The organism is Thioalkalivibrio sp. ALE19, from assembly GCF_000428605.1.
GTDB lineage: Bacteria > Pseudomonadota > Gammaproteobacteria > Ectothiorhodospirales > Ectothiorhodospiraceae > Thioalkalivibrio.
This window is the reverse complement of the sequence record NZ_AUAG01000010.1, coordinates 1-106,324: the sequence shown is the minus strand read 5'-3', so window position 1 is coordinate 106,324 and position 106,324 is coordinate 1. Positions and strand designations below refer to the sequence as shown.

Annotated in this window: 111 protein-coding genes and 6 pseudogenes; 61 read left to right on the top strand and 56 right to left on the bottom strand. The window is 67.6% G+C overall.

The window, feature by feature from the left end; genetic code table 11:
- Window positions 1–224: 224 nt before the first annotated feature.
- From F787_RS0105655 to F787_RS0105645, 3 genes are all read right to left on the bottom strand, one after another.
- Window positions 225–629 carry a type II secretion system protein gene (locus tag F787_RS0105655; RefSeq protein ID WP_028491577.1) on the bottom strand — a complete coding sequence of 135 codons (405 nt, stop codon included), beginning with the start codon at window positions 627–629 and terminating at the stop codon, window positions 225–227.
- A gap of 130 nt (window positions 630–759) precedes the next feature.
- Window positions 760–1,980, bottom strand: coding sequence for a type II secretion system F family protein (locus F787_RS0105650; RefSeq protein ID WP_028491576.1), 1,221 nt, complete (start codon window positions 1,978–1,980; stop codon window positions 760–762).
- A 6-nt stretch (window positions 1,981–1,986) separates the two neighbouring features.
- Window positions 1,987–4,146, bottom strand: coding sequence for an ATPase, T2SS/T4P/T4SS family (locus tag F787_RS0105645; protein WP_028491575.1), 2,160 nt, complete (start codon window positions 4,144–4,146; stop codon window positions 1,987–1,989).
- Between the two features lie 187 nt (window positions 4,147–4,333).
- Between F787_RS0105645 and F787_RS0105640 the strand changes: the two genes are divergently transcribed.
- From F787_RS0105640 to F787_RS17025, 4 genes are read left to right on the top strand one after another with little or no spacing between them, the layout of a single operon-like run.
- Entirely contained in the window at window positions 4,334–4,801 is a 468-nt protein-coding gene (locus tag F787_RS0105640; RefSeq protein WP_028491574.1) for a GspH/FimT family pseudopilin, read from the top strand.
- A complete protein-coding gene (locus tag F787_RS0105635; protein ID WP_028491573.1) occupies window positions 4,802–5,275 on the top strand; it encodes a prepilin-type N-terminal cleavage/methylation domain-containing protein in 474 nt (157 codons plus the stop codon).
- Window positions 5,272–5,694: a prepilin-type N-terminal cleavage/methylation domain-containing protein gene (locus F787_RS0105630; protein WP_028491572.1), complete on the top strand. Its 423-nt coding sequence runs from the start codon at window positions 5,272–5,274 to the stop codon at window positions 5,692–5,694. Before F787_RS0105635 ends, F787_RS0105630 begins: the two co-directional genes overlap by 4 nt.
- Window positions 5,654–6,475, top strand: a complete 822-nt coding sequence (locus tag F787_RS17025) for a hypothetical protein (protein WP_231373402.1) — start codon at window positions 5,654–5,656, stop codon at window positions 6,473–6,475. Before F787_RS0105630 ends, F787_RS17025 begins: the two co-directional genes overlap by 41 nt.
- A gap of 6 nt (window positions 6,476–6,481) precedes the next feature.
- Here F787_RS17025 and mshL read toward each other — a convergent pair whose 3' ends face one another.
- From mshL to msrB, 7 genes are all read right to left on the bottom strand, one after another.
- Window positions 6,482–8,167, bottom strand: coding sequence for a pilus (MSHA type) biogenesis protein MshL (gene mshL / locus F787_RS0105620; protein ID WP_028491570.1), 1,686 nt, complete (start codon window positions 8,165–8,167; stop codon window positions 6,482–6,484).
- Window positions 8,164–8,592, bottom strand: a complete 429-nt coding sequence (locus tag F787_RS0105615; RefSeq protein WP_028491569.1) for a hypothetical protein — start codon at window positions 8,590–8,592, stop codon at window positions 8,164–8,166. The genes mshL and F787_RS0105615 overlap by 4 nt, the downstream gene beginning before the upstream one ends.
- On the bottom strand, window positions 8,589–9,230 hold the full coding sequence (locus F787_RS0105610; protein WP_042805692.1) for a hypothetical protein: 642 nt from the start codon (window positions 9,228–9,230) through the stop codon (window positions 8,589–8,591). Before F787_RS0105610 ends, F787_RS0105615 begins: the two co-directional genes overlap by 4 nt.
- A 2-nt stretch (window positions 9,231–9,232) precedes the next feature.
- A complete protein-coding gene (locus F787_RS0105605; protein ID WP_028491567.1) occupies window positions 9,233–9,838 on the bottom strand; it encodes a hypothetical protein in 606 nt (201 codons plus the stop codon).
- Window position 9,839: 1 nt separating this feature from the next.
- Window positions 9,840–10,751: a type IV pilus biogenesis protein PilM gene (gene pilM, locus F787_RS0105600; RefSeq protein ID WP_028491566.1), complete on the bottom strand. Its 912-nt coding sequence runs from the start codon at window positions 10,749–10,751 to the stop codon at window positions 9,840–9,842.
- Between the two features lie 353 nt (window positions 10,752–11,104).
- The gene (locus F787_RS0105595) at window positions 11,105–11,989 is read right to left on the bottom strand and encodes a rhodanese-like domain-containing protein (RefSeq protein ID WP_028491565.1); all 885 of its coding nucleotides are present in this window, start codon (window positions 11,987–11,989) and stop codon (window positions 11,105–11,107) included.
- A 44-nt stretch (window positions 11,990–12,033) separates the two neighbouring features.
- On the bottom strand, window positions 12,034–12,447 hold the full coding sequence (gene msrB, locus F787_RS0105590; protein ID WP_028491564.1) for a peptide-methionine (R)-S-oxide reductase MsrB: 414 nt from the start codon (window positions 12,445–12,447) through the stop codon (window positions 12,034–12,036).
- 116 nt (window positions 12,448–12,563) lie between these two features.
- On the opposite strand from msrB, the gene F787_RS0105585 reads away from it, so the two are divergent.
- Complete coding sequence (locus tag F787_RS0105585; protein ID WP_028491563.1) at window positions 12,564–13,643, top strand: EAL domain-containing protein; 1,080 nt, start codon at window positions 12,564–12,566, stop codon at window positions 13,641–13,643.
- A 14-nt stretch (window positions 13,644–13,657) separates the two neighbouring features.
- Here F787_RS0105585 and F787_RS0105580 read toward each other — a convergent pair whose 3' ends face one another.
- Genes F787_RS0105580 through F787_RS0105565 form a run of 4 tightly spaced genes read right to left on the bottom strand, consistent with a single transcriptional unit; the run spans window position 13,658 to window position 18,989 of the window.
- On the bottom strand, window positions 13,658–16,741 hold the full coding sequence (locus F787_RS0105580) for an efflux RND transporter permease subunit (RefSeq protein ID WP_028491562.1): 3,084 nt from the start codon (window positions 16,739–16,741) through the stop codon (window positions 13,658–13,660).
- On the bottom strand, window positions 16,738–17,877 hold the full coding sequence (locus F787_RS0105575) for an efflux RND transporter periplasmic adaptor subunit (protein WP_028491561.1): 1,140 nt from the start codon (window positions 17,875–17,877) through the stop codon (window positions 16,738–16,740). Before F787_RS0105575 ends, F787_RS0105580 begins: the two co-directional genes overlap by 4 nt.
- Window positions 17,878–17,884: 7 nt before the next feature.
- Window positions 17,885–18,331: a cytochrome c gene (locus F787_RS0105570; protein WP_028491560.1), complete on the bottom strand. Its 447-nt coding sequence runs from the start codon at window positions 18,329–18,331 to the stop codon at window positions 17,885–17,887.
- 16 nt (window positions 18,332–18,347) lie between these two features.
- Window positions 18,348–18,989 (bottom strand): TetR/AcrR family transcriptional regulator, encoded by a 642-nt coding sequence (locus tag F787_RS0105565; protein ID WP_028491559.1) that lies wholly within the window; start codon window positions 18,987–18,989, stop codon window positions 18,348–18,350.
- A 113-nt stretch (window positions 18,990–19,102) separates the two neighbouring features.
- Between F787_RS0105565 and F787_RS0105560 the strand changes: the two genes are divergently transcribed.
- Entirely contained in the window at window positions 19,103–20,500 is a 1,398-nt protein-coding gene (locus tag F787_RS0105560; protein ID WP_028491558.1) for a glycoside hydrolase 100 family protein, read from the top strand.
- The gene (locus F787_RS0105555) at window positions 20,497–22,677 is read left to right on the top strand and encodes an HAD-IIB family hydrolase (protein WP_028491557.1); all 2,181 of its coding nucleotides are present in this window, start codon (window positions 20,497–20,499) and stop codon (window positions 22,675–22,677) included. The genes F787_RS0105560 and F787_RS0105555 overlap by 4 nt, the downstream gene beginning before the upstream one ends.
- 2 nt (window positions 22,678–22,679) lie before the next feature.
- On the opposite strand, the gene F787_RS0105550 is transcribed toward F787_RS0105555, so the two are convergent.
- A complete protein-coding gene (locus tag F787_RS0105550) occupies window positions 22,680–23,441 on the bottom strand; it encodes a sulfite exporter TauE/SafE family protein (RefSeq protein ID WP_018869158.1) in 762 nt (253 codons plus the stop codon).
- Between the two features lie 16 nt (window positions 23,442–23,457).
- Here F787_RS0105550 and F787_RS0105545 point away from each other — a divergent pair, with 16 nt between their 5' ends.
- Window positions 23,458–24,108 carry a DUF4124 domain-containing protein gene (locus F787_RS0105545; protein ID WP_028491556.1) on the top strand — a complete coding sequence of 217 codons (651 nt, stop codon included), beginning with the start codon at window positions 23,458–23,460 and terminating at the stop codon, window positions 24,106–24,108.
- Between the two features lie 39 nt (window positions 24,109–24,147).
- Here the strand turns inward: F787_RS0105545 and argB are convergent, their stop codons facing one another.
- The 3 genes from argB to coaBC all read right to left on the bottom strand — a co-directional run bounded on the left by argB (window position 24,148) and on the right by coaBC (window position 26,806).
- The gene (gene argB, locus F787_RS0105540) at window positions 24,148–25,011 is read right to left on the bottom strand and encodes an acetylglutamate kinase (protein WP_028491555.1); all 864 of its coding nucleotides are present in this window, start codon (window positions 25,009–25,011) and stop codon (window positions 24,148–24,150) included.
- 73 nt (window positions 25,012–25,084) lie between these two features.
- A complete protein-coding gene (gene dut / locus F787_RS0105535; RefSeq protein WP_028491554.1) occupies window positions 25,085–25,546 on the bottom strand; it encodes a dUTP diphosphatase in 462 nt (153 codons plus the stop codon).
- A gap of 3 nt (window positions 25,547–25,549) precedes the next feature.
- Window positions 25,550–26,806, bottom strand: coding sequence for a bifunctional phosphopantothenoylcysteine decarboxylase/phosphopantothenate--cysteine ligase CoaBC (gene coaBC / locus F787_RS0105530; protein ID WP_028491553.1), 1,257 nt, complete (start codon window positions 26,804–26,806; stop codon window positions 25,550–25,552).
- A 95-nt stretch (window positions 26,807–26,901) separates the two neighbouring features.
- Here coaBC and radC point away from each other — a divergent pair, with 95 nt between their 5' ends.
- From radC to F787_RS0105515, 3 genes are all read left to right on the top strand, one after another.
- A complete protein-coding gene (gene radC, locus F787_RS0105525) occupies window positions 26,902–27,573 on the top strand; it encodes a DNA repair protein RadC (RefSeq protein ID WP_018869163.1) in 672 nt (223 codons plus the stop codon).
- A 102-nt stretch (window positions 27,574–27,675) separates the two neighbouring features.
- The gene (locus F787_RS0105520) at window positions 27,676–27,873 is read left to right on the top strand and encodes a type II toxin-antitoxin system VapB family antitoxin (protein ID WP_018869164.1); all 198 of its coding nucleotides are present in this window, start codon (window positions 27,676–27,678) and stop codon (window positions 27,871–27,873) included.
- Window positions 27,870–28,235 (top strand): type II toxin-antitoxin system VapC family toxin, encoded by a 366-nt coding sequence (locus F787_RS0105515; RefSeq protein WP_018869165.1) that lies wholly within the window; start codon window positions 27,870–27,872, stop codon window positions 28,233–28,235. Before F787_RS0105520 ends, F787_RS0105515 begins: the two co-directional genes overlap by 4 nt.
- A 6-nt stretch (window positions 28,236–28,241) precedes the next feature.
- Here the strand turns inward: F787_RS0105515 and bioF are convergent, their stop codons facing one another.
- The 3 genes from bioF to F787_RS0105500 all read right to left on the bottom strand — a co-directional run bounded on the left by bioF (window position 28,242) and on the right by F787_RS0105500 (window position 30,945).
- A complete protein-coding gene (bioF, locus tag F787_RS0105510) occupies window positions 28,242–29,426 on the bottom strand; it encodes an 8-amino-7-oxononanoate synthase (RefSeq protein ID WP_028491552.1) in 1,185 nt (394 codons plus the stop codon).
- A 65-nt stretch (window positions 29,427–29,491) separates the two neighbouring features.
- A complete protein-coding gene (gene bioB / locus F787_RS0105505) occupies window positions 29,492–30,490 on the bottom strand; it encodes a biotin synthase BioB (RefSeq protein WP_028491551.1) in 999 nt (332 codons plus the stop codon).
- A complete protein-coding gene (locus F787_RS0105500) occupies window positions 30,487–30,945 on the bottom strand; it encodes a hypothetical protein (RefSeq protein ID WP_018946665.1) in 459 nt (152 codons plus the stop codon). Before F787_RS0105500 ends, bioB begins: the two co-directional genes overlap by 4 nt.
- A gap of 76 nt (window positions 30,946–31,021) precedes the next feature.
- Here F787_RS0105500 and F787_RS0105495 point away from each other — a divergent pair, with 76 nt between their 5' ends.
- Entirely contained in the window at window positions 31,022–31,732 is a 711-nt protein-coding gene (locus F787_RS0105495; RefSeq protein WP_028491550.1) for a ComF family protein, read from the top strand.
- Between the two features lie 31 nt (window positions 31,733–31,763).
- Here the strand turns inward: F787_RS0105495 and ubiA are convergent, their stop codons facing one another.
- From ubiA to F787_RS0105450, 9 genes and pseudogenes are all read right to left on the bottom strand, one after another.
- Window positions 31,764–32,639 (bottom strand): 4-hydroxybenzoate octaprenyltransferase, encoded by an 876-nt coding sequence (gene ubiA, locus F787_RS0105490; RefSeq protein WP_028491549.1) that lies wholly within the window; start codon window positions 32,637–32,639, stop codon window positions 31,764–31,766.
- Window positions 32,640–32,651: 12 nt separating this feature from the next.
- Complete coding sequence (aroE, locus tag F787_RS0105485) at window positions 32,652–33,494, bottom strand: shikimate dehydrogenase (RefSeq protein ID WP_028491548.1); 843 nt, start codon at window positions 33,492–33,494, stop codon at window positions 32,652–32,654.
- Window positions 33,491–34,507 (bottom strand): porphobilinogen synthase, encoded by a 1,017-nt coding sequence (hemB, locus tag F787_RS0105480; protein WP_028491547.1) that lies wholly within the window; start codon window positions 34,505–34,507, stop codon window positions 33,491–33,493. The genes aroE and hemB overlap by 4 nt, the downstream gene beginning before the upstream one ends.
- Window positions 34,508–34,533: 26 nt before the next feature.
- Window positions 34,534–35,463 carry an oxygen-dependent coproporphyrinogen oxidase gene (hemF, locus tag F787_RS0105475; protein WP_028491546.1) on the bottom strand — a complete coding sequence of 310 codons (930 nt, stop codon included), beginning with the start codon at window positions 35,461–35,463 and terminating at the stop codon, window positions 34,534–34,536.
- Between the two features lie 11 nt (window positions 35,464–35,474).
- Window positions 35,475–36,044 (bottom strand): L-threonylcarbamoyladenylate synthase, encoded by a 570-nt coding sequence (locus tag F787_RS0105470; RefSeq protein ID WP_019591562.1) that lies wholly within the window; start codon window positions 36,042–36,044, stop codon window positions 35,475–35,477.
- A 31-nt stretch (window positions 36,045–36,075) separates the two neighbouring features.
- On the bottom strand, window positions 36,076–38,751 hold the full coding sequence (locus F787_RS0105465) for a DNA topoisomerase I (protein WP_028491545.1): 2,676 nt from the start codon (window positions 38,749–38,751) through the stop codon (window positions 36,076–36,078).
- Window positions 38,752–38,808: 57 nt separating this feature from the next.
- Window positions 38,809–39,294, bottom strand: a complete 486-nt coding sequence (locus F787_RS0105460; RefSeq protein WP_018869176.1) for a DUF494 family protein — start codon at window positions 39,292–39,294, stop codon at window positions 38,809–38,811.
- Window positions 39,291–40,439, bottom strand: a complete 1,149-nt coding sequence (gene dprA / locus F787_RS0105455; protein ID WP_028491544.1) for a DNA-processing protein DprA — start codon at window positions 40,437–40,439, stop codon at window positions 39,291–39,293. The genes F787_RS0105460 and dprA overlap by 4 nt, the downstream gene beginning before the upstream one ends.
- A gap of 27 nt (window positions 40,440–40,466) precedes the next feature.
- Window positions 40,467–41,438 (bottom strand): annotated as a pseudogene (locus tag F787_RS0105450) (LysM peptidoglycan-binding domain-containing protein); the annotation flags it as partial.
- 333 nt (window positions 41,439–41,771) lie between these two features.
- On the opposite strand from F787_RS0105450, the gene def reads away from it, so the two are divergent.
- Genes def through msrA form a run of 13 tightly spaced genes read left to right on the top strand, consistent with a single transcriptional unit; the run spans window position 41,772 to window position 55,673 of the window.
- Entirely contained in the window at window positions 41,772–42,305 is a 534-nt protein-coding gene (def, locus tag F787_RS0105445) for a peptide deformylase (protein WP_026279430.1), read from the top strand.
- Entirely contained in the window at window positions 42,305–43,297 is a 993-nt protein-coding gene (gene fmt / locus F787_RS0105440; RefSeq protein ID WP_028491542.1) for a methionyl-tRNA formyltransferase, read from the top strand. Before def ends, fmt begins: the two co-directional genes overlap by 1 nt.
- A complete protein-coding gene (gene rsmB / locus F787_RS0105435) occupies window positions 43,297–44,622 on the top strand; it encodes a 16S rRNA (cytosine(967)-C(5))-methyltransferase RsmB (RefSeq protein WP_028491541.1) in 1,326 nt (441 codons plus the stop codon). The genes fmt and rsmB overlap by 1 nt, the downstream gene beginning before the upstream one ends.
- Window positions 44,622–45,167: a DUF4390 domain-containing protein gene (locus F787_RS0105430; protein WP_028491540.1), complete on the top strand. Its 546-nt coding sequence runs from the start codon at window positions 44,622–44,624 to the stop codon at window positions 45,165–45,167. The genes rsmB and F787_RS0105430 overlap by 1 nt, the downstream gene beginning before the upstream one ends.
- Window positions 45,152–47,380, top strand: coding sequence for an ATP-binding protein (locus tag F787_RS0105425; RefSeq protein WP_028491539.1), 2,229 nt, complete (start codon window positions 45,152–45,154; stop codon window positions 47,378–47,380). Before F787_RS0105430 ends, F787_RS0105425 begins: the two co-directional genes overlap by 16 nt.
- Window positions 47,377–48,759 (top strand): sigma-54 dependent transcriptional regulator, encoded by a 1,383-nt coding sequence (locus F787_RS0105420; protein ID WP_028491538.1) that lies wholly within the window; start codon window positions 47,377–47,379, stop codon window positions 48,757–48,759. The genes F787_RS0105425 and F787_RS0105420 overlap by 4 nt, the downstream gene beginning before the upstream one ends.
- 3 nt (window positions 48,760–48,762) lie before the next feature.
- Window positions 48,763–50,142, top strand: a complete 1,380-nt coding sequence (gene trkA / locus F787_RS0105415; RefSeq protein ID WP_028491537.1) for a Trk system potassium transporter TrkA — start codon at window positions 48,763–48,765, stop codon at window positions 50,140–50,142.
- Window positions 50,143–50,152: 10 nt separating this feature from the next.
- A complete protein-coding gene (locus tag F787_RS0105410) occupies window positions 50,153–51,607 on the top strand; it encodes a TrkH family potassium uptake protein (RefSeq protein WP_028491536.1) in 1,455 nt (484 codons plus the stop codon).
- Between the two features lie 33 nt (window positions 51,608–51,640).
- Window positions 51,641–51,985, top strand: a complete 345-nt coding sequence (locus F787_RS0105405) for a tetratricopeptide repeat protein (RefSeq protein ID WP_019591552.1) — start codon at window positions 51,641–51,643, stop codon at window positions 51,983–51,985.
- Complete coding sequence (locus tag F787_RS0105400) at window positions 51,982–52,941, top strand: lysophospholipid acyltransferase family protein (RefSeq protein ID WP_028491535.1); 960 nt, start codon at window positions 51,982–51,984, stop codon at window positions 52,939–52,941. The genes F787_RS0105405 and F787_RS0105400 overlap by 4 nt, the downstream gene beginning before the upstream one ends.
- 3 nt (window positions 52,942–52,944) lie before the next feature.
- Complete coding sequence (locus F787_RS0105395; protein ID WP_028491534.1) at window positions 52,945–53,817, top strand: Fpg/Nei family DNA glycosylase; 873 nt, start codon at window positions 52,945–52,947, stop codon at window positions 53,815–53,817.
- Window positions 53,818–53,844: 27 nt separating this feature from the next.
- Window positions 53,845–55,032: a PQQ-dependent sugar dehydrogenase gene (locus F787_RS0105390; protein ID WP_028491533.1), complete on the top strand. Its 1,188-nt coding sequence runs from the start codon at window positions 53,845–53,847 to the stop codon at window positions 55,030–55,032.
- Window positions 55,032–55,673: a peptide-methionine (S)-S-oxide reductase MsrA gene (gene msrA, locus F787_RS0105385; RefSeq protein ID WP_028491532.1), complete on the top strand. Its 642-nt coding sequence runs from the start codon at window positions 55,032–55,034 to the stop codon at window positions 55,671–55,673. Before F787_RS0105390 ends, msrA begins: the two co-directional genes overlap by 1 nt.
- Here the strand turns inward: msrA and F787_RS17140 are convergent.
- The 5 genes and pseudogenes from F787_RS17140 to F787_RS0105365 form a co-directional block, all read right to left on the bottom strand.
- Window positions 55,655–56,959, bottom strand: coding sequence for a PAS domain-containing protein (locus tag F787_RS17140; protein ID WP_231373399.1), 1,305 nt, complete (start codon window positions 56,957–56,959; stop codon window positions 55,655–55,657). The two genes, msrA and F787_RS17140, sit on opposite strands and share 19 nt — an antisense overlap.
- Window positions 56,960–57,212: 253 nt before the next feature.
- A pseudogene (locus F787_RS17135) lies at window positions 57,213–58,454 on the bottom strand (chemotaxis protein CheB); the annotation flags it as partial.
- Window positions 58,455–58,531: 77 nt separating this feature from the next.
- Window positions 58,532–60,769, bottom strand: coding sequence for an EAL domain-containing protein (locus tag F787_RS15485; RefSeq protein WP_051246028.1), 2,238 nt, complete (start codon window positions 60,767–60,769; stop codon window positions 58,532–58,534).
- A 173-nt stretch (window positions 60,770–60,942) separates the two neighbouring features.
- Window positions 60,943–61,731, bottom strand: coding sequence for a gamma-glutamyl-gamma-aminobutyrate hydrolase family protein (locus F787_RS0105370; protein WP_028491531.1), 789 nt, complete (start codon window positions 61,729–61,731; stop codon window positions 60,943–60,945).
- A 16-nt stretch (window positions 61,732–61,747) separates the two neighbouring features.
- Window positions 61,748–62,743, bottom strand: a complete 996-nt coding sequence (locus F787_RS0105365; protein WP_028491530.1) for an amidoligase family protein — start codon at window positions 62,741–62,743, stop codon at window positions 61,748–61,750.
- Window positions 62,744–62,887: 144 nt separating this feature from the next.
- On the opposite strand from F787_RS0105365, the gene folB reads away from it, so the two are divergent.
- From folB to F787_RS0105335, 6 genes are all read left to right on the top strand, one after another.
- On the top strand, window positions 62,888–63,250 hold the full coding sequence (folB, locus tag F787_RS0105360) for a dihydroneopterin aldolase (protein WP_018869194.1): 363 nt from the start codon (window positions 62,888–62,890) through the stop codon (window positions 63,248–63,250).
- 308 nt (window positions 63,251–63,558) lie between these two features.
- Window positions 63,559–64,326 carry a TorF family putative porin gene (locus tag F787_RS0105355; RefSeq protein WP_028491529.1) on the top strand — a complete coding sequence of 256 codons (768 nt, stop codon included), beginning with the start codon at window positions 63,559–63,561 and terminating at the stop codon, window positions 64,324–64,326.
- Between the two features lie 73 nt (window positions 64,327–64,399).
- A complete protein-coding gene (glnK, locus tag F787_RS0105350) occupies window positions 64,400–64,738 on the top strand; it encodes a P-II family nitrogen regulator (protein WP_018869196.1) in 339 nt (112 codons plus the stop codon).
- A 39-nt stretch (window positions 64,739–64,777) separates the two neighbouring features.
- Entirely contained in the window at window positions 64,778–66,028 is a 1,251-nt protein-coding gene (locus F787_RS0105345; RefSeq protein ID WP_028491528.1) for an ammonium transporter, read from the top strand.
- A gap of 428 nt (window positions 66,029–66,456) precedes the next feature.
- Window positions 66,457–68,016: a histidine kinase gene (locus F787_RS0105340; RefSeq protein WP_231373398.1), complete on the top strand. Its 1,560-nt coding sequence runs from the start codon at window positions 66,457–66,459 to the stop codon at window positions 68,014–68,016.
- Window positions 67,988–68,665 (top strand): response regulator, encoded by a 678-nt coding sequence (locus tag F787_RS0105335; protein ID WP_028491526.1) that lies wholly within the window; start codon window positions 67,988–67,990, stop codon window positions 68,663–68,665. Before F787_RS0105340 ends, F787_RS0105335 begins: the two co-directional genes overlap by 29 nt.
- 12 nt (window positions 68,666–68,677) lie before the next feature.
- On the opposite strand, the gene F787_RS0105330 is transcribed toward F787_RS0105335, so the two are convergent.
- From F787_RS0105330 to F787_RS0105315, 4 genes are read right to left on the bottom strand one after another with little or no spacing between them, the layout of a single operon-like run.
- Complete coding sequence (locus F787_RS0105330) at window positions 68,678–69,034, bottom strand: S24 family peptidase (protein ID WP_028491525.1); 357 nt, start codon at window positions 69,032–69,034, stop codon at window positions 68,678–68,680.
- A gap of 41 nt (window positions 69,035–69,075) precedes the next feature.
- Window positions 69,076–70,548 (bottom strand): siroheme synthase CysG, encoded by a 1,473-nt coding sequence (gene cysG, locus F787_RS0105325; protein WP_028491524.1) that lies wholly within the window; start codon window positions 70,546–70,548, stop codon window positions 69,076–69,078.
- A gap of 20 nt (window positions 70,549–70,568) precedes the next feature.
- Window positions 70,569–70,844 carry a glutaredoxin domain-containing protein gene (locus F787_RS0105320; protein ID WP_255325680.1) on the bottom strand — a complete coding sequence of 92 codons (276 nt, stop codon included), beginning with the start codon at window positions 70,842–70,844 and terminating at the stop codon, window positions 70,569–70,571.
- Between the two features lie 43 nt (window positions 70,845–70,887).
- Entirely contained in the window at window positions 70,888–71,352 is a 465-nt protein-coding gene (locus tag F787_RS0105315) for a tetratricopeptide repeat protein (RefSeq protein ID WP_028491522.1), read from the bottom strand.
- Between the two features lie 206 nt (window positions 71,353–71,558).
- Between F787_RS0105315 and F787_RS0105310 the strand changes: the two genes are divergently transcribed.
- Both F787_RS0105310 and F787_RS0105305 read left to right on the top strand, forming a co-directional pair.
- Window positions 71,559–72,680, top strand: coding sequence for an anthranilate phosphoribosyltransferase (locus tag F787_RS0105310; protein WP_028491521.1), 1,122 nt, complete (start codon window positions 71,559–71,561; stop codon window positions 72,678–72,680).
- A 63-nt stretch (window positions 72,681–72,743) separates the two neighbouring features.
- Window positions 72,744–72,944 (top strand): hypothetical protein, encoded by a 201-nt coding sequence (locus tag F787_RS0105305; RefSeq protein WP_028491520.1) that lies wholly within the window; start codon window positions 72,744–72,746, stop codon window positions 72,942–72,944.
- A gap of 60 nt (window positions 72,945–73,004) precedes the next feature.
- Here F787_RS0105305 and F787_RS0105300 read toward each other — a convergent pair whose 3' ends face one another.
- The 5 genes from F787_RS0105300 to F787_RS0105280 form a co-directional block, all read right to left on the bottom strand.
- Window positions 73,005–73,610, bottom strand: coding sequence for a hypothetical protein (locus F787_RS0105300; protein WP_028491519.1), 606 nt, complete (start codon window positions 73,608–73,610; stop codon window positions 73,005–73,007).
- On the bottom strand, window positions 73,607–74,413 hold the full coding sequence (locus F787_RS0105295) for a DUF3050 domain-containing protein (RefSeq protein ID WP_051246022.1): 807 nt from the start codon (window positions 74,411–74,413) through the stop codon (window positions 73,607–73,609). The genes F787_RS0105300 and F787_RS0105295 overlap by 4 nt, the downstream gene beginning before the upstream one ends.
- Before the next feature lie 67 nt (window positions 74,414–74,480).
- Complete coding sequence (locus F787_RS0105290; protein WP_028491517.1) at window positions 74,481–74,684, bottom strand: hypothetical protein; 204 nt, start codon at window positions 74,682–74,684, stop codon at window positions 74,481–74,483.
- A gap of 122 nt (window positions 74,685–74,806) precedes the next feature.
- Window positions 74,807–75,496, bottom strand: coding sequence for a type I-MYXAN CRISPR-associated protein Cas6/Cmx6 (cas6, locus tag F787_RS0105285; RefSeq protein WP_028491516.1), 690 nt, complete (start codon window positions 75,494–75,496; stop codon window positions 74,807–74,809).
- 26 nt (window positions 75,497–75,522) lie between these two features.
- On the bottom strand, window positions 75,523–76,440 hold the full coding sequence (locus F787_RS0105280) for a TauD/TfdA family dioxygenase (protein WP_028491515.1): 918 nt from the start codon (window positions 76,438–76,440) through the stop codon (window positions 75,523–75,525).
- 441 nt (window positions 76,441–76,881) lie between these two features.
- Here F787_RS0105280 and dsrA point away from each other — a divergent pair, with 441 nt between their 5' ends.
- The 14 genes from dsrA to F787_RS0105210 all read left to right on the top strand — a co-directional run bounded on the left by dsrA (window position 76,882) and on the right by F787_RS0105210 (window position 89,678).
- Entirely contained in the window at window positions 76,882–78,153 is a 1,272-nt protein-coding gene (gene dsrA, locus F787_RS0105275; protein ID WP_028491514.1) for a dissimilatory-type sulfite reductase subunit alpha, read from the top strand.
- A 54-nt stretch (window positions 78,154–78,207) separates the two neighbouring features.
- The gene (gene dsrB / locus F787_RS0105270; RefSeq protein ID WP_028491513.1) at window positions 78,208–79,287 is read left to right on the top strand and encodes a dissimilatory-type sulfite reductase subunit beta; all 1,080 of its coding nucleotides are present in this window, start codon (window positions 78,208–78,210) and stop codon (window positions 79,285–79,287) included.
- Between the two features lie 45 nt (window positions 79,288–79,332).
- Entirely contained in the window at window positions 79,333–79,725 is a 393-nt protein-coding gene (tusD, locus tag F787_RS0105265) for a sulfurtransferase complex subunit TusD (RefSeq protein ID WP_028491512.1), read from the top strand.
- 68 nt (window positions 79,726–79,793) lie between these two features.
- Window positions 79,794–80,186, top strand: a complete 393-nt coding sequence (tusC, locus tag F787_RS0105260) for a sulfurtransferase complex subunit TusC (RefSeq protein ID WP_028491511.1) — start codon at window positions 79,794–79,796, stop codon at window positions 80,184–80,186.
- A 13-nt stretch (window positions 80,187–80,199) separates the two neighbouring features.
- The gene (gene tusB / locus F787_RS0105255; protein WP_042805686.1) at window positions 80,200–80,502 is read left to right on the top strand and encodes a sulfurtransferase complex subunit TusB; all 303 of its coding nucleotides are present in this window, start codon (window positions 80,200–80,202) and stop codon (window positions 80,500–80,502) included.
- A 51-nt stretch (window positions 80,503–80,553) separates the two neighbouring features.
- The gene (locus tag F787_RS0105250) at window positions 80,554–80,886 is read left to right on the top strand and encodes a TusE/DsrC/DsvC family sulfur relay protein (protein ID WP_028491509.1); all 333 of its coding nucleotides are present in this window, start codon (window positions 80,554–80,556) and stop codon (window positions 80,884–80,886) included.
- A 209-nt stretch (window positions 80,887–81,095) separates the two neighbouring features.
- Window positions 81,096–81,881 (top strand): respiratory nitrate reductase subunit gamma, encoded by a 786-nt coding sequence (locus tag F787_RS15480; protein WP_051246021.1) that lies wholly within the window; start codon window positions 81,096–81,098, stop codon window positions 81,879–81,881.
- 4 nt (window positions 81,882–81,885) lie between these two features.
- Window positions 81,886–83,376: a sulfate reduction electron transfer complex DsrMKJOP subunit DsrK gene (gene dsrK, locus F787_RS0105240; RefSeq protein ID WP_028491508.1), complete on the top strand. Its 1,491-nt coding sequence runs from the start codon at window positions 81,886–81,888 to the stop codon at window positions 83,374–83,376.
- A gap of 49 nt (window positions 83,377–83,425) precedes the next feature.
- Window positions 83,426–85,372 (top strand): NAD(P)-binding protein, encoded by a 1,947-nt coding sequence (locus F787_RS0105235; RefSeq protein ID WP_028491507.1) that lies wholly within the window; start codon window positions 83,426–83,428, stop codon window positions 85,370–85,372.
- A 2-nt stretch (window positions 85,373–85,374) separates the two neighbouring features.
- Window positions 85,375–85,893 (top strand): hypothetical protein, encoded by a 519-nt coding sequence (locus F787_RS15475; RefSeq protein ID WP_051246019.1) that lies wholly within the window; start codon window positions 85,375–85,377, stop codon window positions 85,891–85,893.
- Window positions 85,890–86,618, top strand: a complete 729-nt coding sequence (gene dsrO, locus F787_RS0105225; RefSeq protein WP_028491506.1) for a sulfate reduction electron transfer complex DsrMKJOP subunit DsrO — start codon at window positions 85,890–85,892, stop codon at window positions 86,616–86,618. Before F787_RS15475 ends, dsrO begins: the two co-directional genes overlap by 4 nt.
- Window positions 86,619–86,636: 18 nt before the next feature.
- Window positions 86,637–87,881 carry an NrfD/PsrC family molybdoenzyme membrane anchor subunit gene (nrfD, locus tag F787_RS0105220; protein WP_028491505.1) on the top strand — a complete coding sequence of 415 codons (1,245 nt, stop codon included), beginning with the start codon at window positions 86,637–86,639 and terminating at the stop codon, window positions 87,879–87,881.
- Between the two features lie 18 nt (window positions 87,882–87,899).
- On the top strand, window positions 87,900–89,333 hold the full coding sequence (locus F787_RS0105215; RefSeq protein ID WP_028491504.1) for a cobyrinate a,c-diamide synthase: 1,434 nt from the start codon (window positions 87,900–87,902) through the stop codon (window positions 89,331–89,333).
- Between the two features lie 15 nt (window positions 89,334–89,348).
- Complete coding sequence (locus F787_RS0105210; protein ID WP_028491503.1) at window positions 89,349–89,678, top strand: iron-sulfur cluster assembly accessory protein; 330 nt, start codon at window positions 89,349–89,351, stop codon at window positions 89,676–89,678.
- Here the strand turns inward: F787_RS0105210 and F787_RS15470 are convergent.
- Entirely contained in the window at window positions 89,623–90,771 is a 1,149-nt protein-coding gene (locus F787_RS15470) for an Sfum_1244 family protein (RefSeq protein ID WP_231373397.1), read from the bottom strand. The two genes, F787_RS0105210 and F787_RS15470, sit on opposite strands and share 56 nt — an antisense overlap.
- 204 nt (window positions 90,772–90,975) lie before the next feature.
- On the opposite strand from F787_RS15470, the gene F787_RS0105200 reads away from it, so the two are divergent.
- The 3 genes from F787_RS0105200 to F787_RS0105190 all read left to right on the top strand — a co-directional run bounded on the left by F787_RS0105200 (window position 90,976) and on the right by F787_RS0105190 (window position 92,982).
- A complete protein-coding gene (locus tag F787_RS0105200; protein WP_028491502.1) occupies window positions 90,976–91,596 on the top strand; it encodes an ATP-binding cassette domain-containing protein in 621 nt (206 codons plus the stop codon).
- Window positions 91,587–92,393, top strand: a complete 807-nt coding sequence (fetB, locus tag F787_RS0105195) for an iron export ABC transporter permease subunit FetB (RefSeq protein WP_028491501.1) — start codon at window positions 91,587–91,589, stop codon at window positions 92,391–92,393. The genes F787_RS0105200 and fetB overlap by 10 nt, the downstream gene beginning before the upstream one ends.
- Before the next feature lie 172 nt (window positions 92,394–92,565).
- A complete protein-coding gene (locus F787_RS0105190; RefSeq protein ID WP_028491500.1) occupies window positions 92,566–92,982 on the top strand; it encodes a globin domain-containing protein in 417 nt (138 codons plus the stop codon).
- Window positions 92,983–93,030: 48 nt separating this feature from the next.
- On the opposite strand, the gene speE is transcribed toward F787_RS0105190, so the two are convergent.
- On the bottom strand, window positions 93,031–93,882 hold the full coding sequence (gene speE, locus F787_RS0105185; RefSeq protein ID WP_028491499.1) for a polyamine aminopropyltransferase: 852 nt from the start codon (window positions 93,880–93,882) through the stop codon (window positions 93,031–93,033).
- Window positions 93,883–94,300: 418 nt separating this feature from the next.
- Between speE and speA the strand changes: the two genes are divergently transcribed.
- Both speA and F787_RS0105175 read left to right on the top strand, forming a co-directional pair.
- Window positions 94,301–96,205 carry a biosynthetic arginine decarboxylase gene (gene speA, locus F787_RS0105180; RefSeq protein ID WP_028491498.1) on the top strand — a complete coding sequence of 635 codons (1,905 nt, stop codon included), beginning with the start codon at window positions 94,301–94,303 and terminating at the stop codon, window positions 96,203–96,205.
- A 1-nt stretch (window position 96,206) separates the two neighbouring features.
- Entirely contained in the window at window positions 96,207–96,476 is a 270-nt protein-coding gene (locus F787_RS0105175) for a YcgL domain-containing protein (RefSeq protein ID WP_019021675.1), read from the top strand.
- Window positions 96,477–96,489: 13 nt separating this feature from the next.
- Here the strand turns inward: F787_RS0105175 and F787_RS16345 are convergent.
- From F787_RS16345 to F787_RS0105155, 5 genes and pseudogenes are all read right to left on the bottom strand, one after another.
- Window positions 96,490–96,877: pseudogene (locus tag F787_RS16345) on the bottom strand (type II toxin-antitoxin system VapC family toxin).
- Window positions 96,877–97,107, bottom strand: a complete 231-nt coding sequence (locus F787_RS0105170; RefSeq protein ID WP_018869217.1) for a type II toxin-antitoxin system Phd/YefM family antitoxin — start codon at window positions 97,105–97,107, stop codon at window positions 96,877–96,879. The pseudogene F787_RS16345 and the gene F787_RS0105170 overlap by 1 nt, the downstream one beginning before the upstream one ends.
- Window positions 97,108–97,497: 390 nt before the next feature.
- Window positions 97,498–97,621, bottom strand: a pseudogene (locus F787_RS17020) (IS1595 family transposase); the annotation flags it as partial.
- Between the two features lie 71 nt (window positions 97,622–97,692).
- The gene (locus F787_RS0105160) at window positions 97,693–98,127 is read right to left on the bottom strand and encodes a PIN domain-containing protein (protein ID WP_019570244.1); all 435 of its coding nucleotides are present in this window, start codon (window positions 98,125–98,127) and stop codon (window positions 97,693–97,695) included.
- On the bottom strand, window positions 98,117–98,347 hold the full coding sequence (locus tag F787_RS0105155) for a CopG family ribbon-helix-helix protein (protein WP_028491497.1): 231 nt from the start codon (window positions 98,345–98,347) through the stop codon (window positions 98,117–98,119). The genes F787_RS0105160 and F787_RS0105155 overlap by 11 nt, the downstream gene beginning before the upstream one ends.
- 276 nt (window positions 98,348–98,623) lie before the next feature.
- Between F787_RS0105155 and typA the strand changes: the two genes are divergently transcribed.
- Entirely contained in the window at window positions 98,624–100,450 is a 1,827-nt protein-coding gene (typA, locus tag F787_RS0105150; protein WP_019570246.1) for a translational GTPase TypA, read from the top strand.
- A 47-nt stretch (window positions 100,451–100,497) separates the two neighbouring features.
- On the opposite strand, the pseudogene F787_RS17335 reads toward typA, so the two are convergent.
- The 3 genes and pseudogenes from F787_RS17335 to F787_RS0105140 form a co-directional block, all read right to left on the bottom strand.
- Window positions 100,498–100,704, bottom strand: a pseudogene (locus F787_RS17335) (DUF86 domain-containing protein); the annotation flags it as partial.
- The gene (locus F787_RS0105145; protein WP_028491496.1) at window positions 100,694–101,005 is read right to left on the bottom strand and encodes a nucleotidyltransferase family protein; all 312 of its coding nucleotides are present in this window, start codon (window positions 101,003–101,005) and stop codon (window positions 100,694–100,696) included. The pseudogene F787_RS17335 and the gene F787_RS0105145, both read right to left, overlap by 11 nt.
- A 142-nt stretch (window positions 101,006–101,147) precedes the next feature.
- The gene (locus F787_RS0105140; protein WP_028491495.1) at window positions 101,148–101,531 is read right to left on the bottom strand and encodes a hypothetical protein; all 384 of its coding nucleotides are present in this window, start codon (window positions 101,529–101,531) and stop codon (window positions 101,148–101,150) included.
- A gap of 85 nt (window positions 101,532–101,616) precedes the next feature.
- On the opposite strand from F787_RS0105140, the gene F787_RS0105135 reads away from it, so the two are divergent.
- Window positions 101,617–101,823, top strand: coding sequence for a hypothetical protein (locus F787_RS0105135; protein WP_018869220.1), 207 nt, complete (start codon window positions 101,617–101,619; stop codon window positions 101,821–101,823).
- Window positions 101,824–102,153: 330 nt separating this feature from the next.
- Here the strand turns inward: F787_RS0105135 and nadA are convergent, their stop codons facing one another.
- The gene (gene nadA / locus F787_RS0105130) at window positions 102,154–103,236 is read right to left on the bottom strand and encodes a quinolinate synthase NadA (RefSeq protein WP_028491494.1); all 1,083 of its coding nucleotides are present in this window, start codon (window positions 103,234–103,236) and stop codon (window positions 102,154–102,156) included.
- Between the two features lie 71 nt (window positions 103,237–103,307).
- Between nadA and F787_RS0105125 the strand changes: the two genes are divergently transcribed.
- From F787_RS0105125 to F787_RS0105100, 6 genes are all read left to right on the top strand, one after another.
- Entirely contained in the window at window positions 103,308–103,739 is a 432-nt protein-coding gene (locus F787_RS0105125) for a hypothetical protein (RefSeq protein WP_028491493.1), read from the top strand.
- Entirely contained in the window at window positions 103,736–104,278 is a 543-nt protein-coding gene (locus F787_RS0105120; protein WP_018869224.1) for a redoxin domain-containing protein, read from the top strand. Before F787_RS0105125 ends, F787_RS0105120 begins: the two co-directional genes overlap by 4 nt.
- Before the next feature lie 113 nt (window positions 104,279–104,391).
- A complete protein-coding gene (locus tag F787_RS0105115) occupies window positions 104,392–104,637 on the top strand; it encodes a type II toxin-antitoxin system Phd/YefM family antitoxin (RefSeq protein WP_018869225.1) in 246 nt (81 codons plus the stop codon).
- Complete coding sequence (locus F787_RS0105110; RefSeq protein ID WP_019589981.1) at window positions 104,637–105,017, top strand: type II toxin-antitoxin system VapC family toxin; 381 nt, start codon at window positions 104,637–104,639, stop codon at window positions 105,015–105,017. Before F787_RS0105115 ends, F787_RS0105110 begins: the two co-directional genes overlap by 1 nt.
- 258 nt (window positions 105,018–105,275) lie before the next feature.
- On the top strand, window positions 105,276–105,527 hold the full coding sequence (locus F787_RS0105105) for a type II toxin-antitoxin system Phd/YefM family antitoxin (RefSeq protein ID WP_026279434.1): 252 nt from the start codon (window positions 105,276–105,278) through the stop codon (window positions 105,525–105,527).
- Window positions 105,524–105,778: a Txe/YoeB family addiction module toxin gene (locus tag F787_RS0105100; RefSeq protein ID WP_018869228.1), complete on the top strand. Its 255-nt coding sequence runs from the start codon at window positions 105,524–105,526 to the stop codon at window positions 105,776–105,778. Before F787_RS0105105 ends, F787_RS0105100 begins: the two co-directional genes overlap by 4 nt.
- Before the next feature lie 14 nt (window positions 105,779–105,792).
- Here F787_RS0105100 and F787_RS17015 read toward each other — a convergent pair.
- Window positions 105,793–105,879 (bottom strand): annotated as a pseudogene (locus F787_RS17015) (transcriptional regulator); the annotation flags it as partial.
- A gap of 92 nt (window positions 105,880–105,971) precedes the next feature.
- Here F787_RS17015 and F787_RS0105090 point away from each other — a divergent pair.
- On the top strand, window positions 105,972–106,324 hold a 353-nt coding region (locus F787_RS0105090), incomplete at its 3' end, for an Rpn family recombination-promoting nuclease/putative transposase (RefSeq protein WP_028491492.1).

The following is a 106,324-nucleotide window of genomic DNA, read 5'->3' as shown; positions in this document are numbered from 1 at the left end:
CGGCGGTGGGTCGGCCCCGGTCGTCGGGGCAGCGGTTGGGCCGGATCGGCGAGGGGGCTCGCCTCCTACAAGGGGGGTGTCGATGGGTGCCCGTTGGGTAGGAGGCCGGCCCTCCGGCCGATGTTGGCGGTGGGCCGGTCCCGGCCGTCGGGGCAGCGGTTGGGCCTGGTCGGCGAGGGGGTATCCCGCACCGCAGGAGGCAAGCCCCTAGCCAGGTGTGACGATCAGTTCGTCGTTGTTTGAGTCAGCGAAAAATCGGCCGTTTCTCCTTCCCCTTCCAAGGTGCAGGTAGCCGTTTCCCAGTCCTCGTCAGGACCATCGCCGCTCACTGTCCAGTCATCGGGCAGTGAGCCGTCGAGTAGGGAATTGGCGTCAGCGATGCTGCAGCTACCAACGACCTCGCAGTCGTCATGCCCCAGGCGACAGGCACCCACGTTGATGGTGTTGGCCGAGCTCAGGTTGCTGGCCTGTGCCTGCACCGTGGCTTCGGCGGCCTCATCGGAAAAATCGATGAAGCGCGGGGCGGCGACGGCGGCGAGTACGCCGACGATGATCAGCACGATGACCAGTTCGATCAGCGTGAAGCCGCCAGAGTGGCGGGCCTGCGAGAGGCGGGCGGGGTTATGCATGGTGCTTCTCCCTGGAAAAATGTCCTTGCATGGGCAGCGCGGCGGTCTCCGCACCGTTCGATTATCTGAACGCTAACACTGAATGTGACGCAGTTCCAGAAATCGAGTTGACACGCATCAAGAGTGCCGGTCAGAGGGCGGCCCCGGCCAGGTCCCACATCGGCAGGAAGATCGCCAGTGCCAGCACCAGCACCATCGCGCCGATGATGCTGATCAGGATCGGTTCGATCGCGCTGGAGAGGTTCTTCAGCTCGTAGTCGACCTCCTGCTCGTAGAAGCGCGCGACCTCCTCCATCATGTCGTCGACCTGGCCGGTCTCCTCGCCGACGGCGATCATCTGCAGCACCAGCGGGGTGAACAGGCCGGTGCCGGCGGCCGCCTGGCCCAGGGATTCGCCGCGCTCCAGGGCCTCGCGCATGTGGACCACGCGATCGGCGACCCAGGCGTTGTCCACGGCGCGGCCGATGGAGTCCAGGCCCTCGAGGATCGGCACCCCGGAGCGTGTGGCCATGGTCAGGGCGCGGGCGAAACGCGCCAGCAGGGCCCGTTCCAGGATGGAGCCGATCACCGGCAGGCGCAGCTTGATCCGGTCCCACCACAGGCGGCCACCCGTGCTGCGGGTGTACTGGCGGAACCCGAGGACCGCGGCGACCACGCCGCCGAGCATCCACGCCCAGTAATCCAGGGTGAACGCCGAGGTTGCCATCAGGATGCGGGTGGGCAGCGGCAGTTCGGCGTCGAAGCGCTCGAACATGCCGGCGAACGCGGGGATCACCACCACGTTGATGATGGCGATGGCGGCGAGGATGGCGGTCAGCACGAAGATCGGGTAGCGGGTGGCCTGCTTGATCTGTTGCCGGGTCTCGTGTTCGCGTTCCAGGTAGAAGCTGAGCTGCTCGAAGGTCTCTTCCATGCGCCCGGTGTCCTCGCCCATGCGCACCATGTTGATCAGCAGCGCGGGGAAGACGGCGGAGTGCTCGCGCATGGCCGCGTGCAGTTCGCGGCCGGCCTCCAGCGATTCGGCGATGCCGCGCAGGGCGTTGGCAAGGCGGGCGTTGTGGGTGGTCTCGGCGATGCCCTGCAGCCCCCGGACGATGGGCACGCCGGCGCGGGTCAGGCTGTGCATCTGGCGGCAGAACAGCTCCAGGTCCTCGTGGCGCGGCCGGCCGCCGCGCAACCGCAGGCCCGCGCCGGTCCCTCCGCCGGAGGACTCGGCGACCGGTTCGATCCCCACCGGCGGTGTGCCGCCGGCGTTCAGCCGTCGGGCCAGGGCGGCGGCGTTCTCGGCCTCGGCCCGGCCGCTCTCGGTGCGGCCATCCGGCGTGCGGATGCGGTAATCGAACAGGGGCACGGCGGATCAGTCGCGCAACGGGGCGTCGGGCAGGACGAGCCCCGGGTCGTCGTCGGAACCGGACCCGGCATCGGACCGGGGACCGGACCCGGGATCGGCGGGTTCGGGAGGCTCGGCAACCGGGGCGTCGCCGGGCTCCGCGCCGGCGACCGGCGAGGCGGGGCTCCCCGGGGCCTCGGGGACGGCGGGTTCCTCCTCCAGGCGGGCGGATTCGCCGGCGATGCGCAGCACCTCGTCCAGCGGGATCAGGCCCTGGCGTGCGTAGTCCAGCGCCACCTGCCCCAGCGGCCGGAAACCGGGCGCGACGCGTGCGGCGTCGGCAAACCCCTGGTGGTTGTTGGCGCGCAGTGCGGCAGCCATGTCGCTGTCGATCTCCAGCAGTTCGTAGATGCCGATGCGGCCGGACACCCCGGTGTTGTTGCAGCGGTTGCAGCCGGTGCCGCGTCGCCAGTGGGCGGGGGCCTGCGGGCGGTCGTCCAGCGGTTCCAGCGCGGCCAGCATGCGCGGGTCCGGTTCGTGGGGCTCGGCGCAGTCCGGGCAGACCCGGCGGGCCAGGCGCTGGGCCAGCACGCCGATCACCGAGGGCGCCAGCAGATAACCCTCCACGCCCATGTCCAGCAGGCGTATCGGGGTGGAGATGGCGTCGTTGGTGTGCAGCGTGGACAGCACCAGGTGGCCGGTAAGCGCCGCGCGCACCCCGATCTCCGCGGTCTCCTGGTCACGCATCTCGCCGACCAGCACGATGTCCGGGTCCTGGCGCAGCGCGGTGCGCAGCACGCGAGGGAAGTCCAGTCCGATGCGCGCGTTCACCTGCACCTGGCAGATCCGCGGGAGGCGGTATTCCACCGGGTCCTCGACGGTGATGATCTTCTTCCCCGGCTCGTTGAACTCGCGCAGCGCGGAGTACAGCGTGGTGGTCTTGCCGGAACCGGTGGGGCCGGTCACCAGGATTACCCCGTGCGGGTCGCGCAGCAGGCGCCGCAGCGGTTCCAGCACGTGCTCCGGCATGCCCAGGCTGTCCAGCGACAGCACGCCGGTGGACTGGTCGAGCAGGCGCATGACCACGGATTCGCCGTTCTGCAGCGGCAGGGTGGAGACGCGGACGTCGATCGAGCGGTCGCGCACCCGGATGTTGAAGCGCCCGTCCTGCGGCAGGCGCCGCTCGGAGATGTTGAGCCCGGCCATGATCTTCAGGCGCGAGACCAGGGCCCCGGCGATCTGGCGCTCCTTGAACTCGTGTTCGTGCAGCACGCCGTCGATGCGCTGGCGCACGCGCAGCACCCGGTCGTCGGGTTCGATGTGGATGTCCGAGGCGCCGGTCTGGATGGCGTCCTCGAACAGGGTCTGCAGCAGGCGGACCACCGGGGCGTCGACCTTCATCTCCGCCTCCACCAGCTGGTCGAGGTCGTAGTCGCTGCGCGAGAGCTCCTCGGACAGCTCCTCGGCGACCCGCGAGATCGCCTCGGTGTGGCGGAAAACCCGGTCCAGGGTGGCCAGCAGGTCGTCCTCGGCGACCACCGCGATCTGCGGGCGCTGGCCGAGCTGGCGGGTGATCTCGTCCTGGGCGAACAGGTCGGTGGGATCGGCCATGGCCACCAGGATGCCGTCGCGTCCCTCGGACAGGGGCAGGGCACGCAGGCGTCGCGCCAGGGTCTCCGGCAGCTTGCGCGCGACTTCCGGATCGAACTGGTAGCGCCGCAGGTCGACCCGGGGGACCTGCAGCTGGTCGGCCAGTACCTCGACGATCTGGTGGCGGTCGACCAGTTCCATGTCCACCAGCACCTGGCCCAGCTTGCGCCCGGTTTCCTTCTGCCGCTTGAGCGCCTGTTCCAGCTGGCTCTCGTCGATGTATCCGTAGTCGATCAGCAGGTCGCCGATGCGGATGCGGCGCATCTGTTCCTGCAGCGCCCCGGCGATGTCTTCCTGGGTGCACAGTCCCATGTCGGTCAGCACGCGCCCCAGCTTGCGCCCGGAGTCGCGCTGTTCGGCCAGTGCCTGCTGCAGCTGTTCCTCGGTGATGACGTCGGTGTCGACCAGGGTCTCGCCCAGGCTGCGGGTGCGACGGGGAGACGGCGCCTTCGCGGCCGGCTCGGTGGCGGAGTCCGTTTCGGACTCGCGCGGTGGCCGGTCCTGGTCACCGGATTCCGGCTTGCGGAAAAAACGCATGGAGCTCCCTCGTAAGGCCACCCGGTGCGGCGTTGGGACGGCGAATCCGTGACAGGTTGCCCAAACCCGGGCGCTGCGACAACCTTGCGGCCTCCCGGGAGTGACCTCCTCCGTGGCCTCCGGCGTGCGCGCCTGTCGGCTATTCTCCTGTTATATTCCGAGATATTCGTCGCAATTCGAGTCTTGCATGAGCCCGCGTCCGCCGCCCGCCCCGATGGCTGGATTCACCCTGTTCGAGCTGGTGCTTGTGCTGCTGGTGCTCGGCGTGCTGGCTGTGGTGGCCATCCCGCGGATCCCGGCCGGCCTGCTGGGCCCCGCGCCCGACCTGCAGGCCGCGGAGGACCAGCTGGTCGGCGATCTGCGCCAGGCACGCGCCGGGGCGATGGTCTGCGGGCGTAACGGGGCCGTCGAGGTGGTCACCGGCAATGGCTGGGTGGTGGACGACAATCGTTCGTGCCTGACCAGTACTCTGCGCGGGCCGCGCAACCTCACGGGCGTCTCCGTCTCGGGTGACGCTTTCGAGTTTCGCTATCCCTTCGGTGCCCTGGATCCGGATTCGGGGGATCATGTGGAGCTCACGCTGTCCGGCGGCGGGGAATCGCGCACCGTCTGTGTGCGGGCGCTCACCGGGGCCCTCGAACGAGGGGGGTGCTGAATGATCGACCGACCGGGGACCGGAGCACGCGCCGCCGGACATCGCGTCCGCGGCCTGACCCTGATCGAGCTCGTGGTGGCGCTGGTGATCATCGCGGTGGCGATGGCCGGGCTGGCCGGGACCTTCGCCCTGCTGACCGGGGTGGCGGGCACCGAGGACGCGGAGCAGTACGCGCGCGAGGCCCGCGGCTGCGGCGAGGCCCTGCTGGCCGTTCACGGAGCATCGGCGCTGGATTTTGGCGATTCGTGTAACGGTAACGGCGATAATCCGGAAGACTGGGCCGAGGAGGATTCCGCTGGGGGCGACGTGTTGGCCGGCGCCTGTCGGGATGACGTGGACCTGGAGGTTTCCTGCCGGATAATACCCGCGGCGGATGCCCCGGAGGACAACCCCCTCAACCAGGTCGAGCTCCGCCGGGTCGGCGGCGGCATGCCCGTGCTCTACCTGCAGTTCCCGCGCGAGGACGATGGATGATGCGCCCCCGCGGGTTCACGCTGCTGGAACTGGTGCTGGTGCTGATCATCCTCGGGGTGATCGGCGTGGCGGCCGCGCGTTTCCTCGGCGGGGCGGTGGAGGCCATCTTCGTCACGCGCGAACTGACCGATACCCAGATGGAGTCCGGAGCGGCGCTGGATCGTATGGCGCGGGATCTTCGTGGTGCAGGAAGCGTGGATGATTGCGCGGGAGGCTCCCTGATCCTCAATGGTGGTGGCCTCGAATACGCGCCGGCCGACGGACGGCTGGAGCTCAACGATGTGCTGCTGGCGGGCACCCCCGAGGATCCGGTGGTCTCGTTTGTCTGCGCGGATACCGGTGTCAGCGGCCTGTATCGCCTGGAACTGGAGACCGAGAGTGGCTATATCGCACAGACCCATACCTATCACCGGCAGTGAACACGCACCCGCGATCCCGCGGGGGCAGCGCGGCAGCCTGCTGCTGGTGGCCCTGCTGCTGGTGGTCCTGGTGGCCGCCATCGCCGTGGGGGCCGCGTCGCTGGTGGGTTCCGGTGCGGCCACCGGCGCCGACCGCGTGCTGGGGGAAAAGGCCCTGTTCGCGGCCCAGAGCGGGATCCTGCGCATCAGCGAGGGCGGGCTTTCGTGTGACGAGGCCCCGCACGGGGTCGGGGAAGGGGCATGGTTTTACTGCACCCCGCCCGGCGACGCCGGATGCGGGGGGGACAACCGTTCCCGGGTGCGCGGCTGGGCCGGCGCTGAAGCCGAGGAAGATGCCCCCGCCGTGCACCACATCTGCGTAAACCTCGATGCCGCCGGAGGCACGGCCCCGCCCTCCGAATGCGCCGAGGAGGATCCGGCCTGGACCTGTGCGTTTGATGATGGCGATGTACCTCCCGGTGGCGGGCCGGGCTCCGATTTCGAAAATCTCTATGTAGCGGAAGACGTTACGATTCAGGGTGGAGGTAATCGGACCGTGGAGGGTGAGGCCTGCTTTGCGGACGGAGCAGAGGTGAATGGCAAGCTGACTTTTGAGGGCAACGTCTACTGGGAGACCGAGGAAAACACCAGCGGCGGATCCAGCGACTACGAAGCCTGCGTCTACGTGGCAGGCGAGCTGGATGACGACCTCAGCAGCGATGACTGTGACGGGGAATCGACGCTGGATGCCTGGTGCCCCCATGCCGGAGAAGGCGGCTCCGGCTGGGGGTATTCCGACTGAGGGCTGTTACATCTCCAGGGTGCGGTGGTCCACGCCTTCCCAGTCGCGCAGGCGTTCGCGGCTGCGCCGGATCTCGTCTTCCCAGGCCTCGCCGTCGTCGTCGACCACCACGGGGCGCAGCAGGATGACCAGTTCGTTCTTGCGCTGCTCCTGGCGGGTGTGGCGGAACAGGCCGCCCAGTACTGGCAGGTCGCCCAGCAGGGGCGTGCTGGCGATGATCTCCTCGGTGGTGTCCTGCATCAGCCCGCCGATCACGATGACCTGACCGTTCTCGGCGCGCACCACGCTGTCGGATTCGCGGATGGACGAGCTGGCCAGCGGGAACGAGTATTCCCGGCCGTCGAAGCGGAAGCTGGTGACCTGTTCGCGCACCTCGCTGACACTCGGGCGGACGTGGAGGATGACGTCGCCGCTGCCGGCGACCTGGGGCGTGACGTCCAGGGCCACGCCGTCGAACAGCGGGGAGAACGTGGGGTCCGGGAGCAGGCGGTCGGTGCGGGCGTCGCCGGTCCCCGTGCTCTCGGTGCGCAGCTGGAAATCGGTGATGTAGGTGCTGTCGTCCCCGACCTTGATCACCGCCTTCTGGTTGTTGACGGTGGAGACCCGCGGGCTGGACAGGACGGTGAGGTCCCCCTGGGTTTCCAGCAGTTCGAGGAAGGCGTTGAACCCGGTACCGCTGTAGGCCGCGGTCAGGATGCCGCCCAGGGCCTCGAATTCGCCTCCGGTGACCTCGCCGATGGTCCCGATGTCGCCCTCGATCGGAGTCCGTCGCGAATCCGCCAGGGATCCGGGGCTGGCCTGCCCGATCTGCAGTTCGCCGCCGGCGATCTGGTTGAGGCGTGACCAGTTGATCCCGGCTTCGAATTCCGACCCGAGCGCCACTTCAACGACCTTGGCCTCGAGGATGACCTGACGCTGCGCGGATTCCTGCACGGCGTCGAGGAACCCGGCCACGTCGCGGAGTTCGTCCGGGCGCGCACGCACGGCGATCACGCCGGTGTTGGGGCTGGCCACCACCCGGCGGCCCTCGCGGTCGTTGCCTTCTTCGCCCAGCACCAGCATCTCCAGGGAGTCACGCAGGTCACCCCAGAAATGCGATTCGGAACTGGTCCGGATGGTCGTCCCCGAGGTCTCCGGTTCGTCCTCCTCGGCGGCGAGCTGTCCGGCGCTGACCTGCAGGCCGGTCTGACCCTCGCGGTTGACGTTCAGGTAGTCCACGAAAAAGGTGCGGGTCTGCAGGCCGGCAGGCCCGACGCGGAAGGTGGAGCCGCGGCGGGTGATCGCGTAGCCGTGGGTCTCCTCGACGATCTCCAGGATCTCCGGCACGGTCACGGCGTTGAGCTGCAGGCTGATGCGGCCCTCCACGTCGGGGTGCACGACCATGCCGTAGGCGGTGTCCTCCACCAGGGTGTAGAAGAATCCGCGGGCCTCGGCATCCTCCACGCGGAGGTCGAACACCGGTTCGTCGGGGGGGATGTCGGGCTCGGCGAGCGGCGGCTCCCCGGTGTCGCGGGCCGCCGGTTCCGGGGGTGGTGTCGGGATGGGCCGGGGCACCGGCCGTTCCATGTCCTCCAGGCTCTGCTGGGTGCGATCGCGTGCATCCGAGCCCAGTTCGCCGGGGGCGGCGCAGCCGCCGAGGAAGGCGATGGCGGGGGTGAACAACAGCCAGGGCAGGGCCGGGAGCCGGATCATGGGTGTCTCCTGAGTTCCATTTCGACAGGGGGGGTAACGGACAGACGGTGCTCTTCGCCATCGGTGGTGCGAACCACAATACCCCGGGGTTCGATGTGCAGGATCTCGGCGCGGTCGACCGTATCGCCGATATGCACCTCGCTCTCGCGGCCATCCGGGTCTTGAACCCGGGCCACGTTCCGGTCGCCCTGCAGCCGCACCATGATGACCCGGAGCTCCGCGAGGCGGGTGTCGGGTTCTTCGCGGGCTTCGGCGGCGTCGGGAGCGGGGTCCGGGACGGCAGCCGGCTCGGGCGCGGTGAGTACTGCGGGCAGTCGGGTGGGGTCGGCCAGTTCTTCCGCCACAGCGGAAGAGGCCCCCCAGGCCGGGAGAAGCCCGCAGGCGAGGATCGTCGGCATCAGGAGGGAAGACCGCTTCCGCTTCATTGCGTCTCCTCCAGGCCGTCCAGGTCCATGGCGTCCATTGCCAGGCGCAGCCGGGGCGTGCCATCCACCAGGGTCAGTTCGGTGTCGCCCCACAGCCACAGCACCGGCATTGCCTCCAGATGGCGTATGTAACGCAGGAGGCTCAGGTAGTCGCCGGTCATCGCCAGCTCGATGCGGTGGCTGCGGATGCGGATGCCGGAATCCTCTCCGCGCGTCATGGTTTCGGGACTGCGGCGAACCAGGGTGTCCAGCCGGATGCTCCCGCGCTCCGCCAGCAGTTCGCGCAGCAGGCGCGCCGTGCGGTCGGGGCCGAGGAGATCCTGCGCGGCGGTCTGCAGGCGCCGCTCGATCTCCGCGGCCTGTTCCCGCGCCTCGCGTTCGCGTTGCCGGAACGTCTGCAGCGGGTCGTCCTGTACGGCGATCTCGGCGGTCTGTTCCAGCAGGGTCCGGGTGTCGGTACGGGTCTGTTCGATGCGCTCGTCGAACCCTTCCAGGCGCTGCTCCTGAGGGACCACCGCGAACTGAAAGATCAGCAGGAACGGCGTCAGCAGCACGGCGCCGTAAAGCAGCAGGCGTTCGCGCCCGGAGAGCGCGCGAACGCGTGTATCCAGCGACTCCAGGGCGGCTGCGACGGGCATCTTCAACGGGGTGTCCTCCCGGGCCGGAAGACGAACCGCAGCGTGTCTTCCCCGCCGTGCAGTTCGAACTCGGGCTCGCCCTCGCCCTCGTATGCACCCGTTTCCCCGAGTACTTCCAGATAGGGCGGCAGGTCGTCGGCCCGCAGGGCGCGGCCCTCGATCGCGAGTTCCCCGGTGTCGCCGTCGATATGCATGCGCTCGATCCAGATGTTCGTGGCCTCGGGGCGGGTCGCCGCCCGGGCCAGGCCGGTCAGGGGTTCCGCCGGGGCGGAGGCCCGGGCCTGGTCCAGACGGGCCTGCAGCAGCGCCTCGGCTTCCGCCAGTCGTTCGCGGCGAAGTTCGGCCCGTTCCGCGGCGGCCTGTGCCGAACGAACCTCGGGTGTGTCGCGCAGGTCCCGGAGTTCCATCAGGCGTTCCTCGGCCGCCTGCTGTTCTGCCTGTGCCGAGGCGAGCTCGTCGGCGCGTTCCTGCGCCGCCCGGTATTCCACCGTCCACAGGAACAGACCCAGCAGCAGCGAGACCGCGAACAGGAGCAGCAGGCGCCAGCGCGGCGGCCATTCGCGGCGGAGGTCGAGTTCTTCCCGGTACAGGTCGAGACTCTGGTGCATGTCAGGCGCCTCCGGCGGCGTTTTCCGGGGGCGGGGCGGGAGACGGTTCCGGTGGGCCGAACGCCGCGCCCAGTGCGCGCGCGCAGCCGGCACCGCCTTCCGGCAGGCCCTCCGCAAAGCGGCTCAGCGGGATCCAGCGGGCTTCCATCCGGAGCTGGCTGCTCAGGTAACCGAGGGCCTCGTCCTCCACCGGCATGTCCCCCATCACCGCCAGGTTCCGGATCGGCGGCAGGGCGAAGTGGCCGTCGTAGTAGTCCAGCGCACGCTGGATCTCCAGCAGCAGCGTGTCCGGGCCGCCAGCGCCGTCGTCATCGATGGCCACGTCCACGTGCCGCGCCACGAACAGGTGGGTGCCGTACACCAGCAGGATGGTGGCGGAGCGGGCTCGCGCGTACAGGAGCACCAGGCCGCTGACTGCCTCGGGCAGTCGTGCCGCAAGATTGCGCAGGGCGAGTTCCGGGAGCCCGACGCTGGCCACGCGCAGGCCTGCCCGGCGCACCGAGTGAATGGCCCGGCGCACGTGGTCCGCCGGGGCTACGGCCGCGAACACCATGGGTTTTCCGTGGTGGCTGACCCCGTCGCCCATCGGGCAGAAATCGATGACCGCGTGGGTGACGTCGAAGTCGACCAGGTCCGCGACCTGCCAGCGGATCGCTTCGCCCCGTTCTGCTTCCGGGACATCGGGCTGTTCCGTGGGCAACAGACGGAAGGTCCCCTCGTCCAGGACGAGATGCGCGGAATGGCGGCCCAGCCGCTGGCGGCGGACGGTCTGTTCCAGGGCGTCCGGGTCTTCGGGGGTGTCGCAGTACGCCGCATCCGGTTCGACCCGCGCGAGCCCGAAGCCCCGGTCGTGGCAGGCCAGACCCAGGCATCGGGGGGTGCGGTCCCGGAAGCGGCCGAGCAGTCCTTTCATGTGTGGGTGTCCGATCGGGTAATGGGCCCGTTGCGCCGGTCGCGGACGGCGACTGGCCACAATTATGTGACGCAGTTTGCAGTATTTCGAGGGTGCTTGTCTTCTCTGCGGGCCGGAATCCCGGGGCGGATCGGCAGGAGGCCAGCCCCCCGGCGGATGGCGGCGGTAGGCCGGCCCCCGGCCGTCGGGGCACCGGTTGGGCCGGATCGGCGAGGGGGCTCGCCTCCTACAAGGGGGGTGTCGATGGGTGCCCGTTCGGCAGGAGGCCGGCCCTCCGGCCGATGTCGGCGGTGGACCGGCCCCGGTCGTCGGGGCACCGGATGGCCTGATCGGTGCGCTACCCGGAAGCGGGGCTATTGCAGCACTTCCTCCTGGAAGGCCTTGAAGCCGCCTTCCATGAAGTAGTAATCCTCGATCCCGTATTCTTCCAGGGTGTACTGGAAGGCCTTGATTTCGTGCCCGGTGATGTCATACACGAGCAGCGGGGCGTCGGAGTCGCGGGCCTGTTCCAGATAATCCTCCAGGGCTTCGGTGTCCCCCGCCGGGATGTTGGTCTCGGAATTGAGGAACAGACCGATCTGGTCCTGTTCGAACGGGCGCCGGATGTCCAGCACCCGGGCATTGTCGCGCTGCGCGCGCTCGGAGAACTCGATCGGCGGCAACAGGCGCTCGCGGAATTCGTTGAAGTCGATCAGATCGGCCCGTTCGATCGGCGCCTCTCCGAACAGGGCGGTGTCCTCGGGGTAATGCTCGGCCCAGTCGAAGATGCCGTAATCCATGGCCATGGCGTCGTCGAAGCCGGCGGCCTTCATGCGTTCCACGGCCTGATAGCTCATGAAGCAGGTATGGCCCCGGCAGTAGAAGGCGACCGGCTTGTCCGGGTCCTCTTCGTGGATCTCGAGCACCTTGTCGACGAAGTCCTCGTCGTCGATGCTCACGTGCCGTGCGCCGTCGATGCGCAGGGTGTCGTATTCGTAGCGCGTGCGCACGTCGATGACGTGGACCTCGTCGCGGGCGTATTTCGCCGCCAGCTCCTCGAGATCCAGGGCGTCCACGTAGAAATAGATGGAGCGTCCCGGCGGTTCATACCCCTCGGCCTCGGGATCGAGTTCCATGTCACCGGGCTCTGCGGTGTCTCCGGTGCTGGCGGCAGCCTGACCGGAGAGTGCCAGCAGGCCGGCGGAGAACAGGGCGAGAGTAAGGCGAGAGGGCTTGAAAAACATGGCGAACTGCTCCATGGAAGGTCGACTGCTCCCACTTTAGACACTTCAGCGTGTGGTTTCTACTCCGGGCCGTTTACTTCGCGTGGCCGGAATGCCAGGACTGCGGAGTTGATGCAGTAGCGCAGTCCCGTGGGCGGCGGACCGTCCGGAAAGACATGCCCCAGGTGCGAGTCGCAGGTGGCGCAGCGCACCTCGGTGCGCTCCATCCCCAGTGAACGGTCGCGGTGTTCGTCGACGGCGTCCTCGCTCGCGGGCGCGGTGTAGCTGGGCCAGCCGCTGCCGGAGTCGAACTTGGCGCGGGAGTCGAACAGCGCGGCTCCGCAGGCGACGCAGTGATAGGTGCCGTCCGCCTTGTGGTGGGTGTAGTCGCCGGTGAACGCTCTTTCCGTACCACCCTCGCGGGCGATGCGGTATTGTTCCGGCGTGAGACGTTCGCGCAGTTCGGCGTCCGTCGGGCGATCGGTTTGACTCATGCAACCTCCGGGTCGATAGGATTGTCTGTCAACACGTGATGGTTATGGTGATGGGACCCGCAGGATGACGCCGGGTTCTCGTCGCCCGACCAAGGAAAAGACCGCTGGAGGTGGTCGTGGGTTGTCCCGATTGCGAACGTATTGACCTGCTGCCGGCAGCGTCCGGCACCCTCTATCTGGCGCCGGTCCTGGCGCATACCCGCGCGGCCCTGCGTCAGCGCATGGTAGACGAACAGCTGCCCTGTGCCGAGCCGGCTTCCGGGATCCTGGCGTTGCCGGTTAAGGGCACGGGCGGACTGGGCGAGATGCTGGTACGGCTGGAGCAGGTTCTGAGCAGTTCGGAGCAGGCCGGTTGTCGCGCGACCTTCGTGCCCGAGGGCGAGGACTTTGGCCTGGGGCACCTGCAGGACACCCACCTGCTGTCCACGCTGATTGCCCGGCACAACGCCCGCGATCTCTCCACGATCCTGGCCAACGATGCCCTGGACTTCCACTTCCAGCCCATCGTGCATGCGACGGACCCTTCGGAGGTCTTTGCCTACGAGGCCCTGGTGCGGGCCGCCACGCCGGCGGGTGATCCGATCCCGCCGTCGGAGCTGTTCAAGACGGCGCGCAACGCCGAGTTGCTGTTCCATCTGGATCGGTCGGCCCGGATCAACGCGATTCGCCGCGCCAGCGAACGCGGGATCGGCAGCCGGCTGTTCATCAACTTCAATCCGACCGCGATCTACGACCCGGCCTTCTGCCTGGAGACCACGGTGCGCGAGATCATGTCGCGCCCGGCGGACCGGGTTGGCCCCAGCGGCTTCGTGTTCGAAGTCATCGAGAGCGATCAGGTCACGGACATCGAGCACCTGTCACGGATCGTGGAGCGCTACCGGCGGGCCGGGTTCCAGGTGGCGCTCGACGACCTGGGGGCCGGCTACGCCTCGCTGAACATGCTGTCGCAGCTGCGCCCGGATTTCGTGAAGATCGACCGCGAACTGGTCAGTGGCATCGACGGTGACGTCTACCAGCAGAAGATCCTCGACAAGATCGTCGAGCTCGCCCGAGACCTGGATATCCAGGTGGTGGCCGAAGGGATCGAGACGGCCGACGAGTGGCGCTGGCTGAAGGACCGGGTCGACTACTGCCAGGGCTACCTGTTTGCCCGGCCGGCCGCCGAGCCGCCCATGCCCGTGCACCCGGAGGCCTGACAGCGTATCCGTACTTACCCCTTGGCGGGTGCCGGTCCGAATCGGTGCAGGATCACGAACAGGGCCGGGATTACCACCAGCGTGAGAACGGTCGCGGCCAGGATGCCCCCGATGATGACCGTGGCAATCGGCGAGAAACGTTCGGCCCCGACGGCCATCTCCAGGGCCAGCGGCAGCATCCCGGCGATTGTGGACAGCGCGGTCATCATGATGGGGCGCATGCGGGTTTCCACCGCCTCGGTCACGGCGGCATAAATGTCGCGGCCCTCGGCGAGCCGGCGCCGGGCCAGGTCGAGCAGGATGATGCTGTTGTTCACCACGATGCCGATCAGCAGGATGATCCCGAGCAGCGCCGGCATGGAGACGTACTTTCCGGCGATCAGCAGCGCGGCGACCACGCCGATGAACTGCAACGGAATGGCGGTCATGATGATGACGGGGTGGGCGAAGCTGCGGAACTGCACGACCAGCAGGAGGTAGACCGCCAGTGCGGCCAGCAGCAGCGCCCGCATCATGTGGTCACGCGCCTCGTCGAAGTCCGCCTGCTCGCCGGCCAGCGTCGCCGGGTAACCGTCCGGGGCGTTGAACGTGTCCAGGCGCTGCTGGACGTCGGCGACTACCTCGGAAAGTGGGCGTCCCAGGTGGAAGCCGAGGACGTCCAGGGTCCGCTGGCCGTTTTCCCGCGTGACGATGCGCGGGCCGAGGGTATGTTCAAGGCTTGCGACCTCGCTCAGGGCGACCGGGCCCTCGCGGGTGGGCAGCAGGATGCCCTCCAGGTCCTCCGGATAGCGGCGGTCCGAGGCCTGGTAGCGCACGATCACGTCCAGGTCCCGCTTTGGTGGCTGGCGGAAGCGTGTGGCGACGGCGCCGTCCATGGCCTGGTGAACCGCACGGGCAAGCCCGGCCCCGGTGAGACCGAGTTCGGCGGCCCGGTCATGATCGACCCGGACCCGCACCTCGGGGGTGTCGAGGGCCCAGTCCTTGTACAGGTCGGTAATCCCGGGAATGCCGGCAAGATGGTCCAGCAGTTCGCTCGCCGTGCGGTCCAGGGTTTGCGCCTGCTCGCCACTGATCCGGGCGATGATCGGGGCGGCGGTTGACGAGCGCGCGGTGCCGCCGAGTTCGCGGGGCACGGCGCGGGTCACGCCCGGCGTGGCCTCCAGGCGCTGGCGCACGTCGTCCATGATCTCCCATTGTGTGAGGGAACGTTGCGTCCGCGGCAGCAGCGTCACCGTGATCTCGGCCTGATTGACGCCCATGGCGCCGCGGTCGCCCATCGAGCGGGCCCCGGCTTCGTGGCCGAACTGGCCGCTGACATCCACGACGTATTCGTGTTCGGCCAGATACTGCTCGACGGGTTCCAGGGTTGCCAGGGTGGTGTCTAGCCGGGTGCCCGGCGCCAGGTCGACCAGAACCTGGAAACTGCCCGAGTCGAAACGCGGCAGCATCTCGCTCCCGGTCATGCGGAGCATGCCCAGGCTGAGGGCCAGCAGCATGACCGCCACTGCCAGCGTCGCCAGCGGACGCTTTAGCGCCAGGGCCAGCACGTCCAGATAGAGGTGACGGACGCCGCGCGCCGGTGCCTCCAGGGTCTCCCGCCAGCGCGGGGTGGCGGTCGCCGTTGCAGGGCGCAGCCAGTAGGTGGCCAGCAGCGGGATCAGGGTGACGGCCATCACGAACGACGCGCCGAGGGCGAAGGCCAGGGTCAGCGCGAGGGGGCGGAACAGCTCGCCGACGAAGCCGCCCATGAACGTGAGGGGCAGCAGTACGCCCAGGGTGGTCAGCGTGCCGCCCAGCTTGGCGCCGAAGACCTCGCCGACCCCCTGGATGGCGGCCTGGCGCGGCGGCTGGCCCTCTTCGTCCAGGTGACGGTGGATGTTCTCGAGGATCACGATGCCGTCGTCGACCAGCAGGCCGATCGCCAGGATCAGCGCCGACATGGTGACCATGTTCAGATCCAGACCGGCCAGTTGCATCAGGCCGAAGGTCGCCAGGAACGCCGCCGGTATGGAAAGGGCGATGATCCCGGCCTGACGCAGATCGGCGAGAAACAGCAGGACGATCACCATCGTCAGGGCGATGGCGATCATCACGGTCTGCGTCATGTCGGCGATCACCTTCTCGGTGAACACCGAATCATCGTCGGCGACGACGATGTCCAGCTCGGGCGCGGCGTCGCGCAGGGGTCCCAGCGCCTCGCGCACGCGCGCGGCCACCTCCACCGTGTTGGCATCGTCCCGCCGCAGCACCTGCACGGCGATCGCCGCCCGGCCGTCATGACGGTAGGCCGAGCGGGGCTCGCCGGGCTCCAGACGGACGCGGGCGATATCGCCCAGGCGCACGCGGGTATCGTCGTCCGCGATGAGGATAATCCCGCGTGCATCGGCCTCGCTGCGCAGCGGCGCGTCGAACCGCACCACACTCTCGAGCTCACCGATGCGGACACGACCGCCCGGCGCCATGAGATTCCAGTCGTCGAGGGCCTCCAGTACCCGGGACATGTCGATCCCGAGGGCCTCGGTGCGTTCGGGATCGAGCGCAACATGAAGTTCCCTCTTGTGTCCGCCGACCACGTCGATCGCGGCGACGCCGGGGATCCATTCGAGCCGTTCCCGTATCGCGTTGTCGGCCTGTTCGCGGATCGCGTCGAGCGCCAGGGTGTCGCTGGTCAGGGCGATGGTGACGATCGGCTTGTCGGCTGTTGAGAACTCCAGGATCTGCGGTTCTTCGATGGTGGCAGGCAGGTCCGGGCGCAACCGGCCGACGGCGTTCTGGACGTCCACCGCGGCGAGGGCGCTGGTGATGCCGTAGTCGAATTCCACCCGTGCCACGGACAGGCCGGTCTGGCTGGAGGAACGGATGCGGGTGACGCCATCGAGGCTGGCAAACTCCTCCTCCAGCAGGCGTGTGAGTTCGCGATCGACATCCAGGGCCGCCATGCCGGGGTATTCCGTGATGACCGTGACGGTCGGCGGATCGGTATCGGGAAACAGCTGGACGGGCAAATCGAAGCGCGCCTGCAGGCCCAGGATCAGGGCGGCCGCCAGAAGGGCCAGTACCGTGTGCCGGTACCGAAGGAGGCCTTCGACCCAGGTCATCGGGGGCTGTCGTCCACGGCGTGCACGGGCATCCCGTCCCGGATCCGGCGATCCGGCGTCACGATGATGCGGTCACCCGGCTCGATGCCCTCGAGAATCGCCTGTTCTCCGTTCGGCAAGGACCGTGTCACCACTTCCGTGCGGTATGCGCGTCCGTCTTCCAGCCGATAGACCCACTGGTGATCGGTGTCGCTCCGGACCGCGTGAGCCGGCACGCGGATGACCGGGTCCACGTGATCCAGGACGACCCGTGCCTGTACGGCCATGCCGGGGCGCAGCCCCTCCGGTGGGTCGGACAGACGCGTTTCGAAGCTCCCGCTGCGCCGGGTGGGCTCCAGTGTGGGGTGGACCCGGTCCAGCCGGGTCGTCACGGTACGTTCCATGGCGGGGATGGTCAGCTCGACGTCCAGGCCAGGTTCGAGCAGCAGGATGTCGCGCTCCGGCACGCGCAGGACCGCATGCAGCTTCTCGAGGCCGACCAGTTCGATCAGGGGCTGGCCCGAAGCGGCCAGGTCGCCGGGGCGGACATGGGTGCGCTGCACCTGGGCGGTGAAGGGGGCCCGCTCCGTTGTGTATTCGAGGCGTTTGCGGGCCAGTTCCAGCGCGGAGCGGTTCTCCCGGAGCTGGGTTTCCAGTGTGGCGACGCGCTGGCGAGCGTCGTCGAGTTCGCTTTCCGGGATCAGATCCCGGGCAAAGAGATCCTGCTGGCGATCGAGGTTGCGCTGGGCGGTGGCCCGTTCCCCATCCAGGCGCTGGTCGGCGGCCTTTCTCTGGCGGACCTCCAGACGCGTCTCGTCGGTATCCATGCGCACCAGGACTTCACCCGCTTCGACCCGGTCGCCGGCGTTCAGGGGGCTTTCCAGTACCTGGGCGGTGATCCGGGCCGAGATGGTCGTCTCGTCGTGGGTCTCAATGCTGCCCCGATACACAGGGCTATAGAACGTGGCCCGCGTGGGTTCCGCGGAGATCGTGGTGACGGCCGGCGGTGGCACGGCGCGCGCGGCCTCGGGGAAAAACCTTTCCGACAGCCGGTCCGTCGCGCTCCAGGCCGTCACGATCACCACCCCGGCCAATGCGAGGAGGCCCAGGGTCCGCCGAAGGCCACGGCGTCTGGATGAGGTGCGGGAGGCGTTCATGTGCTGCTCAGCGTTCCGGCGCATTTTCCGGGGACAGGGCGCTGACCACGTCCTCGCGGAATGCACTGTGGCAGGCGATGCAGGCATTCACGAGCCTGCCGTGGTAGCGGATGGACTGGTCCAGATCCTGGTCCCGCGCCGCGTTGGCAAGCCCTTTGGCGGTTTCGTGCACCCGCTGGTCCAGCGCACGAAACTCGCTGACTCGCGACCCGACTGCCGACAGGACACGCCGCCGCTCGCCGAGCGAGGGTTTCGGGTGATCCGCGATCGCCTCGGCGGCCTCGGTGGCGGTGTCGAAGTCCTCGACGAACAGCGCGGACTGCACCCGGTTCATGTCGTCCGCGAGCCCTTGCATCACGGACTGAAAGGTATCGGCCGCCGCAGTGCTGGCCAGGGGCATGGCGAGAACGGCGACGACCAGGGCGGCACGGCTTGTGGCTCGGGGGAAAAGCATATCCAGTCTCCTCGGGTTAGTCGGATGTGTTCGCGTGCGGGCCGGGTGCCTGATCTGGCGGGCCCTGCGGTGCCCCCAATGCAGGCTCCAGCAGGCGCCAAAGCACCTCGCCCTGCTGGTCAAGCGGAAACTCGAAGTCGGAGAGCGACCAGCGCATGACCAGCCCCTGGATCAGCGCCACGATCAGGCGCGCGGTCTCGGCCGTGTCCAGGTCCTGGCGAAAGCATCCCTGGTGGACGCCGTCCCGGAGCAGTTCCTCCAGCCGCGCGGTATAGCGGTCGATGATGTCGCGGACCACGGCCTTCAGCTCGGGGTCTTCCAGATGCAGGCGTTCGGAAAAGATCAGACGAGGCAGACCCTTTCGACGACTGATGAACCGCAATTGCCGGCTCAGGAGTTTGCGCAGACGGACGTCGGCCGGCCCTCGTCCGGAGAGCATCGGTGTGAGTACGTCCAGGAGCTTGCGGCCAATGGAATCCAGGGCCGCTCGGAAGATGGCGTCGCGGGTCGGGAAATGCCGGAAGATCGTGGGCTGGGCGATCCCCACCCGGTCGGCAATGGCCTGAGTGGAAATCTCCCGGGTACCGCGCTCGGCCGTCAGGTCAAGCAATGCCCGAACGATTTCCTCGCGTCGCTCTTCACCCGACTTGCGCTTCATGCAAGTAATCACTCGCTTTCTTGATAATAATGCATACTGTATGAAGTTTATGGGAGCGATGCAAGCGGTCCCGGTGCGTGCACAAACGCACGCGTTTACATAGACTCGGGGTCATGAATCAGCTCCCGCCCGATGCCCGTAATCCGACCCTCGAATCCGCCTACCAGCTGCTGCGCGATGCCGAGGTGCGCTATCGCGGGCGTACCGTTGGCACCGTGGCCAGCCTGGACGAGCGGGCGCCCGCGGAGAACTACGCCGACTGCTTTATCCGTGACTTCGTGCCCTCCGGGCTGGTCTATCTGCTGAACGACGAGCCCGAGGTGGTGCGCGACTTTCTTGCGCTGATCCTGCAGATCCGCGACACCCAGGAAGAGATCGAGGGCCACCGGCGTCTGCCGCGGGTGATGCCGGCGAGCTTCCGCGTGTTCACCGACGAGAACGGGCGCGAGTCGCTGGCCGCGGACTTCGGGGATCGCGCGATCGGGCGCGTGGCGCCGGTGGACTCGATGATGTGGTGGGTGCTGCTGCTGCGCGCCTACCAGAACCGTACAGGGGACCACGACTTCATTAAGAGCCCGGATGTGCAGCGCGGCATCCGCTTGATCCTGAGCATCTGCCTGCAGGATCGCTTCGAGGTCTTCCCGACCCTGCTGGTGCCGGACGGCAGTTTCATGATCGACCGGCGCATGGGGGTGTTCGGCCACCCGCTGGAGATCCAGGCCCTGTTCTACGGGATGCTGAAGGCCTCGCTGGCCATGCTCGAGCCCTGTGACAAGGACTCCGAACTGCTGTGCGAGCAGTCCGCGATCCGTACCCGGCAGCTGGCGGACTACATCCGCAACTACTACTGGCTGGACCTGGAACGCCTGAACGCCATCCATCGCTACCGTACCGAGCACTTCGGCCACGAGTCGGAGAACGCATTGAACATCTACCCCGAGAGCATCCCCGACTGGCTGGTGGACTGGATCCCGTCGGAGAGTGGTTACCTGGTCGGCAACCTCGGTCCGGGGCGCATGGATTTCCGCTTCTTCAGCTTCGGCAACCTGCTGGCGGTGCTGTTCGGGCTGGCCGATGAACACGAGTCGCGGCTGATCATGCAGACCTTCGAGCAGCGCTTCGAGGACCTGATCGGCACCATGCCGGTGAAGATCTGCTACCCGGCGATGATGGGCGAGGAATGGCGCCTGCTGACCGGCTCGGACCCCAAGAACACGCCCTGGTCCTACCACAACGGCGGGAACTGGCCGGCGCTGCTGTGGGCCTTTACCGGGGCGGCACTGCGCGTGGGCCGCCCGGACCTCGCCCGCAGCGTGCATGCGGTGGCGGCCGAGCGGCTGCATCGCGACGACTGGCCGGAATACTACGACGGCCGCCACGGCCGTCTGATCGGGCGGCGGGCCAACTACCGCCAGACCTGGTCGGCCACGGCGGTGCTGCTGTCCCAGGCGATGATCGACAACCCCGAAAACCTGTCGCTGTTCGACAGTCCGGAACCGGAGACGCCATGAAGAAGACTCAGAGCAAGTCCCGCCAGGGCGAAGGCCTTTATCTTGTTCTGATCAGCGTGCATGGCCTCATTCGAGGCGAGAATCTGGAACTCGGCCGGGATGCCGACACCGGCGGGCAGACCCTCTACGTGGTCGAACTGGCGCGGGCCCTGGCGCGGCATCCGCAGGTCGGACGGGTGGACCTGCTGACCCGGCGCGTGGTCGACAGCCGGGTCGACGATGACTATGCCGAACCGGTGGAGGATCTGGGTGACGGTGCCCATATCGTGCGCCTGGACAGCGGCCCGAAGCGCTACCTGCGCAAGGAAAAGCTCTGGCCGTATCTCGACTGCTTCGCCGACAACGCCCTGGCGCATATCCGGCGGGTCGGGCTGCGCCCGGACGTGATCCACGGTCATTATGCCGATGCCGGCGATGTCGCGGCGCGGCTGTCCAACCTGCTGGGCGTGCCCATGCTGCAGACCGGGCACTCGCTCGGGCGGGTCAAGCGCGAGCGCCTGCGCGAGGGCGGCCTGTCCGAGAAGGACATCGAATCACGCTACAACATCTCCACCCGTATCCATGCCGAGGAAGAGGCGCTGGCGCACGCCCACCGGGTGATCGCCAGCACCCGTCAGGAGGTGGACGAGCAGTACGCCACCTACGACAACTACCAGCCCGAGCGCATGGAGGTGATCCCGCCGGGGACCGACCTCGAACGCTTCCACCCGCCGAAACGCGGTGAGCGCAAACCGCCGATCTGGCCCGAGATCCGGCGTTTCCTGCAAAAGCCCGACCGGCCGCTGATCATGGCGCTGTCGCGCGCCGACGAGCGCAAGAATATCCGCAGTCTGGTGGATGCGTATGCCGGCAACGAATGGCTGCGCGAGAACGCCAACCTGCTGATCGTGGCCGGCAACCGCGACGACATCCGCGATCTGGAAAAGGGCGCGCGCGAGGTGCTCACGGATCTGCTGCTGCGCATCGACCGCCACGACCTGTATGGCAAGGTGGCCTACCCCAAGCACCACGGCTCGGACGATGTTCCCGATCTCTACCGCCTGGTGGCGGCCACCCGCGGGGTATTCGTGAATCCCGCCCTGACCGAGCCGTTCGGCCTGACTCTGATCGAGGCGGCGGCCAGCGGCGCCCCCATCGTCGCCACCAACGACGGCGGCCCCGACGAGATCGTCTCGCGCTGCCACAACGGCCTGCTGATCGACCCGCTGGATCCCGAGGGGATCGCCGATTCCATCCAGGCGATCCTCGCCGACCGCCCGCGCTGGCAGCGTTATTCGCGCGACGGGCTCAAGGGCGTGCGCAAGCACTATTCCTGGGACGGGCACGCGGAGAAATACGTGCGCCTGCTGCGCTCGCTGTCGCGCGAGGTGCGTCAGGTGCGGCACGAACAGCGCCAGGTCTCCGGTCGCCTGGCGAACGTGGACCGCGCGGTGATCACCGACATCGACAACACCCTGCTGGGCGACACGAAGGCTACCCGGGCGTTTGTCGCCTGGCTGCGGCGCAACCGCAAGCGGGTGGCCTTCGGCGTGGCTACCGGGCGCCGCATCGATTCCGCCGCCGCGGTGCTGGAGGAACACGGCGTGCCGATGCCGGACGTCTGGATCACCTCGGTGGGCAGCGAGATCCACTACGGGTCCGAACAGACCCCGGATCGTGGCTGGGCCCGGCATATCAGCCATCGCTGGGAACCCGATCGCCTGCGCGAGGAACTGGACGGCGAGCCCGGGCTGGTGCCCCAGCCGGACATCGACCAGCGCTCGCACAAGGTCAGCTATTTCGTCGAACCGCCCGGCAGCATCGACGTGGAGGCGATCGAGACCCGGCTGTACCGGGCCGATCTGCATGCCCACGTGATCTATTCCCACGAACGCTTCCTGGACCTGCTCCCGGTGCGGGCATCCAAGGGGCTGGCGGTGCGCTACTTCGCCGACAAGTGGGGCATCCCGCTGGAGCATGTACTGGTCGCCGGTGATTCGGGCAACGACGAGGACATGCTGCGCGGGCGCCTGCTGGGGGTGGTGGTGGGCAATCATCAGCCCGAGCTGCAGTCCCTGCGTGGCTTCAAGCGGATCTTTTTCGCCCGCGCCACGCATGCCCGCGGCATCCTCGAGGGGATCGAGCACTTCGATCTGCTCAACCGCTGCGACGTGCCCGGCAACGGCCAGACCTGCTGAGGTTACGGGACCGGCAGCAGCAGCGCGATGCCGGTGAGGACCGTCACCACCTCGAACGCCCGTTTGACCAGGCGGTTGCCGTAGCGGATCGCCAGCGTGGCGCCCAGATAACCGCCGATGAAGCTGCCGAGGAGCAGCGCCGGCAGCCAGTCCCACTGCACCGTGCCGAAGGTGCCCAGCATCAGCGCGCCGGCGCCATTCCACACCAGCCCCACCAGCACCATGGTGTAGCCGACGGCCTCGGTGTAGCTCATGCCGTACCAGCGCACCAGCCACAGCGTGACCATCAGCCCGGTGCCGGAGGCCAGCGAGCCGTTGAGCGCGCCGATCACGAACAGCCCGGCGGCACCGATCAGGGCGTGGTTGAGGCTGTCGGAGGTGACCCGGCGCTTCTGTCCCAGCTGCGGGCGCCGCCAGGAATACCACCCCAGGGCGACGGTCAGCAGGCCCAGGGCGATCTCCCCGGCGCGTGGCGGGATCTCCAGCACCAGCCAGGCCCCCAGCAGTACGCCCGGTACGCCGGCCCCCAGGATGACCCCTAGTCGAGCCGGGGAAAATGTGCTTTCCTTCACATGTCGCAGGCCGGCGCCCGCCCCCAGGGCCACCGTGGCGATCTTGTGAGTCGCCAGGGCCACCGGGTAGGGCAGGCCGAGGAAGATCAGGGCCGGGAGCTGCAAGAGCCCCGCGCCGCCGCCCGCCAGCGCGGAGAAGCCGTTGGCGATGAGGGCCACGAGCGCGAGCCCGAGATGCTCGAGGATGGACATGAGAGTAAGCGGACCAATGTACGGGAACGGGATGGCTGTCGGGGTGCTGCTCGGCGCCCTGGCCATGCTGCTGGCCATGTCGGTGGCACCGGCGGTGGCCGGCGACATCCATCGCTGGGTGGATGATGATGGCACGGTACGTTTTTCGGACAAGCCGAGGCCGGAATCCAGCGACCGCGAGCGGCAAGTGTACGACCGCCAGGGCTTCGTGCGCGAGGTGGTGCCGGCCCCGCCCACCGCCGAGGAACGCGAGGCCGCGGCCGAGGAACGCCGGCGCGCCGAGCAGGCGCAGGAGTCGGGTGAGGGTGCCGCCCGCGACCAGGCGGCCCGCAAGCGTCAGCTGGAGCGCGCATACGATTCGCTTGCCGAGATCGAGTCCCTGCGTGAGCGGCGCATCGCCGCGCTGGAGAACAATATCCGCATGAGTGAGCGTCAGGCGCGGATCCTCGAGCGCGAACGCGACCGCATCGAACGCCAGCAGGCCCGCAATCCGGACAGCGCCGCGCTGCGGGCGCGCTACGCCGACGAGCTGGAGGACGTGCAGGGCCGGCTGGACCGCGAACGGGCCTACCAGGAACGCCAGCAGGCCCGTATCGACGAGATGAACGCGCAGTTCGACGCGGACGCCGAGGATTACCGCGAACTGGTCCTGGAAGAGGAGGACTGAGCGCGCCGCACCGTGCCGTGCCCCGGGGCGCGGCGCGGGTCAGCGGCTGATCAGGGTGCCCACGCCCTCGTCGGTCAACAGCTCCAGCAGGACTGCGTGTTCCACCCGGCCGTCGACGATGTGGGTGGCGTTCACGCCGCTGCGCACCGCATCCAGGGCGCAGCGGATCTTGGGGATCATGCCGCCATGGATGGTCCCGTCACGGATCATCTCGTCCACCTGCGGCGCGGCGAGCTTCGGCAGCAGCGTGCCGGCCTGGTCCAGCACCCCGGGGGTGTTGGTCAGCAGGAACAGCTTCTCCGCGTCCAGCACCACCGCGAGCTTTTCCGCCGCGGTATCGGCGTTGATGTTGTAGGCACGCCCCTCGCGGTCGAAGCCGATGGGCGCGATCACCGGGATGAAGCTGCTGTGGTCGAGGGTATGCACGATGGCCGGATCCACGCCTTCGACCTGACCGACATGGCCCAGATCCACGTCGGGGTCCTCGCCGCGCAGTGGCGTGGCGCGGATCATCTGCCCGTCCTTGCCGGTCAGGCCCACCGCGCGACCGCCGTAGCGGTTGATCAGGGACACGATCTCCTGGTTGACGATCCCGCCGAGGACCATCTGCACCACGTCCATGGTCTCGCGGTCGGTGACCCGCAGGCCGTCGACGAACTCCGATTTCTTGCCCAGCCGATCCAGCAGGTCACCGATCTGCGGGCCGCCGCCGTGGACCACCACCGGGTTCACGCCCACCTGCTTGAGCAGCACGATGTCGCGCGCGAAGCTCGCCTTCAGGTGGTCCTCGGTCATCGCGTTGCCGCCGTACTTGATGACGATGGTCTTGCCTGCGAAACGCTGGATGTAGGGCAGCGCCTCGATCAGGACATGGGCGACGGAATGGGCGGTGTCGGTGTCCATGGCTGGGGGTCCGGTTGACGTTCGGGGGCGGAGTTTATCACCCGGCGCGGGGCCGCGGTGCGGGCGAACGGCGTCAGCGCTGGCCGGATGAACCGAAGCCGCCGGTGCCGCGCTCGCTTTGCTCGAAGTCATCGACCACGCGGAACCGCGGCTGCAGTACCGGCACGAAGACCAGCTGCGCGATGCGGTCGCCGACGTCGATGGAGATCGGTGCATCACTGCGGTTCCAGGCGGAGACCATCAGCGGGCCCTGGTAGTCGGCGTCGATCAGTCCGACCAGGTTGCCCAGTACCAGGCCCTTCTTGTGGCCCAGGCCCGAGCGCGGGAGGATCATGCCGGCGTAGCCCGGGTCGGCGATGTGCACCGCCAGTCCGGTGGGCAGCAGCTCGGCTTCGCCCGGGGCCAGGTTCAGCGGTTCTTCCAGCATGGCGCGCAGATCCACGCCGGCGGAGCCCTCGGTGGCGGGGGCGGGCAGCGGGAAGTCCGTGCCCATGCGCGGATCAAGGACCTTCAGATCGATTTCCGGGGCGGGCATGCGTCAGTTTCCTTGGGTCGGAGAGGGGTTGGCCGGGTGCGTCTGCAGGCGCTCGGCGATCAGGGTGATCAGTTCGCGGGCCAGGCGGTCCTTGGGCTGGCGTGGCAGTTCGCGTTCGCCGTCGGGCCACAGGCACAGCAGGCTGTTGTCGCCGTGGCCGAAACCCCGGCCGCCGTCCACGCGGTTGGCGGCGACCAGATCCAGGCCCTTGGCGACGAGCTTGTCGCGGGCGTATTCCCGCAGATTGCCGGTCTCGGCGGCGAATCCGACCAGCAGCGGCCGGGCTGCAAGCCCGTCGACCCGCCGGGCCACGTCGGCGAGGATGTCCGGGGTGGGTTCCAGTTCCAGCGCCAGGTCTTCGCGGGTCTTTTTCAGCTTCTGCGCGGCCGGGTTGGAGGGCCGGTAGTCGGCCACCGCGGCGGTGGCGATGAACACCTCCGTGTCCTCCAGCGCCTCCAGTACGGCCGCATGCATCTCCGCCGCCGTTTCCACCGCATGCGCCTGCACGCCGGGCGGTACCGCCAGCTCGCAGGGCCCGTGCACCAGGGTGACCCGGGCGCCGGCATCGCGCGCGGCGGCGGCCACGGCAAACCCCATGCGTCCGGAGCTGCGGTTGCCGAGGTAGCGCACCGGGTCCACCGGTTCGCGGGTCGGCCCGGCGGTGATCAGGACACGGCGGCCCTGCAGCGGGCCGGGGGTTGTATCCAGCAGGGCGGAAGTGATGGTCGCGGGTTCCGCCATGCGTCCGGCGCCCTGCTCGCCACAGGCCTGCTCGCCGCTGTCCGGCCCGACGAACCGCACGCCGCGCTCGCACAGGGTGGCATGGTTGGCACGGGTCGCCGGGTGTTCCCACATGCGGTGGTTCATCGCCGGTGCCAGGGTCACCGGGGCGGTGGTGGCCAGCAGCAGGGTGGTCAGCAGGTCGTCGGCCAGCCCCTGGGCCATGCGCGCCATCAGGTCGGCGCTGGCGGGGGCGACCACGACGTGGTCGGCCCAGCGCGCCAGCGCGATGTGGTCCATCCCGGATTCCGCTTCGGCGTCCAGCAGATGGGTGCGCACCGGCTCGCCGGACAGGGCCTGGAAGGTCAGCGGGGTGACGAAGGCCTGCGCCCCCGCGGTCATCACCACGCGCACCGCGCAGCCGCGGCGGCGCAGTTCCCGCACCAGCTCGCAGGCCTTGTACGCCGCGATGCCGCCGCTGACCCCCACCAGGATGCGTGGCCCGCCGGAGTCCCCGTCGCTGCAGGTCGTTTCGTTCATTCGGTAGATTCTAACAGCGGGCCCGCCGTCGCGGCTTGCGCGCGCTGGCCGGGCGGGGCAGGATCGAACCGGATACGGACCACAGGGAGGTGGACATGGCCATCACGGACTGGCCGGCGGGCGAGCGCCCGCGCGAGAAACTGCTGGAACGCGGTGCCGCCGCGCTGTCGGATGCCGAACTGCTGGCGATCTTCCTGCGCACCGGCGTGACCGGCAAGAGCGCGGTGGATGTCGCGCGCGACCTGCTGTCCCGTTTCGGGGGCCTGCGCCCGCTGCTGCAGGCCGACGAGGCCGGGTTCTGCGCGGCACCGGGGCTGGGGCAGGCCAAGTATGCCCAGTTGCAGGCCGTGCTGGAGATGGGCCGTCGGCATCTGGAGGCGGACCTGGAGCGCGGCGAGGCGCTGACCTCGCCGGCGGCCACCCGCCGGTTCCTGAGTGCCCGCCTGCGCGACTACCCGTTCGAAGTCTTCGGCGCGCTGTTCCTCGACAATCGCCACCGGGTGCTGGCGTTCGAGGAGCTGTTCCGCGGCACCATCGACGGCGCCAGCGTGCACCCGCGCGAGGTGGTGCGGCGGGTACTGCACCACAACGCCGCCGCGGTCATCCTCGCCCACAACCATCCTTCCGGCGTGGCCGAGCCCTCGCGCTCGGATGCGCTCATCACCCGGCGCCTGAGCGAGGCACTGTCGCTGATCGACGTGCGCCTGCTGGATCACCTGATCATCGGCGACACCGCCGTGTCGCTGGCCGAACGCGGCGAGCTGTGAGAGTAACCCGCGAGGCATGTATGCATAAAACGGCATCGGATGGTGTATTATTAGTGCATCGGCGAACGGGGCCGGTCCGGCCGGAGTCGCGGGAGAGGAGCCATGCGGACAACGATCAACATCGACGACGAGTTGCTGGAAGAAGCGCGACGCATGACGGGGGTGAGCGAGAAGACGATCCTCGTTCGGGAAGGCCTGCGGGCGCTGGTGGAGCGCGAGAGCGCCCGTCGCCTCGCGCAACTGGGCGGCAGCGAACCCGACCTGGAGGCGGTTCCCCGCCGGCGCCCGATGGCGGGATGATCCTCGTCGATACTTCGGTATGGATCGATCATCTGCGCGAGGGGGAGCCGGAACTGGAGGTTCTGCTCCATGAATCGAGGGTGCTGGTCCATGCCTTCGTGATCGGCGAGCTCGCATGCGGAAATCTGCGCAACCGGGGCGAGATCCTGCGGCTGCTGGGCGACCTTCCGCACGCGACCCGGGCAACGGACGAGGAGGTGCTCGCGTGCATCGAGGCCCGCGAATTGATGGGTCGCGGTATCGGGTATGCCGATGCCCATCTGCTTGCTTCCGGCTTGCTGACGCCGGGCACGCGTCTGTGGACCCGGGATCGACGGCTGCATTGCGCGGCCGCCGACCTGGGGGTTGCCCGCGGCGCCTGACGAGGCTCAACCTCCGGGGCTGGCGTGGAGGGCGCGCTCGAGTGCGTTCAGCAGGGCGTCGACCTGGGCTTCGTTGTGGGCGGCGGACAGGGTGATGCGCAGGCGGGCCTGGCCCTCGGGGACCGTGGGCGGGCGAATGGCGGGAACCAGGAAGCCGGCCTGCTGCAGGCGCTCGGCGATGGCCGTGGCGCGCGCCGCATCGCCGAGGATCACCGGCTGGATGGGCGTGTCCGGCGGTGGATGGGGCAGGCCCAGGGCATCCAGTCCGGCGCCCAGCCGCCGGATCAGGGCGCCCAGATGATCGCGGCGGTCGCCGGCCGCCCCGGCGATGCGCACGGACGCCAGGGTAGCGGCGGCCAGCGCGGCGGGCATCGCCGTGGTGTAGATATAAGGCCGGGCGGTCTGGATCAGGGTCTCGATCAGCGCTTCGCTGCCGGCGACGAAGGCCCCGGCGGTGCCGAAGCCCTTGCCCAGGGTGCCCATCAGGATCGGTACGTCGCCGGTATCCAGGCCGAAATGCTGGCAGCTGCCGCCCCCGGTCTCGCCCAGCACGGTGAAGCCGTGGGCGTCGTCCACCATCAGCCAGGCGTCGAACTCGCGGGCCAGCGCGGCCAGCTGCGGCAGCGGGGCGATGTCGCCGTCCATGGAGAAGACCCCGTCGGTGACGATCAGCCGGTGGCCACCGGCGGGTGCCCGTTCGAGGCGCTGGCGCAGGTGTTCGGGGTCGCCGTGGCGGTAGCGCTGGCTGCGCGCGCCGGACAGGCGCACGGCGTCGATCAGTGAGGCGTGGTTCCAGCGGTCCTCGAACACCGTGTCGTGGCGCCCGACCAGGGTCTGCACCAGCGCGAGATTGGCCATGTAACCGGTGGAGAAGACCAGTGCCCGCTCGCGCCCGGTGAAACGCGCCAGCGCCTGTTCCAGCTCGGCGTGGGCCCGGGTGTGGCCGTTGATCAGGTGGGCGGCCCCGGCGCCGGTGCCGTATTCGACCAGGGCCTCGCGGGCGGCGGCGCTGACCGCCGGGTCGGCGGCCAGGCCGAGGTAGTCGTTGGAGCAGAAGGCGACGACCGGCTTCCCGTCGATGATCTGCTCCGGCTGCTGCGGCCCGTCGAGCGTGCGCAGGCGACGCCACAGCCCGGCCTCGCAGACGGTCTCGAGGCGCTGCTGTAGGAAGCGTTGCAGGGAGTCGCTCATGCCCGGCCGGGGTGCCTGCGGCTGCGTCGTGGAGGAGAAGGCCCGCCCGTCCGGCGGGCCCGGGGTCACGCGCTGCGCGCGGCGGGTTCGGCGGCGTCCTCGCCGGTGTGCCCGTCGGCGGTTTCCGGCTGCAGGCCGAGGCGCTCGAACAGGGCGAGGTCGTGATTCTCGCCCGGGTTCGGCGTGGTCAGCAGGGTGTCGCCGTAGAACAGCGAATTGGCGCCGGCGAGGAAGCACAGCGCCTGCATCTCGTCGGACATCTCGGTGCGCCCGGCGGACAGGCGCACGTAGGAGGCGGGCATCACGATGCGCGCGACCGCGATGCTGCGCACGAACTCCAGCGGATCGATGTTCTCCACGTCCTGCAGCGGGGTCCCCTCGACCTGGATCAGCTGGTTGATCGGCACCGACTCCGGGTGCTTCGGCAGGTTGCCCATCTGCTGCAGCATCCGCGCGCGGTCACGGCGCGACTCGCCCATGCCGAGGATGCCGCCGCAGCAGACGTTCATGCCGGCCTCGCGCACGTGCTCCAGGGTCTCCAGGCGGTCCTGGTAGGTGCGGGTGGAGATGATGTGGCCGTAGAACTCCGGCGAGGTGTCGAGGTTGTGGTTGTAGTAGTCCAGCCCTGCCTCGGACAGGCGCTGTGCCTGCTCCGCCTTCAGCATGCCGAGGGTCATGCAGGTCTCCAGTCCCTCGTCCTTGACCGCGCGCACCATCTCGATCACGCGCTCGAGGTTCCGGTCGGTGGGGTTGCGCCAGGCCGCGCCCATGCAGAAGCGGGTCGCGCCCTGGGCGCGGGCGTTGCGCGCGGCCTCGACGACTTCGTCGACCGGCAGCAGGCGCTCGCGCTCCAGTTCCACGTCGTGGTGGGCGCTCTGCGGGCAGTAGGCGCAGTCCTCGGGGCAGGCCCCGGTCTTGATCGACAGCAGCGTGCTGACCTGCACCGCATTGGGGTCGAAATGTTCCCGATGGGCGGTCTGCGCGCGGAAGATCAGGTCGTTCAGCGGCAGATCCAGCAGGGTTTCGACTTCCTCGGTGGTCCAGTCGTGGCGCAGCTCGCTCATAGGTGGTGCTCCTGGTCGGCCTCGGCCGGGACATCGATGTCCGACCACGGCTCGCGATAGATGGTGTAGAGGGCATACAGCGACCACGGCAGCAGGATCACTGCGGCCACGGCCCAGTAGGCGCGATAGTAGTCGATGTCGGGCGGGAAGAAGGTTGCCACCACGATCAGCGCGCCCATCAGGCCGTACAGCCGGTAGGCGGCCCACTGGGTGTGGTGCCCCACGCGCGGGTCGGGGTGATGCTTGTTCAGGGCATAGACGACCATGGATCCCCCGAACCACAGGATCAGCGGGACGATCCCCACGATCGCCGCGATGATGAAGCCCACGCCGACCCCGTCGCCGCCGACGAGGAACAGGGGGATACCGGCCACGCTGATGACGATGACGTTCCCGATATCGAACAGCGATGCCGCCCGCCGCGATCGGCGTCCGGAGATGGTCTTCGTTTCCATGAGCTATCCTGCCGGTAAAAGGTCGGAGTTTAGCATCATGGCACGCGGCCCTTCATGGATGACGGGGAAAGCGGGAATACGGGTACGGCGCTGGCTGGAGGGGCCGTTTCCGTCGGCCTGCGGGCTTTGCGGGGCCGGCGTTGGTTCGGGCGATGCCCTGTGCGCGGGCTGTCTGGCGGAACTGGAACGGGTGGTGGCCCCCTGTCCGCGCTGTGGCGAGCCGGACACCGTGGCGGGTCCGTGTCCCCGGTGTCGGGATCGCGACCCGCGGCTGGCGGCACTGCATGCCCCGTGGCGCTATACATGGCCGCTGGATCGCCTGATTCTCGCGCGCAAGCATGCCGATGACGCGACCGCGGCACGCGTGCTCCGGGGGCTGGCCCGGCGCGCGGCCGACGAGCTGGCGGATGCACAACATGGCACGGACCCGGGGCCGGATTGTGTGGTCCCGGTGCCGCTGCATCCCGAGCGTTACCGCGAGCGTGGCTTCAATCAGGCCCTGGAACTGGCGCGCGAAGTGGCGCGGGTGCTGGAGGCGCCGCTGGCGTCGCGGCTGGTGGTCCGGGTACGTGCCACCGAATCGCAACAGGGGCTGGGGCGGCGCGAACGCCGTCGCAACGTGGCACGCGCCTTTGCCCTGAGACCCGGCGCGGAGCTGCCGCCGGCGGCCCGTGTGCTGCTGGTGGATGACGTGGCGACCACCGGAGCCACGCTGGATGCGCTGGCGGAGGCCCTGTATGCGGCGGGGGCGGCGCGGGTGGAGGCGCTGACGCTCGCGCGGGCCTGAGGTGCGTCGTTCGCGGGGCGCGGTTGGCGGCTCAGGAGGCCGCTCGCCACAGGTGGTCGCCGATCATCGCCAGCATCACCACCGCGCCGAGATAATGATTGTTCCTGAACGCCCGCAGGCAGTCGGCCGGCTCGCGTTCGGCGATCAGGAACTGCTGGTAGAACATCAGCGCGGCGACCACCGCCAGCCCGGCCATGTACACCCCGCCGAACTCCAGATTGCGTCCCAGCAGCAACAGGCCGATCCAGACCATCACCTGGAGCGCCCCGGTGATGGCGCGGTCCAGCTCGCCGAAGGCGATGGCGGTGGATTTCACCCCGATCTTCAGGTCGTCCTCGCGGTCGACCATGCCGTAGAAGGTGTCGTACACCGTGGTCCATGCGAGGGTGATCACGAACAGCAGCCAGGCCTCCGGCGGCGGCAGTTCGTTGTTGACCGCGGTGAAGGCCATGGGCACTGCCCAGGCGAACGCCGCGCCAAGGTGCACCTGCGGGAAATGGTGGAAACGCTTGGAGAACGGATAGGTGCCCGCCAGCAGCATCGCCACCACCGAGAACGCGATGGTCAGCGGGTTGGTGAACAGCACCAGCACGAAGGCCACCAGGCACAGCGCCGCGAACACCGCCAGGGCCTCGCGCGGGGTGATGCTGCCGATCGCCAGCGGGCGGTCGCGGGTGCGCGTGACATGGGCGTCGAAATGGCGGTCGGCGTAGTCGTTGATCGCGCAGCCGGCCGAGCGCATCAGGGTGACCCCGGCGACGAAGATGAACAGCAGATGCCAGGGCGGCAGGCCGTCGGCGGCGATCCACAACGCCCACAGCGTCGGCCACAGCAGCAGGTAGATGCCCACCGGCCGGTCCAGCCGGGTCAGGCGGGCGTACTCGTACAGGCGCTCGCGCGGGGTCATGGCCGGGGCGGGTCAGTCGGCGGCTTCGTGGCGCAGGGTCGCCAGCACCGGTCCGGTTTCGGGGTGCACCCCGCGCCAGATTGCGAAGGCCTCGGCGGCCTGTTCCACCAGCATGCCCAGACCGTCGCTGCTGAGTGCGCAGCCGTTCGCCTCGGCCCAGTCGAGAAAGCGCAGCGCGGCCGGGCCGTAGACCAGGTCGTAAGCCGTGGTCCGCGGACCGACCAGACCCGCGGGCAGCTCCAGCGCATCCTCGGACAGCCCGGCGGCGGTGGCGTTGAGGATCAGATCGAACGGGGCGTCGGGCAAAGCGTCCAGCGCGCAGGCCTCCAGGCGGGTGTCGCCGGCGAGATCGGCGAAGTCGTGGGCGAGGCCCTCGGCCCGGGCCGGGGTGCGGTTGGCGATCATCAGCTTGGAGGGTCGGCGTTCCAGCAGCGGCTGCAGGATGCCGCGGGTGGCGCCGCCGGCCCCCAGGATCAGGATGCTTCGACCGGTCAGTTCGCAGCCGAGGCGGTCTTCCAGATCGCGCAGCAGGCCGACGCCGTCGGTGTTGTCGCCATGGATGCGGCCGTCGTCGCCGGTCCACAGGGTGTTGGCGGCCCCGGCGCGGCGGGCGCGGTCGGAGAGGACGGCCGCGAGCTGGCAGGCGTCTTCCTTGAACGGGACGGTCACGTTGACGCCGCGCAGTTCCCCGGCCAGCCAGCCGCCAACCTCTTCGGCGAACTGCCCCGGGGTGCCGCGGCGTGCCTCGTAGGTCATCGCCTGCCCGGTCTGTTCGGCGAACAGGGTGTGGATGCGCGGCGACAGGGAATGATGGATCGGGTTGCCCACCACCGCGTAGCGATCGGGACGGCTCATGACGTGGCGTCCTCCGCCAGCCATTCGGCCGCCGCCCGGGCGTAGTAGGTGAGGATGCCGTCGGCGCCGGCGCGCTTCATGCCGGTCAGGGCCTCCAGCACGCAGGCGCGTTCGTCGAGCCAGCCGCGTTCGGCGGCGGCCTTGAGCATCGCGTATTCGCCGGATACGTGGTAGACAAAGGTCGGGCGCTGAAAGCGCTCGCGGATGCGGTGGACCACGTCGAGATACGGCATGCCCGGCTTGACCATCACCATGTCGGCACCCTCCGCCAGATCGGCGGCCACCTCGTGGATCGCCTCCTCGCCGTTGGCCGGATCCATCTGGTAGGTCTCCTTGCTGCCGCGGCCGAGGTTGCCGGCCGAGCCCACCGCGTCGCGGAACGGGCCGTAGAAGGCCGAGGCGTACTTGGCCGAGTAGGCGAGGATGCGCGTGTGGACCTGGCCGTCGTCTTCCAGCGCGCTGCGGATGGCGCCGATGCGGCCGTCCATCATGTCCGAGGGCGCGACCACGTCGGCGCCGGCCGCGGCATGCGAACGCGCCTGGCGCACCAGGGCCTCCACGGTGATGTCGTTCACCACATAGCCGTCGTCATCGATGATGCCGTCCTGGCCGTGGGTGGTGAACGGGTCCAGGGCCACGTCGGTGATCACGCCCAGATCCGGAAGCTCGGCCTTCAGCGCGCGAACCGCGCGCTGGGCGAGGCCCTCCGGGTTCCATGCCTCGGCGGCGTCCAGGCTCTTCTTCTGCACCGGGACCACCGGGAACAGGGCCAGGGCCGGGATGCCCAGGCGGTGGCCGGCGGCAGCGTCGACCAGCAGCTGGTCAATGGAGACCCGCTCCACGCCGGGCATCGAGGGCACCGGTTCGCGGACCCCTTCGCCTTCGGTCACGAACACCGGCAGGATCAGGTCGTCGGCGCTCAGGCGATGCTCGCGCATCAGCCGCCGGGAGAAGGCATCCCGGCGCATGCGGCGCGGACGGCTGGCGGGATAGGGGGCGATGGGGGCGGTCATATGTGCGCGTCCTCGATCGGGGTTGCTCACTCGGCCTCGGCCAGCCAGTCGCGGGGCACCAGGTAGCGCTCGTAGAGTTCGGCCTCCGGGGTGCCGGCTTCCGGCCGGTAGTTGTATTCCCAGCGCACCAGCGGGGGCAGCGACATCAGGATGGACTCGGTGCGCCCGCCGGACTGCAGGCCGAACAGGGTACCCCGGTCGTAGACCAGATTGAACTCCACGTAGCGCCCGCGGCGGTAGAGCTGGAACTGGCGTTCGCGTTCGCCCCAGTCAATGTCGCGGCGGCGGCGCACGATGGGGGCATAGGCCTCGAGGTAGGCGTCGCCCACGCTCTTCATGTAGCCGAAGGCGTGCTCGAAGCCGCCCTCGTTGAAGTCGTCGAAGAACAGCCCGCCGATTCCGCGCGGTTCATTGCGGTGCTTGAGGAAGAAGTAGTCGTCGCACCACTTCTTGTGCTCGGGGTAGAGGTGCTCGCCGAACGGCCGGCAGGCGGCCTCGGCGGTGCGGTGCCAGTGGATGCAGTCCTCGTCGAAGCCGTAGTAGGGCGTCAGGTCGAAGCCGCCGCCGAACCACCACACCGGATCCTCGCCCGGTTTCTCCGCGACGAAGATCCGCACGTTGGCGTGCGAGGTGGGCACATAGGGGTTGTGCGGGTGGATCACCAGCGAGACCCCGGCGGCCTGGAACGAGCGCCCGGCGAGTTCCGGACGGTGGGCGGTGGCCGAGGCCGGCAGGGTGTCGCCCATCACGTGCGAGAAGTTGACCCCGGCCTGCTCGAAGGCCGCACCGCCGGACAGCACCCGGGTGCGCCCGCCGCCGCCGGCCGGGCGGTCCCAGGCGTCCTCGTGGAAACCGGCCTCGCCGTCGAGTTCCTCGATGCCGGCACAGATGCGGTCCTGCAGCCCCCGCAGGTATTCGGTTACGCGGTCGATGGAGACGTCGTTCTCACGGGCCATGTCGGCTCCTCTCAATGGTCCGGTTCGGGTTCGTGGTCGCCGCCGCCGCGCAGCCAGGCGCCGGTGCGGGCATCGCGGATCGCGGTGGGGCCGGCCAGATCGCCGCATTCGGCCTGCAGGATGGCGTCCACCCCGTCGCCGAAGCGGTGTTCCACGCAGCGCCAGTCGGTACAGGGCGCCTCCCCGGCAGGGTTGGCGCTGGTGGAGACCAGGGCGCTCCCGGCGGCGGCACACAGTTCGCGGGCCGGAGGATACGCGGTCACGCGTACCGCCAGGGTGTCGTGCTCGCCGCGCAGCAGGGCCGGGCACTCGGGGGCGGCCGGCCACAGCCAGGTGACCGGCCCCGGCCAGCTGGCCTCCACCCGGGCGCGCGCATCGGCTCCCAGGGGTGCCAGCCACCCGGCAAGACGCTCCAGGCGGTCGCTGATCAGGATCAGGCCCTTGGTATCGGGGCGGCCTTTCAACGCGAGGATGCGTTCCACCGCGACGGGATCGTCCGGCCGGCAGCCCAGACCGAACACCCCTTCGGTGGGGTAGGCCACCACGCCACCGGCACGCAGGATGCGCGCTACGGCTTCCACGGAGTTCGTGCGGGTCCCGGGGGCCGGGGTGTCAGCCGGAGTCACGGCCGCTGGCGGTCACGGTATCGCTGGTCGCCGGGGTTTCCCCGGATCCGGTGTCGCCCCCGGGTTTGCCCCCCGATTTGCCATCGGACGAGTTGCCACCGGATTTTTTCGTGGCGGCCTTGCCGGAGGACTTGCTGCCCGTCGAGCTCGTGGACCGAGATTTGGTCGCGGTCGTTTTCGACTTGCTCGATTTTGTACTCGCGGACTTCGTGCCCGTGGCCTTTGTGCCCGAACCTTTGGCCGTCGATGCCTTCGAGCCCGCAGATTTCGAACTCGAGGATTTCGTCCCTGTCGCCTTCGATGATGTGGTCGAGGCGGCTTTCTTCGCGCCACCCGACTTGCTGGCCGCGGCCTTGCCGCCCTTGCGCCCGCGCCCCTTGCGTTCGGGGGCATTGGCGATCAGTTCCTGGCACTGCTCCAGGGTCAGGGACCTGGGATCGGTCTCCTTGGGCACCTTGGCGTTCTTGTTGCCGTCGGTGACATAGGGGCCGTAACGACCGTTCAGCACCTGGATGCCTTCGTCGTCGAAGCTCTTGATGAAGCGCTCGGCGTCCTTTTTCTTCTTTTCCGCCACCAGTTCCAGGGCGCGCGGCAGCTCGATGGTCCAGACGTCGTCGTCCGGGCCCAGGGAGACGTACTTGGCACCGTACTTCACGTACGGACCGAAGCGCCCGATGTTCACCATCACCGGTTCGCCCTCGGGGGTCTCGCCCAGCTCGCGCGGCAGCTTGAACAGCTCCAGTGCTTCGTCGAGGGTGATCTTGTCCATCTTCTGCCCGGGCAGCAGCCCGGCGAAGCGCGGCTTCTCCTCGTCGTCCTTGGTGCCGATCTGCACGATCGGCCCGAAACGGCCCAGACGCACGCTGACCGGCCGCCCGCTTTTCGGGTCGGTGCCCAGCTCGCGCGACTGCACCGCCTCGGCGCGGGTGACCTTCTCTTCCTTTTCCTTGACCCGGTCGCGGAAGTCATACCAGAAGTCCTCCAGCACCGGGACCCAGTCCTTTTCCCCGCGCGAGATCGCGTCCAGCTCGTCTTCCAGGTTCGCGGTGAAGTCGTAGTCGACGTAGCGATCGAAATGCTGCGTCAGGAAGCTGTTCACGATCCGGCCGGTATCGGTCGGGATGAAGCGCTTGCCGTCCATCTCCACGTATTCGCGTGACTGCAGGGTCGAGATGATGCTGGCATAGGTCGACGGGCGGCCGATGCCGTATTCCTCGAGGGTCTTCACCAGGCTGGCCTCGGTGTAGCGCGGCGGTGGCTCGGTGAAGTGCTGATCGGCGGTGACCTCGTGCAGCGCGACGGTGTCGCCCTCGGCCATCTCCGGCAGGCGCTTGTCCTCGTCGTCGTCCGCGCTGTCGTCGCGGCCTTCCTGGTAGACCGCGATAAACCCGGCGTGGCGCAGGGTGGAGCCGGTGGCGCGGAAGCGGTGGTCGCTGTCGCCCGGGACCAGATCGGCGGCCACGGTGTCGAAGGTCGCGTGGATCATCTGGCAGGCCACGGTGCGCTTCCAGATCAGGTCGTACAGCCGGGCCTGGTCGCTGGTCAGGCGGTTGCGGACCTCGTCGGGGATGCGCCGCACCGACGTCGGACGGATCGCCTCGTGGGCCTCCTGCGCGTTCTTCGACTTGGTCTTGTACTGGCGCGGGCTGTCCGGGAGGTTGTCGGCCCCGTAGCGCTCTTCGATCAGGCCGCGGGCCTCGCCGATCGCCTCGCCGGCCAGCGCGACCGAGTCGGTTCGCATGTAGGTGATCAGGCCTTCCGCGCCGGAGCCCAGGTCGATGCCCTCGTACAGCTGCTGGGCGGTGCGCATGGTGCGGCTGGCATTGAAGCCCAGCTTGCGCGAGGCCTCCTGCTGCAGGGTCGAGGTGGTGAACGGCGCGGCCGGGTTGCGGCGGCGCTGTTTCTTCTCGACCTTGGCCACGCGCAGTTCACCGTTCGCGGCCTCGTTCAGGCGGCCCTGCGCATCGTGGGCGAGCTCGGCGCTGTTGAGGTCGAACTGGTTGAGTTTGTTGCCGTCCAGGTGGGTCAGCCGCGCGGTGAACGGCTGGCCCTCGCGTTCGGCCTTCGCGTCCAGGGTCCAGTATTCCTGCGGGACGAAGGCCTCGATCTCGTTCTCGCGCTCGCAGATCATGCGCAGCGCCGGGCTCTGCACGCGTCCGGCGGACAGGCCGCGCTTGATCTTGCGCCACAGCAGCGGCGAGAGGTTGAAGCCGACCAGGTAGTCCAGCGCGCGGCGCGCCTGCTGGGCGTCGATCAGCGGCTGGGCGAGTTCACGCGGCTGTTCGATCGCCTCCTGGATGGCCTTCTTGGTGATCTCGTGGAACACCACGCGGTAGACGTTGCGGCTCTCGAGCAGGCCGCGTTCGCGCAGGACCTCGTAGAGGTGCCAGGAGATCGCCTCGCCTTCGCGGTCGGGGTCAGTCGCGAGGATCAGGTCGTCGGACTTCTTCAGGGCCTTCGCGATCGCGTCGATCTGCTTTTCGCTGCGCTCGATCACGTCGTAGCGCATGCGGAACCCGTCCTCCGGGTCCACTGCCCCCTCCTTGGGCACCAGATCGCGCACATGGCCGTAGGAGGCCATGACCTGATACTCGGGGCCGAGGTACTTCTCGATGGTCTTCCCCTTGGCGGGGGACTCAACAATGACGAGGTGCTTGCTCATGGGGACTCGGGACCGTCTCGGTGGCGGCGGGTTCCGTGGGAGGCGGTGACGCCGGGATCAGTGCAGATAATCCATCTCGGTGGGACCGATATGGTCGCGCATGACCTCGTCGAGCCGGGAGTAGGCGACGGCGTCGTCCGGCTGGTTGAAGAGCACCATCAGTACCACCCAGCGCAGCTGGTCGAGGTCGATCTCCTCGGCGTCCAGTTCCATCACGCGGTCCATCACCAGTTCGCGGGTGCCGGCACTGAGCAGACCGTTCTGCTCCAGATTGAGAAGGAAGCCACGGCTTTCCATGTTCAGGCGCTGGCGTTCTTCGGGGGCGAACACGCGGCAGGCCGCGCTGTCACCGCCGCGGCTGGCCAGCGGGGCCTCGCTCATCAGTCGGTCCAGCCAGCCCAGGGCGCGCTCGATCTCCCCGGACGCAAAACCGGCTTCGACCAGCTGCCGCTGCAGCTCGCCGCGATCGGGTTCGGCCTCGGATTCTTCATCGAGGGTGTGCTCGAACAGATACATGAGCACGTCCAGCACGCTTTCGTTCATGATTCGGGGGATCCTGCGTCGAGGCGCTGATAGCGCCCGTGATCGAGGGCGGCCACGCGGCCATTGAGTTCCAGTAAAACGAGAATGGATGAAAGCGTGTCGATGGTCAATTGAGTCCGGCTGCGCAGGGTTTCCATGTCCACCGGGTCGAAACCCATCGCCTGCAGGACCTTTTCGTGCTCCGGATCCACCGGCTCGGCGGGCGCCGGCCCCGGGGGTTGCGGGGCGGGCGGGACGCCCAGCCAGTCGGCCAGGTCGTCGAGGATCTCGCCGGCGGTCTCGACCAGTTGCGCCCCTTCGCGGATCAACCGGTGGCAGCCCCGGCTGACCGGGCTGAACACCGAGCCCGGGACGGCGTAGACCTGCCGGCCCTGTTCTCCGGCGAGCCGCGCGGTAATCAGCGAGCCGCTGTTGTCGCCCGCTTCCACCACCAGGGTCGCGAGGGCGAGCCCGCTGATCACGCGGTTGCGCTGCGGGAAGTGTCCGGCCTGGGCCTGGGTGCCGGTCGGCCACAGCGACACGATCAGGCCGTGATCGGCGATGCGGTGCCCGAGGCGCCGGTGCGCGGCCGGATAGATGCGGTCGGGGCCCGTTGCGACCACGGCAATGGTGCGCCCCTGCGGGGCATCCAGCGCGCCCTGGTGCGCGGCGCCGTCGATCCCGCGCGCCAGACCCGAGGTGATGGTGACTCCGGCGCTCGCCAGCTCGCGAGCGAACTCGCGGGCCAGCTTGAGTCCCTGCGGAGTCGCGTCGCGGCTGCCGATGATGGCTACCTGCGGTGCGGTCAGCAGGGTCGGGTCGCCGTTGAGGAACAGCACCGGCGGGGGGTCGGGCAGTTGCGTCAGCAGCGGCGGATAGTCGGGATCGTCGCGACACAGAATGCGGTGACGCTCGTCCGCGCGCTCCCAGGCCAGGTCGGCCGCCACGCCGGGGTGGTCATCGTCGGGGTTTTCCGGCGGGGCCACGCCGACGTCGGCGTCCCTCCACTGCCGGGCGGGCGCGGCCAGCGCGGCCTGTGGCGAGCTGAAGGCCTCCAGCAGGCGCTGGATGCGCCGTGGCCCCAGTCCGGGGGTATGCAAAAGACGCAGCCACGGCCCGGGGTCGACCCCGGCCGTGGCTGCGTCGTTGCGGGACTCGCGTTCCATCGCGGAATCCGCCCTGGTGGTCATGGCTTACGGATGGCGGACGGTGTACCCCTCGCGCAGCGTGCGCTCGGATTCGGTCACCAGCACGTAGGAGACCTTCTCGAAGGTCTTGAAGACCATCACCTCGCCGACCCGTTCTTCGGGCAGGTCCACGGACTCGTTGGTCCCGGCGATCGGATCGCGGACCGTCCGGCCGGCGGTGTAGGCGGCGAACACGTGGCCGTTCTCGATGCCGTCGCGCTCGCCGCGGTTGATCACCGCGGCCTGGTAGCGGCCGATCTGGCTGATCGCATCGAACAGCTTGATGACCTGGCCGTCGATGTCTTCCGGCGGGCGGCCGATCTCGAACAGCAAGTCCTGTTCTTCCGCGAACGGAACCAGGCGGTCGCCGCGGATGGTCTCGCGTTCGCCACGGCGGATGTTGGCACGCGCCACGTGCCCGGGTTCGACGATCTCGGCTTCACCCACCGGGATGGTGGCGACGCCCAGTTCCTCGCCGGTGTCCGGATCCAGCAGCATCTCGTCGCGCCGGACGATGTGGTAGATCTCGTATTCTTCCGTGTCCTCGGCATTGCGGACATAAACCCGGTCGCCCGGGCCGTAGATCACGCGATCGTCGTCCGCGGCCACGATGTAGGGCGCCTGTTCCAGGGTCTCCTCGTCGAGGACCTGCGGCTGGAACATGAACGACTGCAGCGTGGAGATCGGCGGGGTGTCGTCGTCGAGCTCCTCCACGCGGACCTCCGGCGAGAGGCGCTTGGTCGGCCGCACGCGCGGGCCGCCGTCGACCGTGATGCGCGGTTCGCCGTCCACGTAGTGGATGCTCAGGACATCGCCCGGATAGATCAGGTGCGGGTTCTCGATCTCCGGATTCACCGCCCAGATCTCCGGCCAGTACCAGGGTTCGTCGAGGTACATTGCGGAGATGTCCCAGAGGGTGTCGCCCTTCTTGACGACGTAGCGCTCCGGCGCCGAGTCCCGGATCTCCGGGGTTTCCTCGGTGGCGGAGTCGCTGGTCTCCTGGCGTTCCCCGTTGTCCGGGGTGGCGGTTTCGGCAGTCCGGTTCTCGGGATCTTCCGTGCCGCTGCCGGTGTCGGTGTCTCCGGTGGCCGCGCAGCCCCCCAGAAACAGCGTTACACTGAACAGTACGCCCGGCAGCACGAAAGAGGTCGTGGTCGCTCTGGTTTTCAACATCATGATTTCCCCTGTCAGGTCCGCACTCCCCGGGGCCATCCTGTGGCCCGGTCCGAATTCGGTGACGCTTCGGCGGATGATGCGGTCCAACGTTAGCAGAATTGACGGGACTGTACAGCACAAAGATTGAGGTTTTTCATGGCGAAGCGAGAAATTCTCCACTTTCCCGATCCCCGGTTGCGGCAGAAGGCCGAACCGGTCGCCGAGGTGGACGACTCCATCCGCACACTGGTGGACGACATGTTCGAGACCATGTACGCGGCACCGGGCATCGGCCTGGCGGCGGTGCAGGTGAACGTCCACAAGCGTGTCCTGGTGGCCGACGTCTCCGAGGACCAGAGCCAGCCCTGGGCCCTGATCAATCCGGAGATCCTCGAGACCCGGGGCGAGGAAGAGATGGACGAGGGCTGCCTGTCGGTGCCCGGTTACTACGAGAAGGTGCGGCGCGCGGACTGGATCCGCTTCCGCGCGCTGGGTCGCGACGGCCAGCCGTTCGAGGCCGAGGCCGACGGGCTGCTGGCGGTGTGCATCCAGCACGAGATCGATCATCTCGACGGCAAGCTGTTCGTGGACTACCTGTCCAGTCTCAAGCGCGGTCGCATTCGCAAGAAACTGGAGAAGCAGGGCGCGCGCGCCGGCGGTTCCGGCAAGGCCGCGGCGCCCGCGGTCTGATGGCGGCTGCCGACAGGGACGCCCCGGCGCCGCGCATCGTGTACGCGGGAACCCCCGACTTCGCGGTTCCCGCGCTGGAGGCCCTGATCGCGGCGGGTCACCCGCCGGTCGCGGTCTATACCCAGCCGGACCGCCCGGCGGGCCGGGGCCGCAAGCAGCGTCCGGGGCCGGTGAAGCAGGCCGCGACGGCCGCCGGGATCCCGGTGGAGCAGCCGGAATCGCTGCGGGATCCGCAGGCGCGGGCGCGGCTGGCCGAATGGCAGCCGGACCTGCTGGTGGTCGCGGCCTACGGGCTGATCCTGCCGCGCGCGGTGCTGGAGATCCCGCCTCTGGGCGGGGTGAACATCCACGCCTCGCTGCTGCCGCGCTGGCGCGGGGCGGCACCCATCCATCGCGCGATCCTCGCCGGCGATGACGAGACCGGCGTGTGCCTGATGCAGATGGCCCCGGGGCTGGATACCGGCCCGGTCCACGCCTGCCGGCGGCTGCCGCTGGGCCCGCGTGCGACCACCGGCGAGGTCCACGACGCCCTCGCGCGGATGGGGGCGGAACTGCTGGTGGAGCGCCTGCCGGCGATCACGCGTGGCGAGTCGGTGCCCGAGCCGCAGGACGATGCCCGGGCGACCTATGCCGCTAAGCTCGAGAAGGACGAGGCGCGACTGGACTGGGCTCAGCCGACCGGCGAGCTGGACCGCCGCGTGCGCGCCTTCGACCCGTGGCCGGTCGCCTGGACCCGGCTGCCGGACGGCGAGGCGGTCCTGCGCATCCATGCCGCCCGGCCCGTTGAGACGGAGCAAGCGGCGACCGTGACGCCCGCCGATGCCGCGCCGGGCACTATCGTCGCCGCGGGCGGCGAGGGCGTGGACGTCGTTACCGGCGACGGTCTGCTGCGGCTGGAGCGCGTGCAGTTGCCCGGCCGGCGGCCGGTGAGAGCCGCCGACTGGGCCAATACCGGTGATCTGACCGGTCAGCGACTCGGAGGTGACGCCTGATGGCCCGCCAGCTTTCTCCCCGCCAGTGCGCCGTGGAGGCCACCGAGCAGGTGGTGCTGCACGGGGCTTCGCTCAACAGCGTGCTCGAACCCGCGGTGGCGGATCTCCCGGCGCGCGAGGCCGCCTGGACCCGTGCACTGGTTTACACCACCCTGCGCTGGTATCCGCAGCTGGAGGTGCTGGTGCGCGAAAGCCTGGACCGGCCGCTGCGGCGCAAGGACGGCGTGATCGGCGTGCTGCTGGCCCAGGGCCTGGCGGAGATCCTGCATTTCTCCACCCGCGATCACGCGGCGGTGCGCGAGACCGCCGAGACCGCGCGTCGCATCCATCGGCCCGGGGCCGTGGGGCTGATCAACGCGATCCTGCGTCGGGCATTGCGCGAGACCGATGCGCTGGAGGCCCGCATCGCCGAGGACCCGGTGTTGCGGCATGCCTGCCCGGCGTGGCTGATCGAGGCGATCGAGGCCGCGTGGCCCGAGCGCGCGGAGGCCGTGCTGGGCGAGCTGCTGCGCGAGGCCCCGCTGACCCTGCGGGTCAATACCCGTCGCTGGAGCCCGGCCGATGCGCTGGCGGCGCTGCGCGAGGCGGGCTTCGAGGCGCGGCTGCACGACGCCCCCGAGGGCGCGCTGACGCTCGAGGCGGCCACCGACGTGACCGCGTTGCCGGGGTTCGGTGACGGCCGGCTGTCGGTTCAGGATGTCTCCGCGCAGTGGGCCGCGCATCTGCTGGCGCCGCGCCCGGGCGAGCGGGTGCTGGATGCCTGTGCCGCCCCCGGCGGCAAGACCGGGCATCTGCTGGAACGCGCCGACGGCGAGCTGGACCTGGTGGCCCTGGACAGCGACGCCACGCGCCTGGAACAGGTGCGCGAGAACCTGGACCGGCTGCAGCAGGAGGCCACGCTGACCGCGGCCGATCTGGGCGACACCGACGCCTGGTGGGACGGGCGGCCGTTCGACGCGATCCTGCTGGATGTGCCCTGTTCCGCCACCGGCGTGATTCGCCGGCATCCGGACATCAAGACCCTGCGCCGCGCGGACGACATCCCGCGTCTGGCCGCCGAACAGGCCCGTCTGCTGCGCGCGGCCTGGGACCTGCTGCGTCCGGGCGGACGCCTGCTGTATGCGACCTGTTCCCTCCTGGACGCGGAAAATCAGGCGGTGGTGACGCCGTTCGTGGACGCGACCGACGATGCGCGCGTCATGAAAGCGGGGCCGGAAGGCCCGATTCCCGGGGCGTCGCCCCGTTCCTCCGGGGTGTCCATTCCGCCGGGGCTGGCCGGAGGCGACGGCTTCTACTATGCCCTGCTGGAGAAGGTCGGCGACTGATGCCGCGGATCCCGTGGCTGCTGGTGCTGCTGCTGGTGCCGGGGGTGGCCCCGGCACTCGAGATCCGCGACGCCAGTCACCTGTGGCTGGATGACACCACGCTGCTGGCGCGCCTGGACCTGGACATGGCCCTGCCCGAGGTGCTGGTGGACGCGCTGGAGAACGGCGTGACCCTGGGGTTTCGGCTGGAGGCGCAGGCGGAGCCCGACCGCATGCTGCCGGGGAGACCGCTGGTACGCGCGGAGAACCGCGTGCAGCTGCGCTACTACCCCCTCAACCGGCATTATCTGGTGACCTCGCGGGATGGCGAGCGCATGGAGCTGCGCCCCACGCTGGGGGATGCCCTGGAGCAGAGTGCCCGCCGCCTGGGGCGGATCCGGCTGGAGGACGTCCCCGAGGCGCTGCGCGAGGCCCCGGGTGACCACCGCCTGAACGCCCGGCTGTCGCTGGACTACACCGCGCTGCCGCTGCCGTTGCAGCTGGACGCCGGCCTGCGCGGCGAACTCACGGCCCGACAGGAGTGGTACGGATGGTCGCTCGACTGAAGGGTTTGCCCTGGGGGCTGCTGGGGATGATCCTGCTGTTCGTCCTCCTGCTGGCCTCGCTGCTGGTGATGGGGGACGCGGCCCAGCACCAGGCGCGTTTCGAACAGCTGTTCATCTGGCTGCTGGTGTTCCACGCCGCGGTGCTGATCGTGCTGGCCGGCCTGATCATCTATCAGGTGGTGCGCATGTTCTGGCAGTACCGCCACGGGGTTCCGGGCAGCCGCCTGACCCTGCGCCTGGTCGGCGGGTTCATGCTGGTCGCGGTGCTGCCGGTCTCGGTGGTGTACTACTTCTCTTACGAGTTTCTCAGCGAAGGCGTGGATTCGTGGTTCGACGTGCGCGTGGATTCGGCGCTGGAAGACGCGCTGGAACTGTCGCGCTCCTCGCTGGATCTGCGCGTGCGCCAGCTGGCCGAAGAGACCCAGGAGATCATGGAAGACCTGGAAGGCGTCTCCGAGGGCCTGATGGGGCTGACCCTCAACGATTACCGGCGCAGTCTGGGGGCGCAGGAGCTGACCCTGGTGGGCGCCAACAACCGCATCATCGCGTCGAGCACCGACAGCCCCATCCGCCAGCTGCCGTCACCGCCCAGCTCCGACATCCTGATGCGCGTGCGGCCAGGGCAGCCCTACTCGCGTCTGGAGCCACGCCCCGATGATCAGCTGGTGATCCGCGTGGTGGCGACCACGGCCTCGCGCCGGCCCGGCACCGACAACCGCATCCTGCAGGCCGTGTACCCCGTGGATCCGCGCATGAGCGCCCTGTCCCTGCGGGTGCAGGACGCGTTTGCCGATTACCGCGAGTTCGCCTATCTGCGCGGGCCGATCACCCAGGGCTTCATCTTCACCATGTCGCTGGCGCTGGCGATCTCGCTGATGGCCGCGCTGTGGGCCGGGCTGGTGGTCGCACGGCGGCTGGTGCAGCCGGTGTCCGATCTGGTGCAGGGCACGCGCATGGTCGCCGCCGGCGACTACAATACCCGGCTGGAGGTGCGGCGGGCGGACGAACTGGGCTTCCTGGTGCAGTCGTTCAACGCGATGACCCGCACCCTCAGCGAGGCGCGCAACGAGGCCGAGCGCAACCGCCGGCTGCTGGATGCCGAGCGGGCCTATCTCGAGAGCGTGCTCAAGCACCTGCGTTCGGGCGTGCTGGCGCTGGACGGCAGCCTGCGCCTGCGCACCGCCAACGACGCCGCCGGCCAGATCCTCGAATGCGACCTGCCGGGCGCGCGCACCCGGGACATCGCCGAGGTCGGCCGCGAGTGCCCGCTGGTGCACCAGTTCTTCGAGGCCATCCGCGATCCGCTGGCCGGGCACGAGGCGGAATGGTCGCGCCAGGTGGTGGTGTTCACCCGCAGCGGGCGCAAGGTGCTGATGACGCGTGCGGTCTGGCTGCCGACCCCGGGATCCGGGCGCGGGCTGCACGCGATCGTGTTCGATGACATGACGGAATTCCTGAAGGCCCAGCGCGATGCGGCCTGGGGCGAGGTGGCGCGGCGCCTGGCCCACGAGATCAAGAACCCGCTGACGCCCATCCAGCTGTCGGCCGAACGGCTCTCGCGGCGGCTGGGCCGGGTGCTGGACGGGGCCGATCACGAGGTGCTGGAACGTGCGACCGGCACCATCATCCAGCAGGTGGAGGCGATGAAGACCCTGGTCAACGCCTTCCGCGACTACGCCCAGGCGCCCAAACTGGAACTCGGCCACACCGACGTGAACCAGCTGGTGCGCGACGTCTCCGAGCTGTACCTGGCCGCGGACGGCAGCTCGCGGGTTCGCCTGGACCTGGGCGAGGGGGTGCCGACGATCCGGGCCGACGGCGGTCGTCTGCGCCAGCTGCTGCACAACCTGATCCGCAATGCGATGGAGGCCGCGGAGGAAGAGGAACGCGGCGACGATCTCCGGGTGGAGGTGTCCACGGCCTACGTGGAAAGCGCCTCCGGTTCCTGGATCGAACTGCGCGTGCGCGACAACGGACCGGGTATTCGTCCGGAGCTGCTGGAGCGCATCTTTGAGCCGTACACCACCGACAAGCCGCGCGGGACCGGGCTCGGTCTGGCCGTGGCGCAGAAGGTCGTGGAAGAGCACGGCGGCATCATCGAGTGCCATAATGATGATTCCGGGGCGGGCGGCGCGGTCTTCGTGATCCGCATCCCGGTGGACGAGGGCGGCCCGTCCGGGGCGTCCGCTGCCGAGGAGGAACAGCCGCAATGAGCGACGCCTACATTCTCGTGGTCGACGACGAGCCCGACATCCGCATGCTGCTGCGCGACGTGCTGGAGGACGAGGGCTACCAGGTGGCGCTCGCGGGCTCGGTGGCCGAGGCCAAGGCACAGCGGCGCAGTCGGCGGCCGGACGCCATCCTGCTGGACGTATGGATGCCCGACGGCGACGGGGTTTCCCTGCTCAAGGAATGGCAGGAGGACGAGGGGGCGATGTGCCCGGTGGTGATGATCTCCGGCCACGGCAATGTCGAAAGCGCGGTGGATGCGACGCGCCTGGGCGCCTACGACTTCATCGAAAAGCCGCTGACCATCGACAAGCTGCTGATCACCCTGAACAACGCGCTGGAGGCCGCGCGCCTGCAGCGGGAAAACACCGGCCTGCGGCGCCAGGTGGCCCCGGTGGCGGACCCGGTGGGCAGCAGCGCGGTGATGGTGAACCTGCGCGACCAGGTGCAGCGCATGGCCCAGCACGATACCTGGGTGCTGATCACCGGCGAGCCCGGGGCCGGCAAGCAGACCTTCGCGCGCATGCTGCACGCCCGCAGCGCGCGGCGCGAAAGCCCGTTCATCGTGGTCTCGGTGGGATCGATGTCGGGCGACGAGGCGGTGGCCGAGCTGTTCGGCAGCGAGCAGGGCGAGCGGGTGCGCTATGGCCTGCTGGAGCAGGCCTCCGGCGGGGTGCTGTACCTCGACGAGGTTGCGGAGATGGACCTGCAGACTCAGGCGCGCCTGCTGCATGCGCTGGACACCGGTCGCATCACGCGCATCGGCGGGGACCAGCCGATCAGCGTGAACGTGCGCGTGGTGGCGGCCACCCAGCACGATCTGGGCGAGGCCGTGGAGCAGGGGCTGTTCCGCGAGGATCTCTATTACCGCCTCAACGTCCTGCCGCTGAACGTGCCGCCGCTGCGCGAGCACGCCGAGGACATCCCCGAACTGCTGGACTACCATATGCGCCAGCTGCATCAGCAGGAGGGCCTGCCGCAGCGCACGTTCCAGCGCCCGGCCCTGGAGTGCCTGCAGCAGTACCCGTGGCCGGGGAACGTGCGCGAACTGCGCAACCTGGTCCAGCGCCTGATGATCCTGGGCTCCGGCGACGAGATCACCCGCGACGAGGTGGACCGCACCCTGTCGGGGCAGCCGCGGCGGGTGGAAGAAGAGAGCGCCGAGGGGGTGGTGACCATCCCCGACCTGCCCCTGCGCGAGGCGCGCGAACAGTTCGAACGGGAATACCTGATGCAGCAGCTGGAACGCTCCGAGGGCAACATGACGCGTCTGGCCGAACGGGTCGGACTGGAGCGTACGCATCTCTACCGCAAGTTCAAGGCGCTGGGCATCGATCCGCGCCGCGTGAAATCCGACGGCTGACGCATGAAACAGATCATCATCCTGGGGGCCGGTCAGGTCGGTCATTCCCTGGCCGAGGCCCTGAGTGCCGACGGGATCGACATCACCGTCGTCGACAACCGCGCCGAGCGCCTGGCCGAGCTGGAAGACCAGTTCGATATCAAGACGGTCCACGGATTCGGTGCCCATCCGTCGGTGCTGGATGCGGCCGGGGCGCGCGACGCGTCCATGCTGGTGGCGGTGACCGACTCCGACGAGGTCAACATGCTGGCCTGTCAGGTCGGCTCCACGCTGTTCAACATCGAGACCAAGATCGCTCGGGTGCGGGCCCGCGATTATCACGAGACCCCGGAGCTGTTCGCCCAGGACGCGATGCCGGTGGACATGCTGATCTCGCCGGAGGCGATCGTCACCAGTCATATCCAGCGCCTGATCGAGCATCCCGGCTCGCTGCAGGTCCTGGAGTTCGCCGAGGGGCGGGTGTCGCTGGTGGGCGTGCGCGCCTACTACGGCGGGCCGCTGGTGGGCCACGAGCTGAAGAATCTGCGCTACGACATGCCGGGGGTCCATACCCGGGTCGCGGCGATCTTCCGTCACGAGCGTTCCATCCAGCCGGACGGCGACACTGTGGTGGAGGCCGATGACGAGGTCTTCTTCGTCGCGGCGAAGAAGAACATCCGCGCCGTCACCTCCGAGCTGCGCAAGCTGGAGAAGCCCTACAAGCGGATCATGATCGCCGGCGGCGGCAACATCGGCCGGCGGCTGGCCGAGGCCCTGAGCAAGCGCTATCGGGTGAAGGTGATCGAGCGCGACCCGGAGCGGGCGGATCAGCTCGCCCGGGAACTGCCCGGCAACGTGCTGGTGCTGCAGGGTGACAGCGCCGACGACCGCTTCCTGGAGGCGGTCAACGTCGAGCACAGCGACGTCTTCTGCGCGGTGACCAACGACGATCAGGCCAACATCTTCGCCGGGATGCTGGCCAAGCGCTCCGGCGTGCGCAAGGTGATGTCGCTGATCAACCGCCCGAGTTACGTGGATCTGCTGCAGAGCGGCACCATCGACGTGGCGCTGTCGCCGCAGCAGGCCACGGTGAGCGCCCTGCTGGCCCGGGTGCGCGAGGGCGGGACCGCCACCGTGCATACCCTGCGCCGCGGCGCGGCCGAGGCGATTGAAACCGTAGTCAGCGGTGATTCGCGCACCTCGCAGGTGGTGGACCGCCGGATCGACGAGATCAACCTGCCGGAGGGGGCCAGCGTCGGCGCCGTGGTGCGCGACGACGAGGTCATCATCCCGCACCACGACACGGTGATCCACTCGGGGGATCACGTCATCCTGTTCCTCACCGACCGTGGCAAGGTGAAGCAGGTCCAGCGCCTGTTCCAGCCCAGCCCGCTGTTCTTCTGAGCCGTCCGCCGTGCTCCATCTCGCCTCCACCGCGCGCCTGCTGGGGATCCTGCTCACGCTGTTCAGCCTGAGCATGCTGCCGCCCGCACTCGTCGGGTACATCTACGACGAGTCCACCGCGTACGTGTTCATGCAGGCGTTCATCGTGCTGCTGCTGGTCGGCGGGATGCTCTGGGGGCCGCTGTATCGCGCGCATCGCGAACTGCAGCCGCGCGACGGGTTCATCCTGGTGGTGATGTTCTGGCTGGGTCTGGGCCTGGCCGGGGCGACGCCGATGGTGCTCGACCCGCATCTGAACGTCAGCTTCACCGATGCCGCGTTCGAGTCGATGTCCGGCCTGACGACCACCGGCGCCACCGTGCTGACCGGCCTGGACGACATGCCGAAGGCGCTGTTGTGGTATCGCCAGCAGCTGCAGTGGATGGGCGGCATGGGCATCATCGTGCTGGCGGTGGCCATCCTGCCGCTGCTGGGCGTGGGCGGCATGCAGCTGTTCAAGGCCGAGACCCCGGGACCCATCCGCGACAACAAGCTGACCCCGCGCATCGCCGAGACCGCGCGCAACCTGTGGTACATCTACCTCGGCCTGACGGTGGCCTGTGCGGTGGCCTACTGGGTCGCCGGGATGGAGGTCTTCGACGCGATCGCGCACTCCTTCACCACCGTGGCGATCGGCGGATTCTCCACCTACGACGCCAGCCTCGGCCACTTCGATTCCGCCGCCATCGAGGGCGTGGCGATCATCTTCATGCTGATCGCCGGGATGAACTTCGCGGTGCATTTCCTCGCCCTGCACCGTGCGTCGGTCGTGCCCTACCGGCGCGACGAGGAGCTGCGCACCTACCTGATCCTGATGGCCTCGGCGGTGGCGGTGGTAGTGGCCTACATGCTGGTGACCGGCTTTGCCGCGGACGGCGCGGATGCCTTCCGTCGGGCCGCGTTCCACGTGGTGTCCATCGGCACCACCACCGGCTACGCCACTGACGACTTCTACCTGTGGCCGGGGTTCCTGCCGGTGCTGCTGATCTTCCTGTCGTTCGTCGGCGGCTGCACCGGATCCACCGGTGGCGGCATCAAGGTGGTGCGCGTTTTGCTGCTGATGAAGCAGGGCATGCGCGAGGTGAAGCGCCTGATCCATCCGCATGCGCGCATCGCCGTGAAGGTCAATGGCAAGGAGGCCCCGGACCGCGTGGTGCAGGCGGTGTGGGGCTTCCTCGCGGCCTATGTGATGGTGTTCGTGGTGATGATGCTGGCGGTGATGGCCTCGGGCCTGGATCAGGTGACGGCGTTCTCGGCGGTGGCGGCCACCCTCAACAACCTCGGCCCCGGCCTGGGCGAGGTGGGGCCGAACTTCCAGTCCATCAACGACTTCAGCAAGTGGGTGCTGATCCTCGCCATGCTGATGGGGCGGCTGGAAATCTTCACCGTGCTGGTGCTTCTGTCCCCGGCGTTCTGGCAGCGCTAGGGTAGGAGCGAATTCAAGGACAGGAGGTCGTCCATGTCACAGATGGTCGAACGTTTCCAGAACATGCTGGACGGAGGCGAGGACTCCGCGATGCTGCGCTTCTCGCTGGGCAACGCCCTGGTGACCGATGGCCAGCAGGAGGCGGCGGTGGAGCACCTGGAGCGCGCGCTGGAACTGGACGAGGGCTACTCCGCGGCGTGGAAACTGCTGGCAAAGACCCTGGTGGCACTGGAGCGCCCGCGGCGTGCGCTGGAGGTCTGCGAGCGGGGCATGGCCATCGCCGAGGAGAAGGGCGACCTGCAGGCGGTCAAGGAAATGGAGGTCTCCGCGAAGCGCGCCCGCCGCCTGCTGGAGGCCGGGGGTGATGCGGACACATGAGCCGTGACGATGCCCCCGGGGAGGAGGCGGACGTCGGTGCCTACCGGGCGCCGCTGACCGCGCGGCATTTCGCCCCCCGCTACTGGCTCACCTGGGTCGGCGTTGCGCTGGCCTGGGTGCTGCAGCAGATCCCGCGTCCGGCGGTGCAGGCGCTGGCGCGGGGTATCGGCCGCCTGCTGTACCGCCGCTCGGGGCGCAGCCGCCGGATCGCCGAACGCAACCTCGAGCTGTGCTTCCCGCAGCTGGATGCGGCCGAGCGCGAAGCGCGGCTGGCCGCCTTCTACCGCTACCAGGCGCAGACCGTGCTGGACTATGGCCTGCTGTGGTTCGGCAAGCCCGGCGAGCATGCCTCGCGCATCCGGGTGGACGGGCTGGAGCACTACGAGCGCGCGCGCTCCGACGGGACCCCGGTGATCATCCTCGCCCCGCACTCGCTGGGGCTGGATTACGGCGGGGTGCGCATGAGCCAGATGTACGACGGGGTCTCCTTCGCCAAGCCGATGAAGAACCCGGTGCTGGAGTGGATCAACCACCGCAGCCGCACCCGCTACTCCGGGGACATCTTCGCCCGCGAACAGGGGCTGCGCCCGGCGATCCGCCAGCTGCGCCGCGGGCGGTTCTTCTATTACCTGCCGGACGAGGACCTGGGCGCCGACGGTGCGGTGTTCGTGGATTTCTTCGGCGTGCCCAAGGCCACGCTGACCGCCCTGGGGCGGCTGGCGCGCATGTCGCGGGCCGTGGTGCTGCCGAGTTTCGCCTGGTACGACCTCGCCCGCGACGAATACGTGATGCGCCTGTGGCCTCCAATGGAGGACTTCCCCTCGGGCGACGATGCGGCCGATGCCCGGGCCATGAACGCCGCCATCGAACGGGGCGTGGAACAGGCTCCGGCACAGTATCTGTGGACCCTGCGCCTGTTCCGCACGCGTCCCGAGGGCGAGCCCCCGCTCTACTGACCCATGCCCGAGGGCGACACCATCCACCGGCTGGCGGCCATGCTGCGCCCGCGCCTGGAAGGGGCGGCGCTGGAGGCGGTGGCGACCCGCGCCGCACGCGGTGAACCTCTGCGCGAGCACGGCCCGATGCGGGCCGATGCGCTGCGGGCCCGCGGCAAGCACCTGCTGATGGAACTGATCGCTGCCGACGCTACGCCGTGGCTGCTGCGCACCCACCTCGGGATGTGGGGCACCTGGCACGAATACGCGCGCGGCGCGGAATGGTCGAAGCCCGCGCCCCAGGCCCACGCGGTGCTGACCCTGGAGGACCGGATGCTGGTGTGTTTCCACCCGCGCGAACTGGCCTGGCGCCGGATGCCCGCGGTGGGGTCGGAAGCGGCGGACGTCGAGCGTCTTAATGCCCGGGTGGGGCCGGACCTGCTGGCCACCGACGTGGATATCGACGCGGTGGTGGCGCGGGTGCGCCGGGACGCGACTGCGGACCGTCCGCTGGCGGACGTGCTGCTCGACCAGTCGCTGGCGGCGGGGATCGGCAACGTCTACAAATCGGAATTGCTGTTTCTGCATGGCTGTCACCCGCGGACCCCGGTCGGGCGGGTGAGCGACCCCGTGCTGCGGGCGCTGCATGCCGACGCGGTGCGGCTGCTGCGGCGCAACCTGCGCCCGGGGCCGCGGATCACGCGGGAGCGTGCGGAGCCGGATGCCTTCCTGTACGTCTACGGGCGTGAAGGCGAGGCCTGCCGGCGCTGTGCCGCCGTCGTGCGGCGGGCCCTGCTGGGGCAGCACGGGCGTGCGACCTGGTGGTGTCCGGTCTGCCAGCCGGAGGGCGTGGCGGGGTCGTCCCGGAACCCCGGTGGCGTTCGTTCGGACCAATGAGAACAGGCATCCACGGGGAGAGACGTCATGACGAAACCGGTTCACGTGCTGCGTCGCAGCCTGGCCGCGATGCTGGCCGGCAGTTTTCTGGTCGCGGGATGCTCCGGGGCCTCGGCCCCGTCGCCCGAGACGGTGGAGGCCTCGGCCGACGGGCTGTCGGTGGAGATCCTGCACGAGGGGCTCAATCATCCCTGGGCCATTGCGTTCCTGCCCGACGGTGGCGCGCTGATCAGCGAGCGCCCGGGCGCGCTGCGGCATTTCCCGGCCGGCGACGACGGCCCGGATTTTTCCGGTCGGGGTGAACTGGTGCCGGGGCTGCCGGATGACCTGCGGGCGCGGAATCAGGGCGGGTTGCTGGACCTGGCCCTGCACCCGGATTTCGCCGACAACCGCTGGCTGTACTTCACCTATGCGGCCAGCGTGGACGGCGGGCTGACCACGCGTCTGGCGCGCGGGCGTCTCGAGGACGGGGCCCTGAACGACGTCGAGACCCTGTTTACCGCCGAGCCGGGCGTGCGGGGCGGGCGCCATTTCGGCAGCCGCATCGTGTTCGACGACGACGCTCACGTGTTCATCAGCGTCGGCGACCGCGGGGACCGTCATCAGGCACAGGATCCCTCCAACCACATCGGTACCATCATCCGTCTGCATGACGACGGTACGATCCCGGCGGACAACCCGTTCGTGGATGATGCGGACCGGCGCGACGCGATCTGGGCGTATGGCGTGCGCAACTCCCAGGGCATGGTGATGGACCCCGAGACCGGCGTCCTGTGGGAGAACCAGCACGGTCCGCAGGGCGGGGACGAGGTCAACATCATCGAGCCGGGCAACAACTACGGCTGGCCGGTGATTACCCATGGCGAGGAGTACGGTGGCGGCCAGATCGGCGAGGGCATCACCGAGAAGGAGGGGATGGTCTCCCCGTTGCACCACTGGACGCCGTCGATTGCGCCTTCCGGCATGGCGATCCTGCGGGATCCGGCCTTTGCCGACTGGGACGGCGACCTGCTGGCGGGCGGGCTGGCCCACCGTACCCTGCGCCGTCTGACTTTCGATGATCGCGAGCTGGTCAGCGAGGTGGAGGTACTGCCCGATCTGGACCGCCGGGTGCGCGACGTGCGCGTACACGACGGCGCGATCTGGGTGCTGACCGACCATAACCCCGGCGAGCTGCTGCGGCTGCGCCCGGCCGGCGACCACGGGAGCGAATGATGTTCGGCGACTGGATGCAGCCGCAGATGGTGGAGCCCGAGAGCGCCCTGCCCGGCCGGGGCGAGGCCATGCCGGTGCCGGAACGCCATGCGGTGCTGGGGACCCCGCTGGCGCCGCCGTACCCCGATGGCATGGAAATCATCCACTTCGGCATGGGCTGCTTCTGGGGCGCCGAGCGACTGTTCTGGCAGCTCGACGGGGTGTATTCCACCAGCGTGGGTTACGGCGGCGGGTACACCCCCAATCCGACCTACCGCGAGGTCTGCAGCGGCCGGACCGGCCATGCCGAACTGGTGCGGGTGGTGTTCGATCCACGCGCGGTGTCGAAGGAGACCCTGTTCCGCACCTTCTGGGAGGGACATGACCCGACCCAGGGGATGCGTCAGGGCAATGATGTCGGGACCCAGTACCGCTCCGGGATCTACACCGTGGATCCGGTCCATTACGAGGCCGCGCTGGCCAGCCGCGAGCGCTTCAACGCCGCGCTGCAGGCAGCGGGACTGGGACCGGTCACCACCGAGATCCGCGAGCTGGAGGCCTATTACTTCGCCGAGGACTACCACCAGCAGTATCTGGCGAAGGTCCCGGACGGCTACTGCGGCCTGGGCGGGTTGCGTGTCGCCTATCCGTCCCCGGTTTGAGCGCGCTCGCGCATGTCGCGCAGCACGATGCGCGCGCCGGTGACACGACCCTCGACCATTTCGGGCACCCCGCTGGCCTCCGTGGGGATCTCCGTGCCGTCGGGCGTGCGCAGGCGGATGTGTCCGTCACTGATCGGCGTACCCTGCAGCAGGGTTTCCAGAACCTGGTGACCGTCGGTTTCAGCGGGCGGGCCGGGGATGAGCTCGCGAAGATCGAGCGCTTGCAGATCCTCGATGCCACAGCCCAGCCGTTCGCGGGCTGTCCGGTTCCCCTCCCGGATCCACCCCTGCGGGTCCAGCAGCAGGATGATGTGCGGCGCTTCGTCGAACAGGCGGCGGAAATGCAGCTGGGACGCCTCGAGCGCGAGCTGCGTGTCCTTCAGGTGGGTGACGTCCACCAGGCTCATTACTACCGAGGAGGTGTATTCGCTGCCGACCTGGTAGGGGTGCATGGTTAGCAGGTACCAGCGGCCCCGTCCCGGCTGCACCTCGCGTTCGGCGGGCTGACGTTCCCGCTGGACCTGATGGGCGAGTTCGGGGAGGTCCTGCGGGCCCAGGCGGCGGCAGACCTCCGCCAGATGACTTCCGATGTCGGCGTCGGTGATGTGGCAGACCTCCGTCAGAGCCGGGGTGTAGCGCCGGATCCGCAGCTGACTGTCGAGGAACAGGGAAGCAATGCCATTGGCCGAAAGGAGGTTGTCGAGATCGTTGTTGAGCTCGTAGAGCTCGCTGATCTTGCTCTGGTATTCGGCGTTGACGGTGTGCAGTTCCTCGTTGACCGACTGGAGCTCTTCGTTGGTGCTCTGCAGTTCCTCGTTCGAGGCCTGGAGTTCTTCATTGGACGCCTGGAGTTCTTCGTTGGCGGTTTCCAGCTCTTCCACCGTGGCCTGCAGGTTTTCGCGCGTGAACTGCAGTTCGGCCTCCAGATCGGCGATGCGCTGCTGCGTCTCCTGGTCGAGGTCGTAGACCACCGCCTCGTCGCCGGATGAGGGCTGCTGGTACTGCGGACGGATGACCACCGCGGCCAGGGGCGCCTGCCCCTTGTGCGCGGGCAGCGGCAGCATGCGCAGCTCCACGACCTGTTTTTCCTCGCGCAGGCGCAGATGGACATTGCTGTAGCTGGCGCGTTCCCCGGTATTGAAGACTTTCTGCAGCCCGGTGGCCAGGGGCGTGGCCAGGTCGTCCGTCGCCAGGCGAGTGACGTCGTGCTGCACGCGGCCCGACGGCATGCCGAGATAGCCCTCGGGGTTGCCGATGACGTGGCGCAGTTCCAGGTCCTGGGTCACCACTCAGGGTGAGGGGAAGGATGTCTTCGCCCAGCGCCTCCATCAGACGTCCGAGCAGACGCTCCTCGTCGTGGTCGCGCCGTGGCGGACGGCCCGATGTTCCGGCGGGGGACCGGTTCGTGCGGATACCGTGGTCGCGGGGTTCCCGGTCCTCGGCCAGACGCCGCTTCCCGAGGGTGCGAAAGATCCGCAGTTTCTGCTCGACGGGTTCGTAGGTGTCGGGCGCGTCACCCACGGTCTCGCTGTTGCCGAGGACGAGGACACCGTCCGGGCTCAGGGAGAAGTTGAACAGATCCAGGACCTTTTTCTGCAGCACGGGCTGCAGATAGATCAGCAGGTTGCGGCAGGACACCAGCTGGATGTTGGTGAACGGGGGGTCCCGCAGCAGGTCGTGCGGCGCGAACACCACCATTTCCCGGATGCGCCGGGCGATCCGGAAATGTTCGTCCTGGCGCTGAAAGTACTTGGCCAGAAGGTCCGGCGGCAGATCGGCGACGATGCTTTCCGGGTATATGCCGTTGCCGGCGTTCTGGACGGCATTGCGGTCCACGTCGGTGGCGAAGATCTTCACGTCCACGGTGATGCCGAGGCGGTCCATGACCTCCCGGGTGACGATGGCCAGGCTGTAGGCTTCCTCGCCGGTGGAGCAGCCGGCCACCCAGAAGCGCAGGCCGTTTTTGCCGCTGTTCTCGATCAGCCCTGGCAGCACCGATTGCTCCAGGTATTCCCAGACTTCCCGATCCCGGAAAAAGCTGGTGACACCGATCAGCAGTTCCCGCCGGAGGGTGTCCACTTCGCCGGGATGGCGTTCGAGATAGCGGGCATAATCCCGCAGTTCGCCGATTTCATTGACCGTCATCCGGCGTTCGATGCGGCGGACGACGGTGCTGGACTTGTAGAAGGTGAAGTCGATGCTGGAATCTTCGCGCAGCAGCGCAAAGATCCGGGTGAGGGCATCCTCGTCGGTGACGATGACGCCGGGGCCCTCGGCCTTGGCGGAATGCGGGTGCTGCACGAACGACTGCAGCAGGCGTGGCATCTCCTCCGGTGGCAGCACGAAGTCCGGGAGGCCAGTGGCCGCGGCGCTGCGCGGCATGCCGTCGAACTTGGCCGAATCGGCGGACTGCGCCATGATCATCCCGCCCTGTTCCTTGATCGCGCGGATGCCGCGGGTGCCGTCGGACCCGGTTCCGGACAGGATGACGGCGATTGCGCGTTCGCCCTGATCTTCGGCCAGGGAGCGCAGGAAGACATCGATCGGGAGGTTCACGCCGCGACTGGCGTCCTGTTCGCTCAGGATCAGCTTGCCGTGGAACAGCGTCAGGTTCTTGCGCGGCGGGATCAGATACACCTGGTTGGCGGCTACGGTCTCGCCGTCCTCGGCACGCTGCACGGGCATTTCGGTGTGCCGCGACAGCAGTTCGGCCATCAGGCTCTTGTAGTCGGGCGACAGGTGCTGGACCACTACGAATCCCAGCCCGCTGTCCGGAGGCATCTGCTGGAAAAACGCATCCAGGGCCTCGAGCCCGCCGGCGGAGGCCCCGATGCCGACGATGTAGTCGGGTGCCGGGCTCATGTGAAATCCCCGCGATGAAATGCCTCGCACCAGCGGGCACAGTCGTCGGCCGGTAGCGGGGGAATGTAAACGTATCCCTGGATCAAGTCGCAGCCATGGTCCCGCAGGAGCCCGAGCTGTTCACCGGTTTCCACACCTTCGGCGAGAAAGCGCATGTCCAGATGCCGGGCCATGGTCATCACCGTGTTGACGATTGCGAGGTCACAGGTGTCCTCCGGCAGGCCGCGGACGAAGCTGCGGTCCAGCTTGATGATGTCGATCGGCATGTGGCGCAGCCTCGCCAGCGACGAATGACCGGTCCCGAAGTCGTCCAGGGCGACCCGCACCCCCAGGCTGCGCAGATCGTGAAGGGTCGAGATGACGGAGCCCGCATCGTCCCGGAAATGGTCCTCGGTCGCTTCCACGACCACCCGCGTCGGTTCCACTCCGGTCTGCGCGAAGGTGTCGCGGAGGTCCCCCGCGGCCAGGCCGTGGAGCTGTCGGGGAGAGAAATTCACGGCCAGCCACAGCTCGTCGGCGCCGGGGAATGCCCAGTCGCGCAGGGCATTGCAGGCCTGCTCCAGGGTCCAGCGGGCCAGTTCCGCGCCGAGGCCGAGGTTCTCGAGGATCGGGATGAACTCCAGGGGCGAGACCGAGCCGTCGAAGCCGTCCCAGCGCATCAGGGCCTCCACGCCCACCACGCGCCCCTGCCGGGTATCCACCACCGGCTGGAAGGCGAGGCTCAGTTCGTTGCGTCCCAGGGCGTGCCGGAGCTGGTTCTCGAGCGATACCCGGCGTTCGAGCTGGCGATTCATCTCGGGGGCAAAAAAGGCGTAGCCCTGCCCCCCGTCCTCCTTGGCCTGATACATCGCGATGTCGGCATGCTTGGCGAGTTCGCTGCAGGTCGAGCCGTCCCGCGGGAACAGGGCGATGCCGATGCTTCCCCCGGAGATGACTTCGTTACCGTGAATGTGGAACGGGCGCCGCAGGGCCGCGAGGATGTCGCTGGCCACCCGTCGGGCGGTCTGCATCGCCGTCTCCTCGTCGTCCAGTTCGCACAGCACTACGGTGAATTCGTCGCCGCCCAGCCGCGCGACCGTATCGGAGGGGCGGACGACCTTCTGCAGCCGTTCCGCCGCCTGCTGCAACAACTGATCCCCGGCCTGATGGCCAAGCGTGTCGTTGAGGGTCTTGAAGCCGTCCAGATCCAGATAGAACACGCCGACCATCCTGCCGTCGCGTTTGGAGCGCATCAGGCCGTGCTTGAGGCGTTCGTGCAGCAGGGTCCGGTTGGGGAGTCCGGTGAGTGCATCATAGAAAGCAAAGCGTTCGACATCCTGTCCCGTCTGGCCGTGATCACCGATGTCGGAAAAGATCCCGACGTAATGCCGGATGTTCCCGTCCCGGTCGGTGACCGCGTTGATCTTCAGCCACTCCGGGTAGAGTTCGCCGTTCTTGCGCCGGTTCCAGACCTCTCCCATCCAGTGGCCTTCCTCCTGGAGCCGGTTCCACATGTGTTCGTAGAAGCTGTGGTCATGGCGCCCCGATGAGAGCAGACCCGGAGTGCGGCCGACGACTTCGTCTTCCTGATATCCGGTGACGATGGTGAATGCATGATTGACCCGCTGGATGCGGGCACGGGCATCGGTCACGATGATGCCTTCGTTGCTTTCCTCGAACACCGTGGCGGCCAGACGCTGATGCTGCTCGGCGCGCTTGCGGGCCGTGACATCCACCATGGCCAGACGGAAACGCAGACCCGCCGGGTCGTGATCCGGGGAAAGGCTGACCTGCACGTGCAGTTCCGATTGCTCGGGCGTGTTGAGTACCAGCTCGAAATCCTCCGGCGGCGCGCCGTGTCCGGCGGCGGCCAGAAGCTGGTGGAACGGCTCGCGGCTGGAGGTGTCGAGGAACCGCCGCAGTGGCTGCTGAAGCAGATGGCTGCGTGGCAGTCCCAGCATGCGCGTCGCGGTGCGATTGACTTCCAGCGTTTCCCCGTTGGCATCGAGAACCAGGAACGCCACGGGGGCAAAGTCGAACAGATCCTGATAGCGCTGACTGGCCTGAGCCAGGGCCTGCTGCGTCTGCCGCAGTTCCTCGTTCTGGGCGTGCAGCTCTTCCTGGTGCAGGCGCAGTTCTTCCAGGGTCCGTTGGGCACCTTCCTGTTCGGTTTCCAGTTCCCGTATGCGCTCCCGCGCCTGCTCCAGGGTCTCCGGGAGCGGCGGCTCTCCTTGCGCTTGTTGCTCGTCGGTCATCGGAGCGTACCCGGGTCGCGGGCCGGCCGGCGACGGGCAGGGATTTCCCTGTTCGGAGCCGGCGGGCCGGGGTTGTGTGACGATCGCCCGCCGGGTGGATGTGCCCACCCGGTGAAGAAGAACCTTCGGATTGTCCGGCCAAGCTAGAGGTTTTCCACAAGGTTCGCAAGTATCTATTCGGACCCGGTGCGAGTGCGGGGGGCGCAGGCCGCGGCCACCAGCGCCCGGAACAGGCGCTGGTGGCGGGCCTTCTGCGGCAGGTATTCGGGGTGCCACTGCACGCCGATGCAGAAATCGCGGCCGCCGGCCTCGATGGCCTGGACCACGCGTGAGGGTTCGCGTCCGACAACGTTCAGGTCGTGGCCAAGGCGGTCGACGGCCTGATCGTGCAGGGCGTTCACGCGCAGCGGTGCATCGCCAAGGATGGCGGACAGCCGCGAGTGCGGATCCAGTCGTACCTGCTTGACCGGCAAGAGGCTGCGGGCGTTGGGGGTCTCCGCGTGGAACGCGGCCAGGTCGCGATGCAGACTGCCGCCGCGCACCACGTTGATCAGCTGCATCCCGCGGCAGATGCCGAGGATCGGCAGGTGCTCGTCCAGCGCGTGGTGGATCAGGGATTTCTCCAGCCGGTCGCGCTCCGGATCCAGCGATGAGCTCTTCGACTGAAACAGCCGGCGCAGCAGCCACAGCGCGGGATAGAAGGCGTAGCCGATCAGGCGCTGCGACAGGCGTCGTTCGGCCTGCCGGATCGCCGCGCTGTCCGGGCCGTCGGGCAGCGTCTCGCGATAAAGCCCGGGATCGACGTCGGGCCCGCCACCGACGATCAGGGCGTCGATGCGCCGGTTGCGGCGGGGACGCCCGGGGCGGATGCGCAGGGGGCGGCCGCCGGCCCGCCACACCGCCAGGGCGGTGAACAGCCACGCGGGCGTGCCGCCACGGTCCGGGCCGGTGACGGCGATCACCGGACGCTGCGGGCGCTCAGAACCAGGCACGCAGTCGCTGCATCCATTCATCGGTCCAGCGGCCAACTGCCTGGCCCGGGCGCTCCAGATACTCCCGCGCGAGCCGTTCCAGACGTTCGGGGTGAGCGGCCAGCTGTTCCACTTCCACCCAGCCGTTCAGCGGGTGCGCCAGGCTCCAGCTCGGGTCGTCGATGCGGCAGTCCGGCAGGCGGTAGTGCAGGGCCGGGCGCGGCTTGATCAGTTCGTGTTCCACCGGCGCCGCCGCAACGCGTTCGGGGTCCAGCTCCGCCAGCACCGGGAGCAGGTCCAGTGGACGGTTGCGCGTGGGGTTGTGCGCCAGCCAGGTGTCGATCAGCGATGCGCGGTCCGGGGTGAAATCGGGATCGAGGATGTAGCGCACGAAGGCGCCCGGGAACGGCCGGATGTAGGGCGACAGGCGGCGCGACAGGTCGATGGCCCCCGCCTGCGCGAGGATCTCGTACATGAGCACGAAGGCCCGCAGTACGGCCAGCAGCCATTCGGGCTCGCGGCTGTGGATCTCGATGTTCAGCTGCAGCCCGAACGCGTACAGCAGCGAGCGCTCGGTCCCCAGCGCGCCTTCCTGTTGCAGCGCGGCACGCACCCGGTCCAGTCGGGGCAGCTGCGCAGGTTCCAGGGGTGGCGCGACGATCTCGTGCGGGACCAGGCGCCCGGCGGCATCGGCCAGCCAGGCCTCCAGTGCTTCCTGGTCGCGGTCTTCCAGGTCGACCCCCAGGCGGGCCAGGTGCTCGCGATAGCCGCGGTCCTTGAGTACGCGGGCATCCAGCTCCAGCTGGAAATCCCCCGCGTCGCTGTCGCGGACATGCAGCACGAAGGCATGCTCGGCCTCGATTTGCCCGCCGAATTCGTCGATGATGGCGCGGGCCATCGTCTCCAGCGAGACGCCCGCCATCTCGATTTCCACGCCGACCCGGCGCAGGGCCCCCTCGGGGGTCCGGGTCCACGGCAGTGGCTGAAACGAAGTGGTGGACATGCGGCGGCTCTCCTGGCGACGCTGCTCGGTCGGACTGTCCGGGCATGGTAGCGCGTTGCGCCACGATCGCACGCCCCGGTGTACGCGGGCGGGGGCAGGCAGTACGATAAGCCCCTTCGCAACCCTGTGTCCCCGGTGTCCCGCATGGACCGTATCTATCTGCGCGATCTCGAAATCCCCGCCGTGGTCGGCGTCTACGACTGGGAACAGCGCATGCAGCGCCCGCTGCGCTTCGACATCGAGCTGGCGGCGGACACTCGCGTGGCCGCCCACTCCGGCGAGATCGAAGACACGGTTGACTACGAGGCCGTGGCCAACGCGGTGCGGGCCATCGTGACCCGCGAACCCCACATCCTGCTCGAATCCCTCGCCGAGGAGATCGCCGAGACCCTGATGGCGCAGTTCGGTTCGCCGTGGCTGCGCATTACCCTGGGCAAACCGGGCGCGGTGGCCGGGGTGCGCGAGGTGGGCATCACCATCGAACGCGGCTCGCTCGCCACCGACTGAGACCGAGCAGGCCCCGACCGACCGGCAGGACGCTTCCGCGCTTCCTGCTCCTGTTTCCCTCACAGCCTTCCCGCACTGCCCCTTCCCGCGCGGCGCCCTTTCCGGTGGCGTCCCCGGCTCGTATTGCCCTCTTTTGGTGCGTCTGCACTTTGTGATTGCACCCGTTCGTGGCAATCACCCGTGGTTTGCCCGCAACAGCGTTGCATAAAACCGGATTTTGCCCCGTTTCACGTTTCTGGCACGCCCCCTGCAAGGAACGGGTGTCGACAAGCAGCGACATCCAGAAAACACGCAGAGGGAGTCAATCAATGAAGAAATTCGCCTATTCCGCCGTCGCCACCGCGATCCTGGCCGTCGGGTCCACCGGGGGTGTCGTCTTTACTTCCAGCGCGGCCGCTGAATTCTCGGCCAACATTTCAATTGTTTCCGATTATGAACTGCGCGGTTTCTCCGAAACCGACGGGGGTGCCGCAATCCAGGGTGGTTTTGACTGGGAGCATGCCTCCGGGTTCTACATGGGTACCTGGGCTTCCAACGTGGATTTCGGGACAGGTCTCAACGACGATGACGAGTTGGTTGAGGACGATACCACCTATGAACTGGATCTCTATCTTGGATTCGCCGATTCGTTCGATAACGGTTTCGGCTATGACGTGGGCTACGTGTACTACGCCTACCCAGATGCCTCTATCACCAATGTGGATACTGGCGATAGTTCGTCTGTGAGCTACGACTTCGGCGAACTGGTCGGGTCAGTCAGTTATGACATGGACATGATCGGTTTTTACGGCGGTGTTCAGTGGGTGGTGACCGACAGCGCGTCCGAGTCGCTTCTGGAAAGCGACGACGTCTATTTCTACGGCGGCCTGGATGTGCCGTTCGCCGAGGTCTACAGCGCCGGTTTCATGGTCGGACGTCAGACGTACGACGACAGCGAAAATGACGATTACACCCACTACTCCGCCAGCCTCGCCCGCGATGCCGGCGAGTTCGGCGAATTCAGCCTGAACCTGGCCTACGCCGATGTCGATGACGAAGACATGCGCGCCTGGGTGGGCTGGTCGAAATCCTTCTGATCGTTGAACCGGAAGCAAAACATCGTTGCGGGTCGTTGCCCCCGGGCAGCGGCTCGCCGGAGAGGAGTCTGACATGAAGATGATTACTGCCGTGATCAAGCCGTTCAAGCTTGATGATGTGCGCGAGGCGATGTCCGAGATCGGTGTGCAGGGCATCACCATGACCGAAGTCAAGGGTTTCGGTCGCCAGCGCGGCCACACCGAACTGTACCGCGGTGCTGAATACGTCGTGGACTTTCTGCCCAAGGTCAAGCTGGAGGTTGCGGTGGATGACAGCCTGGTCGACCAGGTGATCGAAGCCGTTTCGAAGGCCGCGAGCACCGGCAAGATCGGGGACGGAAAGATCTTTGTCTCGCCGGTCGAGCAGGTCCTGCGAATCCGCACGGGTGAAACCGGAACCGAAGCGCTCTGAGCGCCCATCTCGGTCATTATTAGATGAGGTAATCCGAAAATGGATATCGAACAGCAAGTCGTCGAGGTGGCCTACGCCCTTGACACCTTTTACTTCCTGATGGCCGGCGCACTGGTCATGTGGATGGCCGCGGGCTTTACCATGCTCGAGGCCGGCATGGTGCGGACCAAGAGCGTGGCCGAAATCCTCACCAAGAACATCTCCCTTTATTCCATCGCGTCGGTCATGTACATGCTGATCGGCTACAACATCATGTACAGCGAAGGACTCACCTCGTTGATCCCGGGGCTGGGTTTCTTCATCACCGGTGACAACGCCGTGGCCGACGTGCTGGGCAGCGGCGGTGATGTCTACTACTCCGACCGCGCGGACTTCTTCTTCCAGGTGGTGTTCGTGGCCACCGCGATGTCGATTGTTTCCGGGGCGGTTGCCGAACGCATGAAGCTGTGGGCCTTCCTCGCCTTCGCCGTGGTCCTCACCGGCGTGATCTACCCGATCCAGGGCTTCTGGAGCTGGGGCGGCGGCATGCTGGACCAGATCGGCTATCTCGACTACGCCGGTTCGGGCATCGTCCACTTCACCGGTGCCGTGGCCGCGCTGGCGGGCGTTCTGCTGCTGGGGGCGCGCAAGGGCAAGTACGGCAAGGACGGCCAGATCAACGCGATCCCGGGCTCCAGCATGCCGCTGGCGACGCTGGGCGTGCTGATCCTCTGGCTGGGCTGGTTCGGCTTCAACGGCGGTTCCGAGCTCAAGGTGTCCGACGTTGAATCCGCGAATGCCGTGGCGGCCGTGTTCACCAACACCAACCTGGCCGCGGCCGGGGGCGTGATTGCCGCGCTGATCACCACCCGCCTGATGTTCGGCAAGGCCGATCTGACCATGGCCCTGAACGGCGCGGTTGCCGGCCTGGTGTCCATCACCGCCGAACCGCTGATGCCCAGCCCGCTGCTGGCGACCTTCATCGGCGCCGTGGGTGGCGTGATCGTGGTCTTCTCCATCGTCGCGCTGGACAAGGTCAAGATCGATGACCCGGTGGGTGCGATCTCGGCCCACGGTACGGCCGGCATCTGGGGCGTGCTCGCGGTCCTGCTGTCCAATCCGGACGCCACCTTCGTGGCGCAGATCGCGGGTCTTGCGGCGATCTTCGTCTTCGTCTTCCTCGCCAGCCTGCTGGTCTGGTTCATCCTCAAGATGGCCATGGGCATCCGCCTGGGTGAAGAGGAAGAAGAGCTGGGTGCCGACGTGACCGAGTGCGGCCTCGAGGCCTACCCGGAGTTCACGAACAAGTAACGCGAAACCCATAGCCTGTACGCAGGCTGGACGGGGCCGGAAGGCCGGCCCCGCAACTTGTCTCCTCCGACGCCGACAGCACGGTCTCTCCCGGGACCCGGAAGTTGGCCTTCAGGGCGCCCTCGCGGCGCCCTCTTTTTTGTGACCGGCAGCACCCGCCATCTGTCATGTCCTTCCGGTATTGCGGGTAAGTTGACATTTGTAAGTGCTATCTTTTCAGAAGTTGCCCTGTGGCAAAAAGGCGTCCATATTAAGGGGGTTTGGCGGGCAGGAAGCGCTCCCTCGATTCCCGAGGGTTGCACCCGCGGGAGGCGCAAAATGCCATGAAACTCCAGCTTTCCACTTCGGGTCGCGCGGCTCCGGGCGCGTGGTTGATCCGGCCGGATCGGGACTGGCGTCACAAGACTGGCTGGCGGATCGCGCTTGTGATGCTCCTTCTGACCGCTGTCCTCGCGCTGCCGGTCGTGCTGGCTCTGGCCCTCAATCCATGGATCGTTCGGGACTCCCCTCCGGACGGGGGGACAGCCGTGGTGCAGCTCGCGGCCCTGATCCTCGCGTTGCTGGTGATCCTGACCCTGCCGCTGCTTGCCTATCGTTACCTTGTCAGGCCGCTGTTCCACCTGCGTCACTGGGCGCAGCGGGTCCGAGGCGGCAACCTGGCTGCCCGTATCCCGACTCCGCAGCGTGGGGAGTTCGATGAGCTGGCGCGTGACGTGAATGGCCTGACAGAACGGCTCGAACGACTCACGCGCGACATGCGCGAGGAGGTTCGGACCCAGACCGAACGGCTGGAACAGAAGTCGCGCAGCCTCCAGATCCTTTACGAGGTCGCCAGCAGCATCAACACGTCCCGCGATCTGGACGAGCTGCTTGCCCGTTTTCTTGCCCGTACTCAGGAGACCCTGGGCGCGGCCGCAGCCACCGCGCGGCTGGTCACGACGGACGGGCAGATGCGCCTGGTCGCGAACATCGGATTCCGCCGCGACGAGCGGCAGTGCCGGCACCTGCTGCCGCTGGGCCGGTGCCTGTGCGGCCAGGTCGCCAGCGATGGAGGCATGGAGGTGCAGGAGGGCGTGCGCGACTGCGGCCGGATCGAAGGCGGTGAATATGACGATTCGCTGTCGATGATGGCCGTGTCCCTGCAGCACCAGGGACGCACCCTCGGGGTCTACAGCCTGTTTTTCGAGCAGCCCCCCGGAGAGCTTTCGGAGGACATGCGTGGCCTGTTGACCAGCATCGGGCAGCACCTGGGCATGGCGATCGAGAAGTCCCGTCTGGACGAGCAGGCACGGCGCGGCGAGGTCATGGAGGAACGCGCCCGCATGTCGCACGAACTGCATGATTCGCTGGCGCAGACCCTGGCCAGCCTGCGTTTCCGGGTCGGAGCGCTGAATGAATCGCTGCCCGCGGACAGTCCGGACCAGGTGCGGCGGGAAGCGGATTCGCTCTGGCGCAGCCTTGATCAGGCCAATCAGGAATTGCGCGAGTTGATCCGTCATTTCCGGGCCCCGCCTGTCAGCCATCACGGACTGGATGTGGACATCGATCCGCTTATCGCACGTTTTCGCGAGGAAACGGGTGTGAACACCTTCGTGCAGAAGGACTGGGACGGTCGGCGGATGCCCGAGTCGATGGAAACCGAGGTTCTGCGGATCGTGCAGGAGGCACTGTGCAATGCCGGCAAGCATGCCGAGCCCCGGAACGTGCGGGTGCTCCTGCGCAGCGACTCCGCCCATCGCGTCGTGGTGATGATCGAGGACGACGGGCGGGGTGCCGACCTGGGTTCGTGCACCGCCGGAGAAGGCGAGCACATCGGCTTCAATGTGATGCAAAGGCGCGCGGAACGGATCGGCGCGGATCTGCGCATCGAAAGCGAGCCGGGCGAGGGGACGCGGGTGAGTCTGAGCGTTCCCTATCCCGAGGATCGGGCCGTCTCATTCATTCCCCGGGGACAGGGCGATGACGAAACACGTATTGCTGATCGATGACCATGCGCTGTTCCGCGAGGGACTGCAGGAACTGCTGACCCGTCGGGGGGTCGATACCGTGACCACCGCAGCCGATGGTGAGACTGGCATCGAACTGGCGGCACGCGAGCGGCCCGATATCGTTCTGCTGGACATCCGCATGTCGGGAATGCAGGGGCCGGATGTCCTGCGGCAGCTCCGGCGCGCGGGTCTGGCCATGCCGGTGGTGATGCTGACGACCAGTCACGAGGAAGGCGACCTGGTGGAATGCCTGCGCAACGGCGCTCAGGGTTACCTGCTGAAGGACATGGATCCGGACGAGCTGACAGGGGCGCTGGAGGACATCCTCGGGGGGCAGACCGTGGTGGCTCCCCACCTCGCGCAGCTGCTGGCCAGGGTGGTGCAGGGGCAGCCCGATCAGGAAGAAGACCTCGATCCCTTTGCGCGCCTGACTCCGCGCGAATTCGAGATCCTGGGCCTGCTGGCGGAAGGGCGCAGCAACAAGGTAATCGCGCAGAAACTGGGGATCTCCGACGGTACCGTGAAACTGCACGTCAAGGCGATCCTGCGCAAGCTGGGGCTGAACTCGCGGGTGGAGGCCGCGGTGCTGGCGGTTCAGCATGGTCTGCCCCGCAGGGAGCCAGCGGGCGAGGTCTCGCGGGGAGATTGAGCGAAGGGTGGATCAGGCGTAGTGCTTGTTCCCAGAACGCCGACGTCCGGCGCGCTGGACCACCACCCCGATCACCGCCTGACGATCCGCCAGTTCCAGTCGGCGCTGATCCTCCTGCAGCGCCTGCAGGTACCAGGCGTCGTCCTCCATGATCAGCTGGCGCAGCAGATATTCGTCGTCGTGCCGGGCAACCACGAAACTCCCGTTCTCGATTGCGCCCGACGGATCCACGATCACGATCACCCCGTGCTCGAATTCCGGTGCCATGCTGTTGCCCAGCACGCGCAGGGCGAAGGGCTCCGCACTGGAGCAGCCGCTTCCCATGCCCGCCGGGTCCATCGCCGGGTTCGGCCTCGACTGTTGCGGCATACGGGGTCTCCTCTGGTGGTGGCGGGGAGAGTGGGCGGGGTTCAGCCGGCCTGCTCGGCCGTTCCGGTCGCGCCGCGGGTCTCCGGGGTGGTGCACGAGGCGAACAGGCTCCCCCGGGTGGGCGGCGCATCCGGCCGGAACCACTGCAGCCGCTGCTGCAGGGCCACCACGCTGCCCACGATGATGAGAGTGGGCGGCTGGACCTCTTCCCCTTTAACGATGTCCGGGAGGGTCTCCAGGGTACCCACCAGCACGCGCTGATTCTGGGTGGTGCCCTGTTCCACCAGCGCGGCGGGGGTGGAGGCAGGCAGGCCGTGGGCGGCCATTTCCCGGCAGATGATGGGCAGCCCCGATAGCCCCATGTAGAACACCACGGTCTGGTGCGGCTGGGCCAGCATGTCCCAGTTGAGGTCGATGGTCCCGTCCTGCAGATGTCCGGTCGCAAAGACCAGCGCCTGGGCGTGATCGCGGTGGGTGAGGGGGATCCCGGCGAACGAGGCGCAGCCGGCCGCGGCGGTGATCCCGGGCACCAGCTGGAACGGGATCCCGTGCTGCATCAGGCGGTCCACTTCTTCGCCCCCGCGGCCGAAGATGAACGGGTCGCCGCCCTTGAGTCGCAATACCCGCTTGCCTTCCTGTGCCAGCCGGATCAGCAGGTCGTTGATGTCCCCCTGTGGCAGCGTGTGGTGGTTGCGTTTCTTGCCGGCGTAGATCCGTTCGGCGTCACGGCGCACCAGTTCCAGGATCGCCGGGGAGACCAGGTTGTCGTATACCACCACGTCGGCCCGCTGCATCAGACGCAGCGCGCGGAAGGTCAACAGGTCCGGGTCGCCGGGGCCGGCGCCGACCAGGAAGACCTCGCCACCGGTGTCGCGGGCGTCCACGCCCGCGTCCAGGGCTCTGTCCAGGGTCTCGCCGGCGGCCCGCTCACGCCCGGAAAGAAAGAGTTCCATCACCGGGCCCTCCAGAACCCGTTCCCAGAAGCGCCGGCGCAGCTCGGTATTCGGGATGCAGCGCTTTGCGCGTTCGCGAAACCCCTCGACCAGGGTCGCCAGGCGGCCGTAGGAGGCCGGAACCAGGCTTTCGATGCGCGCGCGCAGCAGCCGCGCGAGTACCGGTGAGGCCCCGCCGGTGGAGATGGCGATCTGCAGGGGCGAGCGGTCGACCATGGCGGGCGTGATGAAGCTGCACAGGTCCGGCTGGTCGACCACGTTCACCGCGATGCCGTGCTGCTGGCCGCATTGCGAGACCCGACGGTTGACTTCCTGGTCATCGGTGGCGGCCACCACCAGCACCCGCCCATGAATATCGTCTTCGCGGAAGCCGCGCTCGACATGCTCGATCTCTCCGCGGGACTGCAGTGCGGTCAGTTCCAGACACAGCTCCGGCGAGACCACCGTGACCCGGCCGCCGGCCTTGCGCAGCAGATCGATTTTGCGGGCCGCCACTACCCCGCCCCCGACCACCAGACAGGAGCGGTCACGGATGCGCATGAAAATCGGAAAAAAGTCCATTGGTGCGGTCCCCGCTCGTGTCAGCCGTTGCCGGCCTGCGGCAGCCGGTCCTCGAGTTCGCCATCCATGTCCAGTTCCACCAGTTCTTCGAAGCCCCCGACGTGGTCTTCGCCGAAATAGATCTGCGGAACCTCGGTCTGCCCGGTGATCCGTTCCAGTTCCGCGAGCGATTCGGGCGTGTCCGCGATCTCGATCTTTTCCAGTTGCTCCGTCAGTCCGCGCCGTTCCAGCAGGCGTTCGGCACGTTCGCAATAGGGACAGTCGCTGCGGTAATACATCCGTATGGCGGTCATCATCGAACCTCGTGCGCGTGGGAGGGCTGGACGGCGCCATCGGGCCTCAGCCGTCGAGCAGCTCCAGTTCGTCGGGGTCGAAGCCGGCCTGCGCGTACCAGTAGCGGGCTGCTTCCGGGTCGGGGTCCACGCCTTCCCCCCGGGCATACAGCATCGCGAGGGTGGTCCGGGAGCCGGCCAGACCCTGGCGGGCGGCCCGTTCCAGCCAGAGCACGGCCTGCTGTGGGTCCTGTTTCACGCATTCCCCGGAAAGAAACATGAAGCCCAGGCCGTGCTGGGCGAGCGGATCGCCCTGTTCGGCGGCTGCCCGCATCCAGTGGAAGGCCGCGTCCGGTCGGGCCACGCCGGCCAGGCCGGTCTGGTGCATGATCGCGACGCGGTACTGGGCTTCGGAGTGGCCGGACTCCGCCAGCGGCAGGAGCAGGCCCATCGCGCGCGAGAACTCTCGGGCTTCAAACGCCGCGATACCGCTGCGCAGCGCCATCGCGGTGTCGTCATCGTTGTGGGTCATGGGTGCGCGCACTCGCCTGGACGGGTGGGTGGCCGGGCCCTCGACACGGGCAGGCCCGTTCAAGTGTTCGCCTCGAATGATCGCGCAAAGCCGCGGGGCCGTAACCCTCTCAATAGGGGTATATGCTGCCTGCCCGGGCATGGATATTCTCGCGTTTGCGGGGTGCGCCCCGACAACCCGATCTCAGGCTCCACGACAGGTTGCCCATGCGCGAAGCCGCGAACGTCTCCCCCGATCCCGCAGCCGTGATGCGCGACTGCATCCAGAAAGTTGCCACCGGTCCCGAACTGAGCAAGGACCTCTCGCGTGACGAAGCCCGGGCCGCCATGCAGGCGATCCTGGAGGGTCACGTGGACCCGGTGCAGGCGGCGGTCTTCCTGATCGGCCTGCGGATGAAGCGTGAGACCCTGGAGGAGAGCGAAGGGGTGCTGCAGGCGTTGCGCGACCACGCCACCACGGCCGTGGCCGACGTGGACCACCTGATCGATATCGCCGACCCGTACGACGGCCATGTCCGCGGCCTGCCCGCGACGGCCTTTCTGCCCGCGGTGCTGGCGGCCTGTGGTCAGCCGGCTGTGTGTCACGGTATCGAATCCATTGGCCCCAAGTTCGGTGCTACTCCGCGGATGGTCCTGCGCGCGGCCGGTGTCGACACCGATCTTTCGCCGCAGGCGGCCGCCGCGCGCATTGTCCGGGAGGACATCGGCTGGGCCTACGTCGACATGCATGCGTTCTGCCCCGGACTGCATGCGCTCACCGATCTGCGCAACCTGATCATCAAGCGCAACACCCTGACCACGGTCGAGAATCTGGTCGGCCCCGTACGTGCCCGCGGGCGCACCCACATCATGGTCGGCTACGTGCACAAGGCCTATCCCCCTGTCTATGCGCATCTTGCGCGTTACTCCGGCTTCGCTTCGGGGCTGGTGGTGCGCGGGGGCGAAGGGGGGGTGATTCCATCGTTGCAGCAGCCGGGGCGTGCATTTCTGTATCGCGACGGTGGTCCGGAGCGGGAGCTGGCGCTGGACCCGGCCGCGCTCGGCATCCGGGCCGAAAGTCGGGCCGTGCCCCTCCCGTCCGGGATCGTCTCCACCGAGGCGGGCAACGGCGCCCAGCCACAGGCCGACGGCCGGGAGGTCGCGCCGGAGGCAGCCCGGGCGGGGCTGGCGGCGTTGCGCGGCGAATCCGGGCCGATGCGTGACAGTCTCATCTACGCCGGCGCGCTTGCGCTGCACCATCTCGGGGGCGAGGAGGACATGAATTCGGCCGCGGAGCGCGTGCGGCAGGTGCTGGACGACGGATCGGCCCTGGTCCGATTCGCGGGGTGAGCCGCACATCCGGGGTTGCCCCGGCATGCGGACCCAGTATTCAACGGGAGAAAAGGAGAGATCATGGACAAGCAGACCTATCACGAGGCGAGCAAGCGCATGGAGAGTCTTGGTGTGGACCCGGACTACATCATCGGCTGGCAGACCGGCTTCCTGCGCAGCCCCAGGCTGGAAGAGCAGCGGGTAACGCCGCCCTACGACGCGGGATACCAGGATGGCCTGGAGGGCAAGACCGACGGCCACGGGAGCTGGGTCAAGCAGTAATGCCCGTGCCCGGGGCGGCGTGATGCCGCCGCCCCGGAGGGGTACGGTGAAGGGGCCACCCTACGGATCGGCGCCGGCCCCGGCTGCCGAGGGCAGCAGGGACTCCAGCGCCGGTACGAAGGCCTCAACCGCTTCCGGGCCTTCGGTGGCCATGAGCTGGTCGATGGCCCATTGTCGATTGTGCGGGCCCAGGGCCTCGCTGATATGCACGGCAAAGGCCCGCCACAGGCTGAAGCCCGGCCCTTCGTCGATATCGTAGCGGCACTCGGCATATTCATCGCTGCGTCGGTTGACCCGGTCAACAAAGGCGTCGCGCACACCGTCCACCGGGCCCGGAATGCGGTCCGGCCCGGCCCGCAGTTCCGCCACGTTTTCCTCCAGCAATGCCGCCAGGCGCAGCGCCATCGCGGTGATCAGCCGGCGGCGTTCTTCCTGCGACAGGCGCTTACCCAGACGACGGTCGGTCAGGTGCAGCAGAAAGATGGCGAACTCCTGGATCAGCTCCAGGCGCTGCTCCTGGGTGCGGGTTTCGAAGTCCGCGTTTTCCAGGTTGAGCACGCCGTTGCAGGCGGTTCTCCACGCATTGGATGCGGCTGCGCTGGCGATGTCTTCCGTGGTTCGCGGCCGTTCGTCCTGTTTCCAGCGCTTGCGCAGGCGCAGGCTCATGCCGGCAGCCCCAGCCGTTGGCGCACTCCCTCCCACAGATCCAGCCGGTCCTGAATGGCGGCTCGGGCGGCATCGCGCGCCTGCGCCAGTCGCTCGAGCGAGTCACCGCACAGCGCCTCGACCAGGCGCAGCGACAGCGGGCCGTGGAAATCCTCGTCCAGGTGGATGTGGCGCTGCAGGTAGAGGTGAAACATGGGTGCGTTTTGTTCGTCGATCTGCATGCGGGCGAGAAACTGCCGGAACATGCCGGGGATGACGTGTTCGCGGCCCAGTGCCAGCGCCGCGGCAACCTCGTGCGATCGGCCTCTTTCGATGCGCGCGAAGGTGCGGCGGACGAACTCGGCGGAGGGGGCGGGTGCGATCCCGGCATTCAGTGCCGCATCAATGCCCTGTTCGGCTGCCAGGGCCACGAACCGGCGGGCGGGGTCGGGGTCGGCCCCGACCTCTTCCATGGCGGCGCAATACAGCTCGAAGTGGCTCAGATGGAGGTCCTGCCCGTCGGGGGCGGGGATCCGGTCGGACTCTTCTTCCAGGACCAGTTCGTTGATGAAGCGGCATACCGAGGCATCCGCCCCGGGGGTCCAGGGATAGCGAATCGGCGCGACCTGCTGCTGGAGGAATTTGATCAGGGACATGAAGTCCCAGACCGGGTAGACGTGGCATTCCATGAATCCGCGCAGATCACGCAGATCACGCAGGGCGTAGACCGGGTGTTCTTCCAGCTCGCGTTGCAGCGGGGCCAGGCTGTCCAGGCCCAGCTCCGGGGGCGATGCGGGGTTGAAAGATTGCGCGTTGGCCGTCATGGGTGTCTCGCCGCCCCGGGGCATGCACGGGTGCATGACCCGGGCTGCCATCCGTGCGGGTGACGGGTCAGCGGTGCGAGCCCTTTTCTTCGTGGGCCATCTCGACCAGATCCATGGCGACGTCGCGGAACCGCTGGCGGTAGTTGTGCAGCGGGTGGCCTTCCTCGGCGAGATAATACTCCTCCGGGGTGACGCCATGGGCGTGCTCGTATTCGATGAACTTTTTCTGCATGTCCAGCAGTTTCTGGATCTGTTCCTGCTTTTTGCTCATGGGGTGGTCTCCATCCGGGGGGTGGGTGAGGATCCGCCGGCAATATAGCACCGCCATTCGGTCGCTCTTACCCCTCTTTGGGGGTAGTCCGGCAGGGTCGGCCGGCGGTTCCGACAAACACCTCAGTGCATGGCCGGCGACGAATGCACCGGGGCCACGTCCTTGTGGCCGTCGAACAGGCCGCAGCCCATCAGCCGCTCGGGACCCAGGCCCTCGCGCTGCAGGCGCAGGGAGGCGAGCGGGTCGAGATCGGCCACCAGGAGCCGCCGCGTGAACAGCGCCCCATACGGGGTCTGCAGCTGATGACTGCGGCCGCACAGCAGCTTGGAGATCGGCACGCCCATGGCGCTCAGCGATGCCGCGACCTCCGCGAGGAAGGCATCTTCGTCCTGATCCGGGCGGGCGATGACATGCCGGGCCATCAGGGCCGGTTGTGCCCGTAACGGCACGATCGTGAACTCCCCGATCTTCAGGGGCGCCGATCCCAGATCCAGTCGGGTCCCCCGGATCTCCCGGGCTTGCTCCACCCGGGTGCGCGGCAGGCGCAGGCGCAGGCGGGTGCGTCGCGACAGCGGGATGGTCGCATCGGCGGTCGCCTCCGGTCGTTGCCAGCCGTTGCCGGATTCGGCCCCGTGGATCAGATGAATGCCGGCCCGGGGTTCGTCCTGCAGCCAGGGCAGGAGTGCGCAGATCTGCTGCGACAGCGCATGCGCGTGGTCCAGCGGCAGTGCCGGGCAGTGCACGCGGAACGCGAGATCCACCGTGTCTTCGGCCTGCTCCGGTGTGGTGGCGGGGGTGTCGTCCCAGAACATGTTCGGTGTGCCTCCGGGGAACGGGTTCAGGTGCCGGGCACGCGGCGGGCAAACCGCGCCCGCAGGAGCAGGCGCTGCCAGCTCCCGGCGAACGAGTCGTGGGTGAAACCGGTGCGTGCATGCAGCACGTTATTGCAGACCACACCCTCGCCGGGAGCCAGTCGGTGACGCAGCACCCCGGGCCCCTCGGCCTCCAGGATCTCGCGGATGCGTCCGGCCGCGGCGCGGGTCGTCGGGTCGTCACGCCACTCGATGCTGCGGGTACGGGCGGTGTAGCGCATGTGCAGCCGGCCGGATGCGGGATCCACGCTGAAGACGGGACCGGTGGCGGCCGGTCGCAGGGTCCGCCCGTCCTGCACGTTGGCGGGGATGGTCAGGGCCCGGGGATGGCAGAGGGCGGTGATCCATTCCGGATTCTCGTCGCGCAGGCGGATGTACAGCAGCTCCGGATCCAGAAACAGGTTCTCGCCACCGCTGGGGGCATCGGACACGCAATGCAGGAGCATCGCCCGAATGCGCCGATCCGGCGGATTGTAATAGCCATCGCAATGCCAGCTGAGGGGCCGGTTGCTGTACGGGATATATCCGGCCCGACGCCCATCGTCGCAGACCTGAAGGGCACTGATCCCGTCCCCGTCCGCGCATTCGTGGGGATCCGGCCGGGTGAATCCCAGGGCGCCGCAGAGGGCGGCGAATCCTTCGCGGTCCAGTGCCGCCGCCCCGGAGGGGCAGCGATAGAACGCCAGGTTGTGTTGCCGAATCCGCTCGCACAGGGCCTCCAGCTCCGCGGCCGTGGGGCGCGCCGGATCGTTCAGTTCCAAGGTCAGGTCGGCGGGACCGGGGGTCCCGCAGGCAAGGCGCCGCGCGCGCCATGCCCGCCAGGATTCGTCGGCCTGCAGGTCGAATGGCGAGGCGCAGGTGGATGCACGGACAGGGGCGTTCATGGATGGACGGCCTCCAGGGTTCCGGGCCCGCCGTGCCGGTCAATGCGGGGCGGGCCATACGGCTTCCAGTGTAGGGGTGCCCGGTATACCCACAACCATTCTTTGGGGGTATCCCGGGAGCCTGTGGCCACACCGCGACGGAATGCGGTTTCCGCGACCCGAGCATCAATTTCGCGCGGATGGGGCCGGGCTTCTGACCCTGCCACAGGGGATAGTCGCGGGCTTGCGCGTACCCCCCAACAGCAGGATGTCCAGCGCCGCGGTGCCGGCCTAGAGTTTGCGGCGAAGGACGGGGTCGCCGCCCGCCAGAGGGCGCCGGCCCATCGCAAAAACAACCTCGGGCAGGGGAGCGGCGCCGGCTCCGTCAGGGATCACGTGATCGTGGCGGCGTTACCGGCGCACGAGCCCCGCGCAAGCGGCACCCCGGCAAGGAGTATTGTCATGGCCAAGAATCACCATCCCACTCCCATGCTCGATGAGCTCGAGAACGGTCCGTGGCCGAGCTTCATCTCCGGCATCAAGAACCTGCGCGACCGGCATCCCGACGACCGCATCCAGGGCATGAGCAATGACCTGCTGGGGCAGCTCGAGCATTCCTACGAGACCCGGAAGGGTTACTGGAAGGGCGGCACGGTCTCGGTGTTCGGGTATGGCTCCGGGATCATCCCGCGGTTCTCCGAAGTCGGTCATGCGTTTCCGAGCTCGAAGGAGTTCCACACCGTGCGCGTGCAGCCGCCGGCGGGCAACTTCTACACCACCGATATCCTGCGCCAGCTCGCGGACTCCTGGGAAAAGTACGGTTCCGGCCTGGTGACCTTCCATGGCCAGACCGGCAACGCGATGTTCATCGGCGTGGACACCGACAACACCCAGGCCTTCTTCGACGAGATCAACGAATACGGGTTTGACCTCGGCGGTGCCGGGCCTTGCGTGCGCACCGGCATGTCCTGCGTGGGGGCCGCGCGCTGCGAGCAGTCCTGCGCCAACGAACAGCGCATCCACCGCACCCTGCTGAACCGGTTTACCGACGACGTGCACCGTCCGTCGCTGCCGTACAAGTTCAAGTTCAAGGTCTCCGGCTGCCCGAACGACTGTGTCAACGCCATCGAACGCTCCGATTTCGCGGTCATCGGCACCTGGCGTGACGAGATGAAGATCGACCAGGACAAGGTTCGCGAATTCATCCGGGAGAAGGGGCGCGCCGAGGTCATCGACAACGTCACCACCCGTTGCCCGACCGGCTGCATGACCCTGCATGACGACGACACCCTGGAGGTCGAGGACAAGGACTGCGTGCGCTGCATGCACTGCCTGAACGTGATGCACACCGCCCTTTCGCCGGGTGACGAGCGCGGGGTCACCATCCTCCTGGGGGGCAAGCGCACGCTCAAGATCGGCGACCTGATGGGCACGGTGATCGTGCCCTTCATGAAGCTCGATACCGACGAGGATTACGCACAGCTCACCGAACTGGCCGAGAACATCATCGATTTCTGGGCCGAGAACGGCCTGGAGCACGAGCGCTGCGGCGAGATGATCGAGCGCATTGGCCTGATGAACTTCCTCAAGGAGCTCGGCATTCCCGCCGACCCGAACATGGTCAATCACCCGCGCCAGAGTTCCTACGTGCGCCTCGACGGATTCGACGAGGCGGCCGAGGAGCAGCTGCGTCGCAGGATGGAACAGCGGGAACAGGCGGCGGCCGGCCAGTAGGTCGACGGTCTCCCGAGACTCCCCCCGAAATCGCTAGCAAGGCTGGAGCAGAACATGGCACAGGCACAGGAAATGCGTTCCCCCATCGAGTCCGGGTGCCCGGACGGATTCCAGTACATGCATCCGGTGATGCGCCGGAACTTCGGCATGTGGGATCACCATGACCATCCGGCACCCGGCGTGCTCTACCACGAATCCGAGACCGGTGAGGGCGTCTGGACCGTCCGCGCCGGTACCCAGCGCATCCTGGACGTGTTCACCCTGCGCACGCTCTGTGACATCGGTGACCAGTACGGTGACGGTTACGTGCGTTTCACCACGCGTTCCAACATCGAATACATGGTGGATTCCGAGGCCAAGGTCGAGCCGCTGGTGAAGGCCCTGGAGGACGCCGGTTTCGTGGTGGGGGGCACCCAGAACTCGGTCACCATGATCTCGCATACCCAGGGCTGGCTGCATTGCGACATCCCGGGCACCGACGCCTCCGGCGTGGTCAAGGCGATGATGGACGAGCTGATCGACGAGTTCCGCAACACCAACATGCCCAACCGGGTGCACATGACCACCTCCTGCTGCCAGATCAACTGCGGTGGTCAGGGTGACATCGCGATCAACGTGCAGCACACCAAGCCGCCGAAGATCAACCACGACCTGGTCGCCAACGTCTGCGAACGCCCCTCGGTGGTCGCTCGCTGCCCGGTGGCGGCGATCCGCCCCGCGGTCGTCAACGGCAAGCCGTCGCTGGAAGTCGACGAGCAGAAATGCATGTGCTGTGGCGCCTGCTTCCCGCCGTGCCCGCCGATGCAGATCAACGATGCCGAGCACACCAAGCTGTCGATCTGGGTGGGTGGCAACCACTCGAATGCGCGTGGCAAGCCGACCTTCCAGAAGCTGGTGGCCTCCGGCATCCCGAACAATCCGCCGCGCTGGCCCGAGGCCACCGCGATCGTCAAGCGCATCCTCCGGACCTATCAGGAAGACGGCCGCGACTGGGAGCGCATCAACGACTGGATCGAGCGTATCGGCTGGCCGGAGTTCTTCAACAAGACGGGGCTGCCGTTCACCCGCTACCACGTGGACAACTGGCGCGGTTCACGCAACAGCCTCAACGCGTCCGCCCATATCCGCCAGTAGCCCGCACGGGCTCCACCTTCGGCCTGACAACATAAAGGGCAGAGCATGAAATACGCGATCCTGGTCAACGAAGGCCCGTATCAGCATCAGGCGTCCGATACGGCCTATCAGTTCTGCAAGGCCGCGATTGAACGCGGGCACGAGGTCTTTCGCGCCTTCTTCTATCACGACGGCGTGCACAACGGCTCCCGTTTCCCGGTGCCGCCGCAGGACGACCGCAACATCCCGGTGCAGTGGTCCGAGCTCGCCGCGGCCCATGACATCGACCTGGTGGTATGCATCGCCGCCGCGCAGCGCCGCGGCATCCTCGACGAGGGCGAGGCGCAGCGTCAGGGTAAGGATGGCGACAACATCGCGCCCGGATTCCGCATCTCCGGCCTCGGGCAGTTGATCGAGGCCGGCATCCAGTGCGACCGGCTCCTGGTGTTCGGGGACTGAGAGTCGTCCGCAGCGCGTGCGGCCGGCAGGGCCGCGCCCAACCAATCGTCTGACAAAGGTGGGAAACGATGTCCGAACCCTGGGAAGAAGAAGGCCCCGGTGAAATCAAGAAGTTCATGTACGTCAACCGCAAGGCGCCGTACGGAACCATCTATGCGCTGGAATCCCTGGAGGTGGTGCTGATCGCCGCCGCGTTCGAGCAGGACGTCAGCATGGTGTTCATGGATGACGGCGTCTACCAGATCAAGAAGGGGCAGGACACCGGGCAGATCGGCATGAAGAACTTCTCGCCGACCTACCGCGCGCTGGAGGGCTATGACGTGGAAAAGCTCTATGTCGAAGCCGAGTCGCTCTCCGAGCGAGGTCTGTCCGAAGACGATCTGCTGGTGCCCGTCGAGGTGATGTCGCGGGATGCGATCGCCCGACTGATGGACGAGCAGGACGTGATCCTGAGCTTCTAGGAGGCCTCTGAAGATGCTGCATACCGTGAACAAGTCGCCCTTCGAACGGAACACGCTCAACGCCTGCCTGGGTCACGCGCTGCCGGATTCGGCGGTTCTGCTGATCGAGGACGGGGTGCTGGCGGCCGTACAGGGAACCGCCCACGAGACCGAGATGCGCAAGGCACTCGAACAACATTCGGTGTCCGTGCTCGGACCCGACCTGAGCGCCCGGGGGCTGTCCCCGGAGCAGGTCATTCCCGGCATCAACGTGGTTGATTACGCCGGGTTCGTCGAGCTGACCGAAAACCACGACAAGGTTCAGGCCTGGCTCTGACAAGCCCGGCCGTACGAGGAACCTGTCACCGCGCAACGACTGGAGGAATCCATGCCCATTGAAGTCAACGGCAAGACGTACGAAACCGACGAGGAAGGCTACCTGGCCAACCTGAGTGACTGGAGTGAAGAGGTGGCCAACGCCATGGCCGAGGTCGACGGCACCTCGCTGGACGAGAATCACTGGGAAGTCATCAACTTCCTGCGTGAATACTACGAGGAATACCAGATCGCTCCGGCAGTGCGTGTGCTGACCAAGGCGATCGGCAAGAAGCTCGGACCCGACAAGGGCAACAGCAAGTACCTCTATGAGCTGTTCCCCTACGGCCCGGCCAAGCAGGCCTGCAAGTACGCCGGTCTGCCCAAGCCGACCGGCTGCGTCTGAATCCCGCCTCGCGGCGGGTAGCTCCACTCCGCGGGGGCGGCGGCCTGCCTCCGACGCGCCCTCGCGGAGTCCTGATTCGCTTCGTCCCGTTCACCGGACGGGACCATGTGCCATGCCGGCTCCCGGTCGCCGTATGGGTGACCCGGGGAGGACGCGCCGGCCGGACCACGGGACGATCGGGCCCCGGTGGCTGACAGGAGGACAGGTCATTGACCCTCGCATCCATCGTCTTTGCCGTGCTGTTCTACGCAGCAACCGCGATCCTGCTGATCGGGGTCGGGCTGCGGATCGCCCGCTATGCGCGCGCGCCGGCACCGCTGAAGATTCCGACCACGCCCGCTCCCACCACGCGCACCGGCGTGGTGGGCCGAATGCTGTCCGAAGTGGTGTTCTTCTACAGCCTGTTCAAGTCCAACAAGTGGATCTGGATCCTCGCCTGGGTCTTCCACCTGGCGTTGCTGCTGGTGCTGTTGCGCCACCTGCGATATTTCATCGAGCCGGTCTGGGGCTGGGTCGTGCTGGTCCAGCCATTCGGGGTGTATGCCGGTTTTGCCCTGCTGGCCGGCCTGGTCGGCCTGTGGATACGGCGCCTGTTCGTGGAGCGCATCCGCTACATCTCGGCGCCCTCCGATCATCTGATGCTGGGACTGCTGGTTGCGATCACGGCCAGCGGGCTGGCGATGAAGTTCCTGTGGCACACGGACGTGACCGCGGTGAAGGTGTTCTTCCTCGGGCTGCTGCGTTTCGAGGTGCACCCGCTCCCGACCGATCCGCTGCTGTTGCTGCACCTGCTGCTGGTCGTGGCGCTGATGGTCGTGTTCCCGTTCAGCAAGCTGCTGCATGCCCCGGGGATCTTCTTCAGCCCCACCCGCAACCAGGCGGACAACCCGCGCGAACGGCGCCACACCAGCTGGGTCGCGCGCGTCGAGCCCACCGGCGCGGCGGCTTCCTCCGAAGCGGCCGGAGCCGCGCCCAACGCCCGTAGCGAGGATTGACGCGATGGCCGATTTCGAGACCCCGGAGGTCAAGGAGTACCTCGACATGCCCGGGCTGAAGCCCGATGCCATGTCGCACAGCCAGCCCTTTGTCTCGCGTGACGAATTCCAGGAACCGCTGGGCTTCCCCGGCGAGCTGGTGGACGACTGGCAGAATGTCGCGATCGCGAAGCTGGGCGAGTTGCTCGACAAGAACCGCGGCCTGCAGGTGTTCATGGATGCCTGCGTCAAGTGCGGGGCGTGTACCGACAAGTGCCACTATTTCCACGGCACCTCGGACCCGCGCAACATGCCGGTGGCGCGTCAGGATCTCCTGCGCAGCGTCTATCGTCGCTATTTCACCTGGCCCGGCCGGCTGTTCCCGAAACTTGTCGGTGCGCAGGATCTCACCGAGGAGGTCCTTGATCAGTGGTACAGCTATTTTCACCAATGCTCGGAGTGCCGCCGCTGTTCGGTGTACTGCCCGTACGGGATCGATACCGCCGAGGTCACCATGGCCACCCGCGAGATCATGAACGCGGTGGGCAAGGGCCAGAAATACAGCAACGAGATCATCGGCAAGGTCTTCAAGATCGGCAACAACCTGGGGCTGCCGCAGCCCGCCCTGCAGGACACCCTTGAAGGCCTGGAGGAGGAGGTCAAGGAAGACACCGGCGTGGACGTGCGTTATCCGCTGGACGAGAAGGGGGCGGAGGTCCTGCTGGTGACCCCCTCGGCGGATTTCTTCGCCGAACCCCACGTGGACGGCCTGATTGGCTACGGCAAGGTGTTCCATCAGGCCGGGATCTCCTGGACGCTGTCCTCGCACGCCTCCGAAGCCGCCAACTTCGGCCTGTTCATCGGTTCGCCGGAGAACATGCGCAAGATCGCCCTGCGGGTACGCGAGGCCGCCGAGGAACTGGGGGTCAAGCGGATCGTGTTCGGCGAATGCGGCCATGCCTGGCGGGTGGCCTACAGCTTTCTGAACACGCTTGCCGGGCCGTTCGATTTCCTCGATCCGCGTTATCCCGTGCCGCAGCACATCTGCGAAGTGACCCACGACCTGATCCAGCGCGGCGCGCTCACCCTGGACAGGAGCGCCAACGACCATCGGCGGGTCACCTTCCACGATTCCTGCAATGTGGCACGGGCATCGCGCATGGGGGATACCCCCGGCGGGCAGTTCACCATCCCCCGCGAGATCCTCCGTGCGGTTTGCAACCACTATTACGACATGCCGCCGGACACCATCGGAGAGGCGACCTTTTGTTGTGGTGGCGGCGGCGGCCTGCTCACGGACGACCTGATGGAGCTGCGCGTGAAGGGTGCGCTGCCCCGCATGCAGGCATTGCGGCAGGTCGCCGACGAGGAGGGCGTGACCCATCTGGCCGCGATCTGCGCGATCTGCAAGAGCCAGTTCGCCAAGGTCCTGCCCTACTACGGCTTCGAAATGGACCAGATCGTGAGCGTGCATCAGCTGGTGAGTGACGCGATCGTGCTGGATCCGGCCAGATAAACCACCCAGGGCGCCCGGCCCCGGGCCCGCGCAGACCAGGAGAACAGTAATGTCCACCACCGATGAAGACATGAACCTGACCTTCCGCAAGTTCAAGGATGGCGAAAGCCGGCGGCGGGACTGGAAGAATGCGATCTTCAAGGCCGACACGTCCCACAAGTGCCCGGTCTATGTGCACCGGACTCCGCCGTGCCAGGGTTCCTGCCCGGCGGGCGAGGACATCCGCGGCTGGTTGCAGATCGTGCGCGGGGTCGAGAAGCCGCCGCAGGACATGAGCTGGCAGGAATACGCGTTCCGCCGCTCCACCGATGCCAACCCGTTCCCCTCGGTAATGGGCCGGGTGTGCCCTGCGCCGTGCGAATCCGGGTGCAACCGCAACGAGGTCGAGGAGTTCGTCGGTATCAATTCGGTGGAGCAGTACATCGGGGATACCGCCTTCCACGAGCAGTTCACCTTCGACGCCCCGCCGCCGCTGTCGGGCAAGCACGTTGCGATCGTGGGAGGCGGGCCCGGGGGCATGTCGGCCGCCTATCACCTGCGCCGCCTCGGGCACGCCGCGACGATCTTCGACGATCACGAGGAGCTCGGCGGGATGATGATGTACGGGATCCCCGAGTATCGCGTTCCGCGCGAGATCCTGCGCCACGAGATGGACCGGATCCTGGGGCTGGGTGATATCCACCTGCGGCTGCAGACGCGGGTTGGACGCGACGTCAGCATGGAGGAGGTCGAAAACGAGTTCGACGCCGTGGTCTGGGCCGTGGGCTGCCAGACCGGCCGCAAGCTCCCGGTTCCGGGCGGCGATGCGCCCAACTGCATCACCGGGGTCGATTTCCTGGAGGCCTTCAACACTGGTCGCATGGGCGCCCTGACTACCGAGCGCATCATCTGCGTGGGCGGCGGGGACACCTCCATCGACGTGGTTTCGGTGGCGCGGCGGCTCGGCCGGATCGATACCGAAAATGTCACCGATCACCCCGAAGATCGCATCCACGGCTATGTGGCCCATGACAGCGCGATGAGTGCGGTTCGCACCGGCGCGGACGTCACGTTGACCTCCCTGTTCCCGAAGGAAGAGATGACCGCGGCCGAGCATGAGGTGCATGACGCCCTGAACGAGGGCGTGACCATCATGGACGGGGTGATGCCGGTGGAGGTGATTCAGGATGACAGTGGACGCGCCACCGCGCTGAAGATGGCCCGCTGCGAGTTCGTGGACAACGCCCCCACGCCGGTGGAAGGCACCGAGTTCGTGCTCGAGGCCGACCTGATCGTGTCCGCGATCGGACAGGGCGGGGATCTTGAGGGCCTGGAGGCCCTGGACAACGGGCGGGGCTTCATCGACAAGGACCCGTTCTACCATGTGCCGGGCCGCGAAGGTCATTTCGTGGTGGGCGATATCATCCGGCCGCACCTGCTGACCACCGCGATCGGCCACGGGGCCATGGCGGCCGACAGCATCGACCATTTCCTGCGCCACCAGCAGCCGATCAAGCGTCCGCGGGTGGACGTGCATCACTTCGATCTTTTGCACAAGCTGCAGGAGACCGGCCTGGAACCGGAACCCTACGGCGGCGAGCAGACCCGCGGGACTTCCGCCGCCGGTTTCGCCGTGCACAACTACGAGGATCGTTCCTCGCAGGAGATCATCTCCCACGAGCGGTTGTTCAAGGGGCATTTCGCGTATACCCCGCGGATCCGCCGGCGGGAGCATGGTCCGGGGGCCGACGAGGTCATCGGCCACTTCGCCGAACGCATGGAGGGCCTGAGCGAGGAACAGGCCCGTGCCGAAGCCAATCGCTGCATGAGCTGCGGTCTGTGCTTCGAGTGCGACAACTGCGTGATCTACTGCCCGCAGACCGCCGTCTATCGTGTCCCGAAGAGCGAAAAGGCAACCGGGCGCTATGTGGCGACCGACTATTCTCGCTGCGTCGGCTGCCATGTGTGTGCCGATGTCTGCCCCACCGGCTACATCGACATGGCCATGGGTGAGTGATCATGGATCCGGTGAAGTCCCTGGGCCGGGGTGCGCTGCGCTGGCTGGTGTTCGGGGTGCTGCCCCTGTCGCTGCTGCTGGGCTGCGGCGGGAGCGTCGAACCGCCGGACATGACGGAGGAGGCCCGTGGCGACCAGTGCGTGGAGCCCCTGGACGTGATCCGCAAGGACCATGGCAAGATCCTGATGGAGGAACGCGATCTCGCGGTCCGTGACGGCATCCGCAACCCCGATCACAGCTTTGTCAGCTGCATCGATTGTCACGTTGCATCGGATGCCCGCCATACCGAGCCGGAGACGCATTTCTGCGCCAGCTGCCATACGTTCAATGCGGTCAGCATGGACTGCTTCGAGTGCCATCGGGATCGGCCCTCGGCGTCCGCGCATCTGCATTCGCTGACCCCGCACGCACCCGACCCGGAATTCGCCTGGGAAGCCGATCAGCACGATCAGCAGGATGTGACGGCGACCCTCGCGGAGACCGGTCTGCTGCTCCCGCCAACGGAGGATGCCCCGCAATGAGCCGGAAGAACGCTAGCCTGTCGCGCCGCCAGTTCATCACCGGAGCGGCCGCCGCGGTCGCCGGTGTCACCGTTGCCCCGGGGGTATTCCTGATGCGTTCGGCTGAGGGAAAGACGGCCGAAGGGGTCCGCTGGGGGCTGTTGATCGACAGCAACCGCTGCGGTGACTGCGATGCCTGTGTCACGGCCTGCCACGCGGAGAACGGGGTGCATGGAATGGATCGGCCGCGTACCGATGCCCAGTGGATCCGCAAGGTGGATCTGCGGGACCCGGGGACCGGACATACCCGTTCCCTGCCGGTGATGTGTCAGCACTGCGAAAACCCGCCGTGTGCGGACGTTTGCCCGACCGGGGCTTCTTTCCGCCGGGAGGACGGCATCGTCCTGGTCGACAAGCACACCTGCATCGGCTGTCGCTACTGCATGATGGCTTGTCCCTACAAGGCGCGTTCGTTCATCCATGAACCCCTGGCCGGGCAGGCCGCGCATGCGCCGCGAGGCAAGGGCACGGTGGAGAGCTGCACCCTTTGCGTGCATCGCATCGATCGCGGCGAAGGCACCACCGCCTGTGTCGAGGCGTGCCACGAGCTGGGCAACGGCGCGATGACCTTTGGCGATCTGAACGATCCCGATTCCGCGATTTCGCGCGAGCTGGCCGAGCACGGTGGCAGTGCCATCCGGGCCGATCTGGGGTTGAACCCCGGCGTGCGCTACCAGGGCATCTGACATCCGAGGCAAGGACTTATGACGGCGAAACCTCAGTTGCGTGCACTCGACGGGCAAAGCCGCGGCTATTACGCGTTGCTGGGCGTCCTGCTGGCGGCCATCGGACTCGGGTTGCTGGCCGCCGCGCTGAAATCCGCGCACGGCCATCACATCACCGGCATGGACAATCAGATCGTCTGGGGGCTGCCGCACGTGTTCGCGATCTTTCTGATCGTGGCGGCCTCGGGGGCTCTGAACGTGGCCTCCATTGCCTCGGTCTTCGGGCGCCGGATCTACAAGCCACTGGCGCCCCTGTCCGGGCTGCTGGCGGTCGCGCTGCTGGCCGGCGGGCTGGCCATCCTGGTGCTCGATCTGGGCCGTCCGGATCGTCTGGTGGTGGCCATGACCCACTACAACTTCAAGTCGATCTTTGCCTGGAACATCTTCCTCTACACCGGCTTCATGGTGATCGTTCTGGTGTACCTGTGGTTCCTGATGGAGCGGCGCATGAACGCTCATGCCCCCGCCGTGGGCATGGTGGCGTTTGTCTGGCGTCTGGTGCTGACCACCGGTACCGGCGCGATCTTCGGCTTTCTGGTCGCACGCGAGGCCTATGACGCCGCCATCCTCGCGCCGCTGTTCATCGCGATGTCCTTCGCCCTGGGGCTGGCGGTGTTCCTGCTGGTCATGCTGGCGGCGTATCACTGGACCGGGCGCCCGCTGGGGGATCTGATCCTGCGCCGCCTCAAGAACCTGCTGGCGGTGTTCGTCGCCGCGGTGCTGTATTTCGTGGTCGTCTATCACCTGACCAACCTGTACGCCACCCGGCTGCACGGGGTGGAGGCCTTCCTGCTCGTAAGCGGCGGTATCTATCCGCTGCTGTTCTGGGGCGTGCAGATCCTGCTGGGCAGCCTGGTGCCCCTGGTGATGCTGTTCCACCCTGTATGGAGCCGCTCGCGCCGGGTGATCGCGGCGGCCAGCGGCCTGGTGATCCTGGGGGGGCTGGCCCAGCTCTACGTGATCATCATCGGTGGCCAGGCCTATCCGATGGACATGTTCCCGGGCTACGAGGTCAGCAGCAGCTTCCATGACGGGGTGGTCGCCCCGTACACGCCGACGCTGGTCGAGTTCCTGCTGGGGATCGGCGGGGTGGGGTTGGCACTGTTCCTGGTGGCCGTGGCCGTGAGGTTCCTGCACTTCCTGCCGGTCAGCCTGGCCGACCACAAGGTCGATCCGCACCATTCCGCCGGCAGCGCGACCGAGACCGCGCCGGCGGGGGGCTGATCCGCGGGATTGCGGGAGATGCCCCATCTGCTGCTGGCGGCCGCGCACAAGTCTTCCGGCAAGACCACGCTGGCCACCGCCCTGTGCGCGGCACTGAGGGCCCGCGGGCTGGAGATCCAGCCCTTCAAGAAGGGCCCCGACTATATCGACCCCCTGTGGCTGGGGCGTGCCGCCGGCCGGCCCTGCGTGAACCTGGACTTCCATACTCAGGAGTCCGACGAGATCGTCGAATTGGCGGCTCGCTACGATCAAGGTGCCGATCTGGGGCTCGTCGAGGCGAACAAGGGCCTGTTCGACGGGGTCGATCCCGAGGGGCATGACTGCAACGCAGCCCTCGCCCGGCTGCTGGATGTCCCGGTGGTGCTGGTCATCGACTGCCGGGGCATGACCCGCGGGATCGCGCCGTTGCTGCTCGGCTATCGGTCATTCGACCCGCAGGTCCGCATCGCGGGGGTGATCCTGAACCGGGTGGGCGGGGCCCGCCACGAGTCCAAGCTGCGCGCAGCGGTAGAGCGCTACACCGACCTGCCGGTGCTGGGGGCGGTGCACGAGGATCCTTCGCTGGAGATTGCCGAACGCTATCTGGGACTGATCCCCAGCAACGAGGTAGATGGCGCGGATGCGAAGATCCGGGGTCTGGCAACCGCAGTGGCCTCGCAGGTCGATCTGGATGGCCTGCTCCGGGTGGCCCGCACGGACCCTTCCGGGGGAGGCCCGGTCTGCGTTCCGGATTCCCCCCGGGGGGCAGAACATACCGGGGGACCTCCGGTGCGGATCGCGGTCGCGCGCGACGCCGCTTTCGGCTTCTATTACCCCACCGATCTGGATGCCCTGGAGGCCGCCGGTGCCGAGTTGTGCTTCTTCGACACCCTGCATGACCGCGACCTGCCACCGGCGGATGCCCTCCTGATCGGCGGCGGATTTCCGGAGAGCCGGCTTGCGGCGCTGGCCGCGAATCGATCCCTGCGCGAGGCGATCCGCACGGCCATCGAAGCGGGGACGCCGGCCTACGCGGAATGCGGAGGGCTGATGTATCTGTCCCGCTCGATTCGCTGGGGCGACCAGGAGCATGCGATGGTCGGGGCGATCCCGGCGACCAGCGTGATGCACGATCGGCCACAGGGGCGTGGCTATGTGAGCCTGCGTGAAACCCGCGAGCACCCCTGGCCGCCCGTCGGCGACGGGGCGGTGGGCGAGGCGCCCGTGCCGGCCCACGAGTTCCACTACTCCGCGCTGGAGGACGTGGATCCGGGGTTGCCCTTTGCCTGGGAGATGCAGCGGGGCTGCGGAGTGGACGGACGCCACGACGGGATCGTCTACCGCAACCTGCTGGCCAGCTACAGCCATCAGCGCCACACCCGTCGCAACCCCTGGGCGCGGCGCTTCGTGGCATTCGTCCGCCAGTGCCGGCGGGGATGCGTGCAGGAACCGGAAACCGTCATTGCGACCTGAACGAGGAGGCCGAACATGCTCAGCCTGACCCCGGCCGCGGCCGATCAGATCCTGAACTCCGCCCGCGAGAGCGGGATGGAACACACCGCCCTGCGGATTGTTGCGCAGCGCAAGTCCGACGGGGCGATCGAATATGGCATGGGTTTCGACGATACCGGGCGCGAGGACGACCTGGCCTTCAAGAGCGAGGGCGTTCAGCTGGTGGTCGACCCCCTTTGCGTGGATCTGATGAAGAACGCGGTGCTGGATTACGTGGAGTTCGAGCCCGGCGAGTTCCGCTTCATCTTCCTCAACCCCAACGATCCGCACTATCGGCCCCCGGAGGACTCCGGTCCGTCTGCGTGACCGGGCCCCGGGGCAGGACCGGCTGCAACGCGGGCAGCTGATGGTCGTCCGCGGGCCAGTGTTCCGGCGCCTGCTCCAGGAGTTCCCGGGCGGTGGCCAGCCAGTGTTCCCGTGCGGGCACGACCAGGCGCCGGATGGCCTCCGGCGATTCCTCGTGTATCGCCTGCTCGTAGGCGTCGTGCAGTTGCGGGAACAATGCGGCCCGCATCCCGCCCAGACGGGCGAAATACAGGTGGAGTGAACCGTCTCCGGTGCCCGACAGCAGGGCGGGGAGGGTCACCAGCATATCCGCCAGGTGGTCGCGTACCGCGCGCAGAACGCGTTCCTCGCGGGTGCCCAGCACTTCGGACAGGCATTCCTGCCAGGCCGGCCCCAGGAAGTCGCCCGCCAGGACCTCTCCGACCTCGTGCCAGACCGCGGCTTCCAGCTCGCCGTCGACCATCCGTTCGAGCGGTGGGGCGTGGTCCGGGTCGTGACCGTAGGCGCGCAGCGCGCGCGCCATGCCGTCGTCCGGTCGGCCGCGCGCCTGCCAGGCCTCGACCGCCTCCAGCACCATGCGCCGTACCGACTCGCGGCGCACGAAGATTCGCCCCTCGCGGGACATCGCGGGCGGGGCGGCCAGATCGCGGGCCAGCTCCTCGCCGATGACGTGGATACGATAGCCGTCGAACGCCTCGAGGTGTTCGAGCCGCCCGAGAAAGAACACCGGCCGTCCCCCCTGTCCGTAGCCGGCACCGTAGGCCAGACCACGGGGGGCGAGCTTGCGGTTGATGGCCTCCTCGTCGAACGGGTCGTGAGCGATGCCGTCCAGCACCAGGGGCTCCAGCTCCGCGTCCTCGAGGGTTTCCCAGTGCTGTTCCCGGGCGATGACCCAGTCCCCCACGGTCTGACGATCGAGCTCCGCCCGCAGGTCCTGGCCCTGTTCCCAGCGATAGAACTCGCGCATCTCCAGGAGGTAGATGCACAGCGTGGCGTTGCCGGCGAAACGTGCGTCCGCGATGTCGCAGTTGCGCTGGACCCGGGCGGTCAGCTGTGCGAGCTCCGGGGATGAATCGGCGGTCGGGGACGGGACTGGGGCCGGGGTCCGGGTCATGGGTGCCTCGTCTGTGCCAGGGCGGTGTGACAACGGGCGGCCCGGTGCGGTCCGTCGCGCCGGGCGGCGACTTGCTGCTTCCCTTTTGCGAGCATAGTCGGCCCGGATGCGGACCGCCATGAGCCGGGCCCCGAGACCCGGCGAACGTGTACATTTCGCGGTGTTTCCCTAACATGTGGGGCCCGGGCCCCCACGAGCGACGCCATGCAGCCCCTGCTGGAAATCCGTGAATTGCGTACCGAACGGCTGGGACCGGTGAGTCTGCGCGTGCAGCCAGGCGAGCTGGTGCAGATCACCGGCGCCTCCGGCGCGGGGAAGTCATTGCTGCTGCGGGCGATCGCCGATCTGGATCCGAACACCGGCGAGGTGTGGCTGGACGGGGCGGCGCGTGACGCGCTGACGCCCCCGGAGTGGCGCCGGCAGGTGGCCTACGTCCCGGCGGAGACCGCCTGGTGGGGCGATCGCGTGGACGAGCACCTGCCCGCGGACTGGGCGCGTGATGACGCCGAGGCCTTTCTGGAGCATCTGGGGCTGGAACACGGAGCGCTGGACTGGGAGGTGGAGCGGCTGTCCAGCGGCGAGAAGCAGCGTCTGGGGCTGCTGCGGGCCTTGCTCACCGGGCCGCGCGTACTGCTGCTGGACGAACCCACGGCGAACCTGGATGAAGAGAACACCCGCCGCTTCGAGCGGCTGGTGCGGGCCTGGATGGCCGAACGCGAAGCCGCGGCCCTGTGGGTCACCCACGACACCCAGCAGCGCGACCGCCTCGGCGGGCGCATCCTGAACCTCAGTGATGGCCGGCCGGAGGGCACATCGTGGACCTGATCCGGCTCAGTCCGTTCGACCTCGCGCTGGCGGCGGTGCTGGTGGTGCTGCTCGCCGGCGTGACCATGTGGGCCCGCATGGGCGTGGGCCGCACCCTGCTGATCGCCGCCGTGCGCACCGTGATCCAGCTGTTGCTGGTGGGGCTGGTGCTGCAGACCCTGTTCGACCATGCGCATCTCGGCTGGGTCGCGCTGATGGCGATGGTGATGCTGGCGGTGGCCGGCTACGAGGTGATGGCTCGCCAGCAGCGCCGTTTTGCCGGAATGTGGGGCTACGGGATCGGCGCGGTCACCATGTTCGTATCGTCGTTCGCAATCACGGTGCTGGCGCTGACCACCATGGTCGGCCCCAGCCCGTGGTGGGAGCCGCAGTACGCCATCCCCCTGCTGGGGATGCTGCTGGGCAACACCATGACCGGCATCGCCCTGGGCCTGGACCGGCTCACGCAGAACGTCTGGCGCGAGCGGCGCACCATCGAGGGCCGGCTGGCACTGGGGGCCTCGTGGAGCGAGGCCGTTACCACCATGCGCCGCGAGGCGGCGCGTTCCGGGCTGATGCCCACCATAAATGCCATGGCCGCGGCCGGCATCGTCAGCCTGCCGGGCATGATGACCGGGCAGATCCTCGCCGGCGCGCCGCCGGTGGAAGCGGTCAAGTACCAGATCCTGATCATGTTCCTGATCTCCGCCGGCACCGGCTTCGGGGCGATCGGCGCGGTCTGGTTCGCCTCCAGCCGCCTGTTCGACCACCGCCAGCGCCTGCGCCTGGACCGTCTGAAGCCCGGACGGCACACCTGACGACACCCGGAGGTATCTATCCCCCCGGGGCTATGTCGTCCCCCTCCTTCTGCTCGCTCGGCCTACCCTGTTGCGACTAGCGACAAAGCCCTGTTGGGGCACTAGTTTCGAAGGTGCTGCGGTCGGTTTCGATGCGCAAGACAGGCCACTCGCAAGTCAGGAGGATCCCGACATGAATACCCAGCTCATCGAGCAAAGCTGGCAGAGCGTCGCCCCGTATCACCACGAGATTGCCGAAACGTTCTATGCGCGGTTGTTCGAGAAGCATCCGGAGTACAAGGAAATGTTCTCGTCCGAGAACATGCCGGAACAGATGGACCGCATGGTCCGAACTCTGGCGCTGGTTTCTTCCAATGCCGACAGCCCCACGGCCATTCGCCCGCATCTGCATCGTCTCGGCGAGGTCCACACCCGATTCGGCATCGGTCCGGACGATTTCGAGGCATTTTCCGCAGTGATGATTCAGGTGCTGGGCGAGTACTGCCGTTCGGTCAACGGTTACTGGAGTGATACCTGCGAACAGGCCTGGCGTGATGCCTTCTCCAGCATCGTGGAACCCATGATGCTGGAAGGCATGCAGACACACTGATCCTGGCTCGAATCCGCTACCCCTCGCCGGTCCGGCGCCGCGGCCGGATCAGGCGAACAGTTTGCGGCGGAAGAACTCCGGGGTGGCGCCGGCGGCGCGGTGGATGGCCGCGTTGTAGTAGTGCGTGACGAACGGGATCTCCTCCGCGGCTTCTTCACGCAGGAAGGAGACCGGGGCGTCCTTGGAGGCGATGGTGCAGGTCCACCAGCCGGAGGGGTAGGTGGGCTGAGGGAAGTGCATGGTCAGGGCGTCGATGAAGCCGGTCATGCGCATGTTGTCGTGCATCGGCCGCAGGATGCTGTCGGTATGCAGCAGCGGCGATTCGCTCTGTTGCACCAGCAGGCCATCGGAGCCCAGGGCCTTCACGCAGTCGCGGTAGAAATCCGCGGAGAACAGGCCCTCGGCCGGGCCCACCGGGTCGGTGGAGTCGACGATGATCACGTCGATGGAGCCGGGTTTCGCGTCCTTGATGAACTGGATGCCGTCGTCGAACAGGAGTTCGGCGCGCGGGTCGTCGTTGGCGTCGCACAGCTCGGGGAAATACTGCTCGGACAGGCGGGTGACGCGTTCGTCGATGTCCACCTGCGTGGCCTTTTCCACCTCGTCGTGCTTGAGCACCTCGCGCAGGGTGCCGCAGTCGCCGCCGCCGATGATCACCACGTTCTTCGGCGCGTTGTGCGAATACAGCACCGGATGCGACATCATTTCGTGGTAGATGAAGTTGTCGCGGCCGGTGAGCATCACGAAGCCGTCGATCACCATCAGGTTGCCGAAGCCCGTGGTCTCGAAGATCTCGATCTTCTGATAGGGCGTCTGCTCCTCGTGGAGCTTTTTCGTGATGCGCAGGGACATCGCGATGTCCTTGTCGGGTTCGCTGAACCAGTGGTCGTCGAGTGCCATCGGGCGGGCTCCCCTTGTGCATGGGTGAACGGTAGGATGCGTCGCCATGATAGTGCCCTGTATCCTGCGGGCAACTCCGAGTCTGCCGTCATTGCGAGGGCCGTCTTCTGATTCTGTCATCCGGAGCCGCCGCCTCATTCCGTCATTGCGAGGAGCCGCCCTCTGATCCTGTCATTGCGAGGAGCCGCCCTCCCATTCCGGTCATTGCGAGGAGCCGAAGGCGACGAAGCAATCTCCTGAACGACGGGCAGCGCGCCGGAGACCGGCCACCCCCTCGATGTCCCGGGGGACATGGAAGGCGATTGCCGCGTCGCTTCGCTCCTCGCAATGACGGGATCAGAAGGCCGCTCCGGATGACAGAATCAGAAGACCGCCCTCGCAATGACGGGGTATATCCACTGCGAAAGCCGGAATCGCCATGTCTGCCAAACCCTGGAGTCTGGAAGAGGCTCGCGCCACCTACGGCATCGATCACTGGAACGGGGACTTCTTCGAGATCAATGCGTCCGGGCATGTCTGCATGCGCCGGCCGGACTGGCCGGAACACCCCGGCGTGGATCTGCACGCGCTGGCCTGCCGCCTGCGCGAGGAGCACGTGGGCCCGCCGGTGCTGGTGCGCTCTCAGGACGTGCTCGACGGTCGCGTGCGGCGCCTGTCACGCGCCTTCGCCCGGGCGGCCGAGGAGCTGGATTACCACGGCGACTTCACCGCGATCTATCCGATCAAGGTCAACCAGCAGCGTTCGGTGGTCGAGCGCATCCTCGCCGCCGGCGACCACGCGGATGCCGAAGGCCACCGGCCGCAGGTGGGGCTGGAGGCCGGCTCCAAGCCCGAGCTGATCGCGGTGCTGGCGCAGTCGCGCCCGGGCTCGGTCATCATCTGCAACGGCTACAAGGACCGCGAATACGTCCGCCTGGCCCTGATCGGGCGGCAGCTCGGCCACCGGGTGTACATCGTGATCGAGAAGCCCTCGGAGCTCGAGGAGGTGATCCGCCAGGCCGAAGCCATGGACATATCGCCGCTGCTGGGGCTGCGCGTGCGCCTGGCGTCCATCGGCAAGGGCAAGTGGCAGAACACCGGCGGCGAGAAGGCCAAGTTCGGCCTGTCCGCGGCGGACGTGCTGGCGATCCTCGAACGCCTGCGCGCGCTGGACTGGCTCGATCGCCTGCAGCTGCTGCATTTCCACATGGGGTCGCAGATCGCCAATATCCGCGACATCCAGAACGGCATGGGCGAGGCGGCCAGTTACTTCGCCGCGCTGCACGAGGCCGGGGCCGGCATCCGCGTGGTCGACGTGGGCGGCGGCCTGGGCATCGACTACGAGGGCTCGCGCTCGCGCAACGAGTGCTCCATCAACTACTCGGTGGAGGAATACGCCCTCAACATCCTGCGCCCGCTCAGCCGCATCTGCCACGAGCACGACCTGCCGATGCCCGAGGTGTTCAGCGAGTCCGGGCGTGCCCTGACCGCGCATCACGCGGTGCTGATCACCAACGTGATCGACTGCGAACCGGCCCCCGGGGACGGCCCCGTGCCGCCGCCGGCCGCCGACGAGCCGCCCGAGATCGCGACCCTGCGGGCGCTGCTGGAGGACAGCGTGCGTCCGCCGTCCGAGGTCTTCCACGACGCCGCCTGGCATCTGGCCGAGGTGCAGGCGCAGTTCGCCCGCGGCCTGCTTTCGCTGGCCGACCGCGCCCGCGCCGAGGCGCTGTACTTCGCCCTGTGCCAGCGACTGCTGGCGGACCCGGATGCCCTGCCGGCCGAGATCCATGCCGAGCTGACCGACAAGCTGGCGGACAAGGTCTTCTGCAACTTCTCCGTGTTCCAGTCCATCCCCGACACCTGGGCGATCGACCAGATCTTCCCCATCATGCCGCTGCACCGGCTGGATCAGGCGCCCACGCGCCGTGCGGTGCTGCAGGACCTGACCTGCGACTCCGACGGCCACGTGGAGTACTACGTGGAGCGCGAAGGCACCCACACCACGCTGGCCCTGCACGAGTGGGAGCCCGCGCGGCCGTATTATCTGGGGATCTTCCTGGTGGGGGCCTATCAGGAGATCCTGGGCGATCTGCACAACCTGTTCGGCGACACTGACACGGTGAACGTCGAGCTTACCCCCGACGGCGGCTACCGCCTGGTCGACCCCGAGCGCGGCGACACCGTGGATGAACTGCTGTCCTACGTGCACTTCGCCCCCGACGACCTGCGCCGCGCGTTCCGCGCCCGCATCGACGCCGCCGGCCTGCGCGGCGAGGCGGCCGGGCGGCTGCTGGCGGAACTGGAGCACGGCCTGACCGGCTACACCTATCTGGAGGACTGAAATGCAGTGCTACGTCTATCGCGCCACGCGGCGCGCCGATACCTATGTCTACCTGCCGGAGAAGGACGACTTCTCCGATCTGCCCGATACCCTGATGAAGGCCCTGGGCAGCCTCGAATTCGCGCTGGAGTTCGAGCTGACCCCCGACCGCACCCTGGCGCAGGAAGACCCGCAGAAGGTCCTTGCCAACCTGCAGGACCAGGGCTTCCACCTGCAGGTCCCGCCGCCGGACGACAAGCTCGACCCGTGGCAGGGCGGGGTGTCGGGCTGATCGGAGCGGACGCTTACCAGAGGCAGCGGATCGGGAATGTCTGCAGGGCCGGGTCCGCGGTGACCAGCGGGACCGTGTTCCAGTTCGGCCTGAGCTGCGAGGACCCGGTCGAACGGGTCCCGGTGTTCCTGGGGGTAGGACCCGGCATGGATGGCCTGTCGGTAATTCACGGCCAGATGGGAGAACCCGTCGGCGGTGATCAGCTCGTCGAAGTCGCTGAGCACCTCCGCTCCGATCGCGAGCTTGCCCAGGCGGTACTTGGTCGCGATCTCCCAGGCGCTGGCCGCACTCACCAGCACCGTGTGTGTTTCGTCCTGGATGGTATTTCTGGCAGTGGTGGAGAGCTTCGGGTCGTCGGTCATCCACCACAAGAGGGCGTGCGTATCCAGCAGGACTCGCATCACTCTTCCCATGCCCGAAGTTCTTCCTCGGGCAGGGGCTCGAAGAAGGATTCCTCCACACGGCCCTTAACCCTGCCGGGCTGCCGTTTCTGCGGTGTGCCCTCCAGCGGGACCAGCCGTGCATAGGGGCGCCCGGCGCGCGACAGGATGATCTCCTCGCCGTCGTGTGCCCTTTTCAGCAGACGCGATAAATGAGTTTTCGCTTCATGCACGTTCACGGTGGTGGTCATCAAGGCACCTGTACAACCTGGTCATCTGGTTAGTCTATGTGAGGGGGGCGGTCACGACAACGCAACGCCAGGCACTGCTGTCGGGTCCCGGCTGGTTAGATACATGTTTGCGAAATCAATCGGGATGTTCCTGCTGCCATGCCTTGAGTGTCTCCGCCGGCGTTCGGTGCCCCGGCGTCTTCTGTCCGATCTGATGGTTGTACAGGCGCTGGTAGTCCCGGAAGGTGTCTTGCAGATGCGCCCCCGAGTCGAAGCGCACAGCCGGTCGAACGGGTGGCCCCCGGTGGGCTCGCGTTCCCCGGTGGCCGCAAAGCGGTCCGTGAACTCCTTGCCGTTGTCCGTGACCACGTGCATGACATGGAACGGTGCCCGTTTGATCAGCTTCTTGAGAAAGCCGTCCGGCCAGCGCACCTGCTCCAGCGCCGTCCGTCTCGCACTGAGCCTCCGTGCCGTAACGCGCCATGAACGTCGGTAACGACAGACCCTGCTGAAACTGGACCCGATTCTGCGCCATGATGCCGTCCTCCGCAGGATGTGGACCTCCAGCGTCCGTCCGGAGGCCGTCTCAGTGAGCCTGGCGGAGTCTCATTGATAATCAGGGTGCAGTAAGGGATTTTCCACCCGGATGCCCTCGATGATCTGGGAATGGTTCAGGTCTTCCGACAGCAGGACCGTCGCACCGCCCTGGCAAGCGGTCGCCACAATCATCGAGTCCCAGAAGGACAGGCGATTCCGCTCCTGGATTTCGGAGGCCCGCAGCACGGCCTTTGTATCCGGGCACTCCACCTGCCACGCTCGGTAGGCCTCGATCATGCGGCGTGCCTCCCCGGGCGGGAGAGGATCCGCGACCTTGCGGGTCACGTTGACGTAGAACTCCTGCAGCACCTGGATGCTGATGATCGCCCCGCCCGTATCCCAGAGCTGACGGATGACTTGCTCGGCGCGGTCGTGTCGATCGCCCGCATCCAGGTCATGCGCGTAGAGCAGGATGTTGGTATCGACGAAGACCTTATCGCTCATGCAGGGCGTCGCGATCCGGACGTCCGCCACCAAAGTGGTACCCCCTGTCGAGAGCGGCCAGGGCCTCGCGCCTGGAGCGCTCATAACGGTCGGACCGTTCCACGATGTGTTCCAGTTCCTCGGTCAGCAGCCGGCTGACCGAGGTCGAACGACGAGCGGCGATAACCTTCAGTTCGGTCAATACCTGCTTGTCGAGAGACAGGGTGATGTTCTGCTTCATGCTGAGTCTCCTTGGGTCACGTAAATACGTGTAGCACCAAATCTACGTGTCTTCAACGGAGCTCAACGTGGTGCCGGCGATCGGCTCGGTGCGCCGGGCTGGCTGGCCTTGCAGACGCGGAGCGGCGGTTCGGGGCTGCGGGGCAGGGATGCTCTTCCGGGAGCAGGGTGGGCGGGGAGAGAAGGAGCCTGCGTGCAAAACGCGGGAGTGGCAGCGCGGGCGCGAATAAATCTGTATAGTGACGGCCCTTTTGCCAGTACCCAGAGTTCGTATTCCATGACCGAGAAGCTTCGCAACATCGCCATCATCGCCCACGTCGACCATGGCAAGACCACGCTGGTCGACCAGCTCCTGCGCCAGTCCGGCACCCTCGACGAACGTGGCGACCACGGCGAGCGGGTCATGGATTCCAACGCGCTGGAGCAGGAACGCGGGATCACCATCCTGTCGAAGAACACCGCCATCAAGTGGCAGGACTACCGCATCAACATCGTCGACACCCCCGGGCACGCCGACTTCGGCGGCGAGGTCGAGCGCGTGCTGTCGATGGTCGACTCCGTCCTGCTGCTGGTGGACGCGGTGGACGGCCCCATGCCGCAGACCCGCTTCGTGACCCAGAAGGCCTTCGCGATGGGCTTCAAGCCGATCGTGGTGGTCAACAAGGTCGACCGCCCGGGCGCGCGCCCCGACTGGGCCGTGGATCAGGTCTTCGACCTGTTCGATCGCCTCGGGGCCAGCGACGAGCAGCTGGACTTCCCGATCGTCTACGCCTCGGCGCTCAACGGCTTCGCCGGCATGGACTCGGACGTGACCGACGGCGACATGACCTGCCTGCTGGAGACCATCGTCGAGCACGTGTCGCCGCCGGACGTGGACGCCGACGGCCCGTTCCAGATGCAGGTCTCCTCGCTGGACTACAACTCCTATCAGGGCCTGATCGGCGTCGGCCGGGTGAAGCGCGGGCGCATCACCCCGAACACCCAGGTCAAGGTGATCGACCGCGAAGGCGGCGTGCGCAACGGCCGCATGCTGCAGATCATGGGCTTCCACGGGCTGGACCGGGTGGATGTCAGCGAGGCCAACGCCGGCGACATCATCACCTTCACCGGCATGGACAAGCTGTTCATCTCCGACACCCTGTGCGACCCGAGCCATGTCGAGGCCCTGCCGGCCCTGACCGTGGACGAGCCCACGGTGAGCATGACCTTCCAGGTGAACACCTCCCCGCTGGCCGGCAAGGATGGCAAGTACGTCACCTCCCGCGTGATTCGCGAGCGCCTCGAAGAAGAGCTCAAGCACAACGTCGCCCTGCGCGTGGAAGATACCGAGGACCCCGACAAGTTCCGCGTCTCCGGCCGTGGCGAGCTGCACCTGGGCATCCTCATCGAGAACATGCGCCGCGAGGGCTACGAGCTGGGCGTCTCGCGCCCCGAGGTGGTCATCCGCGAGGTCGACGGGGTCAAGCAGGAGCCCTACGAGACCGTGACCGTGGACATCGAGGAAGAGCACCAGGGCACGGTGATGGAGAAGCTGGGCGAACGCCGCGGCGAACTCACCAACATGATGCCGGACGGCAAGGGCCGGGTGCGCCTGGACTACACCATCCCCTCGCGCGGACTGATCGGCTTTCAGACCGAGTTCATGACCGCGACCTCGGGCACCGGCATCCTGCACCACGTGTTCGACCACTACGGGCCGTTGTCCACGACCGGTTCGGTGGCCTCGCGCCAGAACGGCGTGCTGATCGCCAACGGTCCCGGCAAGGCGATCGGCTTCGCCCTGTTCAACCTGCAGGACCGCGGCAAGCTGTTCATCGGCCCCGGCGAGGAGGTCTACGAGGGCATGGTCATCGGCCTGCACGCGCGTGAGAACGACCTGGTCGTGAACGCCCTCAAGGCCAAGCAGCTCACCAACGTGCGCGCCGCCGGCACCGACGAGAACATCCAGCTGACCCCGCCGGTGCGCATGACGCTGGAGCAGGCGATCGAGTTCATCGATGACGACGAACTCGTCGAGGTGACCCCGAGCGCCATCCGCATCCGCAAGAAGCTCCTGCTGGAACACGAGCGCAAGAAGGCCTCGCGCGCCGCCGCCAACGCCTGACGCCCGTCCCCGCCCCGGCGCCCGCCGGGGCGGAATGTTATCGTGAACATCGATGGGTGCGCGGTGTTAACGTCGGGATTCGCTGTTTCCAGCTGGCCCAGCGCCTCGCCCAGAATCTCCAGCTGTCGCTCAACGGCGGAACGCATCAGATCGCTGGCAACGTAGTCCTCTTCATTTGCATCCTTCACGAATTCCGCCACTCGTCGGGCGGCTTCACGCGCATCCCACAGGTAAGCCCGCGGATCACGCCGCATGGACCGCTTCCCGAGATTTTTCAATATCCGCGAGGACGTACGGATTGGTGACGCTTTCCGGCATCACCAGGTCCACGGGCCGCCCAAGAATATCGCTCAACTCGCTGCGCAGGGCGAGGAATTGCTCCAGAGAGCATTCGGTCTGGTCCGGACTGAATTCCACCAGGAAATCCACGTCCGAACATTGAGGGTCGAAATCATCCCCACGGGCTGCAGACCCGAAAACGTCCAGCCGCGATACACCGAAGTCGCGGCATACCGATTCGAGCGCTTTACGATGTTGCTGGATCAATGGATGCATGCCCGAGCCTCCTGTCCTCCTACGATACGACAGTCACGCCCGGGGCGCAGCCACAAGGCGTTGCCCGCCCGAACGCATATGCTGCCGCAGTGCGGCACTCCCCACGGCCAGACCGGCTGGGGCCTCACGCCATGTTGAGGTGTTACTGCGGTTCGGGCTGGTCTTCGGCGTCCATGCGGGCGAGCATGCGCATGCCGCCGGCCATGCAGGTCAGTGCCGAGTGGGTGGCTTCGTCGAATGTGGCCGGGTCGTCGTGCAGCACGTCGGCCGGCGGGAGTTGCCAGTATTTCGGGCGGCAGCCGGGCGGGCGACCGGCCGGCATGGCCTCCGCGGCCTCGGCGTCCACCGCCACCAGCAGGTCCGCCCACTCCAGGTCCTCGCGCGCGAGTTCGCCCATGGCCGGGCGCGGGCGCACCTCCAGCCATTCGGCCACGTCCCTGTCCTGCGCGGCCAGTTCGGCCACGCGATCGGCGCGGCCGTCATCCCCGGCGGCGGCCACCAGCAGCCGCGCCCGGCGCTTAAACATCTCCGCTCCCCTGCGGGTTCATTTGGCGACGGCCCGCGCGGGGCCGCAGGATGCCGGGATCATCATTCATCGCGGAGAACCTCTGATGGCCGAATTCGACTGGTCGCAGTATGCCCTGAGCGAGCTGAAGCTGGTGTATACCACGCTGCATGCCCAGCTGACCCTGCAGCCGGAGCTGATGGACTCGAAACTGATGGAAGACCTGCAGGCCCACCTCCAGCAGGCAGCGAAGGCCGACGGCGTGGACGCCTCCACCCACTCCCAGTGGGCCGCCTGGCTCAACGATCGCTGACGGGGAATTGCTCAAGCTGGATCACCAGTTCGGGCAAATGGGTCTGCACCAGGCTCGCGCGACACCCTTCGCGCCCCCGGGCATCGCGAGCCGAGAAGTCTCCACCGTCATCGCGAGTCGCGAAGCGACGTGGCGATCTCCATCCGAAACCACCTGATCCTGCGTGCAACCAGCGTCGGCCGATTGCCACGTCGCCTTGCGGCTCCTCGCAATGACGGGGTGCCCGGAGTGTCGCCAGGACCCGGTCACGTTCAAGTGGCGATGATGCGAGGGGCTGTCCCGCAAGCGTTGTACCGGTCGCATGAGGCGGCATCATCCCGCTCCCCGTGTTCAGGCGTCGCCGGCGGTGGCCTTGCGGTGCTCGGCGGCGAAGTCGAGCATGCGCTGCGTTGCGGTCAGGGCCTTCAGGCGGGCGTCCTCGTCGATGAAGATCTCGTTGGTGGCCGGTTCGGCGGTGTCTTCCAGCGTATTGGCCAGCGAGACCAGATCGTTCATCGCCATCCACGGGCAGTGGGCGCAGCTGGTGCAGGTCGCGCTCTCGCCGCCGGTGGGGGCCTCGATCAAGGTCTTGTCCGGGGCCGCCTCGCGCATCTTGTAGAAGATGCCCTTGTCGGTCGCCACGATGAACTCCGGCTCGTCGCGGTCCTTCACCGCGGCGATCAGCTGGCTGGTGGAGCCCACCACGTCGGCCTGATGGATCACCTCGCGCGGCGACTCCGGATGCACCAGCACGGCCGCGTCCGGATGTCGGCTGCGCAGATCCTCCAGCGCCCACGAGCGGAACTCGTCGTGCACCACGCAGGAGCCGTCCCACAGCACCATGTCGGCGCCGGTGGTGCGGCGGATGTAGTCGCCCAGGTGCTTGTCGGGCGCCCACAGCACCTTCTTCCCCTGATCGCGCAGGTGTTCCACCAGCGGCACCGCGATGCTGGAGGTGACCACGTAGTCCGCCTGCGCCTTCACGTCCACCGAGGTGTTCGAATACACCACCACGGTGTGGTCCGTGTGCCGCGCGCGGAACTTCGCGAACTCGTCGGCCGGGCAGCCCAGGTCCAGCGAGCACTCGGCCTCCAGCGTGGGCATCAGCACGCGTTTTTCCGGGCTGAGGATCTTGGCCGTCTCGCCCATGAAACGCACCCCGGCCACCACCAGCGTGCTGGCCGGATGGTCCTTGCCGAAGCGCGCCATCTCCAGCGAATCGGCCACGCAGCCGCCGGTCTCGTCCGCCAGGCGCTGCAGCGATTCGTCCACGTAGTAGTGCGCCACCAGCACCGCGTCGCGCTCGCGCAGCAGGCGCTTGATGCGTTCCACCAGCTCCGCGCGCTCGGCCTCGCCGAGGTGGTGCAGCCCGGCGGTCACGTGCGCCGTGGACGGCACGTGGAACAGCGGTTTTTCGGCCACCGGTGCGGTCATGGGAATCCTCGCCGTCATTACAGTCTGCTTATAATACGACAGCCCCCTTTCCGGTGTCGTTCGGCCCTGCCATGACCGAGCTTGAGCAACAGTATCGACAACTCTCTTTCGACCAGCGCATGGAGATGGCACTGGCCGCCGACCTCGACCCGTGCTGGCGCCCGTTCCTGGTGCGCGACCAGCATGCCCAGGTCAAGGCGTATTTCTCCCGCCGCCTCGATCTGCAGCCCGAGGAAGTCGCGCTGCTGCTGGCGGACCCCAACCAGACCGTGCGCCTGAACTGCGCCAAGCGGCCCGACCTCACCCCGGAGCAGGTGGCCGCCTGCGTGAACGACCGCGACCCCAACCTGCGCTACTTCGTGGCCCGCAACCCGCTGCTGAGCGAAGACCAGCGGGAACAACTGATGGACGACGAGGACGAACTGGTACGCATTGCCGTGCGCAAGGGCCCCAAGCAGCGCGGCACCCGCGCCCGACCCGGCCAGGCCGAGATGATCCGTTGACCGATACCCAGCCCGAAAAACCCGAACGCCCGAAGCCCACCGCGCGCCGCCGTGCGCTCGGCTGGGGCATCCAGATCGCCATCGCGCTGGCCATCTTCCTGCTGGTGCGCGCATGGATGGCCCGCGACATGGTGGAAGGCCCGGCCCCCGAGTTCGAGGCCGAACTGCTCGACGGCTCGCCCGTGGCCCTCGCCGACTACGTGGGCGACGAACCCGTGCTGCTGCATTTCTGGGCCAGCTGGTGCGCCATCTGCCGGCTGGAGGAAGGCGAGATCGTACGCCTGTCGGACAGCCATCCGGTACTGACCGTCGCCATGCAGTCCGGCGAGCGCGAAGAGGTCATCGCGCACCTCAACGAACGCGAGCGCGAACTCGCCACCATCAACGACCCGCAGGGCCAGCTCGCCGCCCGCTACGGCGTGCAGGGCGTCCCCGCCAGCTTCATCATCAACACCGACGGCGACGTCGTCTTCCGCAAGCAGGGCTACGCCCCGCCGCTGGAACTGCGCTTCCGCCTCTGGCTCGCCCGCTGGCTCTGATGGTGCAGCCCCGGGCGGCCTGTTCCACCCGCAGCTCATGGGGCGCGGGCCATGGGATTTGGGCAGTACAGGCCCAAGAGTTACACTGAAAAGTGTAACTCCGGGAGGCAAAGATGGAAGCCACCACCAAGGACATGCGGCTCCACAGCCGCGAACTCCTCGCCGCGATCGATCGCGGAGAGGAGATCGTGATCACCTATCATGGCCGCAAGCGGGCGCGTCTGGTCCCCTTCACCCTCCGCGAGGAAAACGGGCAAGAAGAGGGGGCTCGCAATCCGTTGTTCGGACTCTGGGGTGACCGGACCGGATCGGTAGACGACCAGGTTCGGCGGATGCGTCAACCGAGGGCGTTCGACTGATGCTGGTGGACACGGACGTCCTGATCTGGAACCTGCGCGGGAACCGGAAAGCGGGGGACTGGCTCGACAGTTCGCCCGGATTCGCGGTGTCTGCGGTGACGTACATGGAGCTGGTCCAGGGCCTGCGGAACCAGGTCGAATTCCGGATGCTTCGGCAGGCCATGCGCTACTGGGATGCCACGATTCATCCCGTCAGCGAAGCGATTTCGACTCGTGCCACCTTCCTGGTCGAGACGTATGCGCTCAGCCACAACATGCAAATGGCCGATGCCCTGGTTGCCGCAACGGCCACCCAGCTTGGCCTGCCTCTGGTCACGGCCAACGATCGCCACTATCGCCACATCGAAGGCCTCGAAATCCATCTGTTCCGACCGGAATAAGGTCTCACTCATGCCGTCTTCGGCCAGAGGACGGGCCCCGCGGCCCGGGGTCGCCTTGTAGGAGCGCAGCCCCCTGCGCGATCCGGCGCTCGCGCAGCCCGCAAAAGCCCCGCATGGGTGTCCATCTCGTCCACGTTGCGATGCCGGCGCGCGGTGCCAGCTGGCTACCAGGCGTTCTCCGGGAGGGATGCTTGTCATCGCTGGAGAATGCGTACAGTATTGCGTACATGTACAGGTTCAATGACGGCGAGGTATACCATGGATGCCATTAGCTACACGGCGGCCCGGAGCCAGCTGGCCAGGACGATGGAGAAGGTCTGCGAGGACCATTCGGCCGTCATCATTACCCGGAGCAAGGCTCCATCCGTGGTGATGATGTCGCTGGAAGACTATGAAGCCCTGCAGGAGACCTCGTACCTGCTCCGTGCCCCCGAGAACGCCCGCCGGCTTCTTGAATCCGTGGTCGAACTGGAACGCGGGGGAGGTCTGGAGAAGGACATCGAGGAATGAAGCTGCTCTTCTCCGAGCATGCGTGGGAAGACTATCTCTACTGGCAGCGCCACGAGCGGAAGACCGTCAAGCGCATCAATGAGCTCATTCGCGCCATTCAGCGCGACCCCTTCGAAGGCATTGGCAAACCCGAACCGCTCAGGTACAGCCTTTCAGGCTACTGGTCCCGCCGAATCTCCACCGAACATCGGATCGTCTACAAGATCGAAGAAGACACTGTGCTTATCGCACAGCTCCGCTACCACTACTGACCCGAGCGATCGCCTCAGGCCGCTCGCGGTTCGATCTCGCGGCGCACCCGCTCGGCAAGTGCGAGCTGCGCCTGCCTGAGTTCGAATTCCAGCTGGAGATTGTCTGGCTCGCCGAGAAACATGCCGACAGGCCAGGGGTCGGAGTAAGGAGGCCGTGTTACGCTTCGGCTCTGACCGGACAGGGAGTGTCGGTATGGCGGATCACCACGACAACAGCTACAAGCTCCTGTTTTCGCATCCCGAGATGGTGCGGGACCTGCTGACCGGTTTTGTCCGGGAGGACTGGGTGAGGGAGCTGGATTTCTCCACGCTCGAGAAGGTCAACGGGTCCTATGTGACCGACGAGCTGCGCGACCGCGAAGACGACATCGTCTGGCGCGTGCGCTGGGGCGGCGGCTGGCTTTACGTGTACCTGCTGCTGGAGTTCCAGTCGAGCGTGGACCGCTTCATGGCGGTTCGGATGATGACCTATCTCGGGCTGCTGTATCAGGACCTGATCCGGCAGAAGGCCCTGACGCCCGGCGGCCGCCTGCCCCCGGTACTGCC

Excerpts from the sequence above, each read along its gene's own strand:
- F787_RS0105355 (WP_028491529.1), top strand. The coding sequence starts at position 63,559 with ATGAAGAAATTCGCCTATTCCGCCGTCGCCACCGCGATCCTGGCCGTC.
- F787_RS0105335 (WP_028491526.1), top strand. The coding sequence starts at position 67,988 with ATGACGAAACACGTATTGCTGATCGATGACCATGCGCTGTTCCGCGAG.
- F787_RS0105500 (WP_018946665.1), bottom strand. The coding sequence starts at position 30,945 with ATGGAAACGAAGACCATCTCCGGACGCCGATCGCGGCGGGCGGCATCG.
- F787_RS0105420 (WP_028491538.1), top strand. The coding sequence starts at position 47,377 with ATGAGCGACGCCTACATTCTCGTGGTCGACGACGAGCCCGACATCCGC.
- cysG (WP_028491524.1), bottom strand. The coding sequence starts at position 70,548 with ATGGACTTTTTTCCGATTTTCATGCGCATCCGTGACCGCTCCTGTCTG.
- dsrO (WP_028491506.1), top strand. The coding sequence starts at position 85,890 with ATGAGCCGGAAGAACGCTAGCCTGTCGCGCCGCCAGTTCATCACCGGA.
- F787_RS0105555 (WP_028491557.1), top strand. The coding sequence starts at position 20,497 with ATGAAGAAGACTCAGAGCAAGTCCCGCCAGGGCGAAGGCCTTTATCTT.
- F787_RS0105520 (WP_018869164.1), top strand. The coding sequence starts at position 27,676 with ATGCGGACAACGATCAACATCGACGACGAGTTGCTGGAAGAAGCGCGA.
- F787_RS0105315 (WP_028491522.1), bottom strand. The coding sequence starts at position 71,352 with ATGACCCACAACGATGACGACACCGCGATGGCGCTGCGCAGCGGTATC.
- F787_RS0105635 (WP_028491573.1), top strand. The coding sequence starts at position 4,802 with ATGATCGACCGACCGGGGACCGGAGCACGCGCCGCCGGACATCGCGTC.
- F787_RS0105565 (WP_028491559.1), bottom strand. The coding sequence starts at position 18,989 with ATGAAGCGCAAGTCGGGTGAAGAGCGACGCGAGGAAATCGTTCGGGCA.
- bioB (WP_028491551.1), bottom strand. The coding sequence starts at position 30,490 with ATGAGCGAGCTGCGCCACGACTGGACCACCGAGGAAGTCGAAACCCTG.
- F787_RS0105570 (WP_028491560.1), bottom strand. The coding sequence starts at position 18,331 with ATGCTTTTCCCCCGAGCCACAAGCCGTGCCGCCCTGGTCGTCGCCGTT.
- F787_RS0105290 (WP_028491517.1), bottom strand. The coding sequence starts at position 74,684 with ATGAGCAAAAAGCAGGAACAGATCCAGAAACTGCTGGACATGCAGAAA.
- F787_RS0105645 (WP_028491575.1), bottom strand. The coding sequence starts at position 4,146 with ATGCGTTTTTTCCGCAAGCCGGAATCCGGTGACCAGGACCGGCCACCG.
- F787_RS0105175 (WP_019021675.1), top strand. The coding sequence starts at position 96,207 with ATGCAGTGCTACGTCTATCGCGCCACGCGGCGCGCCGATACCTATGTC.
- F787_RS0105390 (WP_028491533.1), top strand. The coding sequence starts at position 53,845 with ATGACGAAACCGGTTCACGTGCTGCGTCGCAGCCTGGCCGCGATGCTG.
- F787_RS0105140 (WP_028491495.1), bottom strand. The coding sequence starts at position 101,531 with ATGTTTAAGCGCCGGGCGCGGCTGCTGGTGGCCGCCGCCGGGGATGAC.
- F787_RS0105300 (WP_028491519.1), bottom strand. The coding sequence starts at position 73,610 with ATGAGCCTGCGCCTGCGCAAGCGCTGGAAACAGGACGAACGGCCGCGA.
- F787_RS0105210 (WP_028491503.1), top strand. The coding sequence starts at position 89,349 with ATGCTCAGCCTGACCCCGGCCGCGGCCGATCAGATCCTGAACTCCGCC.
- F787_RS0105580 (WP_028491562.1), bottom strand. The coding sequence starts at position 16,741 with ATGACCTGGGTCGAAGGCCTCCTTCGGTACCGGCACACGGTACTGGCC.
- F787_RS0105595 (WP_028491565.1), bottom strand. The coding sequence starts at position 11,989 with ATGGAGCAGTTCGCCATGTTTTTCAAGCCCTCTCGCCTTACTCTCGCC.
- F787_RS0105575 (WP_028491561.1), bottom strand. The coding sequence starts at position 17,877 with ATGAACGCCTCCCGCACCTCATCCAGACGCCGTGGCCTTCGGCGGACC.
- dprA (WP_028491544.1), bottom strand. The coding sequence starts at position 40,439 with ATGGAACGCGAGTCCCGCAACGACGCAGCCACGGCCGGGGTCGACCCC.
- F787_RS15485 (WP_051246028.1), bottom strand. The coding sequence starts at position 60,769 with ATGACCGACGAGCAACAAGCGCAAGGAGAGCCGCCGCTCCCGGAGACC.
- tusD (WP_028491512.1), top strand. The coding sequence starts at position 79,333 with ATGAAATACGCGATCCTGGTCAACGAAGGCCCGTATCAGCATCAGGCG.
- F787_RS0105160 (WP_019570244.1), bottom strand. The coding sequence starts at position 98,127 with ATGAGCGATAAGGTCTTCGTCGATACCAACATCCTGCTCTACGCGCAT.
- folB (WP_018869194.1), top strand. The coding sequence starts at position 62,888 with ATGGACCGTATCTATCTGCGCGATCTCGAAATCCCCGCCGTGGTCGGC.
- F787_RS0105460 (WP_018869176.1), bottom strand. The coding sequence starts at position 39,294 with ATGAACGAAAGCGTGCTGGACGTGCTCATGTATCTGTTCGAGCACACC.
- tusB (WP_042805686.1), top strand. The coding sequence starts at position 80,200 with ATGCTGCATACCGTGAACAAGTCGCCCTTCGAACGGAACACGCTCAAC.
- dsrK (WP_028491508.1), top strand. The coding sequence starts at position 81,886 with ATGGCCGATTTCGAGACCCCGGAGGTCAAGGAGTACCTCGACATGCCC.
- F787_RS0105605 (WP_028491567.1), bottom strand. The coding sequence starts at position 9,838 with ATGCACCAGAGTCTCGACCTGTACCGGGAAGAACTCGACCTCCGCCGC.
- F787_RS0105280 (WP_028491515.1), bottom strand. The coding sequence starts at position 76,440 with ATGAACGCCCCTGTCCGTGCATCCACCTGCGCCTCGCCATTCGACCTG.
- F787_RS0105170 (WP_018869217.1), bottom strand. The coding sequence starts at position 97,107 with ATGACCACCACCGTGAACGTGCATGAAGCGAAAACTCATTTATCGCGT.
- F787_RS0105215 (WP_028491504.1), top strand. The coding sequence starts at position 87,900 with ATGCCCCATCTGCTGCTGGCGGCCGCGCACAAGTCTTCCGGCAAGACC.
- F787_RS0105155 (WP_028491497.1), bottom strand. The coding sequence starts at position 98,347 with ATGAAGCAGAACATCACCCTGTCTCTCGACAAGCAGGTATTGACCGAA.
- bioF (WP_028491552.1), bottom strand. The coding sequence starts at position 29,426 with ATGAGCGACTCCCTGCAACGCTTCCTACAGCAGCGCCTCGAGACCGTC.
- aroE (WP_028491548.1), bottom strand. The coding sequence starts at position 33,494 with ATGAGCCGTCCCGATCGCTACGCGGTGGTGGGCAACCCGATCCATCAT.
- mshL (WP_028491570.1), bottom strand. The coding sequence starts at position 8,167 with ATGATCCGGCTCCCGGCCCTGCCCTGGCTGTTGTTCACCCCCGCCATC.
- trkA (WP_028491537.1), top strand. The coding sequence starts at position 48,763 with ATGAAACAGATCATCATCCTGGGGGCCGGTCAGGTCGGTCATTCCCTG.
- def (WP_026279430.1), top strand. The coding sequence starts at position 41,772 with ATGGCGAAGCGAGAAATTCTCCACTTTCCCGATCCCCGGTTGCGGCAG.
- nrfD (WP_028491505.1), top strand. The coding sequence starts at position 86,637 with ATGACGGCGAAACCTCAGTTGCGTGCACTCGACGGGCAAAGCCGCGGC.
- F787_RS0105310 (WP_028491521.1), top strand. The coding sequence starts at position 71,559 with ATGCGCGAAGCCGCGAACGTCTCCCCCGATCCCGCAGCCGTGATGCGC.
- coaBC (WP_028491553.1), bottom strand. The coding sequence starts at position 26,806 with ATGAACGAAACGACCTGCAGCGACGGGGACTCCGGCGGGCCACGCATC.
- F787_RS0105630 (WP_028491572.1), top strand. The coding sequence starts at position 5,272 with ATGATGCGCCCCCGCGGGTTCACGCTGCTGGAACTGGTGCTGGTGCTG.
- msrB (WP_028491564.1), bottom strand. The coding sequence starts at position 12,447 with ATGAGTCAAACCGATCGCCCGACGGACGCCGAACTGCGCGAACGTCTC.
- cas6 (WP_028491516.1), bottom strand. The coding sequence starts at position 75,496 with ATGTTCTGGGACGACACCCCCGCCACCACACCGGAGCAGGCCGAAGAC.
- F787_RS0105250 (WP_028491509.1), top strand. The coding sequence starts at position 80,554 with ATGCCCATTGAAGTCAACGGCAAGACGTACGAAACCGACGAGGAAGGC.
- F787_RS0105515 (WP_018869165.1), top strand. The coding sequence starts at position 27,870 with ATGATCCTCGTCGATACTTCGGTATGGATCGATCATCTGCGCGAGGGG.
- ubiA (WP_028491549.1), bottom strand. The coding sequence starts at position 32,639 with ATGACCCCGCGCGAGCGCCTGTACGAGTACGCCCGCCTGACCCGGCTG.
- F787_RS15470 (WP_231373397.1), bottom strand. The coding sequence starts at position 90,771 with ATGACCCGGACCCCGGCCCCAGTCCCGTCCCCGACCGCCGATTCATCC.
- F787_RS0105610 (WP_042805692.1), bottom strand. The coding sequence starts at position 9,230 with ATGCCCGTCGCAGCCGCCCTGGAGTCGCTGGATACACGCGTTCGCGCG.
- F787_RS0105545 (WP_028491556.1), top strand. The coding sequence starts at position 23,458 with ATGTACGGGAACGGGATGGCTGTCGGGGTGCTGCTCGGCGCCCTGGCC.
- F787_RS0105365 (WP_028491530.1), bottom strand. The coding sequence starts at position 62,743 with ATGTCCACCACTTCGTTTCAGCCACTGCCGTGGACCCGGACCCCCGAG.
- glnK (WP_018869196.1), top strand. The coding sequence starts at position 64,400 with ATGAAGATGATTACTGCCGTGATCAAGCCGTTCAAGCTTGATGATGTG.
- dsrA (WP_028491514.1), top strand. The coding sequence starts at position 76,882 with ATGGCCAAGAATCACCATCCCACTCCCATGCTCGATGAGCTCGAGAAC.
- hemF (WP_028491546.1), bottom strand. The coding sequence starts at position 35,463 with ATGGCCCGTGAGAACGACGTCTCCATCGACCGCGTAACCGAATACCTG.
- F787_RS0105405 (WP_019591552.1), top strand. The coding sequence starts at position 51,641 with ATGTCACAGATGGTCGAACGTTTCCAGAACATGCTGGACGGAGGCGAG.
- msrA (WP_028491532.1), top strand. The coding sequence starts at position 55,032 with ATGTTCGGCGACTGGATGCAGCCGCAGATGGTGGAGCCCGAGAGCGCC.
- F787_RS0105560 (WP_028491558.1), top strand. The coding sequence starts at position 19,103 with ATGAATCAGCTCCCGCCCGATGCCCGTAATCCGACCCTCGAATCCGCC.
- F787_RS0105655 (WP_028491577.1), bottom strand. The coding sequence starts at position 629 with ATGCATAACCCCGCCCGCCTCTCGCAGGCCCGCCACTCTGGCGGCTTC.
- F787_RS0105395 (WP_028491534.1), top strand. The coding sequence starts at position 52,945 with ATGCCCGAGGGCGACACCATCCACCGGCTGGCGGCCATGCTGCGCCCG.
- pilM (WP_028491566.1), bottom strand. The coding sequence starts at position 10,751 with ATGAAAGGACTGCTCGGCCGCTTCCGGGACCGCACCCCCCGATGCCTG.
- F787_RS0105340 (WP_231373398.1), top strand. The coding sequence starts at position 66,457 with ATGCTCCTTCTGACCGCTGTCCTCGCGCTGCCGGTCGTGCTGGCTCTG.
- F787_RS0105305 (WP_028491520.1), top strand. The coding sequence starts at position 72,744 with ATGGACAAGCAGACCTATCACGAGGCGAGCAAGCGCATGGAGAGTCTT.
- radC (WP_018869163.1), top strand. The coding sequence starts at position 26,902 with ATGGCCATCACGGACTGGCCGGCGGGCGAGCGCCCGCGCGAGAAACTG.
- F787_RS0105550 (WP_018869158.1), bottom strand. The coding sequence starts at position 23,441 with ATGTCCATCCTCGAGCATCTCGGGCTCGCGCTCGTGGCCCTCATCGCC.
- hemB (WP_028491547.1), bottom strand. The coding sequence starts at position 34,507 with ATGACCGCCCCCATCGCCCCCTATCCCGCCAGCCGTCCGCGCCGCATG.
- nadA (WP_028491494.1), bottom strand. The coding sequence starts at position 103,236 with ATGACCGCACCGGTGGCCGAAAAACCGCTGTTCCACGTGCCGTCCACG.
- F787_RS0105295 (WP_051246022.1), bottom strand. The coding sequence starts at position 74,413 with ATGACGGCCAACGCGCAATCTTTCAACCCCGCATCGCCCCCGGAGCTG.
- F787_RS0105330 (WP_028491525.1), bottom strand. The coding sequence starts at position 69,034 with ATGCCGCAACAGTCGAGGCCGAACCCGGCGATGGACCCGGCGGGCATG.
- F787_RS15475 (WP_051246019.1), top strand. The coding sequence starts at position 85,375 with ATGGATCCGGTGAAGTCCCTGGGCCGGGGTGCGCTGCGCTGGCTGGTG.
- F787_RS0105145 (WP_028491496.1), bottom strand. The coding sequence starts at position 101,005 with ATGCATCCATTGATCCAGCAACATCGTAAAGCGCTCGAATCGGTATGC.
- F787_RS0105425 (WP_028491539.1), top strand. The coding sequence starts at position 45,152 with ATGGTCGCTCGACTGAAGGGTTTGCCCTGGGGGCTGCTGGGGATGATC.
- F787_RS0105200 (WP_028491502.1), top strand. The coding sequence starts at position 90,976 with ATGCAGCCCCTGCTGGAAATCCGTGAATTGCGTACCGAACGGCTGGGA.
- argB (WP_028491555.1), bottom strand. The coding sequence starts at position 25,011 with ATGGACACCGACACCGCCCATTCCGTCGCCCATGTCCTGATCGAGGCG.
- F787_RS0105100 (WP_018869228.1), top strand. The coding sequence starts at position 105,524 with ATGAAGCTGCTCTTCTCCGAGCATGCGTGGGAAGACTATCTCTACTGG.
- F787_RS0105640 (WP_028491574.1), top strand. The coding sequence starts at position 4,334 with ATGAGCCCGCGTCCGCCGCCCGCCCCGATGGCTGGATTCACCCTGTTC.
- F787_RS0105105 (WP_026279434.1), top strand. The coding sequence starts at position 105,276 with ATGGATGCCATTAGCTACACGGCGGCCCGGAGCCAGCTGGCCAGGACG.
- F787_RS0105135 (WP_018869220.1), top strand. The coding sequence starts at position 101,617 with ATGGCCGAATTCGACTGGTCGCAGTATGCCCTGAGCGAGCTGAAGCTG.
- F787_RS0105430 (WP_028491540.1), top strand. The coding sequence starts at position 44,622 with ATGCCGCGGATCCCGTGGCTGCTGGTGCTGCTGCTGGTGCCGGGGGTG.
- F787_RS0105235 (WP_028491507.1), top strand. The coding sequence starts at position 83,426 with ATGTCCACCACCGATGAAGACATGAACCTGACCTTCCGCAAGTTCAAG.
- speA (WP_028491498.1), top strand. The coding sequence starts at position 94,301 with ATGTCTGCCAAACCCTGGAGTCTGGAAGAGGCTCGCGCCACCTACGGC.
- dut (WP_028491554.1), bottom strand. The coding sequence starts at position 25,546 with ATGCCCGCCCCGGAAATCGATCTGAAGGTCCTTGATCCGCGCATGGGC.
- F787_RS0105110 (WP_019589981.1), top strand. The coding sequence starts at position 104,637 with ATGCTGGTGGACACGGACGTCCTGATCTGGAACCTGCGCGGGAACCGG.
- F787_RS0105615 (WP_028491569.1), bottom strand. The coding sequence starts at position 8,592 with ATGAAGCGGAAGCGGTCTTCCCTCCTGATGCCGACGATCCTCGCCTGC.
- F787_RS0105125 (WP_028491493.1), top strand. The coding sequence starts at position 103,308 with ATGACCGAGCTTGAGCAACAGTATCGACAACTCTCTTTCGACCAGCGC.
- F787_RS0105465 (WP_028491545.1), bottom strand. The coding sequence starts at position 38,751 with ATGAGCAAGCACCTCGTCATTGTTGAGTCCCCCGCCAAGGGGAAGACC.
- F787_RS0105320 (WP_255325680.1), bottom strand. The coding sequence starts at position 70,844 with ATGATGACCGCCATACGGATGTATTACCGCAGCGACTGTCCCTATTGC.
- F787_RS0105115 (WP_018869225.1), top strand. The coding sequence starts at position 104,392 with ATGGAAGCCACCACCAAGGACATGCGGCTCCACAGCCGCGAACTCCTC.
- F787_RS0105345 (WP_028491528.1), top strand. The coding sequence starts at position 64,778 with ATGGATATCGAACAGCAAGTCGTCGAGGTGGCCTACGCCCTTGACACC.
- dsrB (WP_028491513.1), top strand. The coding sequence starts at position 78,208 with ATGGCACAGGCACAGGAAATGCGTTCCCCCATCGAGTCCGGGTGCCCG.
- fmt (WP_028491542.1), top strand. The coding sequence starts at position 42,305 with ATGGCGGCTGCCGACAGGGACGCCCCGGCGCCGCGCATCGTGTACGCG.
- tusC (WP_028491511.1), top strand. The coding sequence starts at position 79,794 with ATGTCCGAACCCTGGGAAGAAGAAGGCCCCGGTGAAATCAAGAAGTTC.
- F787_RS0105190 (WP_028491500.1), top strand. The coding sequence starts at position 92,566 with ATGAATACCCAGCTCATCGAGCAAAGCTGGCAGAGCGTCGCCCCGTAT.
- typA (WP_019570246.1), top strand. The coding sequence starts at position 98,624 with ATGACCGAGAAGCTTCGCAACATCGCCATCATCGCCCACGTCGACCAT.
- F787_RS0105400 (WP_028491535.1), top strand. The coding sequence starts at position 51,982 with ATGAGCCGTGACGATGCCCCCGGGGAGGAGGCGGACGTCGGTGCCTAC.
- speE (WP_028491499.1), bottom strand. The coding sequence starts at position 93,882 with ATGGCACTCGACGACCACTGGTTCAGCGAACCCGACAAGGACATCGCG.
- rsmB (WP_028491541.1), top strand. The coding sequence starts at position 43,297 with ATGGCCCGCCAGCTTTCTCCCCGCCAGTGCGCCGTGGAGGCCACCGAG.